Genomic DNA, 115,343 nt, shown 5'->3' on the forward strand with positions numbered 1-115,343 from the left:
TATACTAAACGATTGTCTTTTTACATCAAGTTTGATTTAGAAATTATTCCAGATATCAAGAACGTAAAAAATTTATCGGAAAGCCAGCAAAAAGAAAAGGAAGGCGAACTTATCTTGTCCAAAATAACTCCCACTGACCAGCTTATTTTATTGGATGAAAACGGAAAAACCTTTTCCAGCGTTGCCTTCTCTACCGAGTTACAAAAGAAGATGAACTCGGGCGTAAAAACACTGGTATTCGTGATTGGTGGTCCTTATGGTTTTTCGGATACGGTTTATGCCAAGGCAAATGGAAAAATTTCACTTTCCTTAATGACATTTTCACATCAAATGGTGCGCTTATTTTTTATCGAGCAATTGTACCGTGGATTTACTATTTTGAGAAATGAACCATATCATCACCAATAAGCTCTAAACTTTTAAAATAATCCCAATACCTCACATCGTCTTTACAATCAAGTTTTTACACTAAAAAAAAACATCAATCAAAAATAAAACATTACCTTTGATATTATTCTCATCTTTTTAAGATAAAAATCAATAAATATATTTTTTAAACCAGTTATTAATTTAAAAATATATTATTATGAACAAATGTGCTGGTTATTTAGTAATTACATTCTTATTTATTAGCTTGATTTCTTGTTCAAATAGTGATGATTCAGAACAATCAACAATCGTAACTTTTAATGCTACTTTGGAAGGGAGTAATGAAGTACCTTCAAATGCCTCAACTGCAAAAGGTACTGCAAAATTGAATTATAATAAGAACACCAAAATTTTCACGCTGACTGTAACATATACTGGCTTAACCCCAACATCTGGACATGTACATCTGGGAGCCAACGATATTAATGGTGATATTCTTTATACTTTTACAAATTTAACATCCCCAATAACTTTTACAAGTCCTGCATTAAATTCATTTCAAGAAAGCTTACTTATGTACAATACCTTTTATATTAATCTACATAGTGACACATTTCCAGAAGGCGAAATAAGAGGTCAACTCATCACAACAAGTCCTGGCGGAGGCTGTGGCAGTTGTGGAGGAACTCTTAGCAAAGCAGCAAAGTCTTCACTTTAATTTCTAGTAAAATATAATGACTCCACATTACTATATATTATCAAATTAAGAAACACATTATAATTCTTTTTTAACTGTTTATTCACCCAAAACATCATAATTATTAAATTCTAGACCTATAAAAATAAAGGCTTCTGTATAAAAAAGTGCAGATTTTTTATCAATACACAAATTCTTCTGAAATAACATTTTTTAACTCTACCGAATGAATTAAAACTTTATTCTGAATATAACTTCCGTAGTTACAATTTTTATCAAAACAATACCTTATTTTTTTCAGTTTACCATTTGAATTACTAATGACTTTTTGAAAATCATTTTTTGAAACCAATTCGTTATTTACCATAATTACTCCATCTTTAGTAAAAAAAACAACTGTCCCATTTTTAGGTTTCTCCGTCATATAATACACATTCGTAAAAGGAATAAAAGCTAAATTCTTGTCAATGCTATCGGCATAGGAATAATAATTTTGGGCTAATTCATTTCGATGTTCCTTTTCTTCCCGTTTCCGTTGTTGCAGTTTTATCACTTCTGGAATAACCAATCGTAAAGGTAGACGCTTGTCAATATTAAGTATCCAATTGGTTGTGATAATGCTGTTTTTCCTGTTTACTTCTGCCAAAGTATCTTTCCCTCTTACTCTGAAAAAAATGTAAATAGGCGAAAGATCGACAACTTCTTTTACGATAGTTCGATCTGCTTTTGGTAATAAAATATCTTCTTTATTTCCACAAGAAATGCTCAGTAATAATACAATCCCAAATAGATATTTCATTATTTTAATTTAGTCTATTAAACAAACGAACACATTCAACCGCTTCTTTCACATCATGAACGCGAAGGATTTTTGCGCCCTTAGTCAAAGCAATCGTATTTAAAACTGTGGTTCCGTTTAAGGCCATTTCGGCATTAGAATCCAAAGTTTTATAAATCATTGATTTTCTTGAAATCCCAACTAACAAAGGCAATTCAAGCATCTGAAACAACTCCATTTTTTGCATGACCGCATAATTTTGTTCCAATGTCTTGGCAAAACCAAAACCGGGATCCACAATCAAATCATTTATCCCAAGCAATCTTGCCGCAGCAATTCGTTCCGAAAAATAGAACAACATTTCCTTAATTATATCTTCATATTGAGTAAATGTCTGCATCGTTTGCGGTGTTCCTTTCATGTGCATCATGATATAAGGAACCTGAAATTTTGCAATGGTTTCCAGCATTTTATCATCCAATTTTCCTGCCGAAATATCATTGATAATTGCCGCGCCATTCTCAATGCAAATCTTTGCTACTCCAGCCCGAAAAGTATCAATTGATAATATTATCTCCGGAAAATGTTTTTGAAGCAAATTCACAACAGGAATTATCCTCGATATCTCTTCTTCTTCAGAGACAAACTCGGCATTAGGCTTACTAGAATACGCTCCAACATCAATAAAAGTAGCACCCTCATTGAGCATTTTTTCAACTCGCTCCAGAAGTTCCGATTCGTTTTTATACTTTCCACCATCAAAAAAAGAATTGGGAGTTATATTCAAAATCCCCATTATTTTTGGCGTGGATAAGTCGATAAGTTGTCCTTTACAGTTCATTTATTTTTTTTTGTTTAAAAGTTTAAATTGTTTGAAATTGTTTGAAATTGTTTAAAATTGATTAAACTTTTAAACTCTTAAACTTTTAAACCCTTAAACCTTTAATTTTTTAAACTTTATTTTTCTTATTTTTGGTGCAATTTTATACAAATATACATCAATAATGAAGAATACTTCACAAGAATATGACAAGGTGATTGCCATTTGCCGCACGCTTTTTATCAATAAAATGAAAGATTACGGTAGCGCTTGGCGCATTTTGAGACTTCCTTCCCTAACCGATCAAATTTTTATAAAAGCTCAAAGAATAAGAAGCTTGCAAGAAAATGAAATTAGAAAAGTCGATGAAGACGAAACTGGAGAATTTATCGGTATCATCAATTATTCGATTATGGCTTTGATTCAATTGGAATTGGGCGTGGTCGACCAACCCGATTTGGAAACCGAAAGAGCAACTCAATTATACGATGCAAAAGTAGCTTTGACCAAAGAATTGATGGAAAACAAGAACCATGATTATGGGGAAGCTTGGCGTGATATGCGCGTAAGTTCACTTACCGATTTGATTTTGCAAAAACTGCTTCGTGTAAAACAAATTGAAGACAATAAGGGGAAAACTATCGTCTCCGAAGGAATTGATGCCAATTATCAGGATATGATTAATTATTCGATTTTCGCATTGATTTTGATGAACAAAAAATAAATTTTTCGAAGCTCCACATAAAGTTTGCAAAAGAATACTATTAAAAAACAAACCCCAAAAATGAAAAACATCTTCACACAATTCTCCCGAATTTTCGTTGGAATCTTATTTATAATCTCAGGATTAATCAAGCTGAACGATCCTGTTGGTTTCTCTTACAAACTAGCAGAATATTTTAGTGAACCGGTTTTCAACATGCCTTTTTTCGTTCCTTTTTCCTTGGCTATTGCCTTATTTATAGTAATCTTGGAAGTAGTTTTGGGCGTAATGTTGCTCATTGGTTACAAATCAAAATTGACAATTTGGCTTTTGTTGCTTTTAATCATAAAATTCACTTTCCTTACCTTCTATTCCGCTTATTTTGATGTGGTAAAGGACTGCGGATGCTTTGGTGATGCATTACATCTTACGCCGTGGCAATCCTTTACGAAAGACGTTGTTTTATTGTTTTTTATATTAATACTTTTTATTAATATGAAATTGGTAAAACCTTTATTTGCAAATAAAATTCAAAATAGCTTGGCAGTTCTAACTGTTTTCCTATGCGCTTTTATGGGTTATTGGGTAATCAATCACTTACCATTAAAAGACTTCCGCGCATTCAAAGTTGGAAATAATATTCAAAAAGGAATGGAAATTCCGGAAGGTGCACCAAAATCCGTGGTGGAAATGATTTTTATCTATAAAGTAAATGGTGTTGACAAAGAATTTGCAGAAAAAGATTTGGCCAATATTCCGGCTGGCGCCACTTTTGTGGACAGAAAAGACAAAGTAATCACCGAAGGCTACATTCCTCCTATTCATGATTTCGTGATGGAAAAAGACGGATCCGATTATAAAGAAGAACTACTCCAAGAACCTAAATTATTGATGGTTGTGGCCTATGATTTGGCTCTAGCCAATGCAGATGGCCTTGCAAAAATGGAGCAAATCAGTAAAAACGCTTCCGCAAAAGGTTATAAAACAATTGGAATGACTGCTTCTACTCCAGAAGAAATTGCAAAAATCAAAAAACAATATGGTATCACTTTCGATTTTTATTTCTGTGATGCCATTCCGTTAAAAACTATCGAAAGAGCCAATCCAAGTTTTGTGATTCTTGAAAAAGGAACTATTAAACAAAAAGTACATTACAACGATACTGAAGATTTAGCTTTCTAATTTTAGTTAAAATAATAAAAACAACAGCCTTGTTGGAATATCATTTTCCTGCAAGGCTTTTTTCTTGTTAGTAATAAACATAAAAAAATCACAAAAAAATATCAACTATAACGATATTGTAATTGCTTTTAAAGATTTTCACATTAAAATTCCAAAATCAGTTTACCTAATTTAGATTTCTTTGGTTAACTTTGTGAAAATTCTTTTTTAGATGAAATCGCTATGATTCCACGATACCAAAAGGAATGAAGAATAGCGATTCCATATTCCAACAAAAAAACAAGTATTAAATTCATATGAAAAAAATAGCCCTTTTAGTTATTGCTTTTGCAACATTTTCTTGTACCCAAGCTCAGAAAACTGAGTTCTCCAAAAAAGCACTTTCCGAAACTTTATTAGCTACAGACGGAAATCAAATTAAATTTAAAGATATTCTGAAAAACCAAAAAGGTAAAACAACGCTTATCGAGGTTTGGGCTTCATGGTGCGGCGATTGTGTCAAAGCAATGCCAAAACTAAAAGAACTTCAAACCAATAATCCAAACGTATCTTATGTGTTTATGTCAATGGACAAAACCGCAGATAAATGGAAAGAAGGTATCGAAAAACACCAACTAAAAGGCTTGCATTTCATGGCAAATGACGGAATGAAAGGTGTTTTTGGAAGCGCAATTGACTTAGATTGGATCCCGAGATACATCATTATCGATAAAAACGGAAAAATTGTTGTTTATCGCGCCATAGAAACCGACTTTGATAAAATTAATGCAACCCTAAAACAGTTGCAAGAATAATTGCCATAACAATTGTCAGGTCAAATCATAAAAGAATTAATTAAAAAAGAAAAAACTATAAATACTACAAAAATGAGAAAGAAGATTGTTGCAGGAAACTGGAAAATGCATAAAAATGCGGCACAAACAAAAGAATTATTGAATGAACTATTGACACAAATTCCAGCTGAAACTGCTGCACAAGTAATTGTTGCACCAACATTTGTGAACTTGGCTTCGGCAGTAGAAAACTTAACACACTCCAATATATCGGTTGCTGCACAAAACGTACATCAAGCAGAAAGCGGTGCTTTTACAGGCGAAATCTCTGCAGATATGCTTAAAAGTGTAGGTGTAAATACCGTAATTTTAGGTCACTCAGAGCGTAGAGCTATTTTTCATGAAACTGACGCTTTAATCGCAAGCAAAGTAAATACAGCTTTGAAACACGATATGACCGTAATTTTCTGTTTCGGTGAAGAATTAAAAGATCGTCAATCTGGAAACCACTTCAATATTGTTGAAAACCAATTGAAAGATGGTTTATTCCACATTGAAGCTAAAGATTGGGAAAAAATTGTATTGGCATATGAGCCTGTTTGGGCTATTGGAACAGGTGAAACTGCTTCACCAGAGCAAGCACAAGATATGCACGAATTTATCAGAGAAACAGTTCGTAAAGCTTTTGGAAGCGATGTAGCTGAAGATGTTTCTATTCTTTACGGAGGAAGTGTAAAACCGGATAATGCTAAAGAAATCTTCTCTAAACCAGATGTAGATGGCGGGCTTATCGGTGGTGCTGCCTTAAATGCAAAAGATTTTATTGCTATCGTGACCTCAATCTAAAAAGCAATTATAATATACTTCAAAGCGGTGCAAATAATTTTGTACCGCTTTTTTTTTTTGCAATTCATCGAGATTATTTGGGCAAGACCACATTAGGAAAAGGGGCCAAATCTACTTTGCGCCTATACGCCCCTTTCCCTAATGCGGTCGGGCTATCCATGCTACTTCGGTAGCTTATTCCTATCCCTCTTGCACTTCCAACAGCCTTAATTTCAATACAATAAACATTAGTGTTTTCAAACGTTTTTTATCAATAAAAAATAGTTTGGCATCATTATTGGAAAGTACTAAGAACAAAAAGGAATTGAAGTTCCAGATCGAGTAATACGCAATGCTAACGGTAATATTGAAAAGAAAGATTATTACTCGATCATACTTCAAAACCCAAAATCACTGTGACTTTTCTTTTGTTCATCAATATTTCAAAAAAGAAATATTTTCACCCCAAAAGGTTCAAGAAACTGCACATCGAAATTAATTAAGCCCGATTTGCCCAAAATCAAAAACAAAAAAAAGGAAACTAGGTTTCCTTTTTTTATTGGAGTTAATTCAAATCCATAAAAAAAACCAACGCCATGAATACCGTTGGTTTTTCAACAATCAAATTACAAATAAACTTTATCGTAATAATTTTAATTGCTCAATTGCATTTTGGTTAGCGGGATCGATGCTCAGTGTTTTACCAAAATTTTCTTTCGCTTTGACCTTATCCGTATCTGCATAAATAATACCCAAATTATTATAAGCTTCAATCAATTTTGATTTCATTTTTATAAGTTCAGCAGGATCTTTTTTGTTGGCTGCGCTTATGAAATCCTCATAATTTTTGGCTACCAACGTATTATTTTTAAGCAAAACTTGAATTCTGGCTTTAAAAAGATACGCATCCTGGGTTGTTGGCGAAGCTGTAATAATCGTGTTTAATGCCATGTCGGCTTTATTCAGTTGCTCGATTTGCAGTGGAGACAAATTTTCAATACCACTGCAGGCCCAATATACGGAAGAAGCAAAAAAGAAATTATCCATTAAGTATGATTTTGTCTCTGTGTTTGCAATTGCAATTTCATAAACGGTAGCAGCTTGGTTATATAGCTTTTTCTCGTACAACTTTTTAGCCAAGTCAGGAAGCTCACCGGCAATAGCAGGACTCATATCAAAAGATTTTTTAAGATCTAAAATTCCATTATCAATAAGTGAATTATCAATTGGAACCAAACTTACTCCTTTGCTCACTTTTGCAGCACCAATATAAAAATAATCTCTTCCAATGACTCTATTTGACGGATCCGAAACATAGGATGTCAAAGAACTTATAGCCGTATCAAAATTATTATTGTAATAAGCAGAATATCCTAAATAACGATAAATCCTTGGATTTACTTTATCAATCTTAGTCATTTCGTTGGCTTCGATTTCAAGTGCTTTGTAATCTTTTGCAAGAATAAGGAAATCAGCATGACGCATACGGGATTCCAAAGAATAATCCGTCAAGGACATATACTTTTCATAAAAAGCCAATCCTTTTGCAATATGAGTATCGTAATTTCGCGCATCATTTAATGCCCATAAATATTGGGTTTCAGCAAGTTCTCGATACACAGGTCCATAATTAGCATTTAATGCAATCACTTCGTCAAACGCAGTTAATGCATAAGGAAAATTATGGGCATTTTTTATTAAAGTACCCAATCCCATTTTGGCTCTTAGTAAAGTATTGTCCAATCTAAAAGCTTCACGATAACAATCATAAGCATCGTTTTGTTTTTTATTGAATTTGTAAGCATCTCCCAAAGCCAATAAAACACTGGTATTTGCCGGATCAATTAATCTGGATTTACTCAAAACCTCAACTGCCTTTTTGTAATTCGGATGATCTGAATAGGTATAGGCCTTGCCTATATATACCGTTTCTTCTAAATCTTTTTTACTACTATTTTGTGTAGCTAATGCAAAATATTTTTCAGCTTCGGCAACATCGTCTTTATCCAACGCAATATAGCCTAATCCGATATAATTAAAATTTCCTTTGGTGGAACACGAAATGCCAGCATCAAAATGTTTTTTGGCGGCTGCATAATCCCCTTGCAACAGACACACATTGCCCAAAAGAAATTTAGCATAGCCATCAGTAGGTTTTGAGGCGGTAATGGTTTCCAAAGTATTTTTCGCTACTTCATACTGTTCGGCATCAATAGCGTTTTTCGCTTGTTTTATATCCTGCGCCTGTCCCAAAAAAACAAAAAACAGTGTTGCGACGGTATAAATAAAAACTTTTTTCATGGTAGATATAATTAATTTGAATATTAAAATAGTGTTGTATTTAATTGGTATAAAACAACACTACAAATATAAAATAATATTAAAGAATAACAGCATATTTTATCAATTAAATAACTGTAATTCAGTTAGTTATATTTTTAAAAACATGATAAAAGTCATTTTTTTATATTCCAAAAAAAAGTATAAGATTAGCATAAAACGAGAAATAAAAATTAAAAAACAACACTTTTAAAATCTCAAAAACATACTAGGCGTTCATTTTTAGACCATTAACACAAATCTTACCACTATAATTGTATGTGTTAAAAATCAGATGCAATCTTATTTAAAGCAAAGCTCCTTTTCTGAAAATTTATTAAAATGAAATACTTCAAAAAAATAAGCAAAAAAACATTCTCCCAAAATAGTTGCCAAAATTCAAAAAAGGATTGCATCCTATTGTTACCTTTGCAAAAAAATTAAACATGTCAAATATTTATATAGGGTATCATTTTTCAATTGAACCAAAGGAGTTAGGATCGGAAATATTAATTGCCGAATTGGGTGAAAAAGCTTTTGAAAGCTTCACTGAGACCGAAACCGGTATTTCTGCTTTTGTGCAAAAAGACCTTTGGGACGAAACGATATTGGAAGACATTCAAATATTACAATCGGAAGAATTCAAAATCGATTATACTTTTGAGGAAATCGAGCAAGTAAACTGGAATGAAGAGTGGGAAAAGAATTTTGAACCTATCGACGTAGAAGGAAATTGTCATGTTCGAGCACCATTTCACCCGAAAACGGACGCAGAATATGATATTGTAATCGAGCCTAAAATGAGCTTTGGAACGGGGCATCATGAAACTACACACATGATGATTCAGCATTTATTAGAAATGAATGTTACCGGAATGAAAACACTAGACATGGGTTGCGGTACAGCAATTTTGGCCATTCTTGCCGAAATGAAGGGAGCTCAACCCATAGACGCTATTGACATTGACAACTGGTGTTACCTGAACTCCATTGAAAATGCCGAGCGCAACAATTGCAAACAAATTACGGTTTACGAAGGAGATGCTGCGTTATTAAAAGACAAAAAATACGATTTGATCATTGCCAACATCAACAGAAACATTTTGTTAAACGATATGCAAAGCTATGTTGACAGTTTAAATACGGGCGGAACTATATTATTTAGTGGTTTCTATGAAGAAGACATTCCTTATATTGATGCCTCTTGCACAGAAAAAGGATTAACTTTTGTAAAAAAACTTCAAAGAAACAACTGGGTATCAATAAAATACGTAAATTAGTATCTACTTTTTTATAAATCAACAAAGTACAAAAACCTAAAAGCATGAGTACAATAGAGAAAGTAAAAGAAAGAACCCGAGAAGAGGAAGTTACAACCAAAAACAATGAAATAATAGTTTACAATGATGATGTAAATACATTTGATCATGTCATTGACACTTTAGTTCGTGTTTGCGGGCACACTCCTATTCAAGCAGAACAGTGCTCATTAATTGTGCATTACAAAGGGAAATGCACTGTAAAAACGGGGGAATATGATAAATTAAGGGTACAATGCTCTAGATTACTTGAAGCAGGCTTAACTGCCGAAATAATCTAAACTACACAATACTATTTCCAAAAATTTGTTATTTATTAAACCTACTTGAGAAGTACAATCTTAAGTAGGTTTTTTTATGTCTTCTCTGTACCTGAACTAATTTTGAAACCAAAATACTCTCCAACAACTCTATTCTTCTGAAAATTCGCATTATTGAATATGTAAAACTACCTATAAAAAAATAACAAAAACTACAACATTCTAAACAATTATTCTATATTTGAAAAAAAATACCCATCAAATGGAAGAATACGGTAAAATATTAGTTTTTGTGATGCCTATTTTTTTGATATTAATTATAATCGAAAAAATATACGGACACTATAAAGGAGAAGACACGGTTCCAAACATGGATTCAGTTTCGAGTATCAGTTCGGGAATGGTCAATTCGGTCAAAGATGTTCTTGGACTTAGTATTACCTTAGTGACTTATGACTGGTTTGAAAACAAGTTTGCCATAATTCATTTGGATGCTACTATCTGGGCTTATATCATTGGATTTATCGTCATTGATTTTTATGGGTATTGGAGTCATCGACTTTCTCACCAAATTAATTTTTTATGGAACAAACACGCGATTCATCACAGTAGCGAGGAGTTTAATCTAGCTTGTGCCTTGCGTCAAACAGTTTCGAGTTTTGTCAATTTATTTACTTTTCTATTGATTCCAGCGGCACTATTGGGCGTCCCACCAAGGGTAATTGCGATAATACTGCCTATTCACTTATTTTTACAATTTTGGTATCATACCAAACATATCAAAAAAATGGGCTTTTTGGAACACATTCTTGTTACACCCTCACATCATCGCGTTCATCATGCCATCAACCCCATTTATATGGACAAAAATCATTCGCAAATATTTATTATTTGGGATAAACTTTTTGGCACTTTTCAGGAAGAATTAGATTCGGTTCCCCCTGTTTTTGGCATTACAAGACCAGCACAAACTTGGAATCCTTTCCGAATTAACTTCCAGCACTTGTGGTTATTGATAACCGATGCTTGGCGTGCCGAAAAATGGAAAGACAAACTCACTATTTGGTTCAAACCTACTGGCTGGCGTCCTGAAAATTTTGAAGAAAAATACCCCGTCAACAAAATAACCGATGTTTATGCCTTTGAGAAATATGGGACACAACATTCCAACAAATTAATGTATTGGTCATTATTTCAAGCCATAATCACTTTGTTACTCATTACCTATATGTACAATTCTATTGCGAATATTGGTTTACCAAACGTATTCATCTACGGTGCTTTTATATTTCTAACCGTTTACAGCTACACCGAATTGATGGATACTCGAAAAATCTCATTGTTGTGGGAAACAATCCGCTTTTTTTCGGGAATAGCAATCGTTGCCTATCTTGGTGATTGGTTTGGCATGAATACACTTTTCCCTTTGGCGTCTTACATCATAATTGGATATCTCGTTTTATCGTTATTGGTTACGTTTTATTTTGTAAACACCAATTTTGATACAAAAAAATCAATTGTCGCAACTTCTTAAAAAAATCTATGCAATCATCTTTACTTCTCAAAACCTATATTGGTTTTACTATTATTTATCTTGGTATTCTTTTCCTTAATCTTGAAGGATTCGACATCTATATGAAACCTATTTTGCTTCCTATTTTAATGGGAACAGTTATAGTTTCTGAAAGTTTTCCAACCAAAAAAATCCTTTTAACCGCATTGACATTTTCTTGGATAGGCGATATTATTCTGCTTTTTACAGACAGGGGCGAACTTTATTTCATCTTTGGGTTAGTTGCTTTTCTCATATCGCATTTGGTTTACATTGCCCTTTTCAGCAAACAACAAAACAGTAGAATCAACAATAACAAAGCCCTTTTTTGGATTGGTGTTCTTGCCATAATTGCCTATTTCGCTTTCATGATTGACACATTATTCCCAAAACTAGGCCCATTAAAAATTCCTGTTTTGGTCTATGCAGTCGTTATTACCACCATGCTTTTCTTTGCTTTCAAAGGCAGTTTAAAATGGGCGATTCCTGCAAACAATTATATCCTTATCGGTGCGATTGTATTTGTAAGTTCGGATAGTATTTTGGCTTTCAACAAATTTTACGCTCCAATAGCAAATGCTTCATTTTACATTATGGCAACCTATTGCCTTGCTCAATATTTAATTGTAAATGGAATTTTAAAATTGAATTCCAAAATATAAAATAATATTTAGGGCGTGCCACCATTAAGAAAAGAGGCCTAATTTAGACTACGCTTATTCGGCCTCTTTCCTTAATGCTGTCGGGCTATCCATGCTACTTCGGTAGCTTATTCCTATCCCTCACGCTCAACTAAAACAAGATATTTTTCCAAAAAAAAAGCATTTTCCAATTTAGAAAATGCTTTTTTTTTGGAAATGAATTTAATGTTTAATGAGGCAACTTGCTTTTTAAAGCACCATAAATAATAGTTCCAATCAGAGCGCCAATAAGCACAATAATTACAGGCATAAATCCTGCCCCTATCAATATAAAAATTGGTCCCGGACATGAACCAACCAAGGCCCAACCCAGTCCAAAAGAAATTCCCCCTATCCAATATCTGGCATTGTCTTTTGGCTTTTCCTGAATTTCGATTGGAAAACCATCGATGTCTTTGACGTTATATCTTTTGATAATCTGAATACCAACAACTCCTGTCGCAACGGCAACCCCAATAATTCCATACATATGAAACGATTGAAATTGAAACATTTCATAAATACGGTACCAAGAAACCGCTTCGGATTTGGTAAGAACTATTCCAAAAAGGAATCCTACAAGAAAATATTTTAAAACATTCATGATCTAAAAAAGTAAGGGTAATAAAAAGTGTGCCATAATCAGTCCGCCAATAAAGAAACCAATAACTGCTTTCAACGATGGCAATTGTAAATTACTCAATCCCGAAATTGCATGCCCAGATGTACATCCACCTGCATAACGCGTCCCAAAACCAATCAAAATACCACCAACAAGGAGTATCAAAATACTTTTGGGTGATTGCCAAATTTGTTCTCCAAATAAAGCTTGGGGCATTAACTGACCATTGGGAGCATCGATTCCCATTTGGGCAAGTTGAGCTATCGTTTTTGGATTAATATCAACATTAGAAGGATCGCTCATAAAATGCACAGCTACAAAACCACCGGCCATAGCACCCAAAACCACTACGAAATTCCAACGATTTGCTTTCCAGTCAAAATCAAAATACTCAATACGTTTTCCTAATCCGGTCATAGAACATAAAGACTGAAGATTAGTTGACATACCGAAATTCTTTCCGAAATAAATCAGTGAAAGCATCACCATTCCGATTAAAAAGCCAGCGACATACCAAGGCCATGTTTGAAAAATCACACTCATATAAATTTGTTTTGGTTACAAATATAAAAGGATTTTGATAAATTCATCAATTCAGCTGTTTTTTGACAAAAAAATATAAGGATTACAGTTGGTTTTTGATAATAGAGTAAAGTTCTTTTTATATTTGTGGTAAGAAATACATCACTTTAAAAATTTAAACTCTCAAAATGAAAAAAATAGCCTTATTCATAACGGTACTCCTACTACTCGTTTCATGTGGAAGTATTAAATCTTCAATAAAAAACGTAGATAATAATGCTCCTGTGCCTGTAGTGGGTAAAAATAATGCCTTTATAATTACTCAATACAGTAAAGACAAAAAATACGGATATGATAAAGACTACCCTATCAATATTTTTTACAAAGGCACCAAAAATGACACCATCAACCAAAAATATTTCATAAATGCTTTGGCAGGACCAAAAGGCGAAAAAATAACTTATAAAAAATTGGAAAACTGCTGCCCATTTCCAACCAAAACTAGCGATATGGGTGCTGGATTTCTAGATGTATATGAATTAAGTTGGGAAGGTTTAAAAAAGCCAATCATCTTGTATTTGAACATCTATGAAAGAGGTCAATTAATGGTTCCGGTTGGTCTTAGTTTAAAGAAAATATAATTAAAACCACTACTGCCCTAGCCCCGATAGTAGCGGTATCCTTTATGTCTCGTTTTTTCACGAGACATAAAGATACAAGCGGATAGCGGGAATAGCTCCAAATAATAGCTTTAATGCTTCTAAAAATAATTGCTAAATCTAATTCGGAAATCGCAAATTCAAACTACCTTTGCACTTTCAAAAAAAACACAATATGAACATACATAATATCCCACAAATCAAACATACTGAGAGCGGTAACTTCTTTTTACTAGCTGGTCCATGTGCCATTGAAGGAGAAGAAATGGCAATGCGAATTGCTGAAAAGTTAGTTGGCATCACTGATAAATTACAAATTCCTTTTGTATTCAAAGGTTCTTTTAAAAAGGCAAATCGTTCTAGAATAGACAGTTTCTCTGGAATTGGAGACGAAAAAGCACTTAAAATATTGGAAAAAGTATCTAAAACTTTTGGAGTGCCGACTGTGACGGATATCCACACTAATGAAGATGCTGCAATGGCTGCAGAATATGTAGATGTATTACAAATTCCTGCTTTCCTTGTTCGTCAAACTGATTTGGTTGTGGCTGCCGCCAATACCGGAAAAGTGGTGAACTTGAAAAAAGGACAATTCATGAGTCCGGAGAGTATGAAACATGCGGTTCAAAAAGTTTTGGACTGTAATAACCAAAACGTGATGGTAACGGATCGTGGAACTATGTTTGGCTACCAAGACATGATTGTTGATTACAGAGGTATTCCTACTATGCAACAATATGCTACAACAGTTTTGGATGTTACTCATTCATTACAACAACCAAATCAAACTGCAGGAGTAACTGGAGGAAGACCTGATATGATTGAAACTGTTGCCAAAGCTGGAATTGCTGTTGGTGTAGATGGAATTTTTATTGAAACTCATTTTGACCCAGCTAATGCTAAAAGTGACGGTGCGAATATGTTGCACTTGGATTACTTTGAGCCTTTAATGAACAGATTGGTTGCTATTAGAAAAACCATAAATCAATTTTAATTTAACATAGAATACCAATACATTGAAAACATTTTTTTTTTACGCCTCATTTTTAGTTCTTTTTTTATCAATTAATGCTTTTGCTCAAGACAGCACGCAAAGTACTGAAAAATTTACTGCACACAATAAAGGAAAATTCTTCATTTCATGGGGTGGCAACAGAGAAAGCTATAGTGAATCTGATGTAAACTTCAGAGGAAAAGATTACAACTTTACAGTTGATAATATGGTTGCTCACGACAAACCAAAAGGCTGGCATGTTGATTATATAAATCCTGCTAACATGACAATTCCTCAAACTAACTTTAGAATGGGATATTTCATTAACGATCATTACAGTGTCGCTATTGGTTGGGATCACATGAAGTATGTAATGAGCCAAGCTCAAATAGCTAATGTAACTGGTTATATTAATTTACCTGCTGATCAATCTGGCTCTATTTACAACGGAGTTTATAATAATACTCCTGTAGATATGTCTCAAGGTAATGCTCAGGAAGGTGGTTATGAGAAAAATGTTGTTCAGCCAAATGGTACTGCTTTTTTAATGTACGAACATACAGATGGTTTGAACTATGTTAATACTGAGGTTTCCAGACATGACGATATTTCGAAATTATTTAAATTACCAAATACAGATAAAATTCAGATCAACTTAACTGAAGGTTTAGGAGCCGGACTTTTATATCCAAAAACAAATGCTACTGTGCTAGGAATGCCTCGTCATGATGATTTTCACATTTCTGGATATGGTTTATCTGCAAAAGCGGGAATTAACTTTACGTTTTTCAAATATTTCTATATACAAGGTGAACTAAAAACAGGTTACATCAACATGCAAGATATTAGAACTACAACAAGTAGTGATGATAAAGCTTCACAAGATTTCTTCTTTTTCCAAAGAATTATTGCTTTTGGAGGTATTTTTAGATTATAAAATACTCTCACATAAAATCAAAATCTCCTTCGGGAGATTTTAAGCATAAGATAGATTTTAGTTGCTTTAATAAAAATTATTAATCAAATTTAAAGACATTGAAAACAAAATTTTTACAGACTGCTTATTTAGTACTTTTTATTGCAATCAATACGTTTGCACAAAATGACGCCATAAAAAAAGAACTATATACCGCACACAACAAAGGAAAGTTTTTTGCACATTGGGGAGGAAATAGAACTTATTACACTACTTCTGATTTACATTTTGAAGGAGAGGGATACAATTTTACAGTAGAAAATGCACAATCTCATGATTTACCAAAAGGCTGGAATATTGATTATGTAAAACCTGGAAGCTTAACTTCATCGCAGACCAATTGGAAAATTGGGTATTTTATACACGATAAATTTAATGTTTCCATTGGAGTTGATCACATGAAATATGTAATGACTCAAAACCAAACAGCAATGATTAATGGAACGATTAATTTGCCTTCGACTGAAGCTGGTTCTCAATTTAACGGAACTTACAATAACCAACCAGTAGATTTAACTGACGGTAAATTTTTAAAATTTGAACATACAAATGGATTAAATTATGTTTTTACCGAAGCAGCTTATTACACAGATATCTCTTCAATTTTTGGAATTACAAATACCGATATCTTTCAACTAAATTTCACGCAAGGATTAGGAATGGGATTATTGGTTCCAAGAACAGACGCTACAGTATTACAAAAACAAAGACATGACGAGTTTCATATTTCAGGATACGGTTTTTCGGCGGATGCTGGTTTAAATTTCACTTTCTTCAAACATTTTTACATGCTAACCGAGTTAAAAGGTGGTTATATTAACATGACAGATGTTAGGACTACTTATACTGGTGATCATGCTCAACATCATTTTTGGTACGGAGGAACAATTGTTTCTTTTGGAGGTATCTTCAGACTTTAATTCATCCTCAACATAGTTATGAAATCTCCTTCGGGGGATTTTTTTTATTTATGACTATCCGTGACAAATACCATACCCATTCAATTGGCCACGGATTAGAAAGATTAGCACAGATTTCTTTAATAATGGGAATAAAATCTGTGAAAATCTGTGTAATCAGTGGCAAAAAAAAACACTTAGTACGCTTTACGGACTGTACTATTTTTATTTATATAATGTCTTTGCTTCCATTATCACATCAACCAAAATAGTATTATCAATATCCTCTAAATTATAATACCGAAGCGACTTGACTGTATTCCTCTTTTCTCCGACAAGATAATCCTGGTTTCCTGTTAATTGAAATCCTCTGGCAAAACCTGCGTCTACAAATCCCTTTTTTTGATTGGGTGCCAAATAGCAGAAAGGTTTTTTCTTATAATAGAAATAAGGTATTCCCCATTTAAAAAGCAAATCCAATTCAGGCATTTCCCGTTCAAACACACTTATTAGATGCAAAAGAATTGACCTAAACTTTTCAGACTGGCGATAGATATATTCGTCCGTAATTTTCATCTAATAAAAATAATAAAAAAGTATTGTTTTTCTTAAATTTTATTATTTACTTTGTAATTCAAAGTACTTTATATATGGACGATAAATATTTACAAGATATCAGTGAGATTAAAAACATGATGAATAAATCCTCTCAGTTTATATCTTTGAGCGGTTTAGCTGGAATAATGGCAGGTGTATATGCCTTGATAGGCGCTTTTATAGCCCATAAACTAATTCAAAATAACAACAATAATTATGGCACGGATAATTACGACAAGATTATCACTTTAGAAAGCCATACTTTCAAATTAATCGTTTTGACTGCACTTTTAGTATTAGTTTTGTCAATAGCCACAGCCATATTACTTACCTATAACAAAACAAAAAGAGGAGGCGAAACAGTATGGAATAGCAGTTCAAAAAGACTGTTAACCAACTTCATGATTCCATTGGTAACCGGTGGAATTTTTGGCTTGTTATTATTGCGAAATGGAAGCTATGGATTGATTGCCCCCGTAACTTTGATTTTTTATGGTTTGTCTTGTGTAAATGCAAGTAAATATACACTCCGAGATGTGCGCTATCTGGGTATCACGATTATTATAATAGGGCTTTTGGCTACCGAATTTTCCGGGTACGCGTTAGAATTTTGGGCATTAGGATTTGGAATCTGTCATATCGTATATGGTAGTATGATGTATTTCAAGTACGACAGGAACTAGATTGCAGATTGCAGAATTTAGATTGCAGAGTTTTAGATTGAAAATAATAAAACAGACAATATCGATGTGAACTATGAAACCAAAAAGTACAGATATGAAAAAAACGAAATATATTTTTGCCATAATTACCTTTCTGATGAGTTTTGGATGTGCATTATTCATTGCTAATTCAATGTTTGGGAATATTCTTTTTGGTGCTCGACCTGTCACAGTCTTGGATAAAATACAAGAAGGAGACATGATTTTTCAAACTTCCCAATCCAAACAATCTGAAGCCATAAGAATAGCCACAAATTCCAAATTTTCCCATTGCGGAATCGTATTCATTGAGAAGGGTGAAAAATATGTTTTTGAAGCTGTTCAACCTGTAAAATACACACCCCTCAAAACTTGGATTACCCGCGGAAAGGAAAATCATTTTTTGGTAACCCGATTAAAAAATGCATCGAGGCTTTTAAGTTCTGTAACTTTGCAAAAGATGAAAAATTATGCAAAAGGCTTCAACAACAAAGACTATGACCACTATTTTGAATGGTCTGATGATAAAATATATTGCTCAGAATTGATTTGGAAAATATACAAAAATGGTGCTGGAATCGAATTGTGTACTCTTCAAAAACTAAAAGATTTTAATTTAGAAGATACCCGAGTACAAGCAATACTAGCAGAAAGATATGGAAATAAAATCCCGCTTGAAGAGAACGTAGTCGCGCCTTCAAATTTGGAACAATCCAAAATAGTAAAAACAATTATAGATACCTACTAAGACTTGAAAAACATTATTCAAAATATAAATAAAGCATTTGACCACCGCATACGACTTGGAATCATGTCGGTTTTGATGGTCAATGAATCGGCTGATTTTAGTACTTTGAAAGAATTATTAGGCGTTACCGACGGTAATTTGGCCAGTCACACCAAAGCCTTGGAATTGGAAAGCTACATTGCAATCGAAAAGCAATTTATTGGGAAAAAACCAAATACAAGCTACAGAGCTACCAAAGATGGTCGCAAAGCATTTCAAGATCATATTAATGCACTCGAAAAATTAATACAGAAACGATAATCTATTTTTTTAATCAAACACTTTGAAATTCAAAGTACTTTAAAGTTTTAAATCATGCAAACAATTCAAACCAATGAGGAACCTTTTGAAGGCAAAACCTCCACAGAACTTGCCCTTGGTTGTTTTATCATCGGAACACTGTTTTTTATTCTTTTTCTAACGCTGCAGGATACTTCTTTTGTTTTGATCATTGGATTTATTTTCACTGTATTGGCTCTATTTCTCAATGGAATAATGCTCTATCATCTCTTGTACCATTTTTACATTTTACCGCAACAGCGGAAATACATCGGGCTTAAAATTATAATTCTGTTGGGTAACATTCCCGTAGCATTTCTGTATTACGTCATTATAAACTATTTCGCATCTGCAAATTCACCTTTCTAATCAAATAACTTTAATCAACAAAAAATGGAAACTCAAGAAAATCAAAATCCTGCCCCTAACTCCTTTTTTCAATCAATTTTTCAATCCACAACAGCCAAAATGTTGATGGTAGGATTCCTAACTCTCATTTTGCTCATTCCGCTGGAATTTGTCAAAAGTTTGATTCAGGAACGCTCGAACCGTCAAGAAGAAGTTATCTCCGAAATCAATGACAAATGGGGTGAAAGCGTCTATTTTTATGGTCCAATACTAAAAGTTCCTTATACCGTTTTTGAGGAAACACTGTCTATTAACCAAAAAACAAATGAAACGGTAAAACAGCAAAAAGCAATTACCAAATACGCCTATTTTTTTCCGGAAGACTTGAAAGCTAAATCCAATGTTACTACCAAGTTACTTAATAGAAACAACTACGAATCGGTCGTATACAGTTCCAAAATGAATTTTGAAGGGAATTATATTCAACCCGATTTCAGCAGCAGAAATATTCCAACCGAAAACATTCAATGGAATAAAGCCACCATATTGATAAAAACAACCAACTTAAAAAGCATTAAAGACGAGGTAAAAATAAATCTTGGCGGTAATAAATTGACATTTGAACCTGTTTACAGCACCAACATAACCGATTCAACACAAGCACTGGAAACCGGTTTTATAGACTTAAAAAACACCTTAAAGACAGACAAAACCAACTTTGGTTTCGACATCACCTACAACGGAAGTAAGCAAATAAAAATGGTTCCTATTGGTAAAACTACGCAGTTAAGCATGCAATCCAATTGGGCTTCGCCAAGCTTCACCGGTAATTTCCTTCCAGACGATAAAACCAAAAAAATCAACAATGACGGTTTTGTGGCTAATTGGAAAATACTTCACATTAACAGAGCTTTTTCACAACAATTTTTCGAAGTCTTACCCGATTTAGGAACCTATGCCTTTGGAGTTGACTTTGTGATTCCCGTAAACCAATACCAACAGAATGAAAGAGCCGCTAAATATGGCTTTCTGGTGATTGGCCTGACGTTTTTGGTTTTCTTTCTAATCCAATCCATCAGCAAAATCAGGATTCATATTTTCCAGTATACCATGATCGGGTTGGCATTGATTTTATTTTACACATTGCTGATTTCAATCACCGAACACAGTAGCTTCACGAAAGCCTACCTCATCGCAGCAACAGCAATCATAGCATTGATATCGCTGTACTCCGTTTCGATCCTAAAAGGAAACAAATTCCCTATTTTCATCGCAGGATCACTCACCGGGTTGTACACCTTTATCTATGTCATCATACAACTGGAAAACTATGCATTATTGGTGGGAAGTATCGGTTTGTTTGCTATCCTTGCAGCAGTAATGTACTTTTCAAGAAAAATAGACTGGAACAAATAAACTAAAATAATCAGGAGCTAATCCTGCTACCCATTGCAATCCACGCCCAAAAGCAGGGGATTTTCACCGCAAACGTAGGTGACTGAACTCCAGTTATAATAAAAATTAAGTGAAGTAATCTGGGCAAGGGTATTCATTTTTATAAGAACTTTTTATTATTGATTTGATATCCCGTAAGCTCTTTTTCCACATATAAAAAAACCACAAAGTAATGAACCTATTACTTTGTGGTTTTTTACTTTTAAATTATTCCTCTTTCTGTGTGGTTCAGTTTAAGGAATTCTTGAATTGTACTTTGCAAAGCTCACGACAAATTGAATTTATTACCATTCAATTCCTCGCCATTTAAATCATGATTTTTTATCTCTCAGATTTTTGGTTTATTTTATTTGCAAAGGAGATTAGCAGTACTAAAAGTAAAATTCCTGCAACAATACCTAATTCTAAAATTAAATGCATTTTGGATTTTTTTATGTTAGACTTTACATTTTTATTAGCTGTGTTGAATGCAAAAATAATCGCTTTTATATTCGAAAATACTTCATACTCAACACAAATCATCTAATACTCCAAAGTTAAAAAAAATAAGATTATGTCAAAATATTGTCGATGAAATGCATCATTTTTGATAAACTAAACGTATTAATCGTACGGAAAAATCATTGCGCTTTAGAAATTTATTTAATTCAATTCTCTTTTCTTACATTATATAAAAATCAATATTAAGAAATAACTCATGTATTGATCGGTAAACTTTTTTTTTGGTTATCCTGATGACAATATTGATTACCATCTCGTTACTTTTTTCTTTATGAGAAGATTTTTATGACTAACCAACCTTATAAACTAATCAGGATATGATTTACAAATCCATTTCTTTAAAGGCACTTTTGCGTAAGGGCTTTTGGCTTTATCTTTATTTTTTTCTTTCAAAAAATAAAGATAAAGCCAAAAGCCCGACCCAGTTGCGAAAAACAAAGGAGGCACGACTGAGATTTTCACAACTGGGATACGCCCTTATTATGATTTTTGGTCTTAATAAGTCAAAAAGTTTAGTATTTTTGAAAACTGAAAATGAAACGATGAAAAAATTTATGATTTTGCTGATGGTTTTAGCCATTGGTGTTGCTTTGTATGAGCAGACGAGCGCCGATAAAAATGTGTATGTAATGGTGATTGCCATTGTCATTTTTATGATGGGAATGATGAAATTGAGCAGTAAGACTCCTAGTAAAAATCAAGATAAAGAAGAAGATGATGTTTAGTAAAGGAGATAAAGTTTCGGTATTGGATGAAGCGGTTGATGGTGTTGTCTTGTCGGTCAAAGACAAGGTCATCACTATTGAAACAGCAGATGGTTTTGTGATGAATTTTGCTACCAATGAGCTCATCAAAATAGGAGAATCTGCCAACTTGATGGAGGAAATAAAAGGTATCAATATCAATGAAATAAAAAAAGAAAAGGAAATCCCAAAACCCCGAAGCTTTGTAAAAGAGAAGAAAGATAAGCATGAATTGCCTGTCCCTGAATTTGATTTACATATCGAGAAACTGGTACCCAACAAACGTGGAATGTCAAATTACGATATTTTGACTTTGCAGTCGGAAACAGCTAAACGTCATATTGAGTTTGCGATTCGCAATCGGATTCCAAAGATTGTTTTCATTCACGGTGTGGGTGAAGGTATTTTGAAAGCCGAATTGGATTTTCTATTTGGCCGTTATGACAATATTGTTTTTCAGGATGCCAATTACCAAAAATATGGTGCCGGTGCAACCGAAGTTTATTTTAAACAGAACAATAAATAAGTATCCTTAACTCCATAAAAAAACGTCAATGCTTAATTAAAAGTATTGACGTTTTTTTTATGTGTTTCAAGATTTTTATCATGGTATTTTAGTTTGTAACTCGCCATATTTATAACTGGTTCCCAATTGAAAATTATTTGTGTCTTTTTCAAGCGTTACATTCTTAAGAATAATGGTATGTTTGAAAGTATTTGGGCCATTTGTAGTAGTTGTAACCTCAATAACGCCCCCTGCTTTTCCTAACCATGTTTGATTAACAGTAGGCAGTAATGGATCTGTCACTTGACAAAAATAAGATGGTGGCACAACACCGTTAAACAGACGGTAAACTAATTTGTTTGTGACAAGTCCTACCACTCCGGTTCTTGGGGAACCAACAGGAGTAACCTCATTAACAATCAGTGCAGGATCGATATTCAGTGTAAAAGATTCACTCTCACTAAATTTATACACTTGACCACTCGTACAGATACTCAAAGGATCTTGGAAACCAAATGGCAATGGATCTACCGTTTTCAAGTAATCACCAAAAGGAAAGGTTTCATAAAACTGCGTTGTGCCATCAGGTTTTGCGAAAGTGATATTTTGTAAAATAATATTATTATTGTATCCTGTTATTCGGGTACTGTTATCTGTTTCGTTCAATTTCTTTACAGCAGTAGTTGTAATTTGAATGATACCCGAAGATGCTTCCCATTGATTTTTTATATTGGGAGTCGCCGGAGGAATTAAAGCACATATATTTGCGGCAGCTACTTTACCGTCATAAAAATTATACACCACTCGATTTGTCGTATTAATGTCTAATTTTATTGGGTCATTCACAGGTGTAGGGTTCTCTGTAAAAGTTACTTCTGGAATATTCAGAATTAAAGATTCACTTTCTTTGAGTTTAAAAATAAGATTATTATCAGAACAACTGCTTGTAGTTACATCCGAAAAATCAATTGTATCCACTATTAAATCACCATCATCACAGCCCGAAAAAGCAAATACACAAATCAAAATTCCTAAAAATCGTTTCATTATTTTATATTTTGAACAAAAATAGAATTTTTAATTTGTTTCTTAAACTTTAGTAACCAAAAACCTGATATTTAACTGAAAAATTACTGAGAAACTAAGCCTCTAAGACACTAAGCTTTAAAATAAAGTAATTATCCCTTATTTTGGTTATTAGATTATTAAAAAACAGAGAACAAATCTCTTTCCATCTTAGTTTCACAGATTGTCAGCAACTTATTAAAGACATTGATTCACTACAGAAATCCTTATCTTTGTGGCGAATTTTACTTTTCGATGAAAAAATACAAATACTATTTCGCCGCTTTTTTAGCATTTTTCATATGGGGCTTTTTCAGTCTGGCACTAAAACCCATATCGAGTTATCCTTCTTTGGATATTTTATTCTACCGTGTGTTTTTCAGCGTACTGACGATGACGGTAATAAATCTTGTTTTTAGAAAAAAGAATATTCGTAAAAACTGGAATGATTTCTCAGTAATGCCTTTAAAAAAGAAAAGAAGTATAGTTATTTTGACTCTTTTGGGAGGTATGATTCTAGCATCCAATTGGTTTATTTTCATTTATGTTGTCAATCATGTGAGTGTGAAAGCGGGTTCACTTGCTTACTTAATCTGTCCAATTTTGACAACAGTTTTTGCTTTCTTTTTACTTCACGAAAAACTGAGTAAATGGCAATGGTCAGCGGTTTTTATAAGTGTTATAAGCTGTGTTTTATTGTCTCTAAATCACTTTCAGGACATTTTTTATAGTTTGGTCGTGGCAGCAACTTATGCATTGTATTTGGTCAGCCAGCGCAAGAATAGTGAACTTGATAAGTTTCTTCTTTTGAATATACAGTTACTTTTTATTGCATTGCTAATTTTGCCCTTTTATCCAAAATACAGTGGTGCAATCCCAACAGAACCTTTATTTTATATGTGCCTATTCTGCATTGTTGTATTTTTTACAATTGTTCCGCTTTTTTTAAATTTGTATGCTTTAAAAGGTATCAACTCATCGACTGTGGGCATCCTGATGTACATCAATCCAATAATCAATTTTACCTTAGCTATTTTTTACTTTAAAGAACAAGTTACTTTGCTTCAAATGTTTTCTTATTCTCTAATTTTGATTTCAATCATTGTTTTCAATAAGAACGTAATTTTTGGCAAAAAACACAAATTCAAAGTAACTGCTGAGGGTTCAAAATCTATATAAAAAATGAAAAAAGTATATCTTGATAACGCTTCCACTACTGCACTTCATCCCGAGGTAATTTTGGAAATGACCAAAATATTAACCGAAGATTATGGTAATCCATCCTCAACACATAGTTTGGGACGCAATGCTAAAAGCATTCTTGAACTTTCCAGAAAATCAATCGCAAAGCAAATAAACGCTTCTGCAGCCGAAATTATTTTTACTTCCTGCGGCACAGAAGCTAATAACTGGATTATGCGTTCTGCCATTAAAGATTTAAAGGCAACTCGCATTATTACAAGCAAGATAGAGCATCATGCGGTATTACATACTGCCATTGCGTTACAAAATGAATATGACATTCAAGTAGATTACGTAAAAATTAAACCCAATGGCGAAGTTGATTTAACCCATTTGGTCGAATTATTATCAGAAGAGAAAAAGACTTTGGTTTCCTTAATGCACGTCAATAATGAAACAGGAACTATTTTGGATCTTGACAGAGTGAGCCAAATTTGTCAAGAGCACCATGCTTTACTTCATTCGGATACGGTACAATCTATTGGGAAAACCAAAATTGATTTGCAACATACTCCTATCGATTTTATTGTAGCCAGTGCCCATAAATTTCACGGCCCAAAAGGCGTTGGTTTTGCTTTTGTTCGAAAAAATACAGGACTACAGCCTTTATTTTTTGGCGGTGAACAAGAAAAAGGACAGCGTCCAGGAACCGAAGCCATACATCAAATTGCAGGAATGGCAAAAGCCTTGGAACTTTCTTATCAAAACCTTGAAAGCGAAAGTCAATATATTTCATCATTGAAAGACTATGCCATCGAAAGACTAAAAACAGATTTCCCGGGATTTAAAATCAATGGAGAAAAAGCACTCTACAATCTACTCAATGTCGTTTTACCTTTTGACGAAAGTAAAATTGCTATGCTTTTATTTCATTTAGACATGAAAGGCATTGCAGTTTCTAGAGGTAGTGCTTGTCAATCGGGCAGTATTAGACCTTCGCATGTACTGGCTGAGATGTTATCTGATGAGGACTTAAAAAAACCGAGTATCCGAATTTCTTTCAGTCATTTTAACACCAAAGAAGATATTGATTTATTAATTGAGGGATTGAAAAACATTTAAATCAATTGGCTTTCTTTTTGGCCTTTTCCTGTTTTTTGAAATAGCCCCGCAATAAAAAACTATGTTTCATCGCTTCGAGATCTTCGTTCAAGAGGATAGTCGCTTTATTTAAGTTTGTCATCGTCGAATCTATTTTTTTAACCAAATTGGGATCATTAGATAAATAATTTATCGCACCATTTCCGTTTTTAGCATTCGTAATTGTTGCGTTTAAGTTGGTTACCACTTTGTTTATCTCTTGACTTGATTGATCCAAGTTGACAACGATTGTTCTTATTTTTTGTGCTGTAGCTGGATCATTCAACACTCCTATTACACTGTTTTTATCTCCCAAAGCCATAACCGTTTTATTAAGGTTATCTACGATTTCGGTTGTGCCTTTACTCGTCATTTTCAGATAATTCATGGTTTGTTTCAAATCGGATGCCATAATCGTGTCGTTGAGCAAAGTTCCCAAAGAGCCTTTGCCCTGAGTGATTTCTTTGGTGATTTTAAGTAAATCGGCTGTGAGTAAAGCGGCATTTTTATTGGTTACACTCAGCGTATTCAACAAATCATCGGTACGAACACGACCCGAGGATTGTATGATGTCGCCTGCTTCGATATGTGGTTGATTTCCTTTTCCCGGAGCAATATTGATTACCATACTTCCTACCAAACCATCCGAACCGATACTGGCCAGAGCATTTTTTTTGATGTGTGGGAACATTGATTTATCGATAATCATATCCACATTGATAGTAGTATCATTTATCATTTCTATCCCCCTAACCGTTCCAATATTGATACCGGAATACCGAACATTATTTCCTAATTGCAATCCATTTACATTGCTAAAAACAGCCGTAAGATGATCGGTACTACCAAACATTTTTTGTTTGTTACCAATAAAATACACGACAAGAACAAAGAGGGTTAGTCCCGATATGACAAAAATGCCTAATTTAATTTTCTCTGAAGCAGTTTTTTCCATTTTATACTTATTTAAAGAAAGCTTGCACTTTGGGATCTTTGGAAGTTGACAAACTCTCAAAGGTTCCTTCAGCATAATTTATTCCGTCAATTAATAAAATCATTCTGTTAGAAATCATTCTGGCACAATCAACATCGTGCGTTATAATTATAGATGATGTATTGTATTTTTTTTGAACAGACATCATCAGCATTAAAATTTCTTTTGATGTAATAGGATCCAATCCTGTTGTAGGCTCATCATAGAGAATAATTTTTGGTTTCAAAATTAAAGTTCTTGCCAAAGCAATTCTACGCTTCATTCCGCCTGAAAGCTCATTTGGTAACAAATCTATAGTATTAGCCAAACCAACACTTTCCAATGCTTCCATAACCAATGGCGTGGTATCATGAATAATTCCGAATTTTTTGGTGTGCCGTCTCAAAGGAAATTCTAAATTTTCACGGACCGACATAGAGTCATACAAAGCGCTACCCTGAAAAAGAAAACCAACCTCGGTTCGAAGTTCATCCAAGGCTTCTCGAGAAAGCTTTTTGATGTCTTTTTCCATCACTTCAATACTGCCTTGGTCCGGTTCTTCCAATCCAATAAGACATTTGATCATTACCGACTTACCTGATCCCGACTTCCCCATTACAACCAAATTTTCGCCTGGAAACAATTCTAAATTAAATCCATCCAAAACATGGTTATCACCAAAGCTCTTTTTTAAATCTTTGATAACCACAATTGCTTTTTTATTTTTTTCATTCGAATCCATAGCACTAAACATCGTAAAAAACATTAGAAACAAAAACCGCTATAAAATCAATGATAAAAAGTAACATTGAGGAAAAAACCACCGCCGAATTAGCCGCCAACCCAACTCCTGCTGTTCCTTTTTTGCAATAATATCCTTTAAAACAACCAACCAATCCAATGGCAAAGCCGAAGAAAAAAGATTTAATCGTTGAGGGAATGACATCAAAAAACTCGAGATGATTAAAAACCTGAGTAAAATATAACAATAGTGAAACATCTCCTTTTAAATTTTCGATCAAAAAAGAACCAAAGAGTGCCACTCCATCTCCAATAAAAACCAAAATAGGTAACATCAAAGTAGTCGCCAATATTCGGGTTACCACTAAATATTTGAAGGGATTTGTTCCAGAAACTTCCATTGCGTCTATTTGCTCAGTTACACGCATAGAACCTAATTCGGCTCCAATTCCTGAACCAATGCGCCCTGCACAAATTAGAGCGGTAATAATAGGGCCAATCTCTCTAATGATAGAAACACTCACCATGGCAGGAATCCATGAAACGGCACCAAATTGTTGTAAGGTAGGTCTGGATTGTAAGGTAAACACCAATCCTATGATAAATCCCGTAACCCCAACCAGAAGCAGAGAACGGTTCCCCATATTATAGCATTGCCTAAGAAACTCTTTGAACTCTAACGGACGTTTAAATACTTCCTTGAAAAAACGACCCGCAAAATCAGACAGCTCGCCAATTTCTATAAGAAAATCTTTGAATACTTCAATAATTCTAAAAACACTATTCATTCGGTTTATGAATTAATTTTTAATACGAATCTTACTCAAATATACAAATATTCAATTGATTTTCTCTGCATTAAAATCCACAAAATGAATCGTGTGAAGAATCTAATTCTCATATAGACGTAATCTGTTTTGGGCAATCATCAAATCTTTTTGTAAATGTTCAATTTTTTGCAAAAGATTAAAAACGACATCAATTCCTTCCGGATTCACTTCCAATTCGTGATGCAATCGAATCATTCGTTCCAAATTATGCATCTGATTTTCGTTGACATACGGAGATTGCTCCATAACTTCAATTTCAATTAAGCCTAAATCTTGCAAATGGTTAAAAAATGAAAGCTCTATTTGATAATGAGAACTAATTGTTTGCAAAAGTATCCAGTTATCTGTTTTCATGTGTGTGAAATTTATTTATCAACGTCATATATGTTATGTTTCGCCAATTCGCTATGCTCGGGTCGCCTTTTTATTAATTTGTATTGCTTACGCAAACTTTTCTAATGGCGATTTCATATCTTTCTAAGCTTAGCTAATTCTGAAAATAATTCTTTTTCTTTTTCGGTAAGGTTTGTGGGTAATATAATTTGATAGGAAATATATAAATCTCCATATTCTCCTTCTTTTTTATACACTGGAAATCCTTTGCCTTTTAGTTTTACTTTGGTGCCATTTTGCGTACCTGGCTTAACGGTTAATTTTACTTTGCCATCAAAAGTATTGGCTGTAATTTCCCCTCCTAAAAGTGCTGTATACAGATCCAAGTCAACAGTAGAGTACAAATTGTGCTTGTCAAGTTTAAAATTGGTGTGATTTTCGATGTTAAAAGTAAGATACAAATCACCTTTTGGGCCTCCATTGGCCCCTTCTCCACCCTGTCCGCTTATTTTTATGACCTGACCGTTTTCAACACCGGCAGGAATAGTTAGCCGTATATTTTTTCCATTGATTGTAAGGGTACGTTTGTGCGTGGCATAAACGTCTTTTAAGTCCAAATTCAATTCGGCATTAAAATCCTGACCTTTAAACGCAGCGGTTCTGCGACTTCCTCTTTGTCCTCCGCCGCCAAACATCGATTCAAAAAAATCAGAATAGTCACCACCGCCAGAAAACCCGCCAAAACCCCCTTGTTGACCTCCGGCATTTTGATATTGCTGTTGCTGTTGTCTGGCTTTTTCATATTCCTCACCGTGTTGCCAGTTTTCGCCATACTGATCGTATTTTTTTCGGTTTTCAGGATTACTTAATACCTCGTTGGCTTCATTTAGTTCTTTGAATTTTCTCTCGGCTTCTTTGTCGTTGGGATTTAGATCAGGATGGTATTTACGTGCCAATTTTCGATACGCTTTTTTGATATCCGCTTCTGATGCGCTTTTATCAATCTCCAATACTTTGTAATAGTCTATAAATGCCATTTTACTATAATTTTAGGATACAATAACCTATTTTAAAATCAAAAGGAATCCACTTCAGCTTTTATAAAAAAATGAATATTTCACTCTCAAATTTAAGCATTTTCTTTAATTTAAACTATGATAAAATGTTTTATTAGAGCAAATTACACAAAAACAAAAAAAGCCCTAAAGAAGGCTTTTAGAACAATTCAAAATCGAGAAAAATTAACTCAAAGCAAATGCAACAGCTGCATTGGAATGAATCATAGCAGTGTCAAAAACAGGCACCTGAACTTCTTCTTGCTTTACCAATAATGGAATTTCTGTACAACCCAAAATAATTCCTTGGGCCCCGTTATTTATAAGTTTTTCAATAATAGAAAGATATCTTGCCTTCGTACTTTCCAGAATTAATCCTTTTCCCAATTCATTAAAAATAGTATCGTGTATAAAATCTCTGTCGTCAGCTTCAGGTATTATTGTTTCAATATCAAGAGCGGATAATTTGTCTTTAAAAAAATCCAATTCCATCGTAAACTTTGTTCCAAGAAGACCCACTTTTTTAAAATTGCCTTTTTGGATTTCCTTGGCAGTTTCGGTGGCAATATGAATTAATGGTAAATCGACACTCTCCTGAATTCGATCAGCAATAAGATGCATTGTATTGGCACAAAGAATAATCGCTTCGGCACCACAGTTTTTTAAATTTTGACATGCTTTTGACAACATATTGAATGTCGAATCCCAGTCGTTGTTTTCATTATTCCTTTTGATATCATCATAATTAAAAGAATAAATCATGCACTCGGCAAAATTAACTCCGCCTAACTCTTTATTGATTCCCTCATTTATAAACTTATAATAATCTGCCGTTGACACCCAACTTATACCACCTATGAGTCCTAATTTTTTCATCCTTTTATTCTTTGTTTTTATTTCGCCAATCAAATCTATTAAACCATGGATTAAAAATACGGATATAAACCAGAAAAATAACTACTTAATGCTATCTGTATAATAAAACTATATTTTTCTTAGCTTAATTTTTAATATTACTTATTTTGGTCAAAATTCAAATAAGAAACCAACTAAAAACCATCGGTGTTAAAACGATAAATCAAGGAAAACATCCATTTACTGCAATGAACTGGGATTGTTCCAATTAAAATTTTAAAAAATAATATCAAAATACTATAAATAGTAGAAAAGCTTTCTTAAAATTATCAAAACAAATGATTATCCTTTCATAAAAAAATATATTTTTACAATATAAACTTACAATTAAACTTTAAAAAATGAAAAAATTAATTCTTGCCATGTTGTTTGTTGCCTTTTGGGCTGCAAATTCCTTTTCCCAAGAAGCTACTTTTGTCACTTCGGTAGAAGGCATAAAAGAATATAGCTTACCCAATGGAATGAAAATTTTGCTAATCCCGGACGCTGCACAATCAAATGTGATTGTGAATATTGTTTATGGTGTTGGTTCACGTCACGAAGGATATGGTGAATCTGGAATGGCCCATTTGCTGGAACATATGTTATTCAAACGCTCCTCAAAGTTTACGGACATCAAAAAAACAATTGCCGATAAAGGGGCACAAGCCAATGGTACAACCTATTATGACCGTACCAACTATTATGAAATTCTACCGGCAACAGATGAAAATCTAAAATGGGCCTTAGACATGGAATCGGACAGAATGATAACTTCTGCCATACTGCAATCCGATTTGGACAAGGAGTTTAGTGTAGTTCGAAATGAGTTTGAAATAGGAGAAAATGATCCTTCTGGAGTATTAAACGAACGTATTCTCTCTACTGCTTATTTGTGGCATAATTATGGAAAATCAACCATTGGAAGTAAAGAAGATATAGAGCGTGTTCCTGCAAGTCGTCTAAAAGTATTTTATCAAAAATATTACCAACCCAATAATGCCACATTAATTATAGGTGGAAAATTTGATGAGAAAAAAACGCTTTCCTGGATTAAAGAATACTTTGCTCCAATACCAAAATCAAAAAACGAAATTGAAAAAACATATACTGTAGAACCAGCTCAAGACGGTGAACGATTTGTTGAATTAAAAAGAAATGGTGATCTTCAATACATTGCTATGGCTTATCACACTCCCAGTTATTCAGACAAAGAATTTGCTGCCAATAATGCGTTAATCTCAATATTGACCAATAACCCTTCTGGTATTTTGTATAAAACTTTAGTGGAAACTAAATTATCGACTAATGTTTATGGATATACCTTGACATTAAAAGATCCAGCATTCAGTTATTTTGCCTGTGAAATTGCAAAAGATAAAGACATAAACACGGTGCAAAAAGCCTTTTTGGAAACTATGAATAATGTTCCTAAAATGACTTTTACGGAGGATGACCTTAAACGTGCCAAAAATGAATTGCTAAAACAATTTGAAAACACATATAACAAAACACTGAACTTATCGATTGCTATGACAGAATTCATCGGAGCTGGTGATTGGCGTTTATTTTTTATAGATAGAGACAATATCGAAGCTTTGACAGTTGCCGACATTCAAAACGCTGCCAAAAAATACTATTTGCAAAGCAACAGAACTTGGGGACGTTTTATTCCCGAAGCAACTAGCGAAAGAACTAAAGTTAGCGACACTAAAGATATAGCGGCTCTTGTAAATGGATACAAAGGAAAAGTAATGGAGGCAAATACCAATACCTTTGAAGCCTCTGTTGCCAATATTATAAAATCCACTGAAGAAGGAAAATTAGCATCAGGTGGAAAATATGCATTATTGGAGAAACCTGCCAAAGGAAATAAAATTGAAGCCCGTATATTGTTGAGAATGGGAGATGAAAAATCATTGAGCCAAAAATCAATGATTGCCAATTTAACAGCAAACATGTTAAAATTAGGAACTAAAACCAGAACCAAAAAAGACATTAACGACCAACTTGACCAATATAAAATAAACTTAAGTGTAGTGGGATCTGTTGATGGTTTATATGTAAGAATCAGTACGGATAAAACCAACTTAAACAATGCTTTAAACTTGGTACAGGACATTTTGAGAAACCCTTCTTTTGATGTTACTGAATTTGAAAAATTGAAACTGGAATCCAAAAGCGGATTGGAATCCAACAGAAATGAACCTCAAGCTGTTGCAACTCAAGAACTGACAAAAATAACTGCTTTGTACCCAAAAACCCATCCTTATTACTCGGAAACAATTGATGAAAGCCTGGCTACCTTAGACAAAATCACTATTGAAGACCTTAAGAACTTTTATGCTACCTTTTATGGCGGATCTAACAGTATATCTTCCTTTGTAGGAGGCATTGATAAAGATGCCATTAAAAAATTCTTGAGCAGCACTTTTGACAACTGGAACCCGAAAATTGCATACAAAAGAATTCCAACGCAATATTTTGATGTAAAATCAAATGATAAAACCATCCAAATTAATGACAAAACGAATGCCATTTTATTTGGAAAAATAAATTTGAATATTGGTAAAAAAAATCCAGATTATCCTGCTTTAGAAATGGCAAATGAGTTATTGGGTGGCGGTGCTTTCCTTTCATCCAGAATTCCGCAACGTTTACGTGAAACTGAAGGTTTGAGCTATGGCGCTGGTTCTTATGTACAAGCAAATGCTATTGATCCTACATCAGAATGGGGAATTTATGCTTTTTATAATCCAACAATGAAGGATAAATTGACAACAGCCCTTAATGAAGAAATCCAAAAAGCAATCAGCAAAGGGTTCACCAAAGAAGAATTTGACAGTTCCTTAAAATCTTGGTTGCAAAATAGACAAACAATGCTTGGAACTGATGAGTTCTTGGTTCGTGAACTAAGAGAAAACATGGATTCAGGTCAAACTTTCAAAGACTATGAAGATTTTGAAACTAAAATTAAAAACTTAGATGTTCAAAAAGTAAATACTGCTTTAGTCAAATATTTTGATCCAAAAAAACTAGTGATTGTTCAAGCTGGAGATTTTGTTAAAAAATAATTTTTTGTTACTAAAAAACTAAAGTTCTAAGTTAAACAAAGAAGCTTTAGCCTAGCAAAATTTAAATCGGAAAAAGGTGTTGATTGCTCAACACCTTTTTTTTGTCACTATTTTTTTTCTGATTTAACCCTAAAACCAAACATTCCATTATTATTTATGGCAAGCCACTTATCCTTTATTTAAAAACTGACACTATGAACTTTAAAAAAATATAAACTCAACAAAACTAAAACAAATCCCAATTAACAATCTAAAATCAGCACTATTTCGTAACTTTATAAGCCCGATTCTTTTCCTAAAAAATATCTTTTCATTTCAAAAAATAGTAGTAATAATTCAATTTTTAAATCTGCTAATCGCTGTTAAAAAATATTTTTTTACCCTCTAAATAGTAAAGTTCTAACTTAAGTTCATTTTAATTTTAAAAAACAAAGTCATGAAAAAACAAACTGGCATCTGGATTGATTCATCAAAAGCAATTATTGTTACTCTTGATGGTGGAAAGCAAAGGGTATCAAAAATCGAATCTGATTTGGAAAATAAAATATACCATCAAAAAGAAGGAAGCAAAGGATCCTTCAATGGTAGTCATCATGGTAGCGATGAAACTAAATTTGAAGAAAGAAGAAAAAATGAAACCAATCATTTTCTAAAAAGCATTCTATCGCATATCAAATTAGTCGATGAACTGTATATTTTTGGACCTGCTGAAACAAAAATAAAATTAGAACAAAAAATAAATTCCGATAAATCATTCGATGCGAGCAAACTAAAATTAGTTGAAACGGCAGAAAACAACATGACCACTAATCAAATCGTAGCCAAAATAAAAAAATTCTATCATTTAACCCACATTCCAAATTAAAAACATATTACATCAGCTCTTGTTTTATCAAATTATCCAGTATCCTATAAAAAAACTAATGTGGTTTACTTCTGAATTAAAAAAGGATAAGATCTGTCATACAAGGTAACCTCATTATTCTACTAAAAAACAATAAGAAATCGAAATGAAATATAGAATCGAGAAAGACACTATGGGCGAAGTCCAAGTCCCCTCAGACAGATACTGGGGAGCACAAACTGAACGCTCCCGAAACAATTTCAAGATTGGGTCGCCGGCATCCATGCCAAAAGCTATAATTGAAGGTTTTGCCTACCTCAAAAAAGCAGCCGCCTATACCAATTGTGAATTGGGTGTTTTACACGTCGAGAAACGAGATTACATTGCTTTGGTTTGTGATGAAATTCTGGCTGGACAACTTTCTGAGGAATTTCCGCTTGTGATTTGGCAAACGGGTTCTGGTACGCAAAGCAACATGAATGTCAACGAAGTAATTGCCAATCGTGCTCAGGTACTTAAAAGATTAAGCATTACAGAAGATGAGCCTTTTATCAAAGCCAATGATGATGTCAATAAATCGCAATCGTCCAATGATACTTTTCCAACCGCAATGCATATTGCAGCCTATAAAACAATAGTGGAAAATACTATTCCGAATGTCGAAAAATTAAGAGATACACTTCACAAAAAGGCAACTCAATTTCATTCCGTAGTCAAAATTGGCCGTACCCATTTGATGGATGCCACTCCCCTTACTTTGGGACAAGAAATTTCGGGTTATGTGGCGCAATTGCATAATGGTTTGAAAGCGGTTAAGAACACATTGGGACACTTATCCCAAATCGCTTTGGGAGGAACTGCTGTGGGTACAGGATTGAATACACCAAAAGGATATGACATAAAAGTTGCTGAATATATCACCCAATTTACGGGGCATCCTTTTGTCACTGCACCCAATAAATTTGAAGCGCTGGCAGCTCACGATGCCATTGTAGAAACCCACGGCGCACTCAAACAATTGGCCGTTTCTTTAAATAAAATTGCTAATGATATCCGAATGTTAGCTTCAGGGCCACGCTCTGGAATTGGTGAAATAATGATACCCGAAAACGAACCAGGCTCTTCTATCATGCCTGGAAAAGTAAACCCAACACAATGCGAGGCGCTGACCATGGTTTGTGCCCAAGTGATAGGAAATGATATGGCCATTACCGTAGGCGGTATGCAAGGTCAATATGAATTGAATGTTTTCAAACCGATGATGGCTGCCAACTTTCTGCAATCGGCGGAATTGCTGGGTGACGCTTGTCATTCATTCGACATACATTGTGCTCAAGGAATTGAACCAAACTACAAACGTATTCAAGAATTGGTCAATAATTCATTGATGCTGGTTACGGCTCTGAATACTAAAATTGGCTATTATAAATCGGCTGAAATTGCCCAAACGGCACACAAAAATGGCACCACCCTCAAAGAAGAGGCTGTGAGGCTAGGATATGTGACTCCCGAAGAATTTGATGAATGGGTAAAACCGGAGGATATGGTTTGAGAAGGATTCTTAGATTGCAGATTTTAGACTTCAGAATTTTGAATTTACCGAAATCCATACCCATTTAAGCCTAGTAAAGAAAAACCTGCAAATCGACAATTTGCAGGTTTTTCTATTACAATTATATTTTTGGGGAATTAGTCATTAACTTTATTTTCCATCAACATAATCTTGTAAATAACTAAAACGCTCGGTTAGTTTTCCCTTTTCGGTCATTTTGGCTCGTTTAAGTATACCGTCTTTATCTCCGTTAAAAAAGGCAGGAATAACGTGTTCTGAAAACATTTCGCCAAAACCTTCACTGGCGTCTTTTGGCAATTCGCAAGGCAAATTATCTACCGCCATAACAACAATTGCAGCAGGATGAAAAACATCTACTTCTTTGTTTTCGCTAGGCAAATAACCGTATAAAGGTTCTGCAATGGTCGAAGAACGCAACGTACAAGCTACAGGTCCGTTGACATCACAGGAAACATCAGCCACAACTTTTATCTTGCAATCATTTGCCTGAAGCATTTCTCGACTCAAGATTACAGGAGCTCCGTTGCCATAAAAATGACCCGCAATGTAAATATCTGAAACTTTGGTGAATCGTTCAAAATCAGAAAGATATTCCGAAGGATTTTCGTGAAAATCAATATAATCAAGTACTTGACCGTCTTTTCTTTTATTATAATCCAAAACATCTATTTGAGTGTACACTGCTTGGGTGTAATTTTTAGTCAAATAATTATCTGGTGTGACTTCTTTGATTTTCATGGCATCCAAAATTTCTTTGGCACCATTTCCCACTTTTCCAGTTCCTGTTACCACAATTTTTAAAGGAGGCAAAACCAATCTTCTTAAATGGGCAATCAATGCATCTTTGCCTGAAAGCGTTTCGGCTTTTGGCATTTTAAACAATTCAAATTTTAAACCGAACGCACGGAAAGCATTGTAAGTGCCCACAATTCCGGCATATCTTCCAAAACCTATTAATCTACGATTGTGTGAATCTATAATGGTTTCATGGTCATACAAGTCAATATTTTTCTCCAAAATAGCTTGCAACAGCTTTCTGTTATACGGTTGTTTTTTAATCGTATGTGAAAAAAAGAAATAGGCTTTATTAGGAATCAAGTTCTCAACCGGTACTTCTTTTACCCCAAAAAGAACGTCACAATCACTTACATCATTGGCAACTTCAATTCCCATGCTTTGGTATTGGGCATCGGTAAAAATACGAATATCCGAGCTTTCTACTTTTATAGTACAATCATGATACAGTTGCTTTATTTTTGCCAATTCATTGGGTGAGAAAACAACTCTTCTATCGGGTGGATTTTTCCTTTCTTTTATGATTCCGAACTTCATTTCGACTATTTTAAAAAATTATAAATATAACTTTATCGACTTTATTTGTTACAAACATAACAATTTATTTTAAAACAAAATATATTTATATGATTAATTACAAAAGTCGATAAAAGTAGTCTAAACAATCCGTTTGGGCAAAGTCGTGGGCTAAATAAGTCCTTTTGCACGAACTTATTTTGTGGCTGACGCAATAGATTCTACATTTCAAGTACTTTTTTTCAATCTTTATAGGTACTATTTCTAACTACTATCTATTCTCTTATCAAGAATAATGCTATTAAATTCCAATCAATAATTAAATAGAATTTGTTTTCTTATTCTGAGCATCAGCCAAATAAAAATTGCTTTCAAAAAAAAGTTAAATTTTAAAAAAAACTATAATCCAAAAGTATTTGTTTCTATATATTTGCTTTTTTAGTACCACGAAAATGAATTATACAAAAAAGGCGATTATACTAAATTTACTGCTCCTAAACGTAATAGTGAGCTCCTGTAAAAAAGACACTAAACAGATAGAAAAAGCGGAATTAAAAGATGCCGATCTTCCGAAAAATGTATTGCCAAAAATGAAACCTTTGGTGAATGAAACGAAACTCACCGCTGATTATATAGCCGAAAAACATAGACAAATAGATTCTTTTTACAATAGAAACTGGCCTAATAACAGTATGAATGGTGGTTTTCTTGTTGCCAAAAATGGTCAGATTATCTACGAAAAATATGAAGGCTATGCCAACCTAAGGGACAAAACTCCCATAACGAGCACTACTCCTATTCATATCGCATCAGTGAGTAAAGTACTTACGGCTACGGCTGTTCTAAAATTGGTCAATGCCAAAAGAATTGACCTTGATCAAAAAGTCACTGATTTCCTTAAAGAATTTCCCTATCCGGATGTTACAGTAAGAATGCTATTAGACCATAGAAGTGGTATGCGCAGTTATGCCTATTTTACGGATCGCGATAAAAGTGTTTGGGACAGGCACAATACGTTGACCAACCAAGACATATTGACCATAATGGGAACCAAAAATATTGGGTTGGAACAAAGAACGGGTACCCGATTTGCCTATTGCAATACTAATTATGCGATGCTGGCTCTAATTATCGAAAAAGTAACCAAGATGTCTTATAGAGATGCAATGGCTGAAATCATTTTCAAACCACTAGGGATGACCAATACTTTTGTCCTGGATTTTGACAAAGACAAACATAACGTAGCTCCATCGTATAAAGCCAATAGGGTAGAAATTGGGATTGATTATCTTGACAAAATCTATGGCGATAAGAACATCTACTCCACTCCCCGCGACTTATTGAAATTTGACAGAGCAAGGAATTCACCATCGTTTTTGGAACCTGAATTATTGGCACAAGTGTATACTGGGTACAGCAACGAACGAAAAGGAACCAAAAATTACGGATTGGGTATTCGAATGATCAATTGGGAAAATGGGAAAAATTTCTATTTTCATAACGGTTGGTGGCACGGTTTTACATCGTCGTACATTCCTTTAAAAGACGAAAATGTAACTATAATTGCTTTGTCCAATAAATTTACAAGAAACACTTATGCGGTTCGAAAACTCTCTGTGATATTTGGTGATTATCCATTTAAAGTGGCAGATGAATAAAGATATTTTAGATTGCAGATTTTAGAATTTAGAAAAAAGAGAATAGAAAACAGGTAATAGATTACAGAATGCAAGTTACCGATTGTAAATTGTAGATGGAATATAGATTTTTGATTTGCCAATAATTTCAAAACGGAACAATTCTGATAAAAAAAACTCCAAAAATATTTTGGAGTTTTTTGCTACATACATAAATCACTAATTGACTATTATTAATTTAGTAGTTGAAATCTCGTTGGATTTAATCACTTTTACAACATATTGACCATTGCTTAATCCGGCGGTATTGTTTCTGAATCGGTTTTCTCCAGCAGTAGCATCAATTACAAAAGATTTTTCTTCTCGCCCTTGAATGTTGTATACTTTTACGGTTACTTTTTCATTTACTTCACTACTAAACGAAATATTAAAATCTTCTCTAGCCGGATTTGGATATATTTCAATTTTAGCTGGAAGTTTTTTTACTCCATCATTTGAATCGGCAAGAATTTTACCTGCTTGAGACGCCATTTTTGCTGTAGACGAAATATTCAAAGTATAATCCTCTGTTTCTCCATAATTATAAGTACCACAAGGAGAATTGATAGAGTTATAACTCACTATAATTCGCATTCTAATGGAACCTGTTACCGCTGTTGTTGGAACAGTAATACTGGGGCTCAAAGTCGCACTACTGAATATTGAATACACTTCTTCGCCGGAATCTGTAAATAAACCATTGTTATTGTAATCAATATAAACTTTCCAATACAAACTTCTTGTAGCGCTATATCCAGGTGTTAATGTCAAAGTTTTGGACACTCCTTTAGTAATTGCAGTAGATTGAGTTGTAAAATCGGCATAACCTCCATTATCATTACTTAAATTATTTATAGTTCCAAAAACAACTTTCTTAATCCATTCACTGGATGAACTATTCCCCTTGGAAGTACAATAACTTACTGTAGAACCTCCAGTTGTTGTGAATGTAGATGTTCCTGATGTAGAAGCTCCTGACGTACAATTTCCAACAATTTCAACATTATAAGCAGTACCTAATGCAAGTCCAGTAAGCGATACGGAAGTAGCAGTTGTATTTGACAATGTTGTCCAAGTTGAAGCTGCGGCCGTTTTGTAACGAACGGTATAGTTTGTCGCAGCTGTAGCTGTCCAAGAGACCGTTGCACTTATATTAGTAATTGCACTTGTAGTTATTCCAGAGGGAGTTGCACAGGAATTCCCACTAGGCGGAGTTCCCCCAAGTGTTTCTGTCAAAGTTCCATTAATCACTTTAATATTTCCCCAAGCGGCATTGGATCCTGAAGTTGTAATCCAATTATGTAAATCGAAAGAAGTTGTCCCGGTTGGGTCTCCGGCAATCTTAACAATTTTAACCCCTTTTCCGCTATTATTCCAAGTTAAAGGCGAACCCGAAGTTACGGTTTCAGGAGTTGAATTGGATTCTATTTGATAAAAATAAGCAAAGTTAGTTGTTGCAGGAGCGAATATTTTGGCAATCCCGTTTTGATCAATACAAACCGCAGCATTCTCATAAATACCAATCCCTTTGGCATTCAATCCAGCCCCTTGATCTTTCCACATTCTAGCTAAAAAAGTAGTTTGACGTCCTCTTCTATCTGGATTATCATAATGAGTATCAGTAATAACATTGTTTAAAATGGGATGGCTTATAAAATCATTAACCCCAATTGTTACACCCGAATTATACGGATTTGCAAGAGCATCTGCAGAAAGAACACTAGTAGTGGCGGCAGTAAAATAATACTTTCCTTGAATAGCACATCCTGCACTTGATCCTCCTACTGGTACTTTCTTAGTGTTAATCAAATAATTTATAGCATCTTCAACAGGAGTATCTTTCCAATAAGAAATATAATCATATTGATTTCCTCCAGCAATAAATAAAGCTTCAGCATTTCTAATTTTAGTAGCAATTTCGGCAAGACTTGCTTTAGCTCTTGTATCTATTAATATTGTTTCTACTGAGTTAAGAGTAACTCCTAATTGAGAATAGAAATAATCATTATGACCATTTGCACCACTAGCACGAATAACAACCACATCGCCTCCACCAGCTTTGCCTAAAAACCAACGAAAAGCATTATCATTCGATTCTTTACCTCCATCAAGAAGAACTCCTCCTGTAGTTGTCGTCACTTTATCTGTAGTACTACCTACTTTCCAACTTGTGTATGTTTGTGCTTGAACACTTATTCCTAAACAAAAAACAAAGAGAACACGGAACCAACCTTTTTTAGTAAAATATTTTTTTTTCATAGTATTTTGGTTTTAGTTAAATAATTCACACAATATTAAGGAATAAAAAATAAATATGATTTTTTTATCTTAATATTTAAGTCAAATTATATATTTTTTATCATACTAATAAGAAATAACAACAAAATACCCCCTGAAATGCAATATTAACAGAATTAAACTTCTTTTTAAATCAATAACTTAACGACTCATAATCAAAATTTTACAAATAACCCTTTATTTAACAACAATTAAACTTATTTACAGTCTATTTTAAACAAAATAACCAACAAACAACGCCATAAAAAGTCAAAATAGAATATGGCTGAATTTTAATACCTTCCATTTCAAAGTGGATATACAATTTAATTAACAGAAAGGATTGTAGCTTTTTGAAACTTACCATTGAAATATTGAAATTGACATTCGGAATTCCTTTGAATTTATACTAACTTTGCAAAATATTCTATTTAAATATTGGCTTCAAAATCTAATATCATAAATCTAAAATTAAATGGGGTCGACTGGTTTTGACAGCAAGTCGAATTGGAAAGTAAGCACGTCGAGAACTGGGACAATTCTCGTAAATAAAAGGTCTCAAACATTTTACACGGCGAAGGAAACTACGCTCTTGCTGCATAATCTGAATCATAGTAAGATTAGCCTCGTCCTACCAGGTAGGAAAGCAGGATTCATCTCGAAAGCTTTGGTTTATAGCGGTCGATTAAGGTGAATCGTAAATTTAAACCTAGATTTTCACAAGCTTCGGGTGGATTTCGAAATTAAAGAAGCTAAGCAAAGAGCGGTTGTTCCTGACCTAACTCCAAGTCGAAAATTCATTCAGGAAATAAGCGTGTAGAAAGCTCTTTGGTTGCTTGTTTGGACCCGGGTTCGATTCCCGGCGATTCCACTGGGACCGTTTAAAGCCAACTTTTCAAAGTTGCCAAAAACGCACAAAATGTCTCGAAACCCTATAAAAGCCTGCAAATTTAAAAATTTGCAAGCTTTTTTATTTTTCCTGCAACTATCAAAATTTTCAAAAGTGCTCCAAATATTTATGGCAATTTTGTGGCATTTTAGTACTGGAGCAAAAAGTGCCACAAAATTGCCATAAAAAAGAACTTAAGTAACTGAATTACAACATGTAAAACAGGTTAACGACTTGACTAAAGAACATCATAATTCTATATTTATTAACTTAAAAAATTGAATTATGTTAGAAAGCAGCTTTGGGCTTTGTTTCTTTTTGAAAACAACCAAAAACAAATCAAACAGCAGATATATTTATCTGAGAGTAACAGTAGATGGAATACCTAAAGAGACATCTACTAAAAGGACATGGGACATTCAAAGGTGGGATCAAAAAACAGAAAGAGCAACGGGAAATAAGGAAGATGCCAAGACTCTAAATCATTTTCTTGATGCTCTAACCACTCGGATCAACCAATTTAAAATGGATTTAATTTACAACGAAAAATCGATTTCAGCGCAGCGGATTATTGATTTTGTATTGGGAAGGATAGTTTCAAAAGCAATGCTTCTTCAAGAATTTAAAAAGCATAATGACGAAATGTTAGCATTGGTACCTCAAGATTATGCTCTAGCAACACACAAACGCTATGAGACAGCAAGATTTCATGCCAGAGAATTTGTGAAATACAAATACGCGACGGAGGATATTGAATTCAGGGACTTAGATTATGATTTTATTATCAGCTATGAATTATATCTAAAAACCGTACGAAATTGTGTAAATAACTCTGCCTTAAAATATATTGCCTGCATGAAAAAGATCATAAACAGGGCAATTGATAAAGATATAATTGTTCAGGATCCTTTCAGAGCATTCAAACGTAAAATGACAAAAACTGTAAAAAGACCACTTACCGCGAGTGAACTGCGCACGCTCGAACAGGTCAGTATTACAACTACAAGACTCCAAACAGTTCGTGATATCTTTGTCTTTCAGTGCTATACTGGTCTGGCTTATATTGACGCATACCAACTTCGGAAAACAGATATAAAAATAGGTATAGATGGAGCGCAATGGATAATGTCCGAAAGACAAAAGACTGGTTCTGTGACCAATGTTCCATTACTTCCCAAAGCCCTCGAAATAATAGAAAAGTACAAAGAACATCCGCTCTGCCTTTCGAGGAATACTGTCCTACCCGTCGCATCTAATCAAAAAATGAATGCATATCTTAAAGAAATAGCCGATCTTTGTGGGTTTACTTGCGAATTGAACACACATAAAGCCAGACGTACTTTTGGTAGCACAGTTACTCTTAATAATGATGTGCCAATTTCCGTAGTAAAAGAGATGCTGGGGCACCAGTCAATCCGCCAGACTGAATTGTATGCAATTACCACTGAGCAAACAATTGGCAGGGAAATGAATAACTTGAGTAGCAAGCTGCGTAAAGTCAACCCAACCATACATGATGAAGCAATGTCTATGATCTCGAAACTGGAAAAAGAATTACAAAAACTTAAAGAACAATTTGGGATTAAATAAACTAAAAAAACAACCTTAGCAATTAGAATGCACCCAAAAGTTTGGACGAAATTATAATTAATTTTGATAATAATGAGCTCGGTATTGTATCGGGCTCATTCCGTTTAGATTTAGCTTTATTTTAATAATAAAAGTAACGATGTTGTCCTAATGCAAAATCATTTGGTTTTGGAAGTAATTTGATTTCTATTTCTGGGGCATATGGATGTTCGTAGAATAAACCTTCCAATGTTTTATGGGCGTTGTCCAATTTATTCGCATTATCTTCATAGCACGAAATAATTAGTTTATCGGGCCTAATTATCTTTGCTATATTAGCCAAAACCTGCAGTGAGTTTAGGCCATCACTATTCTTTTCAAAAAAATGCATAACAGGAATGTTTGGCTTCACCAATTATTACTTGCCATCAGATACACAGAAAATATCAATATCTGTATCAGGTTTCCGATCCGAAAATGATAGATATAAATTAATTTGAGGACTAAATTGAAAAGATCGTCTACTCCGTGCTGCAATGCTTGCCAATGTTCTAATTACTGTAAGGTTAGCATCTCTTTCGGTCTTTGATCTATAAATATTATTCTTAATAAGATCATTTAGCTTATAGGCAAAATTAGGTTCTACTGACATTGTGAAACTTTGAAGGCATCCTTTACATTTAACTGTTTCATCAATTTCATTTAAATGGTAATAAAAAGTAGATGAACATTGATTGCACTTTAGGAGGTATCCTTTAAAAAACACTTGGTATTGGCATAGCTCAGCCAGTGTGTTTTTTAATCCTAACTCTAAATTTTCTTCATTAATTCTTGATTCTTCCCTTGGTGTAAAAACATATCCAGCTTCAACAAGCTTTGTGATTGCACGCACCTTTAAATCATTAAAGGTAAAAGCACTGCCAGCTGCGCGATTGGTAATGGCATATTCTTCCAACAGAGAAACCCAAAAGTTGCCAGTAAAAAAATCACTAATAGTTGCAAATTCACCATTAAATAAATTAATAAATTACATAAGCCTACGGCTGTCGTCATGTAAAGCAGTTTCGACAAATACTGTATCTGACGATTGACCATAAATAACTGGACGACTGATTATTTGAGATACCACCTGTCTTATTTCCAGAATTAAAATTTTCAAATGACTTGCCGTGTTTTGACCATGTATAAACAATGAAACTGACCTTTTTTTATTAATTCTTCCTTCAGAATTTGGCAATACATTATATATATCATATGTAAAAGGCATACGCAGTATTTTAGTCTTATCATCTACTATGGAAGTTATGTCAATGTCAACGACCCATTTTGAGGATAAAAACTTATGTTACTGGCAAAGCTTAGAGGAGGGATTGCATATAATGCTTTCTGACCAACAAAAGTTTCTAGTGTTTCACTTTCTCCCAAAATTCTCTCGTACAATCCATTGGCATCAAGAATTTGATACGGGCAGTTGCTACATTCGTTGCACATGAATGGCTTTCCCTTAGATATTGGGGATAATAAGTTCTTTATTATTGATTTTAATTCTTCTTCAGAAATAGGTGTGGAACATACCTTAATGAAATCTCCTGATACCACACCATAAATTACATTTCCAAAATATTTGTCTTGAACCAAAAGTTCTAATTGCTCAAGTATGATATAATAGGCGTTATCCCCTTCATACAAAAGGCGATTCCAATATCAACATAATGAATAATATTCCCATTTGATTTAGCATTAGAATAAACTGTAGACCCTACTTTTTTTTATGCGTTTACAACTGCTTAACCTGGATTTTTTCTTTTCCTTTCACAAAAACATAAGCGGTTTTTGGCGAAAAATGAGAAATTAAATTATCATTTATTCTAATGTTGGGTTCAATTTTATAATCTATTACTTGACCGCGATGAATTCCATTCCGTGCCCTTTCCAATTTATAACATTCTTAGATTTTACACCCTAATCTTCCCAAAGAATACTGGTGACCATTCCATTTAGACCATAGATACAATGCTCATAAAATTTCGTAAATTCAATAACTTAATGCAACACTTTTAATTTTTTAAATTTGTTGTATATGGAAAAGAAACGTAACAGATTAACCTTTGCAGAGCGTGTTATAATCGAGACTTTACTATCCGAAAAGAAGTCAATTTTATATATCGCTAGACAATTAGATCGTAACAGGAGTTCGATCCACAGAGAAGTCAAAAAATGGATTCGTATCTCTAGTGATAAATACCAAGCACATCTTGCCGATTTTTGTGCTAAAGAAGAGTATCTAAACAAGAGGAACCTTGACAAAATAAACACTCATTTTAGGCTAAAAGTGTTTGTATATAGAGGATTACTCAATGATCACTCACCTGAACAAATCGCAGGAAGTATCAAAGATTCATATCCAAATGACCCCATAATGTCTATTTCCTATGAAGCAATATATAAGCATATTTACAAGCATAGACAATCTAGGTTAGGAAGAAAATTAATCAAACTACTACCCTACAGCCATTCAAAAAGAAGAAACAAAAAGAGATTTGGCTCTAAAAGATCTAGAATTAAAGATGCCATTAGTATTGAAATGCGACCAGATATCGAAAACAGAAAACAGCTTGGTTATTGGGAGGGCGACCAAATTGTAGGTCTAGGACACAAAAGCGCAATTGCCACAATGGTTGAAAGAAAAACAAGATTTACTTATATCATTTTCCTAAAAGACAGAACATCAGAAACCATGACACAGGCCGTAGCAAAAACCTTAAACATCTTAATTCCAGAGGCAAGAAAAACAATGACATACGATAATGGAATGGAAATGTCGAATCATAAATGGCTTAAAGAAAATACAGGAATGGATATCTATTTTGCTCATCCATATTCGCCCTGGGAAAGAGGTACAAATGAGAACACAAACGGGCTAATAAGACGCTATTTTCCAAAGAAAACTGACTTTAATAACATTACCGAACAACAGCTAAATCAAGTTCAAAATAAACTTAATAATAGACCCAGAAAAGTATTGGGATATAAAACACCAGCATACATGTTAGAACTAGAAATAAACAAGATCAAATACCTCAATTTAAAACCAAATTAGTATTTTTGATCATCACTAAAAAGACCAACTGTTGCATTAAGGTCTTGAATCCACCTTTCCTTTCCAAATCTTTATCAAATAAATAGTAAACCAATCATCTCAAAAAAAATTATAGCATTTTTAGTTTTATGTGAAGTGTGGTCTTCAAAAGCAAAAAACCCATTGTTGCTGCTGCAAAAGAAGTCAATAAAATAACAAATTTAGAATTAGCAACTATTATCGGATCCGCAAATGCCAATAAAGTAACAAAAATTGACATCGTAAATCCTATCGCCGCCAAGAAACTTACTCCTAAAATAGCCTTCCAGTTCATATCGCCGGGCAGTTTACAAAGCCCCAGAGAAACCGCTGAGAAACTAAACAGCATAATTCCTAATGGTTTTCCGACAATTAATCCCGTGGCAATACCAATACTGTACTGTTGCGAAAGGATTTCGCTTATATCCGAACCAATGACGATCGCTGTATTGGCTATGGCAAATAAGGGTAAAATAACAAAAGATACAGGTTTGTGGAGGAAATGCTGCAAAATGTAGGAAGTGGATTTTTCATCTCCATTTCCAAACGGAATGGCAAAGGCCAGCAAAACACCCGTAATCGTGGCGTGAATCCCTGAATTAAGCATAAAATACCACATCACGACACCACCAATCAAATAAGGAATTAAATTTCTGACTTTTAATCGGTTCATAATCAATAGAACACCAAAAACACCTAATACAATAAACAAGTTGTGCAAGAGTAGCTCTTTGGTATAAAAAATGGCAATAACCAATATAGCACCCAAATCGTCTATAACAGCCAAAGCCGTCAAAAATATTTTTAAAGAGGCAGGAACTTTATTTCCCAACAAAGATAAAATTCCCAAAGCAAAAGCAATATCCGTAGCCATCGGAATTCCAGCACCAGATTGCATTGGAGTCCCATAATTAAAGACTAAATACAATCCTGCAGGAATCAGTATTCCTCCTAAAGCTGCAAAAATAGGTAAGGCAGCACTCTTTATATCGGACAATTCACCAATGTAAATTTCCCTTTCTAATTCTAATCCAATCAGCAAAAAGAAAATGGCCATCAATCCGTCATTAATCCAAAATTCAATGGGATGTCCGGCAAAATCAGTATGCCAAAAATGTTGGTAATCAGCCCCAAATACAGAATTGGCAATCCCTAACGAAATTACCGTGCACAGAATCAAAATAATTCCTGATGCTTTTTCGCTTTCAAAAAACTCGGAAAATAATTGGGTTAATTTCATATTTTCTGTTAGGTTTTAAAACACTTGAGTTTTGATTATGACTTTTAAATTACTTACAAATATATTTTTTTAATATTTAAAAAAATATTTTTTTTAATTTATTTTTTATACGTTTGGTAAAATAAAATAACTATTAAAAAGTATTAAACTCAAGAAGAAGAAGTAGTAGAAAAAGAAATGTTACTAAATAAAAGATCAACTTTATTTCTTTATGAATTTATTATTTATATTTTACTTCCAAATTAACTGTAATTTGATATCATCTTAAACGAATACTCTAAATAATAAATTCTAATGTTTTGTAAAATGGTTTATGTTTTATCCAAACGGCTCCTTTTATTACCTTTATTTCTATTTTTAAATAGCTATGCCCAACAGGGAAATTATAATTTTAATAATTTCGGAAATAAATCGATTTTATTATCAGGGAATGTTACAGGTAGTGTCGAAGACTTGGCAGTAGGTTATTACAATCCAGCACGTTTAACCGAAATAGAGAACAATTCGTTTAGTGTCAACGCAAAAGTATATCAACTGAGTAAACTTCGTTTAAAAGATGCAATTGGCAATGATGTTTCCTTCAAAGATTCCGATTTCAAGGGAATTCCCTCTATGATTGCAGGTACATTTACATTCAAAAATCAAAAATTTGCCTATACGCTATTGAGTAAATCTTCTAATGAGACCAATCTGAATTACACTACCATAACTAAGGTGAAGGATATATTAGATGAATTTATTGGTGACGAAACCTACAGTGGTACCATTCAAATAAAATCTAAATCCTCAGAAGAATGGCTTGGGTTAAGCTGGGCAGACTCAATAAACGACAGACTTAATATTGGATTTTCTACATTTGTTTCCGTTTATAATGAGCAAGGAGAAAGTGAATTTGATTATACGATTCAACATTCTCAAAACACACTAGTTGCCTCTTACAAAAACAAAGTTAGATTCGAACAAACTACTTATGGGGTGTTTCTAAAAGCTGGTTTAAATTATAATTTTAATAAAGCCACTTTGGGGCTTACTTTGACTTTACCTCATATAGGAGTGTGGAATAATGGAGAATTTTATTACAAAGAAGTCATTGCAGGAATTGGTCCGGATAAAGATTTATTAGTTACGGATAAAGAAAATAATCTCAAAGCAGCAAGAAGAACGCCATTGTCGATTGCGGTAGGCAGTGGCATCCAATTGGGGAAACATAAATTGCATTTAAACGCCACCTGTTACAGTGGAATAAAAAATTATGATCGAATTGAAATCCCCACAATTCCACAAGAAAATAAACCTGATATAGCTTTTCAGTTAGAAGAATCTGCTAAACCCATTTTCAATTTTGGTGTTGGCTCAGAATTATATATCCATAAATCAATTAAAGGGTATTTAAGTTTTGCCACTGATTATTCAGCTTATATTAGTAATGCCAATTTAATTAATTTGAATAGTCAATCAAAAAAAGACATCAATTTTAGTCAAGATTTTTACCATTTTGGTGGTGGATTTGAACTAAAGTTTCAATCCATCCAACTAATACTAGGTACTTCTTACACGAGAAGCAGTTCTGTTTTTTCAAAACCTATTGAAATAGAATCAGATTTAGGCAAAGAAAGTTCAAATATTACTTATCAACAATGGCAATTTATTGTAGGCCTTGAAATTCCTGTATTTGGTAAAAAAATTCAAATTAAATAAAAATTACCAATTAAAGGGTTTAAATCCTACTCCAAATTCAATCCAATCGGCAGCAGCTCCAGCAAGCGTTTTCAAACCCACTTGCACATATATTTTTTTAGATATTTCATATTGTAATGCGGGGCGCAGAAAAAAAGCGCCTTTTCCTCTGTCATCACTGAGATAGGTTCCTGCTTGCATTCGGATGGCCATTTTCCAAAACATAAAATCATATCCTGCGTGAACGCCCAGCAAATTTCTTTCGGAAGAAGGGTATTTCGGACTTAAACTTTCATCTCTAAAATAATCTAAACCAGCTGTAAATCCGTGCATATTAGAAAATTTATATTGGTATTCCCCTACTACTGAAAAAGTGGAATAATGCTTCGAAGTACCCTTGTCTTCATCTTTTTGGACAATGCCAAATGCGGTATAAAGATTTATGGCATTTGTTTTCAGTGCCATATTGGGGCTTTTAGAAGCAACTTTGATTCTTGCTGGCAATGGGTCGGCCTCGAAAGCATTGATACTACTCCATTGATACTCTTTATTGTAATTGTAACGTAAGCCCAAATTTAAGCCAAACATATTTAAACCGTGATTGGGCACATTGCTGCGACCATTGCTAAAATGAGAAATATCAAGACCATAAATCAAATCCATTTCTCTTGTCATTTGATATGCTGCTCCAAAATGTAAATTGAAATACACGGCAATTTTGCTGCCAATAGCATCATTATTCGGGTTTTCAATTTCGTTAAAAGGAACTAAATTATACGTCAATCCAAATGAAGGACTGATTTCAATACCAGTTCGCTTGCCTGGTTTACTTAATGGGAAATTAATAAAGCCGTACAAAGCATTTGGTTTTCCAAGAATTTCTGGATCGCCAATTAATCCGGAATAGAATCCGACACCATAAGAGGGATTTCCATAATATTGGCTCCAATTTTCAGGGCTTTTAGGATACCAACCTACTCTAGCTTCCAGTGATCCGTAGCCTTGTTCTAATGCAGCGTTTAGACTTTTTCCAGAATAAAGATGTACGCCAGCGTGAGTTTTGATTTCGAAATATTTGAATCTTGCTTTGGTGTTTTTTATAGTGTCTATTTCTAAACTATCCGTACCAACTAGCATAGTGTTTCTGTAATTATTAGTTTTAGAATAGGCAAATGTCGAGAGTAAAAATAGTACAATGAAAAGATTTTTATTCATATAGTTAAGTATTTAATACCAAAAGAAGGGGAAATTATTTCATACAATGGAACGGAATTAGCATCAAAAATAATAGGAAAATCCTAAATTCATCCTTAAGATATTAATATTCAAATCTACATTCGATTGCTTTATAACAGCATCGGGCAAGTTAGTTGACGATTTAGTTTCTTTACTGTAATTCACCCCACCAATAGGGATATTCACTTCAAATGCAAATCCATCATCAACAAAAATAAGAACTCCAGGGGAGATAGAAATCCCTAGTGCATTTTTAGAAATGGTGGATTCGATTGTATTATTTCCAGTAGTACTAGTTTCGTCTCCTTTGCTTTTTGAAAATATAATTCCAGTTTGATTAAAAAGATAAAATCTTTTTTTTGACCCTAAAGAAAGATAATTCCTGACAAAAGGAGTGAATCCAAAGGTGTTGGAATTAAGCTTGGAAACAGTATTAGTACCTATTGTGTTATTTATTTCTTTTTCTGTATTATCAAATCCTATACTCAATCCTATTCCTACTGCAAAATTGTTAAGAATAAAATAACCACCACCAATTTTAACGGATGTTGAATTATCTTTACTATAAATTACATTTTCAAAGGTGGATGCCACATTATCTTTTTGTGTACCTGTGTAAGACATTAAAATACCAGTATACATTGTTTTTTTTGATAATTCAAACCCACCGTTTTCAATTTGTTGTCCATTGACTCCTATGGCAAAAGCCAATAGATTTATGATGATAAAAAATTTTTTTTTCATTGGGATAAGTTGTAAAATACATAATGATTATCTCTAACCGATTTGTTTAGATTTATCTACATAAAGATAACTTTGTGGGTCTAATTTTTTTTTAAAATATTTAATTTCTCTATTGGTTACAAATATATAAATTTACATTAAAAAAAAATTTTTTTTTAATGTAAATTTATATACGTTTGGTCGGAGAAAATAATAATTGAAAAGGGTTTCTTCGCAAATAGAAACCGACAATTGCAATATACTGCAATAATTAACTATTTGTTAATAAGTTTATTATGTTCTACTTTTTCAAATGAATAGTAAAATTAAAATTAGCTAAATTCACATTCAAAACAATTTGAAAAATTGAAAAACAAAAAAAAATAAATCAAAAAGAGCATTTTGATCCTAACCTAAATTCAAAATAATAGGAAAAATTTGTTTGTAAAATTTTTTACTTTATCAAAATGAAAATACTTTAATTATAATTATAAAAAATGAAACCTAGAAAAAAAGAAATTTACCCAACAATAATAATTATACTAATGAACATTTTGATTGTTGGGATGGTATTTTTACTAAACTTTCTTATCAGTTCATTAAATAAAATTGAGTTTTTATTTTTAAAAATTATAACTTATCTAATAATTTGCACAATAGCCTTCCAAATAAATAAAAAATATAATAATTTGTTAGCTAAGATAATTGCTAATATAATATACTTACCCATAACAATTTTAGTAATTTTTGCAGTAATTGCTATTCCTATACTTAGTGTTCAATTAAGTGTTTTTTTATATTTAGCGTTCTCATTTTTGATACCTATAATTGCTTACCTAATAGATGATTATTATCAACTAACTATTTTGAATGTAGAAACTTGGATTTATATAATAATTACATTAGGAATTTTTATTGCCATTTTATTCCATAAATATTTAAAATTTTTAATTGACAAAATAATCTCAATTCTAAATCTGAATTCTACTAGAGTTCAAAATTATAAATTAATAGAATTAAATAATTTTGTAATCTCTTTAAAAAATATAAGATTCACTTTATTTTTTTTGTATTTACTATATTTGATAATAACCAACTTACTGTCACTTCAACATAAAAGTTTTTATGAAAATCCCAATATTGATCTTGCAGTTTTACAATCTTTTGTCACATTTTTAGCAATTGATAGAGTATTAGCAAAAATTAAACAAATAAAATTTAGTCCATCAAAATTATTGGAAATATTAAAAAATTCATTTAATCAAATTAAGAAAAATAAAAACCTATTATAGCGATTTGTAAAAATTGTAGAACTTGATTTATAGCAGCATAAAACATTTTTTTTGGGAGTAATCATTGTGAATGGTCTTTTTTTGGTACCGTGATTATACTAGTTTTTATTCCTTCTATTTATAATGAGCTTTACAGAGTTATCACAAAGGGTATGTCTTTAACAACGAATTAGTAAAATAATATGAATTTAAATCTCGATAATTATAGTTATACTATTTTTCTGTTTAGTAGCCTCGTGATGCTTTTCGGATATATTTTTATTAAAAACGAGTGACGACAGTTCGCTAAATAACGAAAACTTTAACAAGAACAATTAAAAACAAAAAAATGGAAACAATCATTAAATCTTTTAGCAATGTTGCAAAACACTGGTATCTACCATTGATACTCGGAATCTTATTTATTATTTGCGGAATCTGGGCATTTCGGTCACCCATTGGAACTTATTTAGCTCTTTCCATTTTATTCAGTGTCTCCTTTATCGTTTCTGGAATTGGCGACATCGCTTTTGCTGTTGTTAATGTAAAGACATTAAAAAGTTGGGGATGGCATCTTGTCAGCGGTCTTATTTCCTTTCTTTTAGGAATCTACCTTGTAGCTTATCCCGGGCTTTCAATGAGTATTCTTTCTTTTGTGGTAGGTTTTACGCTTTTGTTCCGCTCTTTTTTGCTCCTTGGTTTTTCCTTCGAACTTAAAGAACTCGGTGTTAAAAGTTGGGGATGGACAACAGTAATGAGTGTCTTGTGTGTCCTATTCTGTTTTATGCTTCTATCCAATCCCATTTTTACAGGCTTGTCTATCGCGATGTTTACAGCCCTTTCTTTCATTTTCAGTGGCATTGCGTCCATCGTTTTGTCGTTTGGCTTGAAAAGGATAAAAAAATCCTTCAAGGAAATGAATGCTGAAATTGATAATCTGTAAACAGGATATGAACTGGCTTATCTTCATAGAAATCATTTACCCGATTGTTTTAGTGCTTGTGAGTTTTCGTATCATTTATGATACAAGAAGCAGCGCTAAGACATTGGCTTACCTGTTGTTCGTTATTTTTGTACCGCTGTTCGGAATGATTTTTTATTTTTTAGTTGGCATTAATTACAGAAAACGAAAGCTATATAGCAAAAAACTAATAGAAGACGGGCATCTTGCCCAGAAAATAGTAGTAGATGTCATTGCCTATTCCAAAAAGACATTAGAACAAAATAATTCCATTATACAACAAAATAAAGAACTTGCTTACTTACTGATTCAGGATAATTTAAGTGCTTTGACCGCAGGCAATGAAGTAAAGTTGCTGATTAACGGAGAACATAAATTTCCTGAAGTAATTGCGGCATTGAAAGCTGCCCAACACCATATTCATATTGAATATTACATTTATGAGGATGATAAAATTGGAAATGAAGTAGCGGAAATTTTAATTCAAAAAGCGAAAGAAGGTATTGCAGTTCGGTTTATTTATGATGATTTCGGAAGTTATGCTATCCGTAAAAAAATGGTGGCAAGAATGAAAGCCGAGGGAGTTGAGGTTTTTCCTTTTCATAAAATTACTTTTATTGCTTTAGCAAACCGAATGAATTATCGCAATCACAGAAAAATAATTGTTATTGATGGTAAAACGGCTTTTGTTGGCGGAATAAACATAAGCGACAAGTATATTAACAACACTACTTACCCTAAAAAACTATTTTGGCGCGATACCCATTTACGGATTGACGGCCCAGGTATTTATTACCTGCAATACCTTTTTTTCTGCGCCTGGAATTTTTGTGCAAAAGATAATTTGCAACCCGATAGCTCTTTCTTTCCTGAAATATCTTCGTTTAAAGGTAACGGTAATAAATTAGTGCAGATAGCTGCTAGTGGTCCAGACTCCGGCCGTCCAACCATTTTATATTCTTTGCTACAAGCCATAAGCCTTGCCAAAGAAGAAGTACTTATTACCACTCCGTATTTTATACCTGGTGAAAGTATTAAAGATGTTTTACTGGTAGCAGCTTTAGGCGGAGTATCTGTAAAACTGCTGGTTCCGGGAATTTCGGACTCTGTGCTTGTAAATTCGGCTGCGCACTCTTATTATTCCGATTTACTAAAAGCAGGTGTGGAAATCTATTTATACAAAAAAGGGTTTATTCACGCCAAAACATTAGTAACTGATAAAAATATGTCGATTGTTGGAACAGCAAATATGGATTACCGCAGTTTTGACCTGAACTTTGAAGTAAATGCCATTGTGTATGACCATGAGATTGCAAAGGAATTAGCCAATGTTTTTTACTCGGATATAAAAGATGCCGAAAAAATTGATGGTAATAATTGGGAAGTTCGCCCGCTTTATAAGCAATTGGTGGAAAGAACTGCAAGGTTAATATCTCCGCTTTTATAATTAATTCAAGTTGCTAGTATGCGAAATTATTTTTATGAAGTTTAAGTACAATTACTCACCACAAAAAAGGCATCCCAATAGCCTTTCATTTTACACCAGGTAAAACTGGGGATGCAAAAGCATAAGGAAAAAGGATTGATAAATTTCCTATAGAAATATCATTAAAAAGTGATAGTGCTTATACAGATTATCGAATGGAAAATATAGCTCTAGAGAGAAAATGTGTTTTATTGAAAATTCAACATAAGTCAAATGCCAAATAAATTGACACATTAGAACAAAAAAACGAAAAACTCAAAATGAGAAAACGAGTAGAAACATCTATAAGTAATATAAAAAATGTTCCCAAGTACAATACCTGCAGTTAAATTGGAAGGCTTCCTAATAAAACTCACTCTATTTGTCTTTAGATTACAATTAAATAAAGCTATTATCCAGCAACTTGAATTAATTAATATTGATTTCAGATAGTTTATAGTTTCTGAAAGTCATCAAAACTAATATCCCATGTTTTAGGAGAATCTTTTTCACGCCATAATACCTCTGTGCCTCCATCAATAATAATATATTGTCCAATAATAAATCTGGAGTCGTCAAGAAGAAGAAATTTTACTAATGGAGCTATATTATCTGGTTTTGCAATCTCTCCAATTGGTTTCGGCAGCATATTTATGCCTGCCGCTTTGCGAGGATCCTTCATGTCGTGTTCAATTAATGGAGTAAGAACAACCCCAGGAGCAATTATATTCATTGATATATTGTTGCCCGCCCACTCTGCTTTATGTGCATTTTGTCTTGCCCATTTTGCAATCGCTGTCTTACTAACTTGATATACATAATGAGGGTTGCTTTTGATTAACTGAATTGCTTTTTCTTTTTCAAAATTTAGAAGAGCATCTACAACTTCCTCAGGAATCCCTGGAGTAATTACAACTGAGTTTGAAGCATTAATGACTACCCTACTATTGTTTGATTTTTTTAAATAGGGTTGTAATGATTCTAACATTCGTGTGATACCAAAATAATTGAGATCAAATACTAATTCTACATTTTCACTATCAACTCCAGCATTCGCAAATATGCCATCAATTTGACCATTTGATAATCTAATAATTTCAGATACCGCATAATCAACACCTTCTTTTGTAGAAAGATCAGCTGTAATTTCAGGGTCTCCAGAATTAGAAACTCCTATTACTTTTGAACCATTTTTCTCTAGTAGTTGTTTTGTGCTTAATCCCATTCCGGTTTGGGAACCGGTTATAACAATTGTTTTGGTTGAATTCATAGCTTTTTTTTAGTTTATTATTCCGGTACCATTACTTTTTTGCCGCAAACTGGCTTCAATACTTTTCTTAATTGCTGAACGATACAGGTATTTGTACTTTAACTTAGATGAAAAGCATTCTTTAAAATGATTATATTGAAAAGGTAATTACATTAAAAATAAAAAACCTTTCGGAAAATACTTTTGTGATTTTTCATTTATCGATTTAAAGTTTATCAAAGTTAATTAATAAAAATAAAAAAAAAATATTTTTTAATTTTTATTTTAAATAAATGAAATTGCTTTTATGGTAATTATTTAATAACTTGTGATTTAAATCGTTTAAAAACCTGTTTTTAAATTGATTTGTAGTTTTAATTATTTTACCATTAATTAAAGGTTAAATTTGCAAATAAATAAAGTATAAGTGTCAGAGAAAAAAGGAGTACGCTCCAAAATTTGGTTAATTGAAAATTGTATTAATGTATTTAATATTAAAGGGCTAGATATCACCTTAAATCAGCTTGCTGAAGAATTACAAATTAGTCTAGGCCGAATTACTTATTATTTCCCAACAAAAGAAAAGTTGTTAGTAGCTATTTCATTGGATTACGAAAGGAAATTATCTGAAATTACTAGTGGCTTCCAATATTCTAATAATCACAATTTTTTGTTGGAACAAATAAAACTTTTTTCATTGATTATGGACAATCAGTATCATTACAGATGCGTTATGATTTATGCATCCGCAACCAGCAATTCAAGAAAAGATATGATTAATCAAATCAATAGTAGCTATAAAGATTCCAAAGAACGTTTCCTATTGTTAACAAATACATTAATTGATTTAAGTTTTTTGGAATCAAAAATTTTGGAATATCCAAATTTTGAAGTATTCCGATTTAAATTTATTACAGTTTTTACATCCTGGGTAATAAACCTTGAAATCTATGATAAAGAAGAAGGCTATGCAAAAATGAAACCCATTTATTTACAAGGAATTGCAAGTTGCTTTTTGCCTTTTGCCACGCCAAATGCAAAAAAATTGATTGAAGAAATCGATTATAGTAGCATATAATTTTTTTTATACTAGTTTTCAATTGCTACCAAAGTTGATTTGCGCTTTAAAAATTACCAACTAATGTATAAAAACCTATTTAAAATTATTTGGATTAAAAATTATTTACAAAAAAAATATTTGCTAGGATAGTAACTGCATTTGAAGACCTGTATTTATAAAATTTCACCCTTAATGGGGTGGTTTAAAATCTGCTTTATAAATCGTTAAATGGTATTTTGTCTATCGAGTTGCGTCCAACTTCAGTAGCATAAATCCAATAACAATTAGCGATGCCCTGCAAATAAATAGGCTTCATTTGATCATAACCCTCAGTCTTGTCATAGATTTCCAATTGAATGACCCAAGTAGTAAATAAATTCACAAATTGATAATTAAATACATCAAAGACTGGAGGATCTAAAACAGTTTCTTTTAGCAAACCCATTTGTACCAAATTTTGAGTCATTACTAAAATTCTTTCTTTAGAATTTTTATAACTACTGTTAATTTGACGAACCATATCCTTTCGCGAATTACTAGTTCCTGTAGTATAAATAATTGCACAACGGAACTTATATTGATTGTCCATTATCTTGCTATACAGTTGAAACATTTGAAAGATAAAATCATCTTTATCATTAAAAACGTGCTCCGCTTGAATAAGGACTAGTGCTTTTTCATATTCTTTTGCAATGGCTATCAATAGCTCTTCTTTGGTTTGAAAATAATAATTTATTTTACCTCTGCTGACTTGTAAATGTTTTGCAATTTCATTTAAAGTAAGATCAAGACCTTCTTCATTGAATACCTTTATGCAATTATCAACTACCCATTTTTCAGAGTTAACCCGAATTTTTTTAGGTTTTTCCATACTAAGTGTTTTTTTATTAACAAACAAAATGTTTGTTAATAAAAAAAAATATTTATATTTGATTTAATAAAGATTTAAAAATTAATTAATTGCGAAATTAAAAAAAACTAAATCACATTTAAACTTAATCATAACTTTAAAATAATAATTCTATGAAAAAAGGAATTCAACCTGTAGATCCCAATACTTTTTTTGAAAATAGATTTCAGAATAAAGTGTTACTAATTACTGGTGCTGCCATTAATAGCATTGGTGGTTGTACTGCCATTAGAGCTGCTAAAGAAGGTGCTAAAGTAGTATGTGTGGATATTAAAAAAAAGGAATTAAACGAAACTATTGAACAAATCAAAGAGTTTGGGGGAGATGCACTAGCGATACTTGCAGATATTAGCAAAGTTGAAGAATGCAATCGCATTATAACTGAAACTATTGAAAAGTATGGCAAACTTGATTTAGTTCTTAACGCAGCAGGTGTTATGGATGGAAATGACCCATCTAAACCTCAAAATTTTGAAGAATCCACCCATTTATTTCCATCTCCCATTCACAATGCTACTGACGAATATTGGGATTTGGTTATGAAAACCAATATAACGGGAATGTTTTATGCTATGCGAGCGCAACTTAATCAGTTTTTAAAGCAAGATACAGGTGGAGCAATTGTAAATATCGGTTCCATAGCCGGAATAATTGGGCTTCCTGGTAATGCGGCCTATTCTGCCAGCAAGCACGCCGTGATTGGACTAACCCGAAACGCAGCTATAGATTATGCTCCTAATGGCATAAGAGTTAATTCGGTAAATATGGCACAAACCGATACACCAATGGTATTTAGAGCTTACGATTTTGTAAAATGGGCTATGGATAAAGGAATGGGTAGTGGTATGGCTGGAGGGAAATCACAAAGTTTACTTTCAATGAATGACCCTAATGGGCGTGGCTCAACTCCTTGGGAACAGGCTGCAATAATTTTGTTTTTACTTTCAGATGATGCAAGTAATATAACAGGTGCTACTATTGCCACAGACGGAGGTTGGACAACTTATTAATTCAATTTTATGAAGAAACTTAGAAAAAATTTTTCATTGTATTGTCTCTTTTTTATTATTGGGGCTAATTTACCTTCATATTCGCAAGGACATTACCCAGGTGGCTATTTTAACCCAAACGATTACTTTGTTCCTCCTCCAGGGATAATTTTACCGGTATATTATGTCTATAATAATTTTAATTATTATAATAATAATGGCGATAAATCAGATATAATTGAATCAGGCAGTTCCAATACAGATACTGAATTGAATATTGAGCAAAATGTAAAAACAAATTCTTTTGTATTGATGATGCTTTATGGCGGCAAAAAAAAAATTGGAGAATTTCAATGGGGCTTTATGGTCATACCTACAGTAAATAATCCATCCTCTACCATCGCTTTGAATTATTACAGCACCCAAACCGGAAATGGAACGGTGTCGTTTAATAACAAAACATGGGGTTTTGGAGACTTATATATCCAGCCAATCTGGTTAAGTTTAGTAAAAAAAGACTGGTCTTTTGCAATGTCTTATGGTGTCTGGTTGCCAACAGGTAAATACAAATATAACGATATTGACAATGTAGGTTTAGGATATTATTCTCATAATTTTAGAGTTGCAAGTCGATACAAACCGAATTCTAATATAGGAATAACAGGAGCGATAACCTATGAAACAAATCAAATTCAAAAAGATTCAGATTTCAAAGAAGCTCCGCATTTGACCTTTGATTATGGGGCTTGTTATACTTGGCTTTTGGGACACGAAGTTGGACTGTACGGCAATTATACAACACAACTAGAGGAAGACAAAAACAATCCAAATCTATATTCAAAAGATCAAGCTTGGAATGTTGGGGCTTATGGATCTTATTGGTTAAAACCCGGGAAAATTGGTGTTCTAAGTAGGATTTCACAAAACTTTGGAGAAAAAAATCGATATGGAGGATTTACTTTTACAGTAGGACTTAATTTTTTATTTTTAAATCAATAAAAATGTACAAGTAGTCACTTTTATAAAATGCAATATTAACAAACACTAAATCTATAATAATGAAAAAAAAATGGATACTACTGGTATTGCTGGCTTTGAATTCTTCAATAGCCTTAAACGCTCAAAAAAGTATAAAGACCAATCCAGATAACCCCAATATCTTAATAATCATGACTGATGATGTGGGCTGGTTTAACATTGGAGCATATAACCATAATATGATGGTGCCTACTCCAAATATTGACCGAATTGCCAAGGAAGGTATTTTGTTTACAGACCATTATTCAGCACCAACTTGTACTCCTGGAAGATCCATGATGATTACGGGACAATTGCCCATCAGAACGGGTTTGACTACCGTGGGAATGGCAGGTTCGCCAATTGGTTTGAGCGAAAAAGACCCTACTTTGGCTGAAGTTTTAAAACCATTAGGATACAATACAGCTCAATTTGGCAAAAACCATTTAGGAGATCATAACGAGCATTTACCAACCGTGCATGGTTTTGATGAATTTTACGGCAATCTCTATCATTTGAATACAGAGGAAGAACCCTTTTTAAAAACTTGGCCTAACGACCCCGGTTTTAATTCCCGTTATAAACCCCGTGGTGTTTTAGATTGTAAAGCTACTACTGTTGATAACCCAGCAGTGGACGAACGTTTTGGAAAAGTAGGTAAACAAACAATCAAAGATACTGGACCATTAGATCCTAAAAGAATGGAAACCATAGATGATGAGTTTTTGGAACGAACATTTCAATTTATGGAACGTTCTGCAAAGAGTAACACTCCATTTTTTGTTTGGAACAATCCGACAAGAATGCATGTTTATACTCACTTACGCCCAGAAAGTAAAAATTTGGCAACACCATATTCTTCTGAATTTGATATTTATGGTAGCGGTTTAATGGAACTTGATGCTATGGTAGGCAAATTATTAAAAAAATTAGACGACTTGGGCATTGCCGATAATACCATTGTTGTTTTTACTTCTGATAATGGCGCTATGGCCGATTGGTTTCCTGATGGTGGCACAACTCCATTTCGAGGAGAAAAAGCTACAACTTGGGAAGGTGGAGTAAGAGTACCAATGCTAGTACGCTGGCCAAAAATGATTCCGAAAGCTAAAATATCTAACGGTATTCAAGACCATACAGATATTTTTGCAACACTAGCATCAGCTTGTGGTGTAAAAAATATAAATGAAAAACTAAAACAATCAAATAATGTTTATATAGACGGAGTCGATAACTTGAATCACTGGATTTCAGACCAAGCCTCAAGTCGAAATATTATTTATTACTACAATGAATCTGATTTAACAGGTATTCGAATAGGAAACTGGAAATCACATTTTCAAACTAGAGAAGGATTTTTTGATTACAATAAACCTAGTGCCTTGCTTTTCAATTTACGGCAAGATCCTTTTGAAAGACATGATGGATGGAAATCACGTGAAGTCGCAATGAAATTAGGAGTAGCTTGGGGAGGACAAGTACAAGATGCTATGAAAGAACACATGATATCCTTACAACAATTCCCCCCACGACAGGCTGGAGGTAGTTTAAGGTCAGGGAAGTAGTCGAAAAATTCAAAATAATAGGAAATTTAATATATTAAAAAAAGAACACAATGACATTAAAAGAACAATTAAAAAAATTGGCAAGTGAAAAAAGCTCGCCTTGTGTTACCATCTCATTAAACACACATCGAACACATCCTAACAATGCAAAGGATGAAATAAAGTTAAAGAACCTCTTGAAAGAAGCAGAAGACAGAGTAACTACCGAATTTGGCAAAAGACAAGTCGCATCGCTTTTAGAAAAAATACAAAATGTGGCCGCTGAGATAGATATAAATTACAATTTGGACAGTTTGCATATCTTTTTGTCGAACGAAACTGAAGAAATCGTAAAATCCGCTTGGTCTACTAGTAATGAAGGCGTACATATTTCAGATAGTTTCGCTCTACGCCCCATTATCCAATCATATAATAGAAGTGAAAATTACTTACTCATGGTACTTTCCCAAAGCGGTGTTCAATTGTATGAAGCATTGAACGATGAAATTGTACAAGAAATAAGAAACGAAGATTTTCCTTTTTCTGAAAACCGTCATTATAACACACACTCCGACAAAGGAAGCGACTCTAAACATTTAGACGACTTAGTTCGTGAATTTTTGAACAAAGTGGATAAAGCAGTGGTAAAGGTTCATAATGAAACCGACTTAAATTGTGTTGTTATCTGCACCGAAGACAACTACAGCCGAATACAGCAAGTAGCCGACAAACCATCCGTTTATCTAGGCTATTCGGCTATAGATTATAACAAGAAGGAAACCCATCATATTGTTCAGCAATCGTGGGACCTAATTAAATCCCAACAAAAAGAACGAAGAAGTAAAGCAATTCAAGAAATAAAAGAAGCTGTTGCTCAAGGTACTGTTCTGACAGATTTACAAGAAATATTTCAGGCTTCAATTGATGGACGTGGCGACTTATTAATGGTTCATCAAGACTTTTTTCAACCCGTACTAATGACAACTGATAGGACTTTTGAGTTAATAGATGATAGAAATAAAGAAGGGGCAATAGACGACATAACAAGCAATATCGCTTGGGAAGTAGTATCAAAAAAGGGTAAAGTGCTTTTTACCACACAGGACGAAATTAAAGAACTTGGAAATATTGTACTAAAAACGAGATACTAAAACCATAGGCTATTAAAGACTAGTGACTCAATGGCAGTTTACATGCTTCTATGACAGTTTAGTGCATGTTCAAAATTTAGTACTTATAATGAATATTTGAACTAAAAATCTGCTACTTCGCCAAGCGCCAAAACGAGAAACCTACGTCAAATTCTTGCATGTCTGGCTGGATATCGTTTAAGAACAAGAAAAACAACCAATAATATTGAATTATAATATATGAAAAATGAAAAAAAATAGTTCTAAAATACCAAAAAAATTATTGGCAATTTTATTTTTAATAAGTCTGAATTCCCTAGTTTATGCTCAAAACGATTCTATTGCAACTGATAAAATAAGAACTGAATCGGGTGTTGACCCTACACGCGTAAACTCTCGAGTCGGATATTCAGTTTTGTATTATAATCAAGCAGATAATCGCGCACAAATTACTAATAGAGCTACTTTAACTTTAGGAGTAAATCGATGGAGTTTTGCGATTAGGCCCGAGTTTACAAGTATTCACAACGGTGTACCTGGAACAGGATTTCAATCTGGAATGGGAGATTTCAAATTTACAATACTTAATGCATTTTATGTAAAAGATAAAAATGCCATAGCAGGGTCTGTTGAATTTGGATTGCCTTTTGCAAAAGCAGGACTTGGATTACCTTATTTTACGGCAACACCCGCAATTACATTTTCACACACATTCACACCAAGTTTATTACTAGCTATACAGCCACAATATACCTTTAACATTGCTAATGATGTTATTTATCCTAACATAAGTGTTCTTACTGTTCGTATGTTCTTAGCAAAATTTACTAAAACTGGCTACTTTTTTGTATTTGAACCGCGACCTATTTATAATTTCGAAAATAAAAATTTAGATATAATTATTTCACCAATTTTAGGAAAGGCTTTGGGCGCTGGTTATAATTTGATAACATTATTAGAAATTCCAACTAAACAAAAAACAATCGATAATCAAGGCATATTATTCCAATTTGGGTTTAACAAAAACTTTTAACTATTCAATACTATTGATAGTAATTTTTTTGTTGTTTATCAAAAACGAAAACTTAATCCAACAAAAAGTAGCGTTTTTGTCGTATTAAATGTAACGCCTATTTTATCTTTACTGATGTAATGCTTTTATAATGATCCCTAGCAGGAAGAATACAATGAAGAATAAAACCTGAATCGATTAGAAAAGTTCTATTAAGTTGATTAGAATGTTAAAAAAAATGAAATGATGAAAATACACAACAAATACCGCAACGTTTTTTTTCTCTTAATGATGACTTCGTTTTTTAGACTATTTGGACAGGTTGAAAAGCCAACTTGGTCAAGTGATAAAGTTACTGAAGAATCATACTACACCATTGGTACACAAGCATACATTTACTCAGTCACACCTTTTATGATGTATGCTGTGCTCTATCAAACACAACAGATTCCTTACGAAGGCTACCCCAATGGGGTTTCATTTAACGCCTGGACAAAAGTAAACACCTTGGCCAATGTAAAAAATTCACGTACAGTGATGGCTAATGTAAATACACTGTATGCTTCAACTTGGCTTGATTTGCGTAAAGAACCAATAATATTAGAAATACCTGAGTTTGGCAACCGATACTACAGTGTAGCCTTACAGGATGCGTACATGAACCATTTTAGTATCCTGGGTTCTAGAACCATCGGTGGATATGGGGGCAAATTCATGATATGTGGTCCAGATTATAACGGTGTTATACCTTCTGGCTTTACTAAAATTGAGTCGCCAACACCTTTTGTTTGGATGCTTATGCGAATAGCGCCTACTTATGCCAATGAAAAAGAAATAGAGGTGTGTAGAAAATTACAGGCAGACGTGACAATTACCCCACTTTCACAAATAAATAATACCAGATACAATCCTTCAACTTATAATGAAAAACTTAATCTTGGGGTACCTGATGTATCTAAAGATCCTCTTAGTTTTTTTGAAATAGTTCATCAATATATGCAAATAAATCCCCCACCAAAAGGTGAAGCTGCTTTAATGGCATTGTTTAGGCAAATAGGGTTTAATCCAGAACAAGATTTTAGCATAGATAAACTTACTGAGCCACAGCGAAAGGGCTTGCTTCGAGCTGTCGAATCTGGTAAAGAAATGATCAACACTTACATTACCAATGGAGACAATATTTATAATGGGTGGACTATTCAATCTAAGGAAATGGGTAGCTACGGTTACAGCTATCTTACCAGAGCGGCTTTAACTATGCAGAGTATAGGTGGCTTTCCATGGGAAGAAGCTATCTATGTCGTTGGCTATAAAGACATAAAGGGGAATGAACTTGACGGCTCAATCAATAACTATCTGCTGCACTTTAACAAAAATGAGATCCCTCAAGTAAACGATTTCTGGTCACTAACAATGTATGAACTTCCTTCGGTTATGTTGTATGATAATGCTATTAATCGATACCAAATGGGCCCACAGATAGAAGAAATGAAACACAATAAAGACGGTTCATTGGATATCTATATTCAGCACAATAAACCCAAAGAAAAAAATAAGCAAGGAAACTGGCTGCCTTCACCAGCAGGAAAATTTGTATTGTCTATGCGAATGTATAATCCAAAATCAAATATGTTCCAACTGGATGCACATAAAGTACCATTACCAGGTATTCAGCCAATTAAAAAATGATAACCAAAGCCTATCAAGCAATGAAAAAAATCATATTACTATTTTTAGTTACTAATTTTTTTGGGTTATGCACTCAAGCCCAAACAGCTACTGAAGAGGCAACAAAAATAGCAGAAGAAGCATTTATTTATGGCTACCCAATAGTAGAAAATTATCGAATAATGTATTATTCAACTCAAGATAAAAACTATGAACAGTATGCTCCTTTTAATACTTTTTTTCATGCAGACGATGTAGCTTCATCTAAGGATACTATTTTTGTGGCGCCTAATGTAGATACTCCTTATTCTTATGCTACACTAAATGTAAAAAGCGAACCGGTTGTGTTAACTATTCCAAAGTTTGAAGAGAATCGATTTATAGGTGTTCCGTTTTACGATTTATACACGCATGTAATCTATACCATTTCACCTAAAAATAATGGACATAGTGGCGGAAGCTTTTTAATTGCTAATGAAAATTGGAAGGGTGATTTACCAAAGGGAATAAAAAAACGAATCAATAGCGAAACCGATTTAATTTATGTACTAATCCGAACACAGTTATTTGATAAAAAAGATTTGAAACGGGTACATGAACTACAATCAGAATATAAAATTGAAACCCTATCTGAATATTTGGGTAAGATAGCAAAAAAAGACCCGCCTTTTACTTATTTGAAACCAATTTTACCTCAAAGTCCCTATACAAAACCAGACCTTGAATTTTTTAATGTATTAAATTTTGCGCTTCAGTTTACCAATCCTCATCCAAGTGAAACGACATTATTAAAACGTTTTGCAAGTATTGGAATAATTCCAGGAAAACCATTTGAAACAGAAAACAATCCCAATGCCAAAAAAATGCTGGATGGAATCAAAAAAGGACAGGATGCATTTCTTGCCTACTTACCCAAAATTAAATCATCATCTGAGCTATTTGGATCACGAGCCTATCTAAAAAACAACTATATAGCACGGGCTGTTGGCGCTTGGACGGGTATTTATGCCAATGAAGCAGATGTGTTTTTGGGGATACAAGGGTACGAGCGTCAGGCAGATGGTAACCCTTTTTCTGGTAAAAATAAATACACGTTTACTTTTAAAAAAGATGATTTTCCACCGGTAGACTCATTTTGGTCTGTAACGCTTTACAAACTCCCTTCTCGTTTGCTTTATGCCAACGACATCAATCGTTATGCTATTCAAAGCACAATAATCAATACTTTTAAGAAAAATTCGGATGGTTCCGTAACGCTATATATTCAACATGAATCACCAGGTAAAGAACTGGAATCTAACTGGCTACCTTGTCCAACAGGACTTTTTACTATGTCTTTTAGGTGTTATTTGCCAAAAGAACCTCTTCGGAACGGAACTTGGATACCACCTGCAGTGATTATGAAGAATTAAAAAAAATATAAGGATATTACAAAATCAAAAATGAAAAAATATTAAAAGGAAAAATTACAAGAACATTTATTCTTTTTGAAGCAGGAAATGTTTTTAATGAGTATGGAGTTGACATTACCCAAAAAGAATTATCAGAAAGATCCAACCAATTAGCACTATTTTAATAATAAAACCCAGGTAATACCTACGGCAGCAAATCAATTAAACTGATTCTTTGAAACAATTTTAAAAATTTTTTTTTTAAATTTAAAAGTTTAGGTTTGCTTTTTAATCATTTAAATCTATAAACATGAAAAAACTAACTTTACTTTTTGTTTTTGCAGTATTCATATGCTCCGCAAGTATTTTGGGACAGGCAAGAAAAGAATTGAATTTTGGAATAATTGGTGCTAACTATGAAATTCCTGTTCATAAAAACATTACAATTGCTCCCGGAATAGGAACCAATCTTGATATAGATTGGCTAAATATTGGTGTGAAAGGGAATTATTATTTTGATAATTTATTATTTGGAATTTCAGATTCTTCCTGGGATGTTTACGGGGGAGTAAACGCCGGATATTCTGTTTATATGGGAGATAATAAAAATGATAATAGTGATGTTGCATTTGGACTTCAAGTAGGAGGACGTTGGTTCTGGAACGATAAATGGGGGCTTTACTTAGAAATTGGTGGCGGTAATGTTTCAGGTCTTTCTCCAGGTATAGGTTTAACAGTTAAATTGTAATTTCAATTTTAAATAGAATAAAACCGTTTCAAATATAGAAATGGCTTTTTTTATGATGCTCAGGTTGATTAATAAAATTGTAAAAAATATTTATATTCTTAAATTTTATATTTCTCAAATCATAATCTTGATTGGCAAAAAACAGTCACACTTAAAAAATATTATAATCTCAAAAGAGTAACTAAAACACACTTTTTAACACGAAAAATTATTTAAAATTACTAGTTTTTACTTTAATCCCCTCATTATCATTACAATATCTAACAACTCAAGGAAATAAATATAAGGACAAGGACAAAGGAAAAGAGTATTAAGGTGGGAAAAACTACAGCGATGACAACAACAAAGCAACAACTATTGCAGGTTGGGAAAGAATAGGAAGCAATACGGTACAAAAATCACAGAAGTGGATGATTTTAGACCGTCTAGCAGAAAATCCTATTCTGCTTTAAAAATAAGAGTTAAAGAAAGTTCCGTTACCATTAATAAAATAACTATATATTATGAAGGCGGACAAACTTAAGAATTGGAATTAAGAAGAAGCATCAGTCCAGGACAAGAAACCAGAACGATTAATTTGATGGGTAACAGAAGAAGAATTGATAAAATACGTTTTTTATACAAAACCAGATCTATTTCAGGCAGTAGAGCAGTAGTTGAAGTTTGGGCAAAACGCAGTTAAAAAAGCTTTCGCCTTTTTCTATTGGATAGAATTATCCGCGTAAAAGCTCGTTTAAGATTATAATCGTCACCCCCTAACCCTACACACTCTAGCGGGCATTGAAAAACATCGTTTATTTTATTAACTTTATTTTTTAGATAAAAAAAAGGCTTGTAACAGGATTTAAGCATCCGTTATAAGCGTTTTTTTTTAATTGATCAAAGGATTATTTTTGATAACTCTCTGGAATTGTAGTTTTATTGCCATCTCTTTCGGCTCGATAATGTGGCGATAATATTTCGATTCCCATTTCGTTACAACAATCCTGAATATTGGCATGCAATTGAGAATAAACCAATGCTTGTCTATTGGCTTCTTTAGTATAGACATTGATTTGATAGGAAACATAGAAATCGTCTAAACTGGTTTGTAGGACAAATGGTTTTGGGTCTTTTAGTGCCAATTCAGCACGGTCAGCAGCATTCAACAAAGCTTGGTGCATATTTACCCAAGGCACATCATAACCAATAGTTACCGTAGTGTGTAAAATCAGCCCGCTTTTATCAGATTCGCTACTAAAGTTGACCGTAGAGCTACTCATTATTGATGAATTTGGAATGGAAATAATTTCGTTTTTAATAGTTTTAATTCTAGTGACCAATAAGGATTTTTCTACCACATTGCCAGCCAATTCTCCAATTTTTACATTGTCACCAATTTTGAATAATCGCATATAGGTTAGGACTAATCCCGCTATAACATTAGACAATGGGCCTGAGGAACCAAAAGTAAAAATCACACCAAGAAAAACCGAAACGCCCTTGAAAACAGGTGAATCACTTCCTGGCAGATAAGGAAAAATCGCTACAATCATAAAAGCCATCATCAATATCCTTATAATTTGGTAGGTTGGACTTGCCCAATCAGGATAAAATCCGTTTATTTTTAATTGCTCGTTTTCTATTTCATCTCTAAAAAAACGCACCCCTTTGAGAATATAACGAAAAACAACAACAACAACAATGATGGTAAAAAAATTAGGTAAATAATTCAAAACTCCAAAAGCAATAGCCTGTAATGGGGATGAAATATAATTAAAAAGTTTAGCCGAAAACCCTTCGGTCCAGGGAAATATTCCAAATAGAAAAGGCAAAGCAAAATAGATGATTAAAAAAAAGAACAGCCATTTAAGTATTGTATTTGCTTTTAGAAGTACATTGATTTGTTTCTGTTTATCAAACAAAACATAGTTGTTTATTTTGACCCCTTTAATTGTTTTATCTTCTTGTTCAAGAATTTTTTTTGCTATCCATCTTGAAAATCGGTTGATATAAAATAGGATCAAAACTAAAATAAAAATGATCAGTAAAGCCAACCCAATTGTTTCTATTAGTTTAGAAAAACTTGTTTTTTCCTTGTATTCAAGTATAGATTTGCTAATTATGTTTTTGTATTTTTCGGCCAATTCTTTTTTGGAAGTATTATGCCATATTGCATCATTTTCGGAAATGCTCATTATAACAAAATCACTAAAAACAATATTATAAGAAGTTTCGGCTTCTGTAACTTTTAGTGAATCTGGCACGAAAAGTAAATTATCTGATAATTTTTTAATTCTGTTTTCAATTGCATTTGCTCTTTCTTGAGCCGAAAATCCGCCTAACTTATCGTAAATAACAAACAATGTATCATTAAAAAAACCATTTACTGGAAATGATTTTGCCGACAATCGCAAAGAATCTATTTGAGCTTTTTTCTTTTGTATTCTTTTAACATCCTGTTCTTTTAACTCTTGTAATTGTTTTATAAGCTCCTCTTTCTTAATATTGTCGGTGGTTTTTAGTTTGAGTAGCTGATTTTCGAGTGTGGCGGCTTTTACAGAATCAACCAATCGCTTTTTTTCTAATTCAATATTTTTCAAATTATACTCCCCTAAAATAATTGTGTTCAAGGAATCACTATTTACATTAGGGTTTTGCGTTTGAGCGAATGACAAATCGGTAAATAGTAAAACAACTAAGAAAGGCAAAAAATACAGGTGTTTTTTCATTTTTTCAAGATCATATAGGTTAGAATTTAAACGCTTATTCAAATATAATTATATCTTATTTAATACGTCAATTTACGAGCTAATTTTTATTGATTTCTTCCCCATATTTCAAGAAAGCTCTTTCTAACGAGTGGACACTGAAAAACATCGATTGTTTAATTAACGTTCTTTTTTAGATTAAAAGATGATTGTAACAGGATTTTAAGAATCCGTTATATGCGTTTAATACATATCTAATATTCCATTAAGTCCTTGATAAATACTATCAAGGAATCAAAGACGAAAAAACAATGCAATTACTCAACAATTAATAATCATTTATAAATCCTACATCAAATATTTTACTAATTTTAAAAATTGAATTTATCTTCTAAACGAATAACCAAATAATAGATTAACCAATTAACCTCTAATGTGCTTTCATACCCTACAAACAGAGTTGAGTATAGAGCCAGAAAAACTTCCCATTGGGTAGATAAAAACACGGGAGAAATCAAAAATAATACACTATTTTAACTACCGAAGCCAATCCACTATGGGCCGAAATACACAATCACAAAAAAAGAATGCTGGTAGTTTTAAAAAAGGAAGATGAAACAAAATGGCTGCAACATAAACCCATCGAACAATTTGCTTTCCATTATTCAATTTAATTGATAGCTAAGCAAATACATCTTGATAAAGCAAATTTATGGTAATTTCCTTTACCGTTTTTCCATCCTCAAATAAGGTACTTCAAATTCATTGGCATTTATAGTCAGGTCAAATTCTTCAAAATTCAATTCCATATTGAAATATATCTGTAAAAATAATTAAAATTGTCTTTTGAAAAGACAACTATTAAATTTCTTAAGAACCGGAATCACTTTAAAATTTGTGAAATGTGTGGGTTTTGTGAAAAACCGTAAACTGTTAATCAGTTTTGGAATTCTTTTAATGATGCACCATTTTTTAAAATGTATTTTGAAATATGAAAACTATGTAAAAGCAACCCCAGAATCGAACAAGAATTGATGGAGAAAGCATTCCACGTTTAGATATTTAACAATAGTAATCATGATTCAAGACAACATTAGAGAAATCCAAAAACATAATTAAGCCATTTAAGTCTAAATGGAAGAATCATTAAGATGATAAAGCGTTAAAAGATGAAATAAATTGGAATGCTTAAATATTTTTTTTTTTAAAATCATAATTAAAGATAAAGCGTCTGACAGTTTTTGGTAAAAAGATAAATTAGTTAGTTTTTCCATTGATTACAATTTAAAAAACAATGTTGCAATCGATATTGGACTCAAGAAATAGTAAAATGATGCCGAGATTTCTTTCTCTCATTCATGCTGTTGTAAAAGGATCTTATTAGCCCATTTTTTTAATAAATTCAAAAAAAGTTTATTGTCTATTTTATCAGGAGCAATTAAATCTAAATCTGTAAAATGCTCAGCAATGATTTTATCTTTACTGCCTGTAAATAAAGTTACTTGTTCTGGTTGGATGTATTGCGCTTGATAAATTTTACCGATTGCACTTAGACATACTATAGCGCTTAAGATATCTTGTTTTGCTAGTTTGTGAATGTAATTCATGACTGTTATGTTTTTCTTTATATCAGTGTCTAAATTAGGACACATAATCACTAAGATCTATCATTAGATGATACACGCTCTTTTATGTGTTATGGATACTTTTGGCGATGCGAAAAGCTGTAACATTAAAGATTTTTTTGGAAAAATCTTGCAATCCCTTTGTCTTGTCAATCTGCCAACGGTTATCATAGGGACAGTTAACAATGTCATCTTTATAGGACTCCCAAGTTGAATCAAAATTAGTTTGAGGCCCTTTGTAATACACAATTATATAGTAATCGTCAAGGTAAATATTATATGCAAAACATTTGTTTATATGTTTTACTGTTAATCCTTTGTCTCGCCCCGTAAGTATAAATGCTTCGCATACTGTTATATTAGATCCATTCGATTGAAACATCACATCAATCTCTCCGGCATCTTTTCCTGACGCAGATCTGCCAGAGCGTCCTTGGTCGTGGCAACTCCACCCCCAAATTTGGAACCGTAGTCGCAAAGTTGCAATCAGTAAATCATTATATCGATTCTCATGAGGAATATGTCGGATTCCCTCAATTTTTTCGAGCATAATTTTTCCTGCTTCAATAAGCTCATGCAATACTAACTCGCTTAAATTTCTTTTATTATTAACATTATCAGGCGTAACTTTAGCTATGTCCTGTGGAGTAAGCGATTTAAGATTGATAAGGCTTTGCTTGATAGAAAGAAGGGTTTTATCATGGGTTGCCTCACCTAAGATTTTTTCCACTTCGGGTTTTATATCCTCATCATTTTCCGCAAAGTAGTTTTTAGCAACAACACTATAGCTAAAGGCCATTTCATGGAGCTCTCTTTCGAGATAGTAATTATAAATAACAGGAATGAGTTCCTGATTAAACCGATAAAGGTTTGAAAGTGTATTTAAGGCCTGGTCAAATCTTGAAGCATCTTTGTTGGCCACAAAATGATATATATTGGTACTTGATACCTGTTCATTTATTTTTTGCAGTGTACTTTTTTCTTCATCGGAAAGACTTTTTAAGAAATCCTCCCATTCTTTGTTAGCTTTATTTAATGATTTTATATTCATTTGCTTTATGGAATTTAATGTTTCGGCATGATAGAGATAATAAGCATAGGTAACGTTTTTAGGATCTTCTGAGGGAAGTCCCCTAAACAAAGCTGCGGCATTACCATAATCTTTGTCATTATAAAGTTTGAACAGGGCTTGGTAAAATTTCTTTTCCAGTTGCAACTTCTTATCAACAGGATGAATCGCATATTGGTTTTTAGGAATCTCCAATTTGCATAATTTCGCAAAATCTTTTTCTTTGAAGGCTAGGAGCAAATTAATTCTAAAGATGAATTTTTCTGTTTCCGCGGGGCGATGCCTTTTCTTTTCAAAATGAAGTTTTATCTTTTCTATAAGGGGCTTTGCTAATTCCCAATGTGTATCGGAATTTATTGCTTCAATTAATGTGTTTTCATATTCTGTAACAGTCCTTCTGGTATCAAGAAAATCATCAATATTGATATTATTTATTAGTCCTGAAATGATATTGCGTGTATGCTTTGATTCTATGATATTCATTGCTAAAAGCATTTTCTCCAATTCTATGCTCTTATGATATAGTCCTTTAATAAAATCTTCTCTTTCCTTGGTATCAAAATGATTTAGCGATCGGTGTAGCAGGAAGTGAAGATCATGCTGGTACTGATTATTCTTGAAGAACGTAAAAGTATCATCCAATACATCAATTCTGCCATTTGGAACAACGTTGTTGCTAAAGCGCAGAAAATATACAGTTATCCATTCTTTTAACTTTCTGAGGACTTCACTAACAGGAAGTCCTTCAAGTTCAAATTGGCTTTTCTTACTATTGACGGCCAGGTAAGCTATAGTCAATGCTGTTAAAAAATGCCAAATCTTAATTTTTTCCTCACGATTTTCATCCTCATAATATTCCTTTTCAGCATTTAAAGCCAATGCATTCCCAAAATTTTCTTTCAATAAATCAAGTATGACTTCTTTTTCAAATTGTAAATAAAGGTAGCCCCAATCAATTATTTCAAAAGCAAATTCATTGTTTTGGCGATGAGCTGTACTTTTTATATTTCCCGAATTAACAAAATTTGGATGTTCGATTTCCTTGGTTGTATAAAACCAGATCAAATGAGTATTTATCGCTTTAATCAAATGTTGAGATGATTCCGGTACAATAGCAATTTGATCCCGCTTAATCTCAATTTCAGAAACCCTGCTGTTAAGTAATTTTACAAACTCAATGCATAAGTCAAAGGTACCGGCTTTGAAACGAAGGAACTGACTCTGAATCTGTGCAGTTTCACGCAGCTCAGCAACACAGAATCCTGCAATCTCAGGAATAAGAAAAAGCATAATTCTTCGTATCACCAATGGCTGGGGATAACTTTTAAATGATTTTATTCTCTTAGTACTAAGTTTTTCAAGTGCCTTCTCATATCTAACACGATAGATGGAATGGATTATTCCTCCATTGATATCCGGAACATAATTACTCAAGAGTTTATTCGCACATTCAAGCAAAATTCTTGCTGACACTTCGGCTTGGCTTTGGTCTAATGTATATAAGCCTGCATAATGCTCAAGTGTCATGTCAAACATTTACAGCCTTAAATTATTTTTGGTATCCCATGACACTTTAGTCACATCATCACGATTCTGTGAGTTTTCCAGTAACTCAGGATCTAGCTTGATCTCGTCAATAAGCGAGAAGGCCAAGGCAGCTAAATCTTGATATGTCAACAAATAAGGGATTAACTTTGGGTAAGCCCTATGGATTTCCTTATAAATTGTCCATATAAGTGCCGGTTTTTCCATATTTCTCAATATCTTGAGGATATGATTATATGGTGCAGGATTCTTGTCAAATTGTACAATTACGTTAAAAGAAGATTTGCGTAGCTTCTAGCCTTTTGATAATCGCTAATCTCATGATGAAATCTGCTAAATGTTTCGCTGCTTTGTACAAAATCATAAATACTATTATAATTGAACTGAACTGTTGGTATCTTCTGCCTTATTTCCCTATGCATAGATACCAGTCATAATAAGCAACTTAAAATATCTATCTTCATATTGCGGATCGTTTTCCCTAAGCCAAAGCCAAAGTGTTGACGCAATTTCGTTTCTGAGATGACGTGCCGGTTCATTACCTCGCCATGAAAATGTATTAGCATCTTTTATGCTTAAAAGACCATTTTCTACAAAATAGTCAACCGTTAGTTTTCTGTTAGAATTCCCCTCAACAATACATTTAGCTTATCTGGCGTCAATAGTAAGAGTTGTATCTTTAAAATATTCATTATAGTAAAGCTTGAGACATGGAATTAAGTCACGGTATTGTTTAGGGATTTCAATACCCTTACCATTGCTTTTTTCATTATCTAAATTTCTAAGAAAATACAATACAACAGAAGGCAAAACGATATCACCCATACAAGAGCGTATCAAATGTGTCTTCTCGAAATCCTCATAGGTTAGAATAGTAGTGTTGGTTTCATTATATTTCTCAATTACCTTGATGAAGGTATCTTTACTCCTGTCAATATATTGAAGAGTCAAAATGATTTTGCTAATTATCAGGGAGAGATTATACTTGAGGTTCTGCCCAGTGATTTTTTGATCGACATAGGAAATGTAAGCAATATCCCCATGTGCCATACTAGCGATACGTACACTTAGGGAATCCAATTTAGATTCTATGGAATGAGAAGTTAAGAATTTCATGGCTAATAATTGGATGATATAAAGTGGTTTTTTCCTGCAAGATACTTTACTTGTTTCCGTTTTCTATTAAAAAACTTTCCTTATTTAAAATCTTTTAATAATCCTATACTGACTTGAATTTTAGTTCAGGTTGTATCCTGTACCCTCAATCATAACGTAAAAAAGCCCTCAAAATGAGAGCTCGATTATCTGCAATGACCTATAATTATTTATATTCGTGCGACTGGTTTCCCCTTTAAGCTTTCACTAACCAGTTTTGAAAGAAACTTTGTAAAGGGCTCTATATCGCCTCCCACACTTGCACTTTCAAGAGCTGCCATGTAAGGATCACGTTCTTCCACAGGAATAACAGTCCAGGGAAATCCTCCGGAGGCTAGCATTACATTCATTAGGAATCTTGCCATCCTACCATTGCCATCCATATATGGATGGATGTACACAAATATGAAGTGACCGAGCACTGCGCGTACCGCGGCGCTGGTTTCGCTTTCGAGTAATTCAAAAAGCGTGGGCATTGCATCTCTCAGAGCATCTCTGTTTAGAGGCACATGCAGAGAATTAGAGATATAGACCTGATTGGTTCTGTATCCTGCCAAATCCGAAGCTTTTAAAATTCCGGCTACTACACTCGGCGAAAATAATTCCTGATACCAATCTCTATGGTCATCATCGGCAACTTTTCCAGCATTGTCGCCTTCTAAAATTTCCCCGAGACTTTTCTTTACAGCTTGTGTAGCCTGCCAGTAACCTCTTGCCGCCATTGCATTCCTATGGTTTCTATCATTTTCATTCCCCTTGATGTCCCAATCACCAGTTCGGACTTTTTCAATCAACTCTACGGACACAACATATCTTTCGATAGAAAGTGAATGGTAGGCGTCTGTGACATATATCTGTTCTACAACTTCAAGGTATTTTTCTTTGTCTTTTGGAAGACCTGGTTCATCGGGAAAATACTTTATAACAACTTTTCGCCATTCATCCCACATCAGCTTGATACGGTTTGCATAAGGTGATCTTTCTCTGAATGATAGAGCAACGGGAGATTTACTTTGGAAAGGATCTGTTTCGCGTACATTGTAATCAGCGGCTTTCATTGTTTTCAAAATATCATCGGCGATACGGTCTCGTCCAATATTCCGAAACGCACCGGCTAACCGTCCGGCCACTACTGAGTGTGAGCCTGCGAGAAGCGTGCCGAGAAGTTCGGATGCATCCTGAACCAGTGCCATCGCGGCGCGTACATCGACCGCATTCCTTTCGAACATTGCTGTAGAGCAGTTTGTCAAAGCAGAGTGCAATGGTAACATTCTAATGCCATCTATCTCGACAATATCGGTCATATATGGAAGCGGCGACTTCATTTCCAGTAATGACGTTTTATACAACAATGGTATGACTTTATTTGAAGCTTCCAATGCGCGAATAATCAATTGTGTAGGTACAGTGCTATTTCCTGCATGTATCATGAGAGACTGATCAGCTGAAATACAGTAGGCATCACCGTATTTATCCTTGAGATAACGTGAGCAGAATTGCCAATAGGATGTATACCATGAAGTAGTGTCACCAGCAGCTTCGTGGGGATTTGACACAATGTACCAGCCTCTGGATACTTCCTTCAAGAAGCCGTTTTTTATCAGACGCTCTCTATGCGTTCTGTTTATTTCCGATGATTTTATTGCGACAATATTCTGATCCTCCTGTAAATCACGAAGTATCTGAAGCGATGCCGCCAATTTTTCTCCAGGTGTAGCCATATTATTCTTTTCTTGAAATATTTTATATCCGAAATTATTAACCTACTATTTTTTCAAAACAAAAAAAGCTTAATGATTTTGCATCGTAATTAGCCTATCGCGCCGCACATAAGTTAGCCTATTGTGTTGTATTAAAATTAGCTTATCTTGTTGTATGTAAATTAGCCTATCATGCAAATATAGTAAATTAATCAATAGTTTTGCCAATAATGATTGTGAGCTTTCCTGAAGGATGATTGTGAATCATCATCAGAGATATAGTATTTGCCTGCTCATTTATCTTGTTCACTTTACACTTACGTTCACAAAAACGTGAACACTTAATATTAGTGAACAACTATATAATTATTTATCCGCATAACAACATCAGCACTCATTACATGTGCTGTAATTGCATCTAATATTATTAATCAATAACTCTACCAACAGCAGTTTTTAAAAAAATCTTAAACATCGATTTAGAGATTTTGTCATATTGATTAAATTTTCTGATCATTAGAACCATTTCCCAATCTCTTCGTTGCTTCCCCTTCATTTTTGTATTCAAAGAACCTGTATGCTTTTGTCTTATTTCAGGAGCAAAGGTAATTCCGTGTTATTAACGCAATAGCAAGGCCGGGTCCTGCGGATTTGACAAAAAATCTCCACCCATCCGGGTTGTATTTTTTGTCAAAACCTTGCTATTGCTAAACACTAACCTTTTTATGCTCATGAAACAAAACATAGCATACTCCGGCTCTTTAGACGAATAAAAAAAATGTCAGCAATGAGAAATAAAATAGTAGAAATGGATTTGATGAAACAAAACAGCACCTCCTCTCATTGCCGAATAAATATAATTTCAAAAAAATTAATTCACTAAAAAAACAGAAATCATGAACATTATCGGAAGAGTGACAAAAGATGCGCAGGTACGCACATTGTCTAACAGCAAACAGGTAGTAAACTTTTCAGTAGCAACCAACGACAGCTACCGAAATAAAGCGGGCGAACGTATAGATCAGACAACCTACTTCGACTGCGCTTACTGGATTAGCCCAAAGGTGGCAGGTATACTCACCAAAGGCACTCTTGTGGAACTCACAGGCAGGGTTAGCGCAAGAGCGTGGACAGGCAATAATGGAGAAGCACACGCAGGTCTGAACTTCAACACCTCGCAAATCAAAACGCATGGCGGCGGTAAAAAATTGGAAACGGTACAGACTACCACAGGAACAACTACTGACAAGCCAGAGAACGACCTCCCATTTTAACAACTAGCATCAACCTTTTTTAAACTTTTAAATCATTATATCATGGCACATAATATCAATTTCAACGAGAAAACAGGAAACTATTCATTCTTTAGCGTAAACCAAAAAGCGTGGCACGGCTTGGGGCAAATTGTAGAGCAATACCCAACAAGCGAAGAAGCCATAAAACACGCAGGCTTAGACTATGAAGTCATTAAAACACCCCTATATACCAAAGGTTCGGGCATTATTGAAACAGCAAACGGCATAGAAATAGGCAGTAATGAACTGCATGTTCCCAACTACTTTACCAATATCCGCACCGATAACAATGCCATATTGGGTGTGGTGGGTAAAGATTACCACATCGTACAAAACCGTGAAGCGTTCAATTTCTTTGATGTCATTGTAGGCGGTGACGAGGGTATTCTCTACGAAACCGCAGGAGCATTGGGACAAGGCGAACGCATATTCATTACAGCCAAACTGCCCGATTATATCCGTGTGGGCAATGGCGATGATGTAACAGAAAAGTACATTTTCCTAACCACTTCGCACGATGGCAGCGGAAGTATCACAGCCGCATTTACGCCTGTCCGTATCGTATGCCAAAACACCCTTAATGCTTCGCTTCGCAGTATGACAAACGTAGTGCGTATCAAACATACTTCGGGAGCAAAACAACGTATTGAGAACGCACACAAGATTATGGGATTGGCGAATACCCTAAGCACACAATTAGAGGGCATATTCAATGAATGGGCTAAGGTAAAGGTTACAGACCGAGAAGTAAAAAAGCTAATCCAATTGGCACTTTGCCCGAACAAGGAAACATTGGATTTGCTCAAAAAGGGTGCGGAAGATGAAGTTTCCACCGTGTTCAAAAATGTGGTGCAAGATGCCTTTGCGTATGCTATGACAAGTGACACCCAACAAATGGAAACTACCAAAGGTACATTGTTCGGGGCATACAATGCCGTGACAGGCTACTATCAAAATGTACGCAATTACAAAGATGATGAAGCCAAGTTACAAAGTATTGCAATGGGTGGAACGGCTCAACTCAAATCACAGAAAGCATTTGAATTATGTACTGCCTTTGCAACAGACGGAACGGAAATCTTAAACCTTAATTAAATAACCACGGGCTACCGTCTTAAATGGCGGTAGTCTTTATGAACTAAAGCTATGAATATCGGAATTATAACATATAAGGAATACGAGGTAAAAAACATAGGGCTTAATTGGAATTTCAATTTATCAGAACTGCTCCACATTATGTTGAATAACAAAGATTTTGTCCGTTTTGAAATCTTTGACCCAAACAACAACCTCTTACTGTCAACATACTATCCTAATGTTGAACAAAAGGGGGTATATATCGAAGTTGTCAAGATTAAAAAAGAGACAGAAATTACTGGAATTACGTATGATGCATTCAGAACACCATCGACTATCCGCAGGATAAAAGTACGTTGGAACGTAAACGGTAGAAGGTTCAGAACGAAGAAAGGAGCCCTTGAGTATGTCTATTGGGCAAACAGAAGAGCAACTTTGAAAATTGAGTCGTTCGTTGACCGTAGATAGTCTTAAAAAAGAGCCATGTAAAAACAATTAAATTTTAGAACGATGAACACAAATTTTTTCAATCAGATAGCGCAAATGAGCATTACAGGAGATTTGCACCTGACCATAGCAAAGGGAGCAGAAAACAACCTTATTGTATCGGTTATGCTCCAAAACGAACAATGTGGAGATAACGCAAAACAACTGATACCACCGCTTAATTTAAGGGGAACGGCAGAAGAATTGGACGAGGGATTTTTTCAGCAGATAACAACTCCTTTGCAAACTGCTTCGGGCTTAATGGTAAATATGGAAGCCTTTATGAAGCAATTGGAAGAAGCTAAAAAGCAATCAGCAATGGAGAAAGAAAAAGCCGAAAAAGAAAAGAAAGAACAGGAAACCAAAGACAAAAAGTTTAAAGATGGTATGGCAAAGGCAGACGAATTGGAAAAAGAGGAAAAGTTCCGTGAAGCGTGGATGAAAGTACCCGAAATCACCGATTACCCCGAAAAAGCGGAGGAGATACGAAAACGCAAATCGGAACTATCAGACAAGTTTTCTTCAACAGGTCTGTTTGCGACAGAGCAACCTAATGTTTAATGCAAAATCCAAGAGTTATGTTATTAGCAACACAGTTAGAACGAGTATTTATACTTAAAGATAAAGGACAGGATATTAGACTGACCGACCCAGAACCACGTTGGAGTGTGGAAGCGGTATTGAATTTTTATGCCAATACCTATCCCATACTAACCACCGCAAAAATATCTGCCCCTATTATCCGTGATGATAGGATAGAATACAAATTCGAAAGCGTAATGGGAACGAAAGGTTAAACCAAAAATCAAAAATGATGAACTATGCAACGCAATATCCTATCGGGAACTATCAGCATACCCGAACAGAAAACACAACGGCAACTGCACCGACAATTGGGCGAGTTCGCAAATTGGATGCAGAGAGCCAAAGACACAAACGAAGTACGGAAAGACAAGCAGAAATCTGTACCGATAGCTATGCTACCAATGCTTTTCTAAAGTGTATGTTTCTGCCTAAACTGAAAGCAGTGCAATCCGTACAGGCTTGTAAGAGAACTGTAAAAACGGAAAGGGATTTTTACAAGTCCCTTTCCCAACTTGCAGAGCATTACGACATTGAACCATTACAAACACAGGATTACGGCTACCCCTACAATATGGCTTTGGCTATGTGGGATACTGAAACCAAATTAAAACAAAACAATATCAATTGGGATAATTTACGTTTGGTACAGGACAGTAAGAAAATATTTTTTACGAGCGAGGAAAGATACAGCACAGGCACAACCCTGTACTATATTCCAATTGCGCCACTCTTTCAAATGCTCAATGACCCAAAGCGTAAAAAGACGGCTCAGTTGCTTGTTTCGGTTTGCAGTTATCTGTACCATATTGCCGATATACCCTATTACAGACAGGAAAACAGCTATCTGTATTGGATGTATGAAATGATGAACGATTGGGTCGAACAGGATGATTGTACAGAAGAAACGGATAGCTACATTGCAGAGATTGTAAAAGCCGAATGGATAGGCGAACGGATAGAACAAAAACTGTTCAACCGTATCAATTTACAAGTTTTTGAACAGCGTTTAAACAACTTCAAAACCCGTGACACATTCGACTTGGAATGCCAGAAAGTGGCTTGCGATGCCTTTGCCCTTTATGTACAATATCCACACGAGAGCATTTTCCGAAACGCACCAAGACCCCAAGAAGACCCCTATAATGATGAAAACGACTCCGAAACTGTTGGAATGGAAAAATACATCTCCTTTATAGCCGATACCACAGGTTGGTTGTATGAGAGACTTGCCGACAGTATTAACAATGAGTTTAACGAGTATGGAGCAATGGAAGAACCGACCATTTGCAAACGCTTTGACGCAAGTAACATAGCACAAACCAATCTTGATTTTGAGAACCGCCTGTTTGCCCTTTTGGAAGAACTATGCACACTACTGTATGATTATAAAACGACAAGAAAATGAACAACGCAAACGACATAACCGAGAGTTTTGGAACGCTTTACCACCCAAAATCCGCATTGGTTTTTTACCAAACCAAAGGAACGAATACCGATACGTACGTGGAGCATTTTGATATGGACAAAAACGGAAATCTTATCAATGCCCATCCACTAACCGTAAATGAAGCTAAAGTATTGGCGAAGGCTTTACAATCCGAAAAAGAAAAAGACAAAGCCTTTTTAAAACCAAAAGGAATTTTGCCAACCAATATACTGTATATCAATCCGAGCGAAAAAGGCTCGGTACTTTGGTACACCAAAGCACAGGAACAGCAATTATATTTTGTGAACGGCTTGGGCATATCCAACGGCAAAGCGTATGTACCGCCAATGCTTTGGCATGCCAGTAAAAACAGCCTTGCTGTATTTGCTCTTACTACTGACAGAAGACCAACAGAAAATACACCATTGTATTTTGCTCCTTTCTTCAACATTTATGAAGATGGCAAAGTATGTATGGGAACTGTAAGTATAGATATTAAAAATTCCGCTTCTGTGGAGGAATTTACAACTGCTTGGGAAAACTACTTTTTTAACAGCTATTTCAGCCATTTATTAGGAAAACAAAATCCCATAAAAGGGAATTGCGTAAGCCTTTGGAAAACACTGATTGAAACAAACGAAGCCTTTCCCAAAGATGTATTAAAAAAGAACAACAAAACCCTTAAAAATCTTTTGTGATGAATACCGAGAAACTAAAAGTACATTTTACAGATAACTATCTGATAAGCCCGACCAATCCCATTGCGGTAAATCTAATCGGTGCAGGTGGTACAGGCTCAAAGGTTTTAACCGCTTTAATGGAAATGAACCACAGCTTAATCGAATTGGGACACGCAGGCTTACGTGTCCGCCTATGGGATGATGACATTGTGACCAATGCCAATTTAGGGAGACAGCGTTTTGCTGAAAGTGAAACAGGGTTATACAAATCCGTTGCACTCATTAACCGTGCAAACCGCTTTTCAGGGACAAATTGGAAAGCCGAAACCGTAAAGTTTGAAAAGGACAGTTTGGGCAGAATTCCCGAAGAAGCACAGGCAACTATTTACATTACCTGCGTGGACAATGTACAGGCGAGGTTTGGTGTTGCTGAAATACTGAAAGAAATAAGCAACCGCAGACACCACAGGGACGAACCAAAATATTGGTTGGATTTTGGCAACAGCCAGCATACAGGACAAGTGCTACTATCTACCATAGGAAACATTCCTCAACCCAATTCGGACAAATATGAAACGGTGGCAAGCCTGCCAACGATTACGGAAGAATTTGGAGAACTATTGAAGCAGTCCGAACAGGACGACGACACGCCAAGTTGTAGTTTAGCGGAAGCACTGGAGAAACAGGAGTTGTTCATTAATTCTTCTTTAACCCAGATGGGCTGTTCACTTTTATGGAGCTTATTTCGATATGGTATGACACCGTATAGAGGATTTTTTCACAATCTGAAGGACTTTCGTACCCACCCCATAAAAGTCGCCTGAAAGCCAAAATCGGGCGGCAAAAAGACACTCCCTCCTATCGTCTGGAAAGTCTTTTTGCGCCAAATCGGTGCAGCCACTTTGCCAAAATGCCCCCACTCAAACGTCCTCACTTCACATTTTATCAAACAGGTTGCAATCTGATTTCTAAGGGATATCCATTATCCCTTTCGTTGTTTTAGGGGAATTCTTTTCTTTCCACATAAGCGACCAAAGAAAAGAAGCAAAAGAACGCCGCTTTGGACTTACTCATCCTTACTGCTTTCTTTCATGAGTTCACAAGAAAATAAAGCAGCAAATAAACCTTCTGTAATTTGTAATACTATCTGATCATTTTTAATGTATCATTAAATCTCAATGCCACATTATCCCAATTGAAATAAAGTAAACAAAGATGTGAGTTTAGAAATATTTTTTTAAAAGTCTTTTAGAAGTTATTTTACAAGACATTCTATAAATAATAATTGTTGCAGAAATAATAGTTAATACACCAATAAAACCAATTGAAAACTCAATGTTGAATATGTTTGTTAAAACACCAGTCAATATAGCACCAATAACATAACCGAAATCTCTCCAAAAGCGAAATACGCCAATACTTTTTGCCCTTTGTTCTGGATTTGTGTTTTCGGCAATACTAGATAAAAATGTTGGATATACAATTGCTGTTCCAATTCCTAATAAGACTGAAATAGTTACAAAATGAAAAATTGATGTTGAGAAAACCAAACATACTATGGCTAAACCTTGTAACAACATTCCCCAAAACAGCAAATCCCTTTTGCAATAGATATCCGAAAGTTTTCCTGTTATTAGTTGTCCTAAACCCCAAACAATTGGATAAGTAGCCGTAATTATTCCAATATTGGCAATTCCAAATCCTCGTTGTGCTAATAAAATTGGAATTATACCCCAAATCATTGCATCATTCAAATTATTTATTAATCCTGCTTGAGTAACTGAACCTAAATTTTTATTTAACCAACTTGTTTCTGTAAAAGTATTTTTTAATAGAGGAATTGTATTGTTTATTTCTGTTTCTTTTTTAACGTGTCCAGTAGTATCTTTTACAAAAAACCACGTCAATAACGTTCCAAGGATTACAATTACAATTCCAATATAAAAAGGATAAGGTCTTACTCCATAATTATCAGCTATTACACTTGTTGCATAAGCAACAAGTCCTAAAGTTCCATAGCCTGCAAATTCATTTAATCCCATTGCAAAACCTCGCTGTTTTTCGCCGACTAAATCCATTTTCATTACAACCGTACTTGACCAAGTTAATCCTTGATTTATTCCTAATAAAATATTTGCAAATAAAATCCAGTTCCAATTGTTTGCATATATGAGAATGAAAGGAACTGGAATTCCAATAATCCAACCATAAAGAAGCAATTTTTTTCTGCCAAATTTATTGGCTAATGTTCCAGCAAAATAATTGGTTATTGCTTTAAATAATCCAAATAATATGATAAATGATAAAATGATAGAGGTTGAAGAAAGATGAAATTCTTTTTCTGCAATTTCAGGCAATAATGTTCTTTCTAAACCTATCATTCCGCCTACTAATGCATTGATAAAAACCAATAACCAAAACTGTTTCCAGTTTTCTTTTAATCCTAATTTTATCTTTTCTTGGCTCATATAATTTTTAAAATGTCATTACAATTTTATTTTCACGTACAAGTTGATACAATTCTTTCATTGAAGAAAACTTACAAACTTTCGGACTATCATAATTTCTACTTTGTAAGCAAGTGCCACATCCTAAAATTGTACCTCCATTATCTAAAAAAGCATCTGTTTGTTCTTTTAAATCTTTTTCTGTTTTTACTAAATTATCTAATTCAACACCTTTTCCTAAAAGAAAAATACTTACTGTATCTCCTTGCTTTTTTGAAAAATTGGCAAAACGAATTGCATTCCAAATAGTTTCTACATCATTGGAATAAACTACAATTCCAATACTTGTTGGATTATTAGTTTTAGCAGAATTTTCGACACATTGTGCGAAACTATTGAGAGTAAATAAACTCATCAACACAAAAATAAATAGTGGTTTCATATTTTAAAAAGTTATGATTTTGTCAGCATTAATAATTAAATCGGAGTATTCAGTCATATTACTAATTTCTACGCCTTCAATTTGGTTTATATTCCCTCTTGCTTCCATACAACTTTTGCATATTTTTATTGAAGCTCCTTTACTAATTAATTCTTCTATAAGTTCTCCAGCATTATATTTTGTAGCCGATGGTTTTTGATTTTGAATAATTGAGCCAATTGAGTCAGAAAATAAAAAATAGCTTATTTGAATATCTTTTACTTGATTCAATAATTGTATGCCTGTACGAAGCCCGTTATATGATTTTTCATTAGCATAAGGCGCATCATTTAGTATGATTAGAATTTTCATTTATAATTTCGATTTTAAAGTTAAGAAATTGCACATCTGTTTGCTCCAGCTTCTAAATCAATTGGATTTATAGTACTGAAATCTCCTTTTAAATTTAATGCTACAATTTCTAAATAGTTAGTTGGAGTTGGTGGAATACGATTTAAAATAGTATCTGTAAAATCTTTTTCATTTAGTTGTAGCATTGCTACATTATTTTTTATAAAACCAATAGTTGTTTGAATAGGTTGATTGTCAAATTCAACCGGTTGACTTGTATGTGAAGGCAAAACAACACTATTTTCATCAAGTGCTAACAATGTTTGTAATGATTGATATAGATTTTTTGTTTTTTCTATTGCTTCGTCGTTATTGGCTTTTAAGTCCGGTCTTCCCACTCCATTAATGAATAAAGTATCTCCTGTTAGTAGTGCTTTTTCATCTATAAAAAAAGTAGTACTTTCTAAAGTATGTCCTGGAGATTTTAAAGACACTATCTGAATGTTTCCTAATTCAAAAAATGTATTATTATTTATCGGTTCATAGTCAAAAGTCACATTGTTTGGATGCGGAAGAAATAAAGAAACATTATTATTTTCTGCTAATTGTTTTGACCTTGAAATGTGGTCAGCGTGAATATGAGTTTCAGCAACATATTTTAGAGTAAGATTTTCTTGCTTTAAAATTTGCTCATATACTTCGATTGGAAGTGAAGCATCAACTATAATTGCTTCATTATTTGAAACTACAATATAAGAAAGACAGCCTTTTCCAGTTCGTCTTAATTGGATGATTTCAAAATTTGGAAAAGTAATTTTAGCGGTATTCCAAGACAAACTCCAACCTTTCATACCACTTTCTAAAGAATAAGCATCAAAACCTTGGTCTTGTAATATTTCAGCACCAATCAAACTTGCCTTCCCGCCTGCGCAAATTACAACAACAGGAATATGCTTTTCAAGGTGCAAACCTTGAAAAGCATATTTATCTTTTGTTTTTAATTTTTCGTAAGCATTAACGTGAATACTTTGTGGAATATGCCATTCTACTCGTTCTTGTATTGGTCTAATATCAATTATAGAAACCTCTTTACCTATTTCTAGCCAATCTCGAAGTGTTTTTGTGTCAATTGTTTTTATATGTGTCATTTTGATTTATTTTATTTTACAAAATTCGACACTTAAAAACACTAATCCTTTAACATAAGATAAATAATTACTTAATTGCTCTTATTCTACTCAAACTAACTTGGGTAATTCCTAAATAAGATGCTATATGTTTTAGAGGAACTTTTTTTAAAACATTTGGTTCTTCTAAAATCAAAGAAGTATATCTTTCCTCTGCCGTATGAAATTGAATTCCTTCAATTCTATTTACAGTATCTACATAAGCAACTTCAAATATTTTTCTAAATAATCTTTCAATTTCAGGATATGTGTCGTACAATTTAAAAAGTTGAGTAGCATTTATTGCTACGATTTCACTATCCTCTAAAATTTGTATTGCCTTTCGAGATGGCTTTCCTGTAAATAAACTTTCAACTCTTGCGATAATATTGTTTTCAAAAGCAAAGCTTTCTGTAATATCAATTCCATCTTTGTAATAATAAATCCTTGCTGTTCCTGTGTTTAGAAAATAAATAGTTTTGCAAGTATGACCAATTGTTTGTAATTCTTGATTTTTATTAATTTTTATAATAGAACATATTTCAGAAATAGCATTTTCTGCTTCTTTGGAAAGTGGATTGTATTTACTAAAGTATTGGAAAAGCAAAGTCATAATTAAATTTCTTTCAAATTTAAGAATCTAAATTCTTAAAATATCTCAATTATAATTTTATTATTAATTGCTCGTTTACTGGTGTGAGTTCTGCACTGCACATTTATTAGAATTTAATAATGCTATTTTCAAATTAATATTATTGTATCGAAAGAAATTAAAGTAAAGATTTAAAGCCTAAAAAATTGACCTGCCGTATTTCAGCAGATCAATTTAATTTATATTAATCTTCAATAATTTTATTAATCACTGCTGTTTAACTGAAAACTTAGTTGTTTCTCGTTACCAAAGTTATCCGAAATCCATACTTCAAAGGATTGAGAGACGGTGGATTTCGAAGTGTAATACAACCTAAACTCTTTTGTAGGTAATTGGTACAAATCGTTGGGCAGATATGGTGGAGCATCATAATACTGCAAAGTTCCCAGTCCGTCAAATTGAAAGTAACGAATAAAGTATTGTATGTTACTATAATTCCCTGTTGACTGTATCGTCAGCCTAATCTCCACTGTATTGCCATTAGCAATTTCTTTAGGTACGGGCATCATCTTTACCTCAAAAGGGAAATCATTTTGTATTTCCAGTTCGCCTTTGCTACAAGATGTAACAGAGCTTGTCAGGATTGCCAGCAATACATACATTGGCAGTAAGCCTATTTTGAATCTATTGAAAAATGCTGTCATAGTTTTATATTTTAGAAGTTAATCCTCAATCCCAGACCTACTGAAGTTCGGAACTGTTCCAAGTCAGTACCCCACAAAACTTTAGTACGCCCCTGAAGGATCAATACACAACGGTCGGATAGGTATGCTTCAAAAGACAGCCTTCCGCCTGTACCATAGATAAAATTGTCCTCAGTCAGTATTATTGACCCGTCATACAACTGAGCTTCGCCACGGTTAATGCTTTCATACCCCAACACACCAGTTATTCCTGCATTCAGGCTAATGTTCTTACGGGCATCACCCAGCAGAAAGAAACTGTATCCCCCTTCGGCTGTGTAGGTTTCCTGTGGTAATCGGAGGTTTTTATAGTCATCAAACTGGTGCGTATATTCCAATGCCCAAAGCTGATAATTGCCGTTTTTACCGTTTACGGTCATACCTATATTGAGGTAGTAGTTCCTGCTGGGATAGTCATTTGATAAGGTTCCAGCGTTTACTTCCAATCCTTTCTGTTTAGGCAACATTCGTTGTGCCTGTGTGATAGTAATACCCATAAAGGCAAACATCATCGTATAAATATACTTTTTCATTTTTCTGTTGTTATTTTTAATGGATTACTAAAATTTCAGGTGCATATCGTTAATCAAACGAGCCTTGATCAAATCGGAATTTTCTACTTGAAGTGTTTGATGTCTACCACCGTTTTTCTCAAAAATCTCAATCAACAACATCTTGTCATCGGCAATGGTAAACTGGTCTAATAGGAACACATTTTGTTCAGTTCTTTTTCCGTCAATCTCACTCAGTGGCCTGTAAGTGCGTAGTGGTATCATTGGCTTTTCCTGTACCACGGTTCGCTTTGCAATCTTTTTGTCCACTACCTTGAAATTGATAAAATCAATCTGGAAAGGAACATTGGTACGGTTTGCGAGTTCTGCATGGAAATAGTATTTACCATTATGGATGTAAATTCCTTTGAGAATAAACTGTATGCCGAAACTTTTCGCCCCGATATGCTTTACAATACGTTTATCGTTTTTGTAAATGGTTTCCAATAACAAACCTGCCAGAGATGGAGAATTGTTTCCCAATTCTTCAAAAAGCACATCGTTCCCGCCCGCTTTATCCACTGCCTTTTGCATTGATAGCAGGTCATAACTCAATGCCTCTGGGCATGAATTATAATGTACATTGAAGCTGTAAAAGCGGCCGTCATTGGTAATCACCGAAAAATTTGTCTCTGGTGCAAACTCTCTTATCGATGCTTTTACACGAAGTACATTTTCCGCATCTTCTGCTTTTCCTGCAATAAGGTATTCACTGCCCAGATCCACATAGCGTATAGCAGTTGGGAAAATCAGATGTGAAGTTTTGTCATAAGTAACTTCCATACAGAACGGTTCTATCTTACCTAAAGTAAGGGAACTTTTTGCACTGTCCTGTGCAAAAGAGGAAATGGCAAAGCCAATGATCAGGGCAAATGCCCACAAGGTTCTAAAATGATTTTTCATTGTTTAATTCTATTTATGTTTTACATTATTTTTTGGAGACAAGAAACAGTTGATGACCTGCCTTTAAGGTAACTTTCGGTGTCTTCACTTTTTTGGAGAAATAGCCCGAAATGCCCTGTACTACCCCACGGCTCAAATCAGCGGCAACCTGTTGCCCTGCTGATTGGGTAAGCATCAGGCTTGTACCGGATTGCTGGCTCATATTGCCTGCCATTTCGCTAAGGGCATTCATTTCGGGCGAATACGGCACATACAAACCCTGCTGGCCGTCCAGATCATAAATAGTAATATCAACCAGGATGATGTTTCCGTCCAATTCTATGGAAATAACCTTCATCTGTAAACGTCCTCCCTCAAGTTTGGCGTTAGCCGTTAAAATTGTTCCTTTGGAAATGGTACGATTAGGTGTTTGGGCCGGTTCCAATAAGCGGAGGCGTACACTGCTTTCACCGATAATGGTCTGCGTTTCCTGTACACAGGCTTTGATACTGTTTTTGGGTTGTACCACTTGCTCTAAAGCACCTGCAGTATAAAAACGGCTGTTCTTGTTTTGACTCCAATCAGCTAAAAAGACACTATCGCTAGGCTCACGGCACAAGGCAGATACGGTGTTCTTTCTTGTAGAACTGAATGCCACAAACTGCTCTTTTTGTGTAGAGGAAGAAGACTTAGAAACAGCACTATTGGCTGGTACAGCTTCTCCCGTATTTGTACCAGAAGGAAGATATTTTGCAGCCATCTGATAAGATTTCTCCATCAATGCCAATTGATTATCTACCGTTACTCCCGCAGGAACGTCTTTCTCAGCCAGTTTTTCCTTTAATTCTTCCAATTGCTTACGGAGTTCCTTCGTTTCAGAATTATCGTCCTTATAAAAAGAGCCCAATGTACTTTGCACGTTGCGGTAACTGTTCAAAGCTGGATTACTGTTTTTTCCAGATCCGTTGGCATTACTGTAGCTTTCTTCCTCTTCAGGCAGCTCCTCTCCCGTCTCTCCTTTTCCGTCTTCATTCCAGTAATCAGAAAGAGATGTGAGATCGTTCCGTTTTTCCTGATTCTTACGTTCCAGCATTTCCTCTTCATATGCCTTACCCTTATCGTCAGGCATTCCTGCACCCGTAGCCTGTGGCACGACCTCGTTCAGTCCGATTTTCTCGATTTCCTTTTTCTCGGAAGACGGTTTAAAGATCAGGTACATACAGCCTACAAATACGACTCCCATTAAACCAAATATCAGCGGCTTTTTTAGCCTTTGGACTTTATCCTGTGTACTGTATTGCAGTACCTCATCGGTTGCTGCTGGGTTCCCTTCCGTTACCCGAACGACCGTTTTTTTGTTCTCATTTTCTTTCATAAATCTTATTTTTTAAAATTGTTGATAATGTATCCTGCAAGAGTGCAGGACTTTCATTTTTTTTGTGGATGGGGTTCTCGATATGCTCAATGCCTATATCGTTACGGGACTTTGAAGTTTCATACCATACTTTGCCAATGACCCCCGCAGTAAGTAACAGATAACCCACAAAGAAGCACAGCATACATTGATGCTGTTTTTGTATTGGCAATACCCGCCAACGTTCATCCAGCTTGTCAAAGTACCTTTCCATAGTTGCTCTTAATTTTTTCATAGCCTTCTAATTTCTTTTGTTATAGCTTGAAACGCTTTGGACTTTTTTCTGCCTCTTGCTTCGGTTCTTCACTAACCAAAGAGATTGAAGCAATCGCTTTGGGTACGGATAGTATAGAAAGGTCTGTCAGAGCTGATTTTTTCATCAGTTGTCCGAAGCCATCTTTTTTTGCTACCTCCATTCTGTTGAGAGAGAATTTGCCGTTCAGGTATTTTACCCACATACTGCATTCTACACGAGGCTTATCTTCTCCTGACCATTGCAGATAGCTTGTCAGCAACAATTCCAGTTTAGGCAAATTGTCGGCACCCTTTTGGCAACTTTCGAGGTATTCACAGATACTGTCTTTTAGCTTTCCGGGATACGCTCCCTGAGTGTGGAAATAACCGCTATATCCTTTTTCGGTAAGGGTTATAGCGAAAGTGTTTAAATCTGAAAATGTTTCCATACGATTATTTTTAGCGTTCGATAACTTCAATGTCCTTGTTTTCGACCACTGAAAATTTTTCTATATTGAAGCCCTGCGGGTTATTGTCCGAACGGACGGAATTGACCAGATAGCAGGAAGTAATCAGATTACGTTTGGTCACATTGCTGGAACGGATGATGAACTGTTTCGCATAGGTGCGGACCGCATAGGGATAGGTGTCAAAATTGCAGACCACACTATCCACTTCGATACGCTGCTGCACATTACCTGATATAATACGGTTGTAATATCCCTTTTCCGAAAGGTCTTTGTAATAATCAAAGGCACTTTTATCGGCAAGATTAAACGCCCGTCTCATATTACTTTCGATAGCATTCTTATCGGGAGCCAGCGTAAAGAACAGTTCGTGAAAACGTCTTACATGTTCCCTTGCTTCGACAGGACGGTTGATAGATGCATCCTGTGCAAGTGCTAGCATCAGCGATTTTCCATTGTCCAGTACATAAATTTTCTGCCGTTGTTGCTCCGCAAAATGATAGGACTGCCATATGGTATATCCTGCCACTCCTGTGCAGAGTATAGCAAAAACGATAGCGTACAATCTTATCTGCCTGAAACTGTTTTCGATATTTCTTAGCGTTTTAAATTCCATTTTCTTGAATAATTAATTGTTTTATTTGCTCATTAGCCTGCCGCCGATATTTCCTATTGCTGAACCGGCTCCCGCTCCTGCAAGGTTTCCTGCTTTCTTTCCATAGCTCTCTATTTGCTTCATATAGTTTCCAGCCCCGCCGGCCTGAATAATCCAGCCTGTTACGGTCGGAATGGTGAAGTACCCCACTATGCCAATGATCATAAAAATCACATACACAGTATTTGAGGTGTCGGGAATGAATGTCGGATCAGCAAGCATTTCGATATCTCTTTCTATAATGAGGGATTGTATCTTGGCAAGCATAGAGCTGAACAGGTCTGCTACTGGCAACCATAAATACACGCTGATGTATCTGGTAAGCCATTGCGTGAGCGTGGATTGAAAACCATCCCAGACCGATATGGCAAAGGCAATTGGTCCGAGTATAGACAATACAATCAGAAAGAAAGTGCGTATCGTGTCAATCACCAGAGCTGCTGCCTGAAATAGGATTTCCAGCAATTCCCTGAACCAGTTTTTTACAGACTGCTCAATGCTGTACATTCCTCTTTCCATATACATTCCTGACATAGTAACTAAATCAGATGGCGACCAGCCCAATTCTTCCAGCTTTTTATCGAACTCTTCGTTAGATACCAAATAGGCGTTTTCAGGATTTCGAAGCATAGCTTCCCGTTCCAACAAATCCTTTTTTGTCTGTAGGTCGTTCAGGTCAAGCACCTGATTTTCGAGGATGGCATGCATCCCTTGCACTATCGGACTAAGGATTGCATTGATTGTTCCAAGTACCATAGTAGGGAAAAACATGATGCAAAGACCCAAAGCAAAAGGACGTAGTAAAGGATACACATCTATCGGCTCTGCCCGGCTTAGTGCCTGCCACACCTTTATAGCTATATAGAATAAGGCGCCCAAGCCAGCCACTCCTTTAGCCACTGCCGCCATATCGGCGGACAGTGGAAGCATCTCATCATACAAGGAGCGCAGAACCTCGTGAAGATTATCAAATTCCATAGCTTACCAGTATTTTTGGTTAGCGGTTCCGTAGAGTTCAAGTACTCTTTTGCTATTGTTCTGCTTTTTTGCCCTAACAAAACTTACTGAGATATTTTTGTTCGTGTAATAGCGTACAAGGCTGTGGTATTCCTTAATTTCTTTGTATACACGGTCAATAATATCCATACGTTCTTTGTCATTCAAAGACAAGCTGGAAGAACTTACGATCTGTTTGAGTTCTTTCAGCAGTTCGGTACTTTCGTTAAGCAGTGCTGCATAACCATTGGCAATAGCAATTAATTCTTGGGCAGAAAAATTGGGATCGTTCATCATTTTTCCAAAATTCTGCACATACATTTCTGACACATCACCAACCAGCAGTACTGTTTGCTGTACCTTGCGTGCATCTTTGACTAGATTATTTACAGCTTGTAGCTTGTCGTAGTATTCTTTGCCCTGTTTATATACCTTTTCCACTTCCTTGAAATTTTTGACAACATTGGATACCGTGTTTGAAGTCTGTACAATTTCATTGGCACTGTTAAGAATACCTGAAGCCAGGTTTGCAGGATCGGTAACCACCCATTGGGCTTTTGCGGATGGTGATACAGCCAGCATTAGTACTGTCAACACCATGAATAGTATTTTTTTCATTGCTCTTTGATTTTAAAATGATTAATAATTTGTTTTACTTTTCTCTTCTTTGCAGGGCTATTCGCTTGATAGCCTGCTCTACATTTCCATCCAGTTCACCAGTAAGCCGCATCACTTCCATTTTTTCCGTTTCCTCGGTGGTATAGGCGAGATATTCTTCAACGGAAACTTCTGTGGCATATACCGCCGAATGGGTTCCACCCAAGCCAATCCACACTTCCTTATAAAGCCGTGACGGGTCATTGTTCATGTTGATGGAAAGTACCTGTGCCTTCTCCTTATCCGTAAGTCCGAGCATAGCCTGTATGTCATCAAACTTGTTCATGTACTTGCGCTGGTCGAGCAGGATTTTACAATCGGAATTGTTGATAATACTTTCCTTCACAATGGGCGACTGGATGATGTCATCTACTTCCTGTGTCACTACTATAGCTTCACCGAAAAACTTCCTAACCGTTTTGAAGAGGTACTTTATATATTCAGCCATTCCCTCTTTGGCTATAGCTTTCCAAGCCTCTTCAATCAGTATGAGTTTGCGGATACCTTTGAGTCTTCTCATCTTGTTAATGAACACCTCCATGATGATGATGGTCACGATTGGGAAGAGGATTTTGTGGTCTTTGATTGCATCAATTTCAAACACAATGAAGCGTTTGGAAAGCAGATCTAACTGTTTATCGGAATTGAGCAGGTAATCGTATTCGCCTCCTTTGTAATAAGGTTCCAGTACGTTCAGGAAGTTGGCAATATCAAAGTCTTTTTCCCGAACCTGTTTTTCTTCCAATACCTTACGGTAATCGCCCTGAACATATTCATAGAATCCATTGAAAGAAGGATAGGTATCATCCTGCTTGATGCGTTCGATATAACCGCTTACTGCATTGGACAATGCTACTTCTTCGGAGCGGGTCGGCGGCTCATCATCGCGCTTCCATAAGGTCACTATCAGGGTTTTTATGCTTTCTCTTTTTTCGATATCAAAAATGCCGTCATCGGTATAGAAAGGATTAAAGGCAATGGGATTGTCTTCAGTGTAAGTGAAGTAAACCCCATCTTCTCCTTTGGTTTTTCCTTTGATAAGTTCACATAATCCCTGATAAGAGTTACCTGTATCAACAAGCAGGACGTGCGCGCCTTGCTCATAGTATTGCCTGACCATGTGGTTGGTAAAGAAAGATTTACCGCTTCCCGAAGGTCCCAATATAAACTTGTTCCGGTTCGTGATAATACCACGCTTCATTGGCAAATCGGAAATATCCAGATGGATTGGCTTTCCGGTCAGACGGTCTGCCATCTTGATCCCAAATGGCGATGGCGAATTGTGATAGTTGGTTTCTTCAGTGAATAAGCATAAAGCAGGCTCAATGAACGTATAAAAGCTTTCTTCACTTGGAAAATCGCCAGCATTTCCCGGCATTCCTGCCCAGTAGAGCGTAGCTACATCGGTGGTATTATGACGGGGCTTGCATTCCATAAGTGCCAAAGCACTACCGCAGTCGTTCTTTAACTGTTTAAATTCACTCGGGTCATCCGACCAAGCCATGATGTTGAAGTGTGCCCTGATGGAGGATAGCCCAAAACTGTGTGCTTCGTTCAAGTATCGCTCTATCCATTCTTTATTGATCTGGTTGGCACGGCTGTAACGAGCCAATGAATGCATATTCCTTGCAGACTTCTCAAACTTTTGCAGATTGTCTTCACTGTTATCCAAAAACAGATATTGGTTGTAGATGTGATTGCAGTTTAGCAACAAGCCCACTGGAGCAGCAAACGACAAACGGCAGTCGCTCCGGTCGGTAGATAGTTTTTCGTAACGAGTATCTGCTGATACTGCCGAAGGTAGGTCGTCTGTATCGGATAAGGTATGCAGGCACAATCTTTTGTTGCCAACACGTACTTCCTCAGCTCCCAATCCGATGTCCTGCATTGGTGTCCCGACCTCCCTCGACAGCTTTAGATACTGTTCCAATAACCCCTGTTTTTCATCCGTACCAATGACATCCTCTTCTGTAAGACGTCGCAAACCGATAAATCCGCTGTCATTTGCAATACGTTCAAATTGTCCAACGGCTTCCATGAAACGATGGATCACTTCCTTGTCCCTGATTTCTTTTGGTATAAGAGCACCTTTGCAAAGCGATGAAAAATTGCTCTGCATTCGCATTCTTTCCTTAGTTGTCTTGGTTAGGAACAGGTAGCAGTAATGATTAAGAAAAGGACGTTCATTAAAATGCTGCTGATAAGATTTACCCAAAAAACTCAAACTATCATCCGCAATGTCGGGCGCATAGTTTTCCTTGATGTACCAGTCCTGTTTATGGACAACTGTATAATCGGGCAACGTCTTGATTGCTTTGTGCCAAGCGGAATGAATAGCTTCATATTCAGCAGAAGCCACCGTGAACAGTTCCGGCAAACGTACTTCAAAACAAGCGGTAATGTCTGCATCCTTTGATAGAATACAATTGTTTTCTACCGCAAGTAAGGGAAACTTATTTTCCAGTGTTGTGGTTTTGGCTACATTTCTCATAAGCCATTCGATTTAGAAGTGAACTTTAAATAGCGGTGTAACGGCTTGCGACAGATGATGTATCGTGGGTGTCTTTTTCTTGCCCCAATTTTCATCAGCCCGTGTTCCCCATATTTTTTGTTCAATGAAAAGGTCTGCCATACAATCAGCGAAGCACCGCCTGATCCAAGCAACAGGCAGATGTAAGAATTTACGCCAGCCATATACATTATCATTACAAGGGTCAGTGTACCAAGCAGTCCGCCTGCGAAAATGAACAAGTATTGTGCTTTCAACCCCTTAAATTCTACTGTTCTTCCGATGCCTTTATTAATATTGTAATTCATAAGGCAAGGGATTAAAGGAAGAATGAACGTAAAATGGTAGCGGCTACGATTAAGAAGATACACGCACCAAACCAGCTTGCTGCAGTCTTGCTTGTATCGGGATCTCCGCTACTGAACTTACCGTACACTTTAACCCCTCCAATGAGACCTACCACGGCTCCAATAGCGTAGATGAGTTGTGTGGCAGGATCGAAATAGGACGTAACCATTTGTGTGGCTTCGGTGATACCAGCTGAACCGTCTCCCTGTGCCAACACACTGAAGCCTGACAGTATTACCATTGTTGCCAGCAGGATTTTTTTACTTTGTTTTTCCATGATTTTAACACTTTAAATTGTTACTGTTTTTCCACTCCTTGTGGACTTTCGGGGCAAAGATGCTATTGAAATTGAGGAGTTATAACAAAGTAGCAGTCAAAGGAATTGTTTGGCGGTAATTGGCTGTTAAAACTTTGAAATATGTTATATTAGCTGTTTTATATTTTAGACTAACTTAAGCTCTGTTGACCTGAATGAAAAGAAATAGTACAGAATTTGCCATATTACCCGCATTTCACGGAGATTGTATTCTTATTAAAACATATGATATCAATAATGATGAATTTATTATTCTTATTGATGGAGGTACTGCTCAAACTTTTAGATATACCCTTAAGGCAGAGTTAAAAGATGTTAACCGTATAGATTTACTTATACTCACCCACATTGACTCAGATCATATAGCTGGTTTAATTAGCTTATTTAAAAGTAGTCTTATAGATAATATTGTGATTGATGAAATTTGGATGAATCATCCAGAAATTGTAGAAATTAATAATGATGAATTGATAAGTACTAAACAAGGTGATTCTTTAAAAGAATTAATTCTTTTAAAGAATCCAGATGTAAAACTTATTGAAATAACTACGCTTGATAAGTCAATAATTAAAAGTGGGGTTGAGTTTATTATATTATCTCCGACTCCACAAATTAAAGAAGAATTATATAGACAATGGCAATTAGCCAATTTGCCAAAAACTAATAATGACAATGTAAATATCTCTTCTCAAAAAGAAGTTTATTCCAATTCATTAGAAGATTTAAGTAAAATACCATTCTCCCCAGATAAAAATATTAATAACGACATTTTTAATTCTTCTTCAATCTCTTTTGTTCTGAAATGCTTAGATGTTTCTATTCTTTTATTAGCAGATTCTAGATCGGAAATTATAACTGAGAGTTTAAGGTTAAATTGTTTTAACGAAACTAAACCATTAGAAGTTGACTATGTAAAAGTTTCTCACCACGGCAGTTTAAACAATACTTCACAGGAACAACTTGGCTTGATACAGTCTAATAATTTTATAATATCTACGAATGGAGGAACAGCTGATCATAAACACCCTTCAAGAGAAACTATTGCTCGGATAGTTTATAATTCTCAAAGAAAAGATGAGGTATTAACTATTTATTTCAATTATAAGATTGATGATATAAAAGAAAGGATTGGTGATTTTATAAATGATACAGATTTTGAAGAAGGAAATTGGAATGCAATAAATAAAAATTGGTTTTAGAAAAAATGACATATAATCTAGCGGAAAAATATTGCGTTCGAATAAAAAGCAATGGGAATACAGGCAGTGGGGTATTATTACCCGGTAAAGAATCATTTTATGTTTTAACGGCAGCACATTGCTTGGGGAAAAGTATGCCTGACGTAAGTGACATTGTTATCGAAAAACAAAATGATTACACATCAGAATTTAGAGCAATAACCAGTGTTGAAATTAAGGAATTTAATACAGAACATGATTTTGCGCTTATAGAAATCGATTTTGATAATGAAGAAAAATTGCTCTATCAATATAAATTAGGTCGAGGAGTGTTATCTGAAAACGAGATAAAATTTTGTGGTTATCAAGGCGTTAATATTAATCAATATCGTCCTTTTACCGGTAAAGTTCTATCTGTAAGTGATGATGTAGGTTGTTTTAAAGTTACTTTGGTAGGAGAAACATTTGATCAAGGAGGAGAAGATGGACATTATTTGGCTAAAGGACTTTCAGGTAGCGGAGTATTTATCTATAGGCACAATTCACCGTTCCTTATTGGAATACTTAATTCTGTTATTACCGATAAAGCTTGGAATGATGATATTGATTGTTGTTCTATAAAACATATTGAACAGTATATATCAGAATATGTGGACTTATCAGACTTTGAAAATTTAAAACGATGGAACGAAAATCTGGAAAAAGAGCGAACTGACAGAGAGATTGAAGCCTTTAAAAAAGAGAACAGTGATTTTTTTGAAAAACTCTATCGTAAAAATAATGTGCTATACCCAGAAATAGCCAAAGCCAATTCTGTAACGGCTAAACAAATAAGAAAGTTTTTGGCTATGAAAGATAATGTCAGAACAATTGAAAATGATTATCCCATACTTTATTCAAATTTTAAAAATATTGTAAAACGATTTGTTGACCAAGTTGAAGATGACTATTCGAGGAGTGTTAATCAGAATAGTGAAGCAATTAATCTAAAAATGGAATTACAAAACCAATTGAAAAGTGAATTCGAAGTTTTACCAAATTTCACAAATTTAGACCTTTCAGAATATCAAATTATTGAATGGTTAGGAATATGCACTTTAAATTTTACTACTAATGATTGATATTAAACTAGATCAGAAACCAATCTCAATATCAATAAGATATAATGGTTATTATAAAGTTGTTTTACTATTAGGTATAATTAAACATTGCGGGTATGGTAAAAAAGCTAGCTTAGAATTAATACATATTGTTTTCTGGAGTTTACGTAATGATAATAATTATCAAGTTTTACTTGATATATCTAATCAAGTACGAAAAAATTTAATCCCATGGACTTTTGAGCATGGGATAGATGAGGTTTTAGCTTTAGGTTTGATTAATGGATATATTGAACGGGTTATGGTTGGTCAAACACTTGAAATCAAAATAACTGAAAAAGGGAACAATATCATTAATTCAATAAATCAGTTCGAGCTTTTTCAAGATGAGTTACAAAAAATAAAAAATCTTGGAATAATCCCCAAGTCAAGATTGACATCTGCAAACCAAAATTGGAAATTATTATAGAAGATATATATGTTTAAGATAAATAAGTTAAAAGCAGAAATCCTATCTGATAAAAGCGAAAATATTACAGATTTATACGGATTTGAGTTTCAATTTGAAAGCGGTTTGAACATTATCGCAGGTCCAAATTCTAGAGGAAAAACAACAATTAATACTTGTATTTATTATGCTTTAGGTATGGAGGAGCTACTCGGTGCTCACAATGAAAAAGCGTTAGATAAGGCGTTAAAAGAAGAGTTTACCATTAAACCAAGCCAAGAGGAAGAGGGTATAAATTATAAGGTACAGTCATCAAAAATTCTATTAGAAATAGAAAATGACAATAATGAAATAGTCTTCCTAGAAAGATACATTACAACAGATACAGAGGATGTAAAAACCTCTAATATCACTGTATATAACTCATCTTTGAGTTCTATAGATAACGAAAATGATACGCCTCATAAAGCTGTATATTTTGTTAATTCTAGAGGAAACAATGAAGATATAAATGGATTTTATAATTGGTTAAGTAGTTTTATGAATTTAGAACTTCCTATGGTAAGTAATAATTCTCGAACAGATAATTATAGTCCTCTCTATCTTCAAACAATATTTTCGGCTTTATTTATTGAACAAACCAAAGGTTGGTCTGACTTTTTTGCTACGATGCCTTTTTTCGGAATTACTAAAGCAAAAGAAAAAATAGTTGAGTTTCTATTAGGTCTAAATGAAATTAGACTTTCTACGGAAAAGGATGTTCTAAATAAAGAAAAAAATCTAATAACTGATGATTGGAAAAGAAAAATAAAAGCTTTCTCTTACTTAGAAAAGCAGACAAGCTCAACAATAGTAAATGTTCCGCAAGAATTGACAACGGACAAATCAGAGATTGATAAAATAAATGTTGTTTTTTCTACTTCGGAAGAAGAAAAAGTTACTTTTAGTCAATTTATGAATGAAAAAATGGAAATGATTAAAGAATTAGAAAATAGACCCATTTCTACTATAAAAGAAAACCGTGAGCAAACAATTTTAGAATTTACTAAACAAAAACAAGAGTACTCTGACCTTAAAGAGTATATTGAAAAATTTGAAGATAAACTCCGTATTGATAAACAACAGGATTTCACCTTAAAAAACCAATTGGGCATTGTAGAAGCTGAGATTAAAGATCATATAAATTTACAGAAAGTTTTTAGTGAAAATATCATTAATAAAAATGGTACGAATCAATGTCCAACTTGCACGCAACCAGTTTCAACAAATCTAATTAACACAAGAAATATAAGTATTCCACAACTTACACTTGATGAAAATACTAACTTTTTGAGAAGCCAAAAAAAGATAATACAAACCTCTATTAAAAGTTTAATTGAAACAATTGGCGAAAAAGAGGTACTTCTTAACTATTTTAAAAATAACCTACGTCAAAAAGAAACACTAATCAAATCAATTTCTAAAGACTTGATTTCAGATGATAGAGCCTTTTCTGAATCGGAAATTGTAAAAAAACTTCAACTTGAAAGAGAGATTGAAAAATTGGAAGATCTTAAGGGTTCTATTTCCGATTTAAAAGCTGAATTGGAAGCATTGGCTAATCAGTATCACAACAATAATATTCAGATAAATGCTTTAGGAGAATCTGAAGTAGAAGATGAAAATAAACTAAGCAGCTTTGAAACAAAATATAAAAATTTCCTTTTCGGATTTGGATACGAAAGTAATGAGAAATATCAAATAACTATTAATAGGAAAGAGCCCTTCAAATATTTTCCAGTGTATAAAAATCATAGAAATGATAGTGTTCCTCAATCCATAAGAATAAACTCTTCTGCTTCTGATTTTGTTCGTAATATTTGGGCTTATACCTTAGCTTTATTACAGAATGGAATTAATCATCCTGGTATTATTATGTTTGATGAACCTGGTCAACATCGAACAAATTTAAGTAGTTTAAAAGCTTTATTCAAAACCTGTTCGGAAATCGAAGAAAGGCAAACAATAATTTTTACTTCGATTGATAAGAAGCTAAATGATGATGAAGATATTGATCTGGATTTGCTAATAGAAGACTTGGAAAGTGATAAATATCAACTTATACGATTGGATAATCTGCATAAAGTTATTAGAAAATTATAATTAAAAAAAGTGATATTGGGGAGTTTGCTCACGCAAACTCCCCAATATCAAACCCCTCCAAATCATTATTCCGCAAAGTAGAAGAACTGGCTTCTATTTCAGAAGAAAGACTACCATCCAAAAGCTCGGCTATTTTACTGGATACACCCTCAATGGAATTTTCTAACAGGCTGAATAATTCAGTTTCTTGTATTTTCTAAACAGAAATTGGGCACAAAAAAATGCCAGAACTTTTGGCTCTGGCTCTTAATGTTTTACATTTTTCTACCCTTTTTTTGTTCAGGGAATATATCTGACAATTTCTTGGCTTCTATTTTCTCTTTTTGTTCCAATTTTTGTTCTTCAAGGTTTAACTTAATATTTTCTGGAATATTGGTTTCCTTCCATGGTAGTGTTCTGGCTTTAAAGTGTAATTGAAGAGTATCTTCTTTTATAAGGTGTCCGGGCCCAAAACCATATTTTATGTTCCAGCCAACATTGTCCAATTCACTAAGATGTGGAAACTTTATCACTATGATTTCCTTAGGCAGTTCGGTAATGGTACGAATACCCACTTCCTGAAATTCACGCGTTTTTGGATTATAAGGAATAATATATGCCTGATAATAACGATCATAATATTCCCTTATTTCAGATAAGTCTATTCCTTTAGACTTAAAGTCATCTTTTGGTCGAAGCTTGTCCATCACTAAATCAACATAAAAAGTGTGTCCAGCAATATCCAATGTTGGCAATATTTTTTTGTTCCATCGCAAATCAAGCGGACTTCCCGGTTTTATCGTCAATTCAAAATCTGTCTTTCCAGTGATTTCTTCTATTGTTAGATTGTACTTTTTTGCCATACCTATAGAATCGAGCTCTACAAGATTGGGGATTTTTATTTCCTTTGAATGGTTGTTATTGCCCAGAGCCATTGATGCTCCAAAAGGAAGAAAATTATTGATTGTCATATCATACTGAAAACGGTAACCATCACCAACATACAGCATATTTTTAATGCTCATCCTGTTTTGAGGGTTGCCTTTTTCCTTTAATTCATTTTTTATAACATCTACAAAAAAATCTGTTCCTTCGATGTTCACCGTTGGTAATTCTCGTTCCATAATATTCTGTTTTTAAATAACAAAGGGAAGTCGTCTTTTCAGACAAACTCCCCAATGTCAAAATTCTCCAGATCATTTTTCCGCAAAGTGGAAGAACTGGCATCCATTTCAGAAGAAAGGCTTCCGTCCAATAGCTCGGCAATTTTTCGGGAAGCACTTTCTATGGAATTTTCCAATAGGCTGAATAATTCAGTTCCTTGTATTTTCTGAACTATAGCAACTACTGTTTCCTTTTGAGATGGCTCCAATTTGTTTTTTTGCAGCAACATCCCCGCAGAGCTTAGTTCTTCAAAGGTAACCCCTTGGGCAAAACCGTCATTCCTACCAGATATTCCATATCTGTTCCATTCTTCTTCCTCTTCCTCAAAATCAGGCATATTTCCAAAAACTTCATCCAGTTCTTCCTGCGGAATTTGTATATCGACATCTACCTCGTCGATTTCAATATCAAAATTATTCATTTCATGTTTCCGCTTTTTACTTTGGCTTTCAGTGGCACGTTTTGGCACTGAAAGGCTTCTCATTGGTTTGGGCTGTCCCATAATATCAGGTAGGTTCGGATTAGGTTTTTCCTGAGTTGGTTTTTGCTCCGTCCTTTTCTTGATAATTATCTTATCCTGCACCAAGAGCGCAATAATAATGAGCAGGCATATTACGATTACTGTTTCCATAATTATAAAATAGGTTTGTATTTATCATTAAAAGTTGTGATAATCTGCTCTCCAAACTCCTGAAAATGATATTCAAGAAGATTGTCTAAGTAGGCATAAATGGTTATTTTATCTTCGCCTATTACCTGTACAATCCGTGAGAGTTTCTCATGGAAATCCGGTCGGATATATACCGTTTTACCATCACGGGCATTGGTGTCTGGCCTTTTGAAAAATATGCTTTCATAATCCTGATCATTTATTTTTTTTCCTCTGTTCCGTTCCTTCGCTAAAGGCTTTTCCTGAAATGGTTTTATCGGAGCTTTGCGTTCTTCCAGCGGAAGTTCCAATCCTTCCTTTTTTACTCCATCTACCATCAGATTCATCATTAACTCTTCGTTGATTTCGGGAATTGCTTTTTTCTTATTGTCTTTTTCCATGCTATTACAATTGAACGATTCTTAAAAATTCCGTCATAAACTGGTCTAAGCGGCAAGCATTCATCAACCGTTCATCGGGAGGCATTAAAGTTGATCGAAAAACAGTTTTGGCACCCGCTTCACTCTCCTTGCGGAAACGTGTGCTGTTCATAATCTGACATTGCATTAGACTTAAGCCCAACTCATCAATCAATTTATTATAAACATCGTACAAGGGCGAGCGTTCACGACCATCTACCTGATTCCAAAACAGATTAATGGTTTCAATGGAGGTTTCTCCTTTTTTCATAATAACATCCTTCATCAGCTGGGTAAAAATGAGTGTACTTTCCATAACTACACGATCTGCTACAATAGGCGTGAAAATATGGTGCATCCCCGCCAGAGCTTTCAAAATACCAGGAGTGTTTACTGTTCCCGGAAGGTCAAAAAAGATAAAATCAACCGGAACGGAAGTGGATTCTAAAAAATCATGCGCAGCCTCCAATACACCTTCAGCTTTATGCTGAATGATCGGATAAGCTTTTTTGTTAATAGTCGTAAATTGTTTGAATGCCATCCGTTTTAAAAACTCATTTTCCATCACCATAGCCAAATCACGAGTCTTCATTTTCATTAAACTATGTTGTGGAAAATCAGCATCGAATACGGCTATATTGTAGCCAAGACGATAATGTAGTGTACTGGCCGCAAGTGCCGTAAAGGTGGTTTTGCCAACTCCTCCCTTTTGGGACGAAAAAGCAATGAATACTGTTTTGTGTTCTGTTTTCATTTTTAACTGTATTTAATTATTTACTTATATCACTGCATAGATAGATGCTTACCTACTATTGTTCATACGTATGCAATTTTGTAGAAAGTTATGTGGCTATTTAAATAGGTATTGCTCTACTTATATACTGACATATGCGTATCTGTCTTTAGCCAACTACACAAATAAGTTTGTATCATCATGACTATATATGTATAAACCCAAGTCTGTAAACCTGCACTTATGTAACCATGCAATTTTATATGCTCTTCTGTATTTATCAACATCCATAAACTTGTATACACATAAGCGACTAAATACATAATTGAGAAACAACGTACCAACATAGTTATCTGTTTACATACGCTTGCAGGTACAAAGAAATGCAGATGTATACGTCCTTCTTATAAGTAAGAACGCATTGGCGTTCATTGACACTATTTGGCAATACTACACAGTGCAATACTTTACTGAAGAGGAATTTACTTTGTAAAGTGATTTTTATTAATGGATTTATGCAAAATGACTTCGACAAATTAGACTATAAAGTGAACGGCTCGAAGCCGTTTTTCCCTGCTTTATTTAATCCGTCCCGCAGGGCGGATTTTTGTGTTCGCCAGAACACGGCAAGTTGTGTTTTGAGGCACTCGAAACTGAGTTCGTGCCCCAAAACAACTTGCCCTTGCAGGGGCTGAAAACCCTTCCGAAGTCAGGCTTTTTTGCTAAAGTCAAAAATGGATATAATGATGAAAGAAAACAGTAATAAAAAACAGAATAAAGGCGGACGAACTCCGAAGAACGACCCGAGTATTCACCGCCACGTTTTTCGTCTTACAGACGAAGAAAATGCTAGATTAATATCTCTTTTTGAAACATCAGGAATGACCAACAAAGCAAAATTTATCATTTCACTTTTGTTCAGTAAGGAAATGAAATCGGTTAAAATTGATAAAGGAACGGTTGATTTTTATATGCGATTGACTTCATTTCACAGTCAATTTCGCTCAATAGGCGTGAATTACAATCAGATTGTGAAGCTGTTGTACCGTCATTTTTCCGATAAAAAAGCCGCTGCGTTTCTCTATAAATTAGAAAAACAGACGGCAGAAATGGCGGTATTATGCCAAAAAATCATTCAGATAACCGAAGAATTTGAAACAAATCATTTGAAAAAATAGTATAGAAATGATAGCGAAAATCGGAAGAGGTAGTAATTTATACGGAGCATTGGCATACAATCAGCTCAAAGTAGAGAATAAAAATGGTCAAATTCTATTTACCAATAGAATAATAGAAACACCTAATGGATATTATTCTGTTGCACAATTATCCCAATCTTTTGAACCTTACCTGATTGCCAACCGCAATACCGAAAAACCAACTTTGCATATATCTCTCAATCCTGACCCAAAGGATAATGTAAGTGATGAAAAGTTCAAACTAATAGCTCAGGAGTATATGCAGGAACTGGGTTATGGGGAACAACCTTTTGTAGTATTCAAGCATACGGATATTGATCGAACCCATATACATATTGTATCAGTTTGTGTGGATGAAGAAGGCAAAAAGATTTCGGATAAGTTCGAAAAAAGACGATCTATGAATGTATGTCGTGAACTCGAAAGTAAATACGGACTTCTATCAGCTACAGAGAAAGAGCACAAACAAAATGATAATATTTTCCATCCTGTGAATTACCAAATAGGAGATATAAAAAGCCAGATTGCTTCGGTTGTCCGTCACCTAACTAAGTATTATAAGTTCCAGACACTGGGAGAATACAATGCACTGCTTTCCCTTTTTAATATTACTATTGAAAAAGTAGAGGGAGAATTGCAGGGAAAAATTCGCCAAGGCTTATTGTACATTCCTTTAAATGAAAAAGGAGAAAGAGCTGGACATCCGTTCAAGGCTTCCTTATTCGGAAAGAATGCAGGGCTACCGACTTTGGAATTACATTTTGCAAAAAGCAAAGAGGCTTTGAAAGACCACCCGACAAAGCCAACCATTAAAGCTACTGTTACCATTGCCTTGCAATCAACAAGTGATGAGCAGGCTTTTAAAAAGCGATTAGGCGAACAAGGCATTAACGTAGTGGTACGGAGAAATGACACAGGGCGTATTTACGGAATAACTTTTATAGACCATAATTCTAAAGCAATTTGGAACGGTTCACGTTTGGGCAAAGAACTTTCTGCCAATACCTTTAATGATTATTGGAACCATAATATCAAACCCGACATTAAAAAGCCAGTTCAACTACAATCTAAAATATCAAAACCAAATGACACAGATCTTCCTGCAGAACAACCACATCATTTGTTCGACTTCCTGAATACTTCAGAAAAACATGAAGATGGTTTGATCGAAACATTGAGTGCCTTACTTCCCGAAGCACAGGGAGAAGATTACGAAGAACAGGATTTTGCCAATAAGATAAAAAAGAAAAGAAAACGTAAAAGAGGTCAGTAGGTTTTGTTGTTTATTTTGAACTCATGATTATAAAGACACTTTCAATCCCAAAGCATAGCTCCAGTACAAAATCTTTGGAACAGTTGGTGTCTTGAACTGATAAATACCATAAACATATAATGAAAAAAATATAAATGCTCCCCAACTCAATCCAATACACAATAAACCTTGTCGTTCTGTTAGATTGAACATACCAGCAACGAATGATTTTACTATTAATGCGGGAATAATACAGCATATTAACACACAGATTACCCACGGTAATATCCATAATTTCCTGTTCTTTGCCTGCAAGCCAATGATAGTTCCTTTGAAGAAATAAATGATGCAGAAAATAAGGTAGGTAAATAATAGAGAGAAACCCCAAATTTTAAATTTGTCAGTTTCTTCTCCCCAGAACTTTTGAGACAGTAAAAATCCGGCATAAAAAAACATACCGAAAATAGCAGCTATTTTTAAGACGAAAATAAAACCCTCAACGACGATAAACATTAGCCCTGTAGCGGCCTCACTTTCTTCTCTTTTCCGGGCTTCATATTCCTCTTCACTTTCTCCAGGATCAGCATCAGGATTATTCCAATTCATATTATTTCCTTTAATATTGATTATCAAATTGATGAGTAAGTCAAAAAAATCAAAAGTTTAAATTTAATAAAAAAATCGTTATAAAATCTGAACTTGATTGGAACCAATTAACGCCAAACACTGTCACCCACCGCTAATGTCTGCCACTTTTTTATAGCCACTCTGCACATCCTTTAAATTAACGCCCGAACATTTAATATTTAGAAAATGCAGGGAGAAGACGATTTAAGAGGTTTAGCCAAGATTATGGCATTTATGAGAGCGGTAAGTATACTGATTGTGCTGATGCACTTTTACTGGTTCTGTTATGGGTTCTTTTTAGAAAGAAGCTGGACACTGGAGGTAGTCAATAAAATATTGAGAAACTTTGATCGAACGGTGAACCTGTTTTCCCATACGCTTTACACCAAAATATTTGCTTTGCTCTTGCTGGCTTTGAGTTGTTTGGGAACAAAAGGTGTCAAGAATGAAAAAATAACATGGTCTAAAATATATATGACGTTGGGAATTGGGTTTGTGCTGTTTTTTCTGAACACACCCTTATTAAAACTGTCATTAAACATCGCTACATTTCTTTATATCCTTACCACAGGTTTGGGCTATATCTCGCTGATGGTAACAGGAGTTTGGATTAGCCGGCTGCTCCGTACCAACCTAATGGACGATGTATTCAATAATGAGAATGAAAGTTTTATGCAGGAAACCAAACTAATGGAAAACGAGTATTCCGTGAATCTGCCGACTAAGTTCTGGTACAACAAAAAACAGCATAATGGATGGATTAATATTGTAAATCCTTTTAGGGCAACAATTGTATTAGGCACACCCGGTTCGGGCAAATCATATGCTGTTGTAAACAACTATATCAAACAGCATATTGAGAAAGGGTTTTCAATGTACATCTATGATTTTAAATTCGACGACCTTTCTACAATTGCATATAACCATTTGCTAATATACTCGGATAAATACAAAGTAAAACCTAAATTCTACATCATTAATTTTGATGATCCAAGAAAAAGTCATCGTTGTAATCCCCTCAATCCTGATTTCATGACTGATATTTCCGATGCTTACGAAGCAGCTTACACCATTATGCTGAACCTAAACCGAAGCTGGATACAGAAACAGGGAGATTTTTTCGTAGAATCTCCAATCATATTATTGGCTGCCATCATTTGGTTTCTTAAAATCTATGAAAACGGCAAATACTGTACGTTTCCTCACGCCATTGAATTACTAAATAAAAAGTATTCTGACGTGTTTACTATTCTGACTTCCTATTCTGATCTAGAAAATTATCTATCACCTTTTATGGATGCTTGGCAAGGTGGCGCACAAGACCAGTTGCAGGGACAGATAGCATCTGCAAAAATCCCTTTGTCAAGAATGATTTCACCTCAGCTTTATTGGGTTATGACCGGTGATGATTTTTCATTAGACATCAATAATCCCAAAGAACCGAAAATATTATGTGTAGGCAACAATCCAGATCGACAAAATATTTACTCTGCTGCGCTGGGGTTGTATAATTCTCGTATTGTAAAACTCATTAATAAGAAAGGACAGTTAAAGAGTTCTGTCATTATAGATGAGCTGCCGACAATCTACTTTCGAGGACTCGATAACCTTATTGCAACAGCACGAAGCAATAAAGTTGCGGTTTGTTTGGGATTTCAGGATTTTTCACAATTAACCCGTGATTATGGAGACAAAGAAAGTAAGGTTATACAAAATACTGTAGGTAATATATTCAGTGGCCAAGTGGTAGGAGAAACAGCAAAAACTCTTTCGGAACGTTTTGGGAAAGTATTACAGAAAAGACAAAGTTTATCAATCAACCGTAATGATACGTCAACATCAATTTCTACTCAATTGGACAGCCTCATTCCTGCATCTAAAATTTCCACATTGACCCAAGGTGTTTTTGTAGGAGCTGTATCGGACAATTTTGATGAACGTATCGAGCAGAAAATCTTCCATGCTGAAATTGTTGTCGATAACGGAAAAGTAGCAGCCGAAACTAAAGCTTATCAAAAAATACCGGAAATTTTATTTTTTGTAAATGACACAGGAGAAGATATGATGAAGCAGGAAATCGAAGCTAATTACAGACAAATAAAACTGGATATTATTCAGGTTATTGCGACTGAATTGGAGCGTATTAAAAATGATCCTGATTTACAGCATTTGGTGCAAAAAGATAAGCCCAAAGGCAATGTATAAATACTAATATATCTTCAGTTCGCAATAAGGTCAGGCCACGTTTTCCTCATACAAATCTTTTGAGGATTTACAAAAAGAGTGTGTTTTCAGCCAAATAAGCCTACACACATAAAGAATCAACCGAACCTAATTTTATTTTTATTGGGACATTTTGTAAGCGATACAAACTAATTATTTTTAATTTTTCCTATAAAAAAATTTACATTTAAAGTACTGTATTTGTCTATTTTATATTTTTTATAAATGCAGAGTCAACAAAACAAATTTAAAGCAAACTAATAAACCACATGTTCCAATTTGCACTCAAAACCCATATAAATATAGCGTTTCGACTATTTAATAAATAAGAAAAGTTTTGCATATTATTCCACTACACCCTATCCAAAAAAGCTTAAAATATATTTTTGAATAATTGTACAATAAAATAAATTTGTTTATTTCATTTATTTATGTACATTTGTATCAGAAATGAATAACATTACAAAAATAATGAAATGGAAGTTAAGTTAAAAGAAATTGCAAATATTCAGTTCGGATATTACGGACAACCCAGTAAAAAAGGCACTATTCCGTATTTACAAGCAAAACATTTCAATGAATTTGGACAATATATTGTAGAAAACGACACCTATTTAGAAGAAGACCAAAAAGTAACAGCAAATCTTTTGCAAAATGAAGATATTCTTTTCGTGGCAAAAGGATTTCGCTTTTTTGCCACATTGTATAAGGAAGAGCTTGGTAAGGCAATTGCATCATCCATATTTTTTATTTTACGAACTGATAAAACTAGAATCATTCCGGCTTATTTGGTTTCAGTACTCAATCTTCCTAAAAACATATTGCATTTTCAGCAGTCAGGTGCAGGAAGTACAATTCCATCCATTCGCAAAAATGAATTAGCAGATTTTACATTTAATCTAATACCATTAGAAGAACAACAAAAAGTGGTAGCATTACAGGAATTATATCTAAAAGATATGGAGCTTACCAATAACATTATCAAAGAAAAACAAAAATTATTTCAAACGACAATTTCAACAATTATAAAATAATCACAAGATGGCAAAAATAAAAAATGATGCTCCAGGAATGAGAGGCGACAGAAGCAGAAATGACAACGGAGAATTAAGACAAAAAAGAAGTGATACACACATAGGCACTATCGAACAGAAGTATAATATTGATTTGAATGTAAGAAGCGATATGCATTTAGGTACTTATTTAGAAAAAAACGATATTGCTTCTTTAAACGATTTAGTAAATAATAATAAAAAATAATAGCTCCAAAAATAACCACCATGGCAGAGAATAAAATTACTCAAAAGGAAATCAATAATATTGTTTGGAAAGCTTGTGATACTTTACGCCCAGTAATGGGAAGTGAACAATACAAGGATTATATATTGACACTATTATTTATAAAATACCTGTCTGATGTTTGGAAAGACAAAGTTGAACAATACCGCATTAAGTACCCCGACAATGAAGAAATGGTAAAACGCCAACTACAGAGAGAGCGTTTTATATTGCCGGAAATAAGCAATTTTGATTACTTATTCCAAAATCGAAACGAACCTAACATTGGAGAAATTATCGATATCGGTTTAACAGCTTTAGAGGATGCTAACCGTTCCAAATTAGCAATGGTTTTCCGTAGTATTTCTTTCAATTCTGAAACGGTTTTTGGTCAAACCAAACAGCGTAATGCTATTATGAAAAACTTATTGGTTGATTTTTCAGAACTGGATTTACAACCATCACACTTAAAAAACAATGACGTCATTGGAGATAGTTATGAATTTTTAATCTCAAAATTTGCTGGAGAAAGTGGTAAAAAATCCGGAGAGTTTTACACGCCAAGCGAAGTCAGTACACTATTGGCAAAACTACTGGATCCACAGCCCGGTAACAGAATGTGTGATCCCACCGCAGGGTCGGGCTCTCTGTTGATTAAAATGGCCGATGAAATTGAGGGTAAAAACTATTCTCTTTATGGACAAGAAAACAACGGCAGTACTTGGGCATTATGCCGTATGAATATGTTTTTGCACGAACAAGACAGTGCTACTATAGAATGGGGCGATACTATCAATAATCCAAAGCTATTGGAAAATGACAAATTGATGAAATTCCATATTGTGGGAGCAAATCCCCCATTTTCACTTGACAAATGGGGAGCGGATACAGCCGCTTCCGACCAGTTTAATCGTTTCCATAGAGGTGTTCCTCCAAAGAGCAAAGGAGATTATGCTTTTATCAGTCACATGATAGAAACTACCTATGAAGATGTGGGTAAAGTGGGAGTAATTGTACCACACGGCGTATTGTTTCGTAGCAGTAGCGAGGGGCAAATTCGTAAAAAACTAATTGACGAAAATTTATTAGAAGCTGTTATTGGTTTGCCTGCCAATCTCTTTTTTGGCACAGGAATTCCTGCTGCTATATTAATTTTCAATAGAGGAAAAGGAGCTAATAAAGACATTTTGTTTATTGATGCCAGTCGTGAATTCGAGAATGGGAAAAATCAAAATAAGTTAAGAGAAATTGACATCGAGCATATTGTAACAGCATTGAAAGAGTTTAAAACTGCTACGCCACTAACGACCGAAAAAGGGGCTATTATTGAAGACAAATACAGCTATCGTGCAACAATGGCTGACATTATAGAAAACGATTACAACCTTAATATCCCTCGTTATGTAGATACTTTTGAAGAAGAGGAAGAAGTAGATATTAAAGCCACGCATACCAATATTACCGAACTTAAAAAACAACTAACCGAAGTAGAAAACCAAATGGAAAACTACTTGAAGGAACTAAACTTTATATAATATGCTAACAATACAACAAAAAACAGAATTCAGTGAAATATTAGATGAATTAGGAGAAACTCTGGACATAACAGAAAGTCAATTTAATGCAGCTGTAACCAGTTATAATGCAGTTGGAAATTGGCTTTGTAATGATGATTCCAAATTGAAACCTTATAGTCCAAGTGTAAAACCACAAGGTTCATTTTTAATTGGCACGACTATTCAGCCTTATACAGATGGTCAGGATATTGATATTGATTTAGTATGTGAATTAACAGGTAAAAATCCTAGATGGACACAAAAAGACTTAAAGGATATTGTCAAGGAACAATTAGAATCTCATAAAAAATATGAATCAATTCTTGATGAAGAAGGAAGAAGATGTTGGACTTTAAAATACAGAGAAAACTCTATAAATAATGACCAGTACCATATGGATATTCTTCCAGCTGTTATTGCTAATGGCTACAATGTAGTATTGACCAAATTTTTTTCAGAATCTAGAAACATTAATTTTGATAGTTTAGCAATTCGAATAACAGATAAAGAATTATTAAACTATGAAGTGGCAACTGATCCTGATCATTGGTTACAAAGTAATCCTTTTGGTTATGCAAAATGGTTTATTGACAGAGCAGAAACCAGTAATCTCA

The 115,343-nt window shown here is 34.3% G+C and carries 114 protein-coding genes, 1 other RNA gene and 1 pseudogene (2 of these 116 running past the window's edge); 66 read left to right on the plus strand and 50 right to left on the minus strand.

Translation table 11 applies throughout. The features are described from left to right. Together rlmH and HQN62_RS13470 are read left to right on the plus strand one after the other, a co-directional pair. Positions 1-408 carry the 3' portion of a 23S rRNA (pseudouridine(1915)-N(3))-methyltransferase RlmH gene (gene rlmH, locus HQN62_RS13465; RefSeq protein ID WP_173504750.1) on the plus strand. 66 nt of this gene lie to the left of the window's left edge, so only the last 408 of its 474 coding nucleotides appear in the window; its start codon lies beyond the left edge, outside the window; it ends in the stop codon at positions 406-408. A gap of 178 nt (positions 409-586) precedes the next feature. Then, on the plus strand, positions 587-1,087 hold the full coding sequence (locus tag HQN62_RS13470; RefSeq protein ID WP_173504751.1) for a CHRD domain-containing protein: 501 nt from the start codon (positions 587-589) through the stop codon (positions 1,085-1,087). 160 nt (positions 1,088-1,247) lie between these two features. Here the strand turns inward: HQN62_RS13470 and HQN62_RS13475 are convergent, their stop codons facing one another. Beyond that, positions 1,248-1,865, minus strand: coding sequence for a hypothetical protein (locus tag HQN62_RS13475; protein WP_173504752.1), 618 nt, complete (start codon positions 1,863-1,865; stop codon positions 1,248-1,250). Between the two features lie 4 nt (positions 1,866-1,869). Next, complete coding sequence (gene folP, locus HQN62_RS13480) at positions 1,870-2,685, minus strand: dihydropteroate synthase (RefSeq protein ID WP_243412117.1); 816 nt, start codon at positions 2,683-2,685, stop codon at positions 1,870-1,872. Positions 2,686-2,848: 163 nt separating this feature from the next. Here folP and HQN62_RS13485 point away from each other — a divergent pair, with 163 nt between their 5' ends. The 4 genes from HQN62_RS13485 to tpiA all read left to right on the plus strand — a co-directional run bounded on the left by HQN62_RS13485 (position 2,849) and on the right by tpiA (position 6,168). After that, on the plus strand, positions 2,849-3,388 hold the full coding sequence (locus tag HQN62_RS13485) for a DUF1599 domain-containing protein (protein WP_116797824.1): 540 nt from the start codon (positions 2,849-2,851) through the stop codon (positions 3,386-3,388). Positions 3,389-3,448: 60 nt separating this feature from the next. After that, on the plus strand, positions 3,449-4,549 hold the full coding sequence (locus HQN62_RS13490) for a BT_3928 family protein (protein ID WP_173504753.1): 1,101 nt from the start codon (positions 3,449-3,451) through the stop codon (positions 4,547-4,549). A gap of 296 nt (positions 4,550-4,845) precedes the next feature. Next, positions 4,846-5,343 carry a TlpA family protein disulfide reductase gene (locus HQN62_RS13495; RefSeq protein WP_116797822.1) on the plus strand — a complete coding sequence of 166 codons (498 nt, stop codon included), beginning with the start codon at positions 4,846-4,848 and terminating at the stop codon, positions 5,341-5,343. A gap of 72 nt (positions 5,344-5,415) precedes the next feature. Beyond that, positions 5,416-6,168 carry a triose-phosphate isomerase gene (gene tpiA, locus HQN62_RS13500; RefSeq protein ID WP_111408746.1) on the plus strand — a complete coding sequence of 251 codons (753 nt, stop codon included), beginning with the start codon at positions 5,416-5,418 and terminating at the stop codon, positions 6,166-6,168. A 618-nt stretch (positions 6,169-6,786) separates the two neighbouring features. Here tpiA and HQN62_RS13505 read toward each other — a convergent pair. Beyond that, a complete protein-coding gene (locus HQN62_RS13505; protein ID WP_173504754.1) occupies positions 6,787-8,448 on the minus strand; it encodes a tetratricopeptide repeat protein in 1,662 nt (553 codons plus the stop codon). 464 nt (positions 8,449-8,912) lie between these two features. On the opposite strand from HQN62_RS13505, the gene prmA reads away from it, so the two are divergent. From prmA to HQN62_RS13525, 4 genes are all read left to right on the plus strand, one after another. Then, complete coding sequence (gene prmA, locus HQN62_RS13510; protein ID WP_173504755.1) at positions 8,913-9,746, plus strand: 50S ribosomal protein L11 methyltransferase; 834 nt, start codon at positions 8,913-8,915, stop codon at positions 9,744-9,746. A gap of 44 nt (positions 9,747-9,790) precedes the next feature. Next, entirely contained in the window at positions 9,791-10,066 is a 276-nt protein-coding gene (locus HQN62_RS13515) for an ATP-dependent Clp protease adaptor ClpS (protein WP_077370286.1), read from the plus strand. A 241-nt stretch (positions 10,067-10,307) separates the two neighbouring features. Then, positions 10,308-11,579 (plus strand): sterol desaturase family protein, encoded by a 1,272-nt coding sequence (locus tag HQN62_RS13520; RefSeq protein WP_173505577.1) that lies wholly within the window; start codon positions 10,308-10,310, stop codon positions 11,577-11,579. Positions 11,580-11,587: 8 nt separating this feature from the next. Then, positions 11,588-12,259 carry a lysoplasmalogenase gene (locus tag HQN62_RS13525; RefSeq protein WP_173504756.1) on the plus strand — a complete coding sequence of 224 codons (672 nt, stop codon included), beginning with the start codon at positions 11,588-11,590 and terminating at the stop codon, positions 12,257-12,259. Positions 12,260-12,467: 208 nt separating this feature from the next. On the opposite strand, the gene HQN62_RS13530 is transcribed toward HQN62_RS13525, so the two are convergent. Then, the gene (locus HQN62_RS13530) at positions 12,468-12,881 is read right to left on the minus strand and encodes a DUF6691 family protein (RefSeq protein WP_173504757.1); all 414 of its coding nucleotides are present in this window, start codon (positions 12,879-12,881) and stop codon (positions 12,468-12,470) included. Positions 12,882-12,884: 3 nt separating this feature from the next. Beyond that, the gene (locus HQN62_RS13535; protein ID WP_173504758.1) at positions 12,885-13,442 is read right to left on the minus strand and encodes a YeeE/YedE family protein; all 558 of its coding nucleotides are present in this window, start codon (positions 13,440-13,442) and stop codon (positions 12,885-12,887) included. A 167-nt stretch (positions 13,443-13,609) separates the two neighbouring features. Here HQN62_RS13535 and HQN62_RS13540 point away from each other — a divergent pair, with 167 nt between their 5' ends. The 4 genes from HQN62_RS13540 (at position 13,610) to HQN62_RS13555 (ending at position 16,970) form a co-directional block, all read left to right on the plus strand. Continuing rightward, the gene (locus tag HQN62_RS13540; RefSeq protein ID WP_116797814.1) at positions 13,610-14,062 is read left to right on the plus strand and encodes a 2-dehydro-3-deoxyphosphooctonate aldolase; all 453 of its coding nucleotides are present in this window, start codon (positions 13,610-13,612) and stop codon (positions 14,060-14,062) included. Between the two features lie 193 nt (positions 14,063-14,255). Then, complete coding sequence (gene kdsA / locus HQN62_RS13545) at positions 14,256-15,074, plus strand: 3-deoxy-8-phosphooctulonate synthase (RefSeq protein WP_173504759.1); 819 nt, start codon at positions 14,256-14,258, stop codon at positions 15,072-15,074. A 70-nt stretch (positions 15,075-15,144) separates the two neighbouring features. Next, positions 15,145-16,011, plus strand: a complete 867-nt coding sequence (locus tag HQN62_RS13550) for a hypothetical protein (protein WP_483299266.1) — start codon at positions 15,145-15,147, stop codon at positions 16,009-16,011. A 98-nt stretch (positions 16,012-16,109) separates the two neighbouring features. Then, positions 16,110-16,970, plus strand: coding sequence for a hypothetical protein (locus HQN62_RS13555; protein ID WP_173504761.1), 861 nt, complete (start codon positions 16,110-16,112; stop codon positions 16,968-16,970). A 204-nt stretch (positions 16,971-17,174) separates the two neighbouring features. Here HQN62_RS13555 and HQN62_RS13560 read toward each other — a convergent pair whose 3' ends face one another. Then, positions 17,175-17,525 (minus strand): DUF1801 domain-containing protein, encoded by a 351-nt coding sequence (locus HQN62_RS13560; RefSeq protein ID WP_173504762.1) that lies wholly within the window; start codon positions 17,523-17,525, stop codon positions 17,175-17,177. A 74-nt stretch (positions 17,526-17,599) separates the two neighbouring features. On the opposite strand from HQN62_RS13560, the gene HQN62_RS13565 reads away from it, so the two are divergent. The 7 genes from HQN62_RS13565 to HQN62_RS13595 all read left to right on the plus strand — a co-directional run bounded on the left by HQN62_RS13565 (position 17,600) and on the right by HQN62_RS13595 (position 22,886). After that, on the plus strand, positions 17,600-18,229 hold the full coding sequence (locus HQN62_RS13565; RefSeq protein ID WP_173504763.1) for a hypothetical protein: 630 nt from the start codon (positions 17,600-17,602) through the stop codon (positions 18,227-18,229). 94 nt (positions 18,230-18,323) lie between these two features. Further along, the gene (locus HQN62_RS13570) at positions 18,324-18,995 is read left to right on the plus strand and encodes a YiiX family permuted papain-like enzyme (protein WP_173504764.1); all 672 of its coding nucleotides are present in this window, start codon (positions 18,324-18,326) and stop codon (positions 18,993-18,995) included. A gap of 63 nt (positions 18,996-19,058) precedes the next feature. Continuing rightward, the gene (locus HQN62_RS13575) at positions 19,059-19,295 is read left to right on the plus strand and encodes a winged helix-turn-helix domain-containing protein (RefSeq protein ID WP_371811653.1); all 237 of its coding nucleotides are present in this window, start codon (positions 19,059-19,061) and stop codon (positions 19,293-19,295) included. A gap of 54 nt (positions 19,296-19,349) precedes the next feature. Beyond that, positions 19,350-19,682 carry a hypothetical protein gene (locus HQN62_RS13580; RefSeq protein ID WP_173504766.1) on the plus strand — a complete coding sequence of 111 codons (333 nt, stop codon included), beginning with the start codon at positions 19,350-19,352 and terminating at the stop codon, positions 19,680-19,682. A 24-nt stretch (positions 19,683-19,706) separates the two neighbouring features. Next, positions 19,707-21,077 (plus strand): cell envelope integrity protein CreD, encoded by a 1,371-nt coding sequence (creD, locus tag HQN62_RS13585; RefSeq protein WP_173504767.1) that lies wholly within the window; start codon positions 19,707-19,709, stop codon positions 21,075-21,077. Between the two features lie 857 nt (positions 21,078-21,934). Continuing rightward, on the plus strand, positions 21,935-22,342 hold the full coding sequence (locus HQN62_RS18950) for a hypothetical protein (RefSeq protein WP_254454441.1): 408 nt from the start codon (positions 21,935-21,937) through the stop codon (positions 22,340-22,342). Continuing rightward, positions 22,335-22,886 carry a Smr/MutS family protein gene (locus HQN62_RS13595; RefSeq protein WP_116797804.1) on the plus strand — a complete coding sequence of 184 codons (552 nt, stop codon included), beginning with the start codon at positions 22,335-22,337 and terminating at the stop codon, positions 22,884-22,886. The genes HQN62_RS18950 and HQN62_RS13595 overlap by 8 nt, the downstream gene beginning before the upstream one ends. A 78-nt stretch (positions 22,887-22,964) precedes the next feature. On the opposite strand, the gene HQN62_RS13600 is transcribed toward HQN62_RS13595, so the two are convergent. Then, positions 22,965-23,912: a hypothetical protein gene (locus HQN62_RS13600; protein ID WP_173504768.1), complete on the minus strand. Its 948-nt coding sequence runs from the start codon at positions 23,910-23,912 to the stop codon at positions 22,965-22,967. A gap of 273 nt (positions 23,913-24,185) precedes the next feature. Between HQN62_RS13600 and HQN62_RS13605 the strand changes: the two genes are divergently transcribed. Further along, positions 24,186-25,109, plus strand: coding sequence for an EamA family transporter (locus HQN62_RS13605; RefSeq protein ID WP_173504769.1), 924 nt, complete (start codon positions 24,186-24,188; stop codon positions 25,107-25,109). Positions 25,110-25,112: 3 nt separating this feature from the next. Next, entirely contained in the window at positions 25,113-26,234 is a 1,122-nt protein-coding gene (locus HQN62_RS13610; RefSeq protein ID WP_173504770.1) for a cysteine desulfurase family protein, read from the plus strand. A 1-nt stretch (position 26,235) separates the two neighbouring features. On the opposite strand, the gene HQN62_RS13615 is transcribed toward HQN62_RS13610, so the two are convergent. The 6 genes from HQN62_RS13615 to HQN62_RS13640 form a co-directional block, all read right to left on the minus strand. Continuing rightward, entirely contained in the window at positions 26,236-27,207 is a 972-nt protein-coding gene (locus HQN62_RS13615) for an MlaD family protein (protein WP_173504771.1), read from the minus strand. 7 nt (positions 27,208-27,214) lie between these two features. Beyond that, complete coding sequence (locus tag HQN62_RS13620) at positions 27,215-27,967, minus strand: ABC transporter ATP-binding protein (RefSeq protein ID WP_116798502.1); 753 nt, start codon at positions 27,965-27,967, stop codon at positions 27,215-27,217. Between the two features lie 4 nt (positions 27,968-27,971). Then, entirely contained in the window at positions 27,972-28,754 is a 783-nt protein-coding gene (locus HQN62_RS13625) for an MlaE family ABC transporter permease (protein WP_116797798.1), read from the minus strand. Positions 28,755-28,856: 102 nt separating this feature from the next. Continuing rightward, a complete protein-coding gene (locus tag HQN62_RS13630; protein WP_173504772.1) occupies positions 28,857-29,150 on the minus strand; it encodes a chaperone modulator CbpM in 294 nt (97 codons plus the stop codon). A gap of 113 nt (positions 29,151-29,263) precedes the next feature. Further along, the gene (locus tag HQN62_RS13635) at positions 29,264-30,166 is read right to left on the minus strand and encodes a J domain-containing protein (RefSeq protein WP_173504773.1); all 903 of its coding nucleotides are present in this window, start codon (positions 30,164-30,166) and stop codon (positions 29,264-29,266) included. A gap of 204 nt (positions 30,167-30,370) precedes the next feature. Next, positions 30,371-31,060, minus strand: a complete 690-nt coding sequence (locus HQN62_RS13640) for an aspartate/glutamate racemase family protein (RefSeq protein ID WP_116797795.1) — start codon at positions 31,058-31,060, stop codon at positions 30,371-30,373. A gap of 380 nt (positions 31,061-31,440) precedes the next feature. Between HQN62_RS13640 and HQN62_RS13645 the strand changes: the two genes are divergently transcribed. The 3 genes from HQN62_RS13645 (at position 31,441) to fumC (ending at position 36,548) form a co-directional block, all read left to right on the plus strand. Further along, entirely contained in the window at positions 31,441-34,152 is a 2,712-nt protein-coding gene (locus tag HQN62_RS13645) for a M16 family metallopeptidase (RefSeq protein ID WP_173504774.1), read from the plus strand. A gap of 436 nt (positions 34,153-34,588) precedes the next feature. Next, positions 34,589-35,017: a hypothetical protein gene (locus HQN62_RS13650; protein WP_116797793.1), complete on the plus strand. Its 429-nt coding sequence runs from the start codon at positions 34,589-34,591 to the stop codon at positions 35,015-35,017. Between the two features lie 145 nt (positions 35,018-35,162). Then, positions 35,163-36,548, plus strand: coding sequence for a class II fumarate hydratase (gene fumC / locus HQN62_RS13655; RefSeq protein WP_173504775.1), 1,386 nt, complete (start codon positions 35,163-35,165; stop codon positions 36,546-36,548). A gap of 150 nt (positions 36,549-36,698) precedes the next feature. On the opposite strand, the gene HQN62_RS13660 is transcribed toward fumC, so the two are convergent. Continuing rightward, complete coding sequence (locus HQN62_RS13660; RefSeq protein WP_173504776.1) at positions 36,699-37,901, minus strand: NAD(P)-dependent oxidoreductase; 1,203 nt, start codon at positions 37,899-37,901, stop codon at positions 36,699-36,701. A 431-nt stretch (positions 37,902-38,332) separates the two neighbouring features. Between HQN62_RS13660 and HQN62_RS13665 the strand changes: the two genes are divergently transcribed. Next, entirely contained in the window at positions 38,333-39,538 is a 1,206-nt protein-coding gene (locus HQN62_RS13665) for a serine hydrolase domain-containing protein (RefSeq protein ID WP_173504777.1), read from the plus strand. A gap of 198 nt (positions 39,539-39,736) precedes the next feature. On the opposite strand, the gene HQN62_RS13670 is transcribed toward HQN62_RS13665, so the two are convergent. Then, positions 39,737-41,815: a GEVED domain-containing protein gene (locus HQN62_RS13670; protein WP_173504778.1), complete on the minus strand. Its 2,079-nt coding sequence runs from the start codon at positions 41,813-41,815 to the stop codon at positions 39,737-39,739. Positions 41,816-42,310: 495 nt separating this feature from the next. Between HQN62_RS13670 and ssrA the strand changes: the two genes are divergently transcribed. Further along, positions 42,311-42,707: a transfer-messenger RNA gene (gene ssrA, locus HQN62_RS13675) on the plus strand. A 300-nt stretch (positions 42,708-43,007) separates the two neighbouring features. Then, on the plus strand, positions 43,008-44,312 hold the full coding sequence (locus HQN62_RS13680) for a site-specific integrase (RefSeq protein WP_173504779.1): 1,305 nt from the start codon (positions 43,008-43,010) through the stop codon (positions 44,310-44,312). Between the two features lie 121 nt (positions 44,313-44,433). Here the strand turns inward: HQN62_RS13680 and HQN62_RS13685 are convergent, their stop codons facing one another. The 3 genes from HQN62_RS13685 to HQN62_RS13695 all read right to left on the minus strand — a co-directional run bounded on the left by HQN62_RS13685 (position 44,434) and on the right by HQN62_RS13695 (position 45,980). Then, positions 44,434-44,682: a hypothetical protein gene (locus HQN62_RS13685; protein WP_173504780.1), complete on the minus strand. Its 249-nt coding sequence runs from the start codon at positions 44,680-44,682 to the stop codon at positions 44,434-44,436. A gap of 27 nt (positions 44,683-44,709) precedes the next feature. Continuing rightward, positions 44,710-45,246 (minus strand): hypothetical protein, encoded by a 537-nt coding sequence (locus HQN62_RS13690; RefSeq protein ID WP_173504781.1) that lies wholly within the window; start codon positions 45,244-45,246, stop codon positions 44,710-44,712. Positions 45,247-45,593: 347 nt separating this feature from the next. Continuing rightward, positions 45,594-45,980 carry a hypothetical protein gene (locus HQN62_RS13695; RefSeq protein WP_173504782.1) on the minus strand — a complete coding sequence of 129 codons (387 nt, stop codon included), beginning with the start codon at positions 45,978-45,980 and terminating at the stop codon, positions 45,594-45,596. A 391-nt stretch (positions 45,981-46,371) separates the two neighbouring features. Between HQN62_RS13695 and HQN62_RS13700 the strand changes: the two genes are divergently transcribed. Beyond that, positions 46,372-47,391 carry an IS30 family transposase gene (locus tag HQN62_RS13700; protein WP_173504783.1) on the plus strand — a complete coding sequence of 340 codons (1,020 nt, stop codon included), beginning with the start codon at positions 46,372-46,374 and terminating at the stop codon, positions 47,389-47,391. Between the two features lie 109 nt (positions 47,392-47,500). On the opposite strand, the gene nhaA is transcribed toward HQN62_RS13700, so the two are convergent. Beyond that, on the minus strand, positions 47,501-48,649 hold the full coding sequence (gene nhaA, locus HQN62_RS13705; protein ID WP_173504784.1) for a Na+/H+ antiporter NhaA: 1,149 nt from the start codon (positions 48,647-48,649) through the stop codon (positions 47,501-47,503). A 294-nt stretch (positions 48,650-48,943) separates the two neighbouring features. Between nhaA and HQN62_RS13710 the strand changes: the two genes are divergently transcribed. Next, on the plus strand, positions 48,944-50,347 hold the full coding sequence (locus HQN62_RS13710) for a hypothetical protein (protein ID WP_173504785.1): 1,404 nt from the start codon (positions 48,944-48,946) through the stop codon (positions 50,345-50,347). A gap of 3 nt (positions 50,348-50,350) precedes the next feature. Here HQN62_RS13710 and HQN62_RS13715 read toward each other — a convergent pair whose 3' ends face one another. Both HQN62_RS13715 and HQN62_RS13720 read right to left on the minus strand, forming a co-directional pair. Further along, positions 50,351-51,541, minus strand: a complete 1,191-nt coding sequence (locus HQN62_RS13715; protein WP_173504786.1) for an acyloxyacyl hydrolase — start codon at positions 51,539-51,541, stop codon at positions 50,351-50,353. Between the two features lie 63 nt (positions 51,542-51,604). Further along, positions 51,605-52,306: a hypothetical protein gene (locus tag HQN62_RS13720; protein WP_173504787.1), complete on the minus strand. Its 702-nt coding sequence runs from the start codon at positions 52,304-52,306 to the stop codon at positions 51,605-51,607. 476 nt (positions 52,307-52,782) lie between these two features. Between HQN62_RS13720 and HQN62_RS13725 the strand changes: the two genes are divergently transcribed. The 4 genes and pseudogenes from HQN62_RS13725 to HQN62_RS19175 all read left to right on the plus strand — a co-directional run. Then, the gene (locus HQN62_RS13725) at positions 52,783-53,577 is read left to right on the plus strand and encodes a hypothetical protein (protein ID WP_173504788.1); all 795 of its coding nucleotides are present in this window, start codon (positions 52,783-52,785) and stop codon (positions 53,575-53,577) included. A gap of 328 nt (positions 53,578-53,905) precedes the next feature. Further along, entirely contained in the window at positions 53,906-54,499 is a 594-nt protein-coding gene (locus tag HQN62_RS13730; protein WP_173504789.1) for an HdeD family acid-resistance protein, read from the plus strand. A gap of 7 nt (positions 54,500-54,506) precedes the next feature. Beyond that, positions 54,507-55,964, plus strand: coding sequence for a cardiolipin synthase (gene cls, locus HQN62_RS13735; protein ID WP_173504790.1), 1,458 nt, complete (start codon positions 54,507-54,509; stop codon positions 55,962-55,964). A 12-nt stretch (positions 55,965-55,976) separates the two neighbouring features. Further along, positions 55,977-56,435 (plus strand): annotated as a pseudogene (locus tag HQN62_RS19175) (transposase family protein); the annotation flags it as partial. 1 nt (position 56,436) lies between these two features. On the opposite strand, the gene HQN62_RS13740 reads toward HQN62_RS19175, so the two are convergent. Next, positions 56,437-57,252, minus strand: a complete 816-nt coding sequence (locus tag HQN62_RS13740; protein ID WP_173504791.1) for an SDR family oxidoreductase — start codon at positions 57,250-57,252, stop codon at positions 56,437-56,439. A gap of 406 nt (positions 57,253-57,658) precedes the next feature. Between HQN62_RS13740 and HQN62_RS13745 the strand changes: the two genes are divergently transcribed. Beyond that, positions 57,659-58,309 (plus strand): TetR/AcrR family transcriptional regulator, encoded by a 651-nt coding sequence (locus tag HQN62_RS13745; protein WP_173504792.1) that lies wholly within the window; start codon positions 57,659-57,661, stop codon positions 58,307-58,309. 196 nt (positions 58,310-58,505) lie between these two features. Here the strand turns inward: HQN62_RS13745 and HQN62_RS13750 are convergent, their stop codons facing one another. Continuing rightward, positions 58,506-59,162: a TetR/AcrR family transcriptional regulator gene (locus tag HQN62_RS13750; RefSeq protein ID WP_173504793.1), complete on the minus strand. Its 657-nt coding sequence runs from the start codon at positions 59,160-59,162 to the stop codon at positions 58,506-58,508. Between the two features lie 152 nt (positions 59,163-59,314). On the opposite strand from HQN62_RS13750, the gene HQN62_RS13755 reads away from it, so the two are divergent. The 10 genes from HQN62_RS13755 (at position 59,315) to HQN62_RS13800 (ending at position 69,382) form a co-directional block, all read left to right on the plus strand. Further along, positions 59,315-60,211: an SDR family NAD(P)-dependent oxidoreductase gene (locus HQN62_RS13755; RefSeq protein ID WP_173504794.1), complete on the plus strand. Its 897-nt coding sequence runs from the start codon at positions 59,315-59,317 to the stop codon at positions 60,209-60,211. A 9-nt stretch (positions 60,212-60,220) separates the two neighbouring features. Further along, positions 60,221-61,189 (plus strand): SphA family protein, encoded by a 969-nt coding sequence (locus tag HQN62_RS13760; protein ID WP_173504795.1) that lies wholly within the window; start codon positions 60,221-60,223, stop codon positions 61,187-61,189. 59 nt (positions 61,190-61,248) lie between these two features. Next, positions 61,249-62,772, plus strand: a complete 1,524-nt coding sequence (locus tag HQN62_RS13765; RefSeq protein ID WP_173504796.1) for an arylsulfatase — start codon at positions 61,249-61,251, stop codon at positions 62,770-62,772. A 50-nt stretch (positions 62,773-62,822) separates the two neighbouring features. Continuing rightward, on the plus strand, positions 62,823-63,902 hold the full coding sequence (locus HQN62_RS13770) for a baeRF3 domain-containing protein (RefSeq protein WP_173504797.1): 1,080 nt from the start codon (positions 62,823-62,825) through the stop codon (positions 63,900-63,902). Positions 63,903-64,128: 226 nt separating this feature from the next. Continuing rightward, positions 64,129-64,914 carry a hypothetical protein gene (locus HQN62_RS13775; RefSeq protein WP_173504798.1) on the plus strand — a complete coding sequence of 262 codons (786 nt, stop codon included), beginning with the start codon at positions 64,129-64,131 and terminating at the stop codon, positions 64,912-64,914. 222 nt (positions 64,915-65,136) lie between these two features. Beyond that, positions 65,137-66,582: a DUF1254 domain-containing protein gene (locus HQN62_RS13780; protein WP_173504799.1), complete on the plus strand. Its 1,446-nt coding sequence runs from the start codon at positions 65,137-65,139 to the stop codon at positions 66,580-66,582. After that, positions 66,579-67,973: a DUF1254 domain-containing protein gene (locus tag HQN62_RS13785; RefSeq protein ID WP_173504800.1), complete on the plus strand. Its 1,395-nt coding sequence runs from the start codon at positions 66,579-66,581 to the stop codon at positions 67,971-67,973. The genes HQN62_RS13780 and HQN62_RS13785 overlap by 4 nt, the downstream gene beginning before the upstream one ends. 289 nt (positions 67,974-68,262) lie before the next feature. After that, positions 68,263-68,700 carry a hypothetical protein gene (locus tag HQN62_RS13790; RefSeq protein ID WP_173504801.1) on the plus strand — a complete coding sequence of 146 codons (438 nt, stop codon included), beginning with the start codon at positions 68,263-68,265 and terminating at the stop codon, positions 68,698-68,700. 364 nt (positions 68,701-69,064) lie between these two features. Beyond that, complete coding sequence (locus tag HQN62_RS13795) at positions 69,065-69,223, plus strand: hypothetical protein (protein WP_173504802.1); 159 nt, start codon at positions 69,065-69,067, stop codon at positions 69,221-69,223. Between the two features lie 3 nt (positions 69,224-69,226). Beyond that, positions 69,227-69,382 carry a hypothetical protein gene (locus HQN62_RS13800; protein ID WP_173504803.1) on the plus strand — a complete coding sequence of 52 codons (156 nt, stop codon included), beginning with the start codon at positions 69,227-69,229 and terminating at the stop codon, positions 69,380-69,382. A gap of 205 nt (positions 69,383-69,587) precedes the next feature. Here HQN62_RS13800 and HQN62_RS13805 read toward each other — a convergent pair whose 3' ends face one another. Beyond that, on the minus strand, positions 69,588-71,411 hold the full coding sequence (locus HQN62_RS13805; RefSeq protein ID WP_173504804.1) for a mechanosensitive ion channel family protein: 1,824 nt from the start codon (positions 71,409-71,411) through the stop codon (positions 69,588-69,590). 545 nt (positions 71,412-71,956) lie between these two features. Here HQN62_RS13805 and HQN62_RS19125 point away from each other — a divergent pair. Then, positions 71,957-72,064, plus strand: a complete 108-nt coding sequence (locus HQN62_RS19125; protein ID WP_366095973.1) for a hypothetical protein — start codon at positions 71,957-71,959, stop codon at positions 72,062-72,064. Between the two features lie 678 nt (positions 72,065-72,742). Here the strand turns inward: HQN62_RS19125 and HQN62_RS13810 are convergent. From HQN62_RS13810 to HQN62_RS13825, 4 genes are all read right to left on the minus strand, one after another. Continuing rightward, the gene (locus HQN62_RS13810; RefSeq protein WP_173504805.1) at positions 72,743-72,997 is read right to left on the minus strand and encodes a hypothetical protein; all 255 of its coding nucleotides are present in this window, start codon (positions 72,995-72,997) and stop codon (positions 72,743-72,745) included. A gap of 82 nt (positions 72,998-73,079) precedes the next feature. Continuing rightward, on the minus strand, positions 73,080-75,611 hold the full coding sequence (locus HQN62_RS13815) for a hypothetical protein (RefSeq protein WP_173504806.1): 2,532 nt from the start codon (positions 75,609-75,611) through the stop codon (positions 73,080-73,082). Positions 75,612-76,277: 666 nt separating this feature from the next. After that, positions 76,278-76,745, minus strand: a complete 468-nt coding sequence (locus HQN62_RS13820; protein WP_173504807.1) for a hypothetical protein — start codon at positions 76,743-76,745, stop codon at positions 76,278-76,280. A 209-nt stretch (positions 76,746-76,954) separates the two neighbouring features. Next, positions 76,955-78,505, minus strand: a complete 1,551-nt coding sequence (locus HQN62_RS13825; RefSeq protein ID WP_173504808.1) for a Fic family protein — start codon at positions 78,503-78,505, stop codon at positions 76,955-76,957. Positions 78,506-79,380: 875 nt separating this feature from the next. On the opposite strand from HQN62_RS13825, the gene HQN62_RS13830 reads away from it, so the two are divergent. The 8 genes from HQN62_RS13830 (at position 79,381) to HQN62_RS13865 (ending at position 84,857) form a co-directional block, all read left to right on the plus strand. Continuing rightward, positions 79,381-79,758 carry a single-stranded DNA-binding protein gene (locus HQN62_RS13830; RefSeq protein WP_173504809.1) on the plus strand — a complete coding sequence of 126 codons (378 nt, stop codon included), beginning with the start codon at positions 79,381-79,383 and terminating at the stop codon, positions 79,756-79,758. Positions 79,759-79,800: 42 nt separating this feature from the next. After that, positions 79,801-80,874: a DUF932 domain-containing protein gene (locus HQN62_RS13835; protein WP_173504810.1), complete on the plus strand. Its 1,074-nt coding sequence runs from the start codon at positions 79,801-79,803 to the stop codon at positions 80,872-80,874. 141 nt (positions 80,875-81,015) lie between these two features. After that, positions 81,016-81,324, plus strand: coding sequence for a hypothetical protein (locus HQN62_RS13840; protein ID WP_173504811.1), 309 nt, complete (start codon positions 81,016-81,018; stop codon positions 81,322-81,324). A 42-nt stretch (positions 81,325-81,366) separates the two neighbouring features. Further along, a complete protein-coding gene (locus tag HQN62_RS13845) occupies positions 81,367-81,903 on the plus strand; it encodes a PRTRC system protein E (protein ID WP_035717704.1) in 537 nt (178 codons plus the stop codon). 17 nt (positions 81,904-81,920) lie between these two features. Continuing rightward, the gene (locus HQN62_RS13850; protein ID WP_024981726.1) at positions 81,921-82,139 is read left to right on the plus strand and encodes a PRTRC system protein C; all 219 of its coding nucleotides are present in this window, start codon (positions 81,921-81,923) and stop codon (positions 82,137-82,139) included. A 14-nt stretch (positions 82,140-82,153) separates the two neighbouring features. After that, entirely contained in the window at positions 82,154-83,332 is a 1,179-nt protein-coding gene (locus HQN62_RS13855; RefSeq protein WP_483299254.1) for a hypothetical protein, read from the plus strand. Further along, a complete protein-coding gene (locus tag HQN62_RS13860; RefSeq protein ID WP_173504812.1) occupies positions 83,329-84,051 on the plus strand; it encodes a PRTRC system protein B in 723 nt (240 codons plus the stop codon). Before HQN62_RS13855 ends, HQN62_RS13860 begins: the two co-directional genes overlap by 4 nt. Beyond that, the gene (locus HQN62_RS13865) at positions 84,051-84,857 is read left to right on the plus strand and encodes a PRTRC system ThiF family protein (RefSeq protein WP_173504813.1); all 807 of its coding nucleotides are present in this window, start codon (positions 84,051-84,053) and stop codon (positions 84,855-84,857) included. The genes HQN62_RS13860 and HQN62_RS13865 overlap by 1 nt, the downstream gene beginning before the upstream one ends. 399 nt (positions 84,858-85,256) lie before the next feature. Here the strand turns inward: HQN62_RS13865 and HQN62_RS13870 are convergent, their stop codons facing one another. From HQN62_RS13870 to HQN62_RS13950, 17 genes are all read right to left on the minus strand, one after another. Further along, positions 85,257-86,501, minus strand: a complete 1,245-nt coding sequence (locus HQN62_RS13870; RefSeq protein ID WP_173504814.1) for an MFS transporter — start codon at positions 86,499-86,501, stop codon at positions 85,257-85,259. A 7-nt stretch (positions 86,502-86,508) separates the two neighbouring features. Next, entirely contained in the window at positions 86,509-86,922 is a 414-nt protein-coding gene (locus HQN62_RS13875; protein WP_217362493.1) for a DsrE family protein, read from the minus strand. A 3-nt stretch (positions 86,923-86,925) separates the two neighbouring features. After that, positions 86,926-87,273, minus strand: a complete 348-nt coding sequence (locus HQN62_RS13880; protein ID WP_173504815.1) for a DsrE/DsrF/TusD sulfur relay family protein — start codon at positions 87,271-87,273, stop codon at positions 86,926-86,928. A gap of 20 nt (positions 87,274-87,293) precedes the next feature. After that, complete coding sequence (locus HQN62_RS13885; RefSeq protein WP_173504816.1) at positions 87,294-88,400, minus strand: MBL fold metallo-hydrolase; 1,107 nt, start codon at positions 88,398-88,400, stop codon at positions 87,294-87,296. A 67-nt stretch (positions 88,401-88,467) separates the two neighbouring features. Continuing rightward, positions 88,468-89,031, minus strand: a complete 564-nt coding sequence (locus tag HQN62_RS13890; protein ID WP_173504817.1) for a Crp/Fnr family transcriptional regulator — start codon at positions 89,029-89,031, stop codon at positions 88,468-88,470. Between the two features lie 242 nt (positions 89,032-89,273). Next, entirely contained in the window at positions 89,274-89,714 is a 441-nt protein-coding gene (locus HQN62_RS13895; RefSeq protein ID WP_173504818.1) for a DUF3872 domain-containing protein, read from the minus strand. 11 nt (positions 89,715-89,725) lie between these two features. Further along, positions 89,726-90,286, minus strand: a complete 561-nt coding sequence (locus HQN62_RS13900) for a conjugal transfer protein TraO (protein WP_173504819.1) — start codon at positions 90,284-90,286, stop codon at positions 89,726-89,728. A 27-nt stretch (positions 90,287-90,313) separates the two neighbouring features. Next, positions 90,314-91,207, minus strand: coding sequence for a conjugative transposon protein TraN (gene traN / locus HQN62_RS13905; RefSeq protein ID WP_173504820.1), 894 nt, complete (start codon positions 91,205-91,207; stop codon positions 90,314-90,316). Positions 91,208-91,232: 25 nt separating this feature from the next. Then, positions 91,233-92,561 (minus strand): conjugative transposon protein TraM, encoded by a 1,329-nt coding sequence (gene traM / locus HQN62_RS13910; protein WP_173504821.1) that lies wholly within the window; start codon positions 92,559-92,561, stop codon positions 91,233-91,235. Beyond that, complete coding sequence (locus HQN62_RS13915; RefSeq protein ID WP_173504822.1) at positions 92,548-92,835, minus strand: nitrogen regulatory IIA protein; 288 nt, start codon at positions 92,833-92,835, stop codon at positions 92,548-92,550. The genes traM and HQN62_RS13915 overlap by 14 nt, the downstream gene beginning before the upstream one ends. Before the next feature lie 19 nt (positions 92,836-92,854). Next, positions 92,855-93,283, minus strand: coding sequence for a hypothetical protein (locus HQN62_RS13920; RefSeq protein ID WP_100845075.1), 429 nt, complete (start codon positions 93,281-93,283; stop codon positions 92,855-92,857). A gap of 10 nt (positions 93,284-93,293) precedes the next feature. Beyond that, the gene (traK, locus tag HQN62_RS13925) at positions 93,294-93,917 is read right to left on the minus strand and encodes a conjugative transposon protein TraK (protein WP_173504823.1); all 624 of its coding nucleotides are present in this window, start codon (positions 93,915-93,917) and stop codon (positions 93,294-93,296) included. A 21-nt stretch (positions 93,918-93,938) separates the two neighbouring features. Next, positions 93,939-94,934 (minus strand): conjugative transposon protein TraJ, encoded by a 996-nt coding sequence (gene traJ, locus HQN62_RS13930; protein ID WP_173504824.1) that lies wholly within the window; start codon positions 94,932-94,934, stop codon positions 93,939-93,941. A 3-nt stretch (positions 94,935-94,937) separates the two neighbouring features. Then, the gene (locus tag HQN62_RS13935; RefSeq protein ID WP_173504825.1) at positions 94,938-95,570 is read right to left on the minus strand and encodes a DUF4141 domain-containing protein; all 633 of its coding nucleotides are present in this window, start codon (positions 95,568-95,570) and stop codon (positions 94,938-94,940) included. A gap of 34 nt (positions 95,571-95,604) precedes the next feature. Beyond that, a complete protein-coding gene (locus tag HQN62_RS13940; protein ID WP_173504826.1) occupies positions 95,605-98,100 on the minus strand; it encodes a TraG family conjugative transposon ATPase in 2,496 nt (831 codons plus the stop codon). Beyond that, positions 98,097-98,426, minus strand: coding sequence for a DUF4133 domain-containing protein (locus HQN62_RS13945; RefSeq protein ID WP_173504827.1), 330 nt, complete (start codon positions 98,424-98,426; stop codon positions 98,097-98,099). The genes HQN62_RS13940 and HQN62_RS13945 overlap by 4 nt, the downstream gene beginning before the upstream one ends. 11 nt (positions 98,427-98,437) lie before the next feature. After that, complete coding sequence (locus HQN62_RS13950) at positions 98,438-98,743, minus strand: DUF4134 domain-containing protein (protein ID WP_173504828.1); 306 nt, start codon at positions 98,741-98,743, stop codon at positions 98,438-98,440. Between the two features lie 194 nt (positions 98,744-98,937). Between HQN62_RS13950 and HQN62_RS13955 the strand changes: the two genes are divergently transcribed. The 4 genes from HQN62_RS13955 to HQN62_RS13970 are packed head-to-tail and all read left to right on the plus strand — an operon-like array spanning position 98,938 to position 103,650. Then, positions 98,938-99,981 carry a ComEC/Rec2 family competence protein gene (locus HQN62_RS13955; RefSeq protein ID WP_173504829.1) on the plus strand — a complete coding sequence of 348 codons (1,044 nt, stop codon included), beginning with the start codon at positions 98,938-98,940 and terminating at the stop codon, positions 99,979-99,981. A gap of 5 nt (positions 99,982-99,986) precedes the next feature. Then, positions 99,987-101,081, plus strand: a complete 1,095-nt coding sequence (locus HQN62_RS13960; protein ID WP_173504830.1) for a trypsin-like serine protease — start codon at positions 99,987-99,989, stop codon at positions 101,079-101,081. Continuing rightward, the gene (locus HQN62_RS13965; protein ID WP_173504831.1) at positions 101,074-101,529 is read left to right on the plus strand and encodes a hypothetical protein; all 456 of its coding nucleotides are present in this window, start codon (positions 101,074-101,076) and stop codon (positions 101,527-101,529) included. The genes HQN62_RS13960 and HQN62_RS13965 overlap by 8 nt, the downstream gene beginning before the upstream one ends. Positions 101,530-101,538: 9 nt before the next feature. Further along, complete coding sequence (locus HQN62_RS13970; RefSeq protein WP_173504832.1) at positions 101,539-103,650, plus strand: AAA family ATPase; 2,112 nt, start codon at positions 101,539-101,541, stop codon at positions 103,648-103,650. 254 nt (positions 103,651-103,904) lie between these two features. Here HQN62_RS13970 and HQN62_RS13975 read toward each other — a convergent pair whose 3' ends face one another. The 4 genes from HQN62_RS13975 to HQN62_RS13990 are packed head-to-tail and all read right to left on the minus strand — an operon-like array spanning position 103,905 to position 106,615. Then, positions 103,905-104,753 (minus strand): hypothetical protein, encoded by an 849-nt coding sequence (locus HQN62_RS13975; RefSeq protein WP_173504833.1) that lies wholly within the window; start codon positions 104,751-104,753, stop codon positions 103,905-103,907. Between the two features lie 38 nt (positions 104,754-104,791). Then, positions 104,792-105,424 carry a conjugal transfer protein TraD gene (locus tag HQN62_RS13980; RefSeq protein WP_173504834.1) on the minus strand — a complete coding sequence of 211 codons (633 nt, stop codon included), beginning with the start codon at positions 105,422-105,424 and terminating at the stop codon, positions 104,792-104,794. Positions 105,425-105,426: 2 nt separating this feature from the next. Then, entirely contained in the window at positions 105,427-105,843 is a 417-nt protein-coding gene (locus HQN62_RS13985; protein WP_024981707.1) for a DUF3408 domain-containing protein, read from the minus strand. A gap of 4 nt (positions 105,844-105,847) precedes the next feature. Then, the gene (locus HQN62_RS13990; protein WP_173504835.1) at positions 105,848-106,615 is read right to left on the minus strand and encodes a ParA family protein; all 768 of its coding nucleotides are present in this window, start codon (positions 106,613-106,615) and stop codon (positions 105,848-105,850) included. A 725-nt stretch (positions 106,616-107,340) separates the two neighbouring features. Here HQN62_RS13990 and mobA point away from each other — a divergent pair. Then, entirely contained in the window at positions 107,341-107,772 is a 432-nt protein-coding gene (gene mobA, locus HQN62_RS13995) for a conjugal transfer protein MobA (protein ID WP_173505581.1), read from the plus strand. Between the two features lie 7 nt (positions 107,773-107,779). Further along, entirely contained in the window at positions 107,780-109,066 is a 1,287-nt protein-coding gene (mobB, locus tag HQN62_RS14000; protein WP_173504836.1) for a conjugal transfer protein MobB, read from the plus strand. Positions 109,067-109,093: 27 nt separating this feature from the next. Here the strand turns inward: mobB and HQN62_RS14005 are convergent, their stop codons facing one another. Then, positions 109,094-109,651: a hypothetical protein gene (locus HQN62_RS14005; protein ID WP_173504837.1), complete on the minus strand. Its 558-nt coding sequence runs from the start codon at positions 109,649-109,651 to the stop codon at positions 109,094-109,096. Positions 109,652-109,858: 207 nt separating this feature from the next. Here HQN62_RS14005 and mobC point away from each other — a divergent pair, with 207 nt between their 5' ends. The 5 genes from mobC to HQN62_RS14030 form a co-directional block, all read left to right on the plus strand. Beyond that, positions 109,859-111,877 carry a conjugal transfer protein MobC gene (mobC, locus tag HQN62_RS14010; RefSeq protein WP_173504838.1) on the plus strand — a complete coding sequence of 673 codons (2,019 nt, stop codon included), beginning with the start codon at positions 109,859-109,861 and terminating at the stop codon, positions 111,875-111,877. 494 nt (positions 111,878-112,371) lie between these two features. Beyond that, complete coding sequence (locus tag HQN62_RS14015) at positions 112,372-112,929, plus strand: restriction endonuclease subunit S (protein WP_173504839.1); 558 nt, start codon at positions 112,372-112,374, stop codon at positions 112,927-112,929. Between the two features lie 7 nt (positions 112,930-112,936). After that, positions 112,937-113,155 (plus strand): hypothetical protein, encoded by a 219-nt coding sequence (locus HQN62_RS14020; protein ID WP_089480688.1) that lies wholly within the window; start codon positions 112,937-112,939, stop codon positions 113,153-113,155. Between the two features lie 20 nt (positions 113,156-113,175). Beyond that, positions 113,176-114,708 (plus strand): type I restriction-modification system subunit M, encoded by a 1,533-nt coding sequence (locus HQN62_RS14025; protein WP_173504840.1) that lies wholly within the window; start codon positions 113,176-113,178, stop codon positions 114,706-114,708. Position 114,709: 1 nt separating this feature from the next. Continuing rightward, positions 114,710-115,343 carry the 5' portion of a nucleotidyltransferase domain-containing protein gene (locus HQN62_RS14030; protein ID WP_173504841.1) on the plus strand. It continues 599 nt past the right edge of the window, so 634 of the gene's 1,233 nt are visible here — the first part of the coding sequence; its start codon is at positions 114,710-114,712; its stop codon lies off the right edge, out of view.

This window comes from Flavobacterium sp. M31R6 (genome assembly GCF_013284035.1).
In the GTDB taxonomy this organism is placed as follows: domain Bacteria; phylum Bacteroidota; class Bacteroidia; order Flavobacteriales; family Flavobacteriaceae; genus Flavobacterium.

Coding starts and splice junctions, on each gene's coding strand:
- HQN62_RS13470 (WP_173504751.1), top strand. CDS start 587: ATGAACAAATGTGCTGGTTATTTAGTAATTACATTCTTATTTATTAGC.
- HQN62_RS13475 (WP_173504752.1), bottom strand. CDS start 1,865: ATGAAATATCTATTTGGGATTGTATTATTACTGAGCATTTCTTGTGGA.
- folP (WP_243412117.1), bottom strand. CDS start 2,685: ATGAACTGTAAAGGACAACTTATCGACTTATCCACGCCAAAAATAATG.
- HQN62_RS13485 (WP_116797824.1), top strand. CDS start 2,849: ATGAAGAATACTTCACAAGAATATGACAAGGTGATTGCCATTTGCCGC.
- HQN62_RS13490 (WP_173504753.1), top strand. CDS start 3,449: ATGAAAAACATCTTCACACAATTCTCCCGAATTTTCGTTGGAATCTTA.
- HQN62_RS13495 (WP_116797822.1), top strand. CDS start 4,846: ATGAAAAAAATAGCCCTTTTAGTTATTGCTTTTGCAACATTTTCTTGT.
- tpiA (WP_111408746.1), top strand. CDS start 5,416: ATGAGAAAGAAGATTGTTGCAGGAAACTGGAAAATGCATAAAAATGCG.
- HQN62_RS13505 (WP_173504754.1), bottom strand. CDS start 8,448: ATGAAAAAAGTTTTTATTTATACCGTCGCAACACTGTTTTTTGTTTTT.
- prmA (WP_173504755.1), top strand. CDS start 8,913: ATGTCAAATATTTATATAGGGTATCATTTTTCAATTGAACCAAAGGAG.
- HQN62_RS13515 (WP_077370286.1), top strand. CDS start 9,791: ATGAGTACAATAGAGAAAGTAAAAGAAAGAACCCGAGAAGAGGAAGTT.
- HQN62_RS13520 (WP_173505577.1), top strand. CDS start 10,308: ATGGAAGAATACGGTAAAATATTAGTTTTTGTGATGCCTATTTTTTTG.
- HQN62_RS13525 (WP_173504756.1), top strand. CDS start 11,588: ATGCAATCATCTTTACTTCTCAAAACCTATATTGGTTTTACTATTATT.
- HQN62_RS13530 (WP_173504757.1), bottom strand. CDS start 12,881: ATGAATGTTTTAAAATATTTTCTTGTAGGATTCCTTTTTGGAATAGTT.
- HQN62_RS13535 (WP_173504758.1), bottom strand. CDS start 13,442: ATGAGTGTGATTTTTCAAACATGGCCTTGGTATGTCGCTGGCTTTTTA.
- HQN62_RS13540 (WP_116797814.1), top strand. CDS start 13,610: ATGAAAAAAATAGCCTTATTCATAACGGTACTCCTACTACTCGTTTCA.
- kdsA (WP_173504759.1), top strand. CDS start 14,256: ATGAACATACATAATATCCCACAAATCAAACATACTGAGAGCGGTAAC.
- HQN62_RS13560 (WP_173504762.1), bottom strand. CDS start 17,525: ATGAAAATTACGGACGAATATATCTATCGCCAGTCTGAAAAGTTTAGG.
- HQN62_RS13565 (WP_173504763.1), top strand. CDS start 17,600: ATGGACGATAAATATTTACAAGATATCAGTGAGATTAAAAACATGATG.
- HQN62_RS13570 (WP_173504764.1), top strand. CDS start 18,324: ATGAAAAAAACGAAATATATTTTTGCCATAATTACCTTTCTGATGAGT.
- HQN62_RS13575 (WP_371811653.1), top strand. CDS start 19,059: ATGTCGGTTTTGATGGTCAATGAATCGGCTGATTTTAGTACTTTGAAA.
- HQN62_RS13580 (WP_173504766.1), top strand. CDS start 19,350: ATGCAAACAATTCAAACCAATGAGGAACCTTTTGAAGGCAAAACCTCC.
- creD (WP_173504767.1), top strand. CDS start 19,707: ATGGAAACTCAAGAAAATCAAAATCCTGCCCCTAACTCCTTTTTTCAA.
- HQN62_RS18950 (WP_254454441.1), top strand. CDS start 21,935: ATGATTTACAAATCCATTTCTTTAAAGGCACTTTTGCGTAAGGGCTTT.
- HQN62_RS13595 (WP_116797804.1), top strand. CDS start 22,335: ATGTTTAGTAAAGGAGATAAAGTTTCGGTATTGGATGAAGCGGTTGAT.
- HQN62_RS13600 (WP_173504768.1), bottom strand. CDS start 23,912: ATGAAACGATTTTTAGGAATTTTGATTTGTGTATTTGCTTTTTCGGGC.
- HQN62_RS13605 (WP_173504769.1), top strand. CDS start 24,186: ATGAAAAAATACAAATACTATTTCGCCGCTTTTTTAGCATTTTTCATA.
- HQN62_RS13610 (WP_173504770.1), top strand. CDS start 25,113: ATGAAAAAAGTATATCTTGATAACGCTTCCACTACTGCACTTCATCCC.
- HQN62_RS13615 (WP_173504771.1), bottom strand. CDS start 27,207: ATGGAAAAAACTGCTTCAGAGAAAATTAAATTAGGCATTTTTGTCATA.
- HQN62_RS13620 (WP_116798502.1), bottom strand. CDS start 27,967: ATGGATTCGAATGAAAAAAATAAAAAAGCAATTGTGGTTATCAAAGAT.
- HQN62_RS13625 (WP_116797798.1), bottom strand. CDS start 28,754: ATGAATAGTGTTTTTAGAATTATTGAAGTATTCAAAGATTTTCTTATA.
- HQN62_RS13630 (WP_173504772.1), bottom strand. CDS start 29,150: ATGAAAACAGATAACTGGATACTTTTGCAAACAATTAGTTCTCATTAT.
- HQN62_RS13635 (WP_173504773.1), bottom strand. CDS start 30,166: ATGGCATTTATAGACTATTACAAAGTATTGGAGATTGATAAAAGCGCA.
- HQN62_RS13640 (WP_116797795.1), bottom strand. CDS start 31,060: ATGAAAAAATTAGGACTCATAGGTGGTATAAGTTGGGTGTCAACGGCA.
- HQN62_RS13645 (WP_173504774.1), top strand. CDS start 31,441: ATGAAAAAATTAATTCTTGCCATGTTGTTTGTTGCCTTTTGGGCTGCA.
- HQN62_RS13650 (WP_116797793.1), top strand. CDS start 34,589: ATGAAAAAACAAACTGGCATCTGGATTGATTCATCAAAAGCAATTATT.
- fumC (WP_173504775.1), top strand. CDS start 35,163: ATGAAATATAGAATCGAGAAAGACACTATGGGCGAAGTCCAAGTCCCC.
- HQN62_RS13660 (WP_173504776.1), bottom strand. CDS start 37,901: ATGAAGTTCGGAATCATAAAAGAAAGGAAAAATCCACCCGATAGAAGA.
- HQN62_RS13665 (WP_173504777.1), top strand. CDS start 38,333: ATGAATTATACAAAAAAGGCGATTATACTAAATTTACTGCTCCTAAAC.
- HQN62_RS13670 (WP_173504778.1), bottom strand. CDS start 41,815: ATGAAAAAAAAATATTTTACTAAAAAAGGTTGGTTCCGTGTTCTCTTT.
- HQN62_RS13680 (WP_173504779.1), top strand. CDS start 43,008: ATGTTAGAAAGCAGCTTTGGGCTTTGTTTCTTTTTGAAAACAACCAAA.
- HQN62_RS13685 (WP_173504780.1), bottom strand. CDS start 44,682: ATGCATTTTTTTGAAAAGAATAGTGATGGCCTAAACTCACTGCAGGTT.
- HQN62_RS13700 (WP_173504783.1), top strand. CDS start 46,372: ATGGAAAAGAAACGTAACAGATTAACCTTTGCAGAGCGTGTTATAATC.
- nhaA (WP_173504784.1), bottom strand. CDS start 48,649: ATGAAATTAACCCAATTATTTTCCGAGTTTTTTGAAAGCGAAAAAGCA.
- HQN62_RS13710 (WP_173504785.1), top strand. CDS start 48,944: ATGTTTTGTAAAATGGTTTATGTTTTATCCAAACGGCTCCTTTTATTA.
- HQN62_RS13715 (WP_173504786.1), bottom strand. CDS start 51,541: ATGAATAAAAATCTTTTCATTGTACTATTTTTACTCTCGACATTTGCC.
- HQN62_RS13720 (WP_173504787.1), bottom strand. CDS start 52,306: ATGAAAAAAAAATTTTTTATCATCATAAATCTATTGGCTTTTGCCATA.
- HQN62_RS13725 (WP_173504788.1), top strand. CDS start 52,783: ATGAAACCTAGAAAAAAAGAAATTTACCCAACAATAATAATTATACTA.
- HQN62_RS13730 (WP_173504789.1), top strand. CDS start 53,906: ATGGAAACAATCATTAAATCTTTTAGCAATGTTGCAAAACACTGGTAT.
- cls (WP_173504790.1), top strand. CDS start 54,507: ATGAACTGGCTTATCTTCATAGAAATCATTTACCCGATTGTTTTAGTG.
- HQN62_RS13740 (WP_173504791.1), bottom strand. CDS start 57,252: ATGAATTCAACCAAAACAATTGTTATAACCGGTTCCCAAACCGGAATG.
- HQN62_RS13750 (WP_173504793.1), bottom strand. CDS start 59,162: ATGGAAAAACCTAAAAAAATTCGGGTTAACTCTGAAAAATGGGTAGTT.
- HQN62_RS13755 (WP_173504794.1), top strand. CDS start 59,315: ATGAAAAAAGGAATTCAACCTGTAGATCCCAATACTTTTTTTGAAAAT.
- HQN62_RS13760 (WP_173504795.1), top strand. CDS start 60,221: ATGAAGAAACTTAGAAAAAATTTTTCATTGTATTGTCTCTTTTTTATT.
- HQN62_RS13765 (WP_173504796.1), top strand. CDS start 61,249: ATGAAAAAAAAATGGATACTACTGGTATTGCTGGCTTTGAATTCTTCA.
- HQN62_RS13770 (WP_173504797.1), top strand. CDS start 62,823: ATGACATTAAAAGAACAATTAAAAAAATTGGCAAGTGAAAAAAGCTCG.
- HQN62_RS13775 (WP_173504798.1), top strand. CDS start 64,129: ATGAAAAAAAATAGTTCTAAAATACCAAAAAAATTATTGGCAATTTTA.
- HQN62_RS13780 (WP_173504799.1), top strand. CDS start 65,137: ATGATGAAAATACACAACAAATACCGCAACGTTTTTTTTCTCTTAATG.
- HQN62_RS13785 (WP_173504800.1), top strand. CDS start 66,579: ATGATAACCAAAGCCTATCAAGCAATGAAAAAAATCATATTACTATTT.
- HQN62_RS13790 (WP_173504801.1), top strand. CDS start 68,263: ATGAAAAAACTAACTTTACTTTTTGTTTTTGCAGTATTCATATGCTCC.
- HQN62_RS13805 (WP_173504804.1), bottom strand. CDS start 71,411: ATGAAAAAACACCTGTATTTTTTGCCTTTCTTAGTTGTTTTACTATTT.
- HQN62_RS13810 (WP_173504805.1), bottom strand. CDS start 72,997: ATGAATTACATTCACAAACTAGCAAAACAAGATATCTTAAGCGCTATA.
- HQN62_RS13815 (WP_173504806.1), bottom strand. CDS start 75,611: ATGACACTTGAGCATTATGCAGGCTTATATACATTAGACCAAAGCCAA.
- HQN62_RS13820 (WP_173504807.1), bottom strand. CDS start 76,745: ATGAAATTCTTAACTTCTCATTCCATAGAATCTAAATTGGATTCCCTA.
- HQN62_RS13825 (WP_173504808.1), bottom strand. CDS start 78,505: ATGGCTACACCTGGAGAAAAATTGGCGGCATCGCTTCAGATACTTCGT.
- HQN62_RS13830 (WP_173504809.1), top strand. CDS start 79,381: ATGAACATTATCGGAAGAGTGACAAAAGATGCGCAGGTACGCACATTG.
- HQN62_RS13835 (WP_173504810.1), top strand. CDS start 79,801: ATGGCACATAATATCAATTTCAACGAGAAAACAGGAAACTATTCATTC.
- HQN62_RS13840 (WP_173504811.1), top strand. CDS start 81,016: ATGTTGAATAACAAAGATTTTGTCCGTTTTGAAATCTTTGACCCAAAC.
- HQN62_RS13845 (WP_035717704.1), top strand. CDS start 81,367: ATGAACACAAATTTTTTCAATCAGATAGCGCAAATGAGCATTACAGGA.
- HQN62_RS13850 (WP_024981726.1), top strand. CDS start 81,921: ATGTTATTAGCAACACAGTTAGAACGAGTATTTATACTTAAAGATAAA.
- HQN62_RS13855 (WP_483299254.1), top strand. CDS start 82,154: ATGATGAACTATGCAACGCAATATCCTATCGGGAACTATCAGCATACC.
- HQN62_RS13860 (WP_173504812.1), top strand. CDS start 83,329: ATGAACAACGCAAACGACATAACCGAGAGTTTTGGAACGCTTTACCAC.
- HQN62_RS13865 (WP_173504813.1), top strand. CDS start 84,051: ATGAATACCGAGAAACTAAAAGTACATTTTACAGATAACTATCTGATA.
- HQN62_RS13870 (WP_173504814.1), bottom strand. CDS start 86,501: ATGAGCCAAGAAAAGATAAAATTAGGATTAAAAGAAAACTGGAAACAG.
- HQN62_RS13875 (WP_217362493.1), bottom strand. CDS start 86,922: ATGAAACCACTATTTATTTTTGTGTTGATGAGTTTATTTACTCTCAAT.
- HQN62_RS13880 (WP_173504815.1), bottom strand. CDS start 87,273: ATGAAAATTCTAATCATACTAAATGATGCGCCTTATGCTAATGAAAAA.
- HQN62_RS13885 (WP_173504816.1), bottom strand. CDS start 88,400: ATGACACATATAAAAACAATTGACACAAAAACACTTCGAGATTGGCTA.
- HQN62_RS13890 (WP_173504817.1), bottom strand. CDS start 89,031: ATGACTTTGCTTTTCCAATACTTTAGTAAATACAATCCACTTTCCAAA.
- HQN62_RS13895 (WP_173504818.1), bottom strand. CDS start 89,714: ATGACAGCATTTTTCAATAGATTCAAAATAGGCTTACTGCCAATGTAT.
- HQN62_RS13900 (WP_173504819.1), bottom strand. CDS start 90,286: ATGAAAAAGTATATTTATACGATGATGTTTGCCTTTATGGGTATTACT.
- traN (WP_173504820.1), bottom strand. CDS start 91,207: ATGAAAAATCATTTTAGAACCTTGTGGGCATTTGCCCTGATCATTGGC.
- traM (WP_173504821.1), bottom strand. CDS start 92,561: ATGAAAGAAAATGAGAACAAAAAAACGGTCGTTCGGGTAACGGAAGGG.
- HQN62_RS13915 (WP_173504822.1), bottom strand. CDS start 92,835: ATGAAAAAATTAAGAGCAACTATGGAAAGGTACTTTGACAAGCTGGAT.
- HQN62_RS13920 (WP_100845075.1), bottom strand. CDS start 93,283: ATGGAAACATTTTCAGATTTAAACACTTTCGCTATAACCCTTACCGAA.
- traK (WP_173504823.1), bottom strand. CDS start 93,917: ATGGAATTTAAAACGCTAAGAAATATCGAAAACAGTTTCAGGCAGATA.
- traJ (WP_173504824.1), bottom strand. CDS start 94,934: ATGGAATTTGATAATCTTCACGAGGTTCTGCGCTCCTTGTATGATGAG.
- HQN62_RS13935 (WP_173504825.1), bottom strand. CDS start 95,570: ATGAAAAAAATACTATTCATGGTGTTGACAGTACTAATGCTGGCTGTA.
- HQN62_RS13940 (WP_173504826.1), bottom strand. CDS start 98,100: ATGAGAAATGTAGCCAAAACCACAACACTGGAAAATAAGTTTCCCTTA.
- HQN62_RS13945 (WP_173504827.1), bottom strand. CDS start 98,426: ATGAATTACAATATTAATAAAGGCATCGGAAGAACAGTAGAATTTAAG.
- HQN62_RS13950 (WP_173504828.1), bottom strand. CDS start 98,743: ATGGAAAAACAAAGTAAAAAAATCCTGCTGGCAACAATGGTAATACTG.
- HQN62_RS13955 (WP_173504829.1), top strand. CDS start 98,938: ATGAAAAGAAATAGTACAGAATTTGCCATATTACCCGCATTTCACGGA.
- HQN62_RS13960 (WP_173504830.1), top strand. CDS start 99,987: ATGACATATAATCTAGCGGAAAAATATTGCGTTCGAATAAAAAGCAAT.
- HQN62_RS13965 (WP_173504831.1), top strand. CDS start 101,074: ATGATTGATATTAAACTAGATCAGAAACCAATCTCAATATCAATAAGA.
- HQN62_RS13970 (WP_173504832.1), top strand. CDS start 101,539: ATGTTTAAGATAAATAAGTTAAAAGCAGAAATCCTATCTGATAAAAGC.
- HQN62_RS13975 (WP_173504833.1), bottom strand. CDS start 104,753: ATGGAACGAGAATTACCAACGGTGAACATCGAAGGAACAGATTTTTTT.
- HQN62_RS13980 (WP_173504834.1), bottom strand. CDS start 105,424: ATGGAAACAGTAATCGTAATATGCCTGCTCATTATTATTGCGCTCTTG.
- HQN62_RS13985 (WP_024981707.1), bottom strand. CDS start 105,843: ATGGAAAAAGACAATAAGAAAAAAGCAATTCCCGAAATCAACGAAGAG.
- HQN62_RS13990 (WP_173504835.1), bottom strand. CDS start 106,615: ATGAAAACAGAACACAAAACAGTATTCATTGCTTTTTCGTCCCAAAAG.
- mobA (WP_173505581.1), top strand. CDS start 107,341: ATGAAAGAAAACAGTAATAAAAAACAGAATAAAGGCGGACGAACTCCG.
- mobB (WP_173504836.1), top strand. CDS start 107,780: ATGATAGCGAAAATCGGAAGAGGTAGTAATTTATACGGAGCATTGGCA.
- HQN62_RS14005 (WP_173504837.1), bottom strand. CDS start 109,651: ATGAATTGGAATAATCCTGATGCTGATCCTGGAGAAAGTGAAGAGGAA.
- mobC (WP_173504838.1), top strand. CDS start 109,859: ATGCAGGGAGAAGACGATTTAAGAGGTTTAGCCAAGATTATGGCATTT.
- HQN62_RS14015 (WP_173504839.1), top strand. CDS start 112,372: ATGGAAGTTAAGTTAAAAGAAATTGCAAATATTCAGTTCGGATATTAC.
- HQN62_RS14020 (WP_089480688.1), top strand. CDS start 112,937: ATGGCAAAAATAAAAAATGATGCTCCAGGAATGAGAGGCGACAGAAGC.
- HQN62_RS14025 (WP_173504840.1), top strand. CDS start 113,176: ATGGCAGAGAATAAAATTACTCAAAAGGAAATCAATAATATTGTTTGG.